Below are 112,800 nucleotides of genomic sequence, written 5' to 3'. Positions count from 1 at the left end.
CAGCGCCGAAACCGGACCATCACAGCGGGACGTGGCGGGCTTGCGCGCCTGCAACCAAAGTCGGATCATGCCGTTGGTAATCGGCATTGGCTTGTGATTCTCGCCGCTCGGCATCGGCCGGCCGGTGGGCAGCAGCGCGAGGACGGCCATGAGTGACCTGCTTCGCATCGCCATCGTGGGTTTCGGCGAGATCGCCGGCCGGCAGCACCTGCCTGCGATCGCGAAGACATCAGGCGCGGCGCTGGTTGCGGTGGTCGATCCGGTGAAGACCCCGCCGGGCCTGCCGCATTTCCGCGATCTGCAGGAATTGTTGCGCGATGGGCCGGAGATCGACGCGGTCGCGCTGTGCACACCGCCGCAGGCGCGTCGTGCGCTGGCCGCTGCTGCGCTCGCCGCGGGCAAGCATGTGCTGCTGGAGAAGCCGCCGGGCGCCACGGTGAGCGAGCTCACGCCGTTGATCGCGGCCGCGCATGAGGCAAACAGGACATTATTCGCGACGTGGCATTCGCGCTACGCACCCGCGGTGGGTCCGGCGCGAAAATTGCTCGCCGGACGCACGATCAGCAAGGTCACCATCATCTGGAAGGAAGACATCCGCGTCTGGCATCCCGGCCAGGCGTGGATCTTCGAGCCGGGTGGCTTCGGCGTGTTCGATCCCGGCATCAACGCGCTATCGATCCTGACCGAGATCCTGCCGTGTCAGGTCTTTGTCAAAAGTGCGGTGCTGGACTTTCCGGCCAATCGGGAGACGCCGATTGCAGCAGCGATCGAACTGTCCGATGCGAACGGCTTGCCGATCCACGCCGAATTCGATTTTCGCCAGAGCGGGCCGCCGAGCTGGGACATCTTGTGCGAGACCGAGAACGGGCCCGTGATGCTGTCGAAAGGCGGACGGCAGCTGCGCGATGGCAACAGGTTGATGGTCGATGCCACCGACGAGGAATATCCCGCGCTGTACCGCCGTTTTGTCGCGCTGACGTCGGACGGAAAATCCGACGTCGACCTCGCACCCTTGCGGCTCGCCGCCGATAGCTTCATGCTGGGGCGACGGCGCCTCGTCGAGGCGTTCGAGGACTGACAATGACATCAGCCAGCATTGCTCGCGCGCCATTCGGCAAGTTGCACGACGGCACCGTGGTCGAACGCGTGACGTTGCGCAGCGAACACGGCTTTGAAGCCGCCATCCTTCCATTCGGCGCCACGCTGCAAGCGCTGCTCACGCCCGATCGCGACGGGCATTGCGACGACATCGTGCTGGGCCACGACGAGCTCGACGGTTACCTCGCGCAGCGTAAATTCTTCGGCGCGACGATCGGGCGCTATGCCAACCGGATCGCCGGCGGGAGCTTCGTGCTCGATGGCGAGACGGTGAATCTCGAGGCCAACAACGGCCCCAACGCGCTGCATGGCGGGCCGCAGGGCTTTGATCGCAAGCTGTGGCGGATCGTCGAACTGTCAGATGAACCGGGGCCGACGCTGGTGCTGGAGCGAGAAAGTCCGCATGGCGAAGAGCGCTATCGGGGTACTCTCGCGACGCGGGTGACCTACAGCGTGCGCAGTCCGATGGAACTCGCGGTCACCTATGAGGCGACCACCGACCGGCCGACATACGTGAACCTCACCAATCACAGCTTCTTCAATCTCGACGGCGCGCGCGCTGGGCGACAGATCCTCGATCACCGGCTGACGATCGCCTCCGATCATTTCCTCGCCGTGGACGCCACCGCGATCCCGCTGCCGGGTCCGCCGCGGCCGGTCGACGGCACGCCGTTCGACTTCCGCAAGCCAACGGCGATCGGCGCGCGGATCAGGATGAACGACGAGCAGCTGCGGCTCGGGCGCGGCTACGACCACAATTTCTGCCTGGCTTCGGGGACGGACCTTCGCTTTGCCGCGCGCCTCGAGGCGCCGCACAGCGGCCGCGTGATGGAGCTGTTCACTGATCAGCCGGGATTGCAGTTCTATTCCGGCAACTTCCTCGACGGTTCCACCGCCGGCAAGGGCGATCGGCTGTACCGGCAATCCGACGCACTGTGTCTCGAGCCGCACGCCTGGCCGGATACGCCGAACCGGCCTGACTTTCCGTCGGCGCGACTCGATCCCGGACAGGTCTACCGGCGCAGCATCGTCTACCGTTTTTCAACCGTGTGAGTGACGCAATGACCGACCGTGCCGCCGAGCCGCTGATGGAAGAGGTGCCGACATCCGTGCTGTCGGCCGAGCGTTGTCATCTCGGCGAAGGCCCGACCTATGACGCATCGACCGATACCGCCTGGTGGTTCGACATCCGCGAGCGTCGCCTGTTCGAGCATCGCTTTGCAGATGGCCGCACAATCATTCACGCGCTGCCGAAGATGGCGAGCGCGTTGGCGCGGATCGATGGCGAGCGGCAGCTGATCCTGACCGAGAATGGGCTCTACGTCCGGCAGGTCGCCGACGGACGCCTGGAGCTGTTTGCCGCGCTGGAGGCCGACAATCCGGTGACGCGCTCCAACGATGCACGCGTGCATCCGTCGGGCACCTTCTGGCTCGGCACCATGGGGCGCCAGGCCGAGCAGGGCGCCGGCGCGATCTATGCACTGCATAAGGGGCGCGTCACGCGGCTTTATCCCGCGATCACGATCCCGAATGCGATCTGCTTTTCGCCCGCGGGCGACGTCGGCTATTTCGCCGACACCGCGACCAACGTCCTGCATCGTGTGCCGCTCGATCCAGCCACGGGATTGCCGACGGGCGAGCCGATCGACTTGATCAGACATCAAGGCGTCGGCGGCCTCGACGGCGCGATCGTCGACGCCGACGGCATGATCTGGAATGCGCGCTGGGGCGGCGGCTGCGTCGATGTCTACGATCCCGGCGGCCGGCATCTGCGCTCGCTGAAGGTGCCGGCGCGGCAATCGAGTTGCCCGGCCTTTGTCGGCCGCGATTTCTCACGCGTGCTGGTCACCTCGGCCTGGCAGGACATGGACGAGGCGCAGCGCGCGGCCGATCCCGGACACGGCCAGACCTTTCTGCTTGATGCGGTGGCACGCGGCCGGGCCGAGCCTGACGTCAAATTGGCCTGATCGTTGGCTTGCAGCCGCCTTGTTGACGTGACCTGAATATTTGGACGATAGTACAAATATGGTCCGCAAGCCCGCCAAATCCAACGTCAAGGCCGTCAGCACGCGCAAGCCGAACATGCGCGAAGCGATCCTCGCCGCGGCGGAGGAGTTGTTCTCGACCTACGGCTTCAACGCCGTCTCGGTGCGCGACATCGCGCAGGCCGCCGGCGCCAATCCCGGCAGCGTGACCTATCACTTCAAGACCAAGGACGGACTGCTGCTGGAGATCTATCGGCGTCATTGCGGCCCGATGAACCGGCGGCGCTCCGAGCTATTGGCGGCGGCGCGGCGGGTGCGCGACCTGCAGGACCGGCTGGAGGCGATCGTGCGCGCCTACGTGCTGCCGGCCTTCACCTCGGGCAGCGACCTCGCCGGCGGCGGCACGCGCTTCACGCGGTTGCGCGCGATCATGTCGGCGGAGGGCAACGAGGTGGTGCGCAAGATCATCGCGCAGACCTTCGACGACACCAGCCACGCCTTCATCGATGCGATCCACGAAAGTTTGCCGCATATTCCGCGGACCGACCTGGTCTGGCGCGGCCACTTCCTGCTCGGCGCGCTCTACTACACGCTGGTGACGCCGGAGCGCGTGTCGCGCCTGTCGCGCGGCAGTGCCGACGGCACCGATGCCGGCCATGCCATCGAGGAGCTGGTGCGAGCAACCGTCGCCGCGCTGCAAGCCGCGCCGCTCGATCCGGCGACGCCCGCGCCGCGCAAGGCGCCGGGCTTTGCTCCAGGACGAGCGCTGACCTGACCCCGCGGAGTTCGTCGCCATGGAGAAACCTCGGCTGCGCACGGTGCTTGGCAATCACCCGCACATCCAGGCGGTGAAGCGCGGTGAGCTGCGCTCGAATCTGTTCGACCTCGACTTCACCGAATTCACGCCGACTAATGCCGCGTTCAAGCCGATGGTGCGCGAGCAGGCGTTCGACGTCTGCGAGATGGCGATCGTGACCTATCTGATGGCAAGGGCCTACGGCAAGCCGCTGGCGCTGCTGCCGGCGGCGATGGTCGGCCGCTTCCAGCACGGCTACGCGCTTTGTCGCGCGGATCGCGGCACGCTTGCGCCAGCCGATCTCGAAGGCAAGCGGGTCGGTATCCGCTCGTTCGCGACCACGACCGGAGCGTGGATGCGCGGCATCCTCGCCAACGACCATGGCGTCAACCTCGACAGGATCAATTGGGTGACCTTCGAGGACCCGCATGTCATCGAATATGTCGACCGCACCGAGCGCGCCCCGAAGGGAAGCAGCATCATCCAGATGCTCAGGGATGGCGACCTCGACGCCGTGCTGGGCGAGACCTCGAATGATCCGGCGCTCAAGCCATTGTTCGCCGATCCGGCGGCAGAGGCGACGCGGTGGTACGCGCGGCATGGCGTCGTGCCGGTCAACCATCTGGTGGTGGTGACCGAACAGCTCGCGACGTCGCGGCCCGATGTGGTGCGGGGCCTCTACGATCTCCTCAAGCGCAGCAAGGCAGAGGCTGGACCGCCTGGCGTGCCGGACATGGTGCCGTTCGGCGTCGAGGCAAACCGCAAGCCGCTTGAACGGATGATCGACTATTGCGCCCAGCAGGCGTTGATCCCGCGGCGCGTCACGGTCGACGAGCTGTTCGACGACACAACACGGGACTTGAACTGATGACCACCTCCAGCGATCCGCGGCAATGGCAGATCGGCATGCTCGGCTATGGCGAGGTCGGCCGCATCCTTGCCGAAGATCTACGCCAGCAGAGCATCAACGTCGCAGCCTACGATATCAAGCTCGACCGCGGGCAGGGGGCGCCGCTGCGCGCACACGCGGCGGAGATCGGCGTCGTGCTTGCGGAATCGCATGCCGAGCTTGCGGCGCGGGCCGATTTCATCATCTCGGCGGTGACGGCGAGCCAGGCGGTGCCGGTGGCCGAGGCCTGCGCGCCCGCAATCCGGAACGGGGCCTGGTTCCTGGATTTCAACTCGGCCTCGCCTGGCGCCAAGCAGCGCGCGGCGGCGCACATCGATGGCGCCGGCGGCCGCTATGTCGAGGGCGCGGTGATGACCTCGCTGCCGCCGTACCGGATCAAGGTGCCGCTGCTGCTCGGCGGCCAGGGCGCACGCGAGCTGGCGCCGCTGCTGGTCGCGCTCGGCTTCGCGGCGAAGGTTGCGAGCGACGAACTCGGCGTGTCCTCGGCGGTCAAGATGTGCCGCAGCATCATGATCAAGGGCCTGGAAGCGATGGTGATCGAGAGTTTCACCACCGCCCGCGCCTATGGCGTCGAGGACGCGGTGCTGGCCTCGCTCAAGGAGACCTTTCCTGGCATCGACTGGGAGAAGCAGGGCGCCTATTTCTTCCAGCGGGTGATCGAGCACGGCCGCCGGCGCGCCGAGGAGGTGCGCGAGGTGGCGGAGACCGTGCGCGAGGCCGGGCTGACGCCATGGTCCGCCTCCGGGACCGCCGAGCGGCAGGGCTGGATCGCCGATCTTGCCGACGAGGGCGTGTTCGGACGCGAGGGCACCGCGGACTTCGCCCGCAGCGCCGATTGGCGGACCGAGGCCGACCGGATTCTCGCGCGCATTAAATCCTGAGCAGGGCACGCGGAGAATCCGCCGCGTTCCCTGCCGCCGCGCAATGCGCTATTGCTCCGTGAACAGTTTTGTTTTGGAGGCACTCCCATGAAGAATTCCGGCAAGGTCGTCGCCATCACCGGCGCGGCGCGCGGCATCGGCAAGGCCTGCGCCGCGCGCTTCCTGGCCGATGGCGCCAGGGTCGTCATCTCGGACGTCGATGCCGCCGGGCTGGTCCACACCGCCCAGGAACTCGGACATGTCGATCAGCTGCGGGCCGTCGAAGCCGACGTCAGCAAGCGCGCCGATGTCGATCGCATCGTCGCCACTGCGGTGAAGGAGTTCGGCCGGCTCGACGTCATGGTCAACAATGCCGGCGTCGCGCGCAACCGCGATTTCCTCGACATCACCGAGGCCGAGTTCGACGACGTGATGGGGATCAACCTGAAGGGCGCATTCTTCGGCGTGCAGGCCGCGGCGCGCCAGATGATCGCGCAAGGCGGTGGCGGCGTCGTCGTCAACATGTCCTCGGTCAATGCGCTGCTCGCGATCCCCTCGCTTGCGACCTACGCGATGTCCAAGGGCGCGATGAAGCAGCTCACCTCGGTGGCCGCCGTGGCGCTGGCGCCGCACGGCATTCGCGTCGTGGCAGTCGGGCCCGGCACGATCCTGACCGAGATGGTGGCAACCGCGATCTTCTCGTCGGAGGACGCACGGCGCAGCGTGCTGTCGCGCACCCCGGCCGGCCGCTGCGGCGAGCCGAGCGAGGTCGCCTCTGTCGTTGCATTCCTCGCCAGCGACGATGCCTCGTACATCACCGGCCAGACCATCTATCCGGACGGCGGGCGGTTGATCCTCAACTACACGGTGCCGGTCCACGACAAGAAGTAGGGCGCTGCCAAAATATCGAAAACAACCTCATGCAAAGTAGCGGCCGGCGGGCCGGCGGTCGACCAGGGGACTTGACGCGTCGGGCAACTCAGGGGTATTCTTCTAATATTCCGAAATCATGCAGCAGGCGTCCTCATCCGCATCTGTCATCGCCCGGTTTAACCGGGCGATGACCGTTTGTTGCGTGGCTGCAGCGTCGTGCGCTCCGATCCGGTACGACGCGCAGCCAGGCCGTAGCCGCCACCGTATCCTGCGCTGTCATCACCCGCGAAAGCATGCGCAGGTGATGACACCGGATAGCTAGCGGCCCTTGAACTGCGGCTTGCGCTTTTCCATGAAGGCGTTGCGGCCCTCGCGGAAATCCGCGCTGTCCATGCAGTCGATGCCGATCTGCTTGATCGCGGCCATGTCGCGATCGGCGGGGTCCTTCAGCACCTGCGCGATGGTGATCTTGGCGGCCTTGATCGCCAGCGGCGCATTGCCCGAGATGGTGCGCGCGATCTCCATGGTCGCGTCCCAGAGCTCGGCATCCGGCAGCACGCGATCGACGAGGCCGATCCGCAGCGCTTCCGCGGAGTCGATCCGCATGCCGGTATACATGATCAGCCGCGCCCAGGACGGGCCGACCAGCGACACCAGATGGCGCAGCCCGTCATAGCCATAGGCGATGCCGAGCTTGGCGGCGGGAATGCCGAATTGGCCGCTGGCGCCGGAGATGCGGATATCGGTCAGCATCGCGACCTGCATGCCGCCGCCGAGACAGAAGCCGCGGATGCAGGCAATCGTCGGCTTCGGGTAATCGGCGAGCAAAGCGCGCTGGGCGGCGCTGCGCCGTGAATATTCCTCGGAGGCCTCGGCGTTGTGTCTCGTCTTCTCGAACTGGCTGATATCGGCGCCCGACACGAAGGCCTTGTCGCCGGCGCCGACCAGGATCACGACGCGGACGGCCGGATCGTCGCGCAGCGCGATCAACGCCTCGCCGAGCCCTTCCCACATCTCCAGCGACATCGCATTGCGCTTGCCGGGATTGTTGAAGGTGATGACGCCGACGCCGCCGACCACGCTTTGCAGGATCTTGCCGTCGGCGAGCGACTTCTCTGAGATGTTGGTCATATGAGGGTCCAGTCTGATTTCGGCCAACGCTAGCACCCGCTCGCGCGCCGAGGCAGCCGGTTTAGGGCACGGCGCGATTGCAACGGCGTGCGGCAACTCTCCCGGTAGTTGTACGGCTCGCAAAATAAACTGCCGCGTAAGGGTTGCGCCATAGAGTGCGCCGCCCGCGCTCCGTCCCGGTTTAACTTTTTCCTAGTTTTTCGACGGTACGACTGTACGCACCTGCGCGCCAGGACCCTCCCGCGGCGCGCTGGGGCGCGTGCCGCAGCCTTCCCGCTGCAATCGCGTCGGTAGCGGATGTCCCCACCACCAGACCGACCCGGGATGTCGGTCAGCCCCGACCTCCGTGCACTCACATCGCCTCGGGCGAGGTCCAGTCGTGTCTGTCGAAAAGTTCCTCAAGCAACGCGCGGTCAGGATCACGGTCAACGGAAGCTACACGCTGCCGAACTGGTACGATGCGCAGGGCAAGCTGCGCACCTTCGCCTGCCGCACCACGCGCGTCTCGCCGTTCCGCATGATCGTGGACGTGCCCGTTGTCGGCAAGGTCGGCGACCGGTTGACGTCGTATTTCGAGGAGTTCGGCAAGTTCGAGGGCTGCATCACCGACACGATGAGCGGCAGCTTCCTGCTCGAGCTCGAGATGACGCATGCAAGGCGCGAGAAGTTCGCCGACAAGCTGACCTGGATCGAGAAGAAGCAGAAGGATCCCAGCGTCCGCGAGGCACGCAACAATCCGCGTTTCGTTCCGGTCGCACCGCATGCCATGCTGACGCTGGCGGACGGCACCGTGCAGAGCTGCTTCATCATCGATATGTCGCTGTCGGGCGCCGCGGTGTCCTCCGAGGTACAGCCGCCGATCGGCATGCCGCTGGCGATCGGGGCCTGTGTCGGGCGCGTGGTCCGGCATTTGCCGAACGGCTTCGCCATCAAATTCGTCGAGACCTACAAGCAAAGCGAACTGGGCCGCCTGATCGCGCGCAAGTCCAAGGACCTGCTGGTGGTGTCCGCCGACGCGGACCCTGTTGCCTGAACCGCCGGGCTCCGCCGCTTTGCTACAGCTGTTCCGGATCGTCGGCTGCGCGCATGCGCGCGATGCTGTCCTCGGCAGCAGTCGCACCGGCCGCCGCGATCGCAATCTCGCGCGCCAGGTTGGTGCATTCGGCCCACAGCAGGAAGAACACCAGCGGCGGCCGCTCGCGCGCCTCCAGCATCTGCCGGCAGCGCTCCGCGGCGCCGTCGAGCGCCCACCACTGCCGGGCGACGACCATGACCTTGCGGAAGCTTCGCAGCGTGCCGGAGAATTTCTGCGGATCGGCATTCACGATGGCGCCGCAATGGTTCAGCCAGTTCAGCGCGGCGTAGATTGCGATGCCGTAGTCCTCGATTGCGGTGCCGGTGAAATCGACCACGGTGTTGTCATGCGCGCGCTGGCGCAGGAAGGCATCGATCGTCTCGGCCTGGCGGGCCGGATCGGTCAGCAGCGCGGTATCCTTCCGCGGCACCATCGGGACATAGCGCATCGCTTCGAGGCGGGTGTGCTCCCAGATCGCCCTGGCATCGCCGAGCAGGTCGCCGGGCTTGCGCTTGCATGCCGGATAGACCAGCACGCCATTGTCGGCGAGATCGAGATAGCGCGGCACCACCTTGTCGAGCGCGGCGAGAAACGCGGATGGGTCGGTGAGGCCGCGCAAGTCGCTGGCGGCGTCCTCCGCTTGTGCAGGCTTGTTGACGCGTGTCCAGCCGAAATTGGCCATCCCCGGGCGCCCCGATCGCAACCTGCCGGTCAGGTTAGATGGAAAATGCGGCGATGCAAATGCGGCATTTGCCGCCATGCGGCCGTGCGTGCCGGCTGCTGCCGGTTGACGTGGGATAGCGCCGCGCCTAGCTCATGGTTAACCCTATGCAACGCAGGTTGCCGCCGCCTTCGGGACGTATCGCCATGACCGCGTATGATCGCCAATCGCATTGGCAGACCGTCTATCTGACCAAGGGCGAACAGCAGGTGAGCTGGTCGCAAGCCGATCCGCAGCCATCGCTGCGCCTGATAGAGTCCGTCGCGCCGGGCCGCGATGCGTCGATCATCGACATCGGCGGCGGGGCCTCGCGCCTCGTCGATGCGCTGCTGGCGCGCGGCTTTCATGATCTGACCGTGCTGGATCTCTCCGAGGCGGCGCTGGCGAGCGCGCGGGAGCGGATCGGCGCGGCAGGCGAAGCGGTGCGCTGGGTCGCCGATGATGCGACGGTCTGGCAGCCGCCGCGGGCCTTCGACATCTGGCACGATCGTGCGGCGTTTCATTTTCTGGTCGAGGAGAGGGACCGCGCGGCCTATCTCGACCGGCTGCATCGCGGCGTCAAGGCAAGCGGCCACGCCGTGATCGGCACCTTCGCGCTGGACGGTCCGGAGAAATGCAGCGGCTTGCCGGTGCAGCGCTATGATCCCGCAACGCTCAGCCGGGCCATCGGTCCGGCATTCGAATTGATCGCGCATGAGGCGCACCGGCACGTCACGCCCTGGGGCGCGACGCAGTCGTTCCAGTTCAGTGTGCTGCGGCGCAGGTGATAGGCCGCGGAGGAGAGGTGAGATGACGGACACGCCACGGACGATCGGCGAGATCGCGAGCTATCACGCCCATGTCTATTACGATCCCGCAACCAGCCGCGGCGAGGCCGAGCGCCTGCGCAGCTGGATGGGCGAGCGTTTCCTGGTCACGCTTGGGCGCTGGCACGACGTCAAAGTCGGCCCGCACGATCAGGCGATGTATCAGGTGGCGTTTGCCGCCGAGCTGTTTCCGACCCTGGTGCCGTGGCTGATGCTCAACCACGGCAGTCTGAGCATCCTGGTCCATCCTAACACGACCAATCCGCGCCGCGATCATCGCGACGATCCGCTCTGGATCGGCACGCCGCTCGCCGTCCATGCCGACAAATTGCCCGAAGAGGCCGAGATGGAGCAGGCGCCGGCGCCGAATACGTCGCCGACATTGCGTCCCTGAGCGCTGCCGGCCCGGTCGGCCGGATGCGTAAAGTTTGACGCAATTCAATTACAACCAAGTCGTTTCAAACTTATCGCGTTTTGCAACGTGAGGTTAAGTCACCGTTCCTAGGCTGACCCGACTATTTCAGGGTTGGGCGCATTGGGCATGTTCTTTTCATTCCGTAGCTGGGCGCTGTGGCGGGTCGTCGGCCCTCTGCTGGCGATCGTGCTGCTGCTGGGTGGCCTGTCGGCGGGCAGCCTGCAGGTGATGTCCGCGGTCAGGGCCTATGCGGCGGGCGAAAGCATGTGGTCGAAGGGGCAGAAGGACGCCATTCACTACCTCCAGACCTATGTCAGCACCGGTGCGCCGCTCTATTTGCAGAAGTTCGACGCCGCGATCGCGGTGCCGCTGGCCGATCGCACGGCGCGGCGCGCGCTGGAATCGCCGGGCAATAACGATGCCGTGGCCCGCGCCGGTTTCGCCAAAGCGGGCAATCATGATGACGACATCGGCGGCCTGATCTGGCTGTTCAAATATTTCCGCAAGATGCACCACGTGGCGGGCGCGGTGACGGCGTGGCGGAATTCGGACGCGCTGCTCGATCAATTGATCGAGATCAGGAACGAGGCCGCGAACGACGTCGCGCTGCATGATCCCTCTGCTGCGGCCATCAAGCACTGGGCCGAGCGGATCGGTGCGGTCGATGCCGCAATGAGCACGCTTGCCGTCGATTTCTCGGACGAATTGGGCAAGGCGTCGCGTCAGGTCTCCGCGCTGCTGCTGCTGGTCAATCTCGTGATCGCGGCCTGCCTTGCCGGCATCGTCCTGGTCCACACGCGGCGGATGCTGTGGCGGCGCTGGCTTGCCGAGACCGCGCTCGCCGTCGAGAAGGAGCGTGCCCAGCTCACGCTGGCCTCGATCGGCGACGCTGTCATCGTGACCACGCAGGACGATCGCGTCGGCTACATGAACGCCGCCGCAGAGCGGCTGATCGCGGCGGGGCAGGACGTGACCGGATGGCAGCTTTCGTCGCTGTTCAACATCGCCGAGCAGCCGGTGCGCGGATCGTTCCAGAGCGCGGATCACGATGACGAAAGTCGGCCGCAGCAGCGGCTCCTGGTGCGACCGGATCATTCCAGCGTGCCGGTCTCGGTGGTTGAGACCCCGATCGTGCATGAAGGCGAACCGTCCGGCCGTGTCATGATCATTCACGACATGACCGCCGAGCGGCGGCTGGTCGAGGAACTGGCGTGGGCCGCCTCGCATGACGCGCTCACCGGCCTTGCGAACCGGCGGCAGTTCGAGTTCGAGCTGCACAAGGCGATGTCGGGCGCACCGGCGGCGGGCGCCGATCTGATGCTGATCGACCTCGATCAGTTCAAGATCGTCAACGACACCTGCGGCCACATGGCCGGTGATCGGCTGCTGAGACAGGTGGCGCGGTTGCTGACCGCCGAGGTTGGCGACAGCGGGCTGGTCGCGCGTCTCGGCGGCGACGAATTCGGTATTCTGCTGCGCGACGACGGCTCCGCCACGCACGACGTTGCTGCCGACGTCGCGGAGCGGATCAGGGCGGTGGTCGAGCAGTCGAACTTCGTCCATGAGGGCTCGAGCTTCAGGATCAGCGCAAGCATCGGCCTGGTCGGGCTTGCCGACAGCGCCGGCGTGCAGGACGCGCTGCGGCTTGCCGACGTCGCCTGCTTCCTCGCCAAGGACAAGGGACGCAACCGCGTCCAGGAGCACCGTCCGTCCGATACCGGCATGGCGGTGCGGGTTGCCGAGATGAGCTGGGTCAATCGCATCCGCAAGGGATTGGACGAGGGCCGCTTCTGCCTTTACGAGCAGGAGATCCGCCCGGTGAACGGCGTGCTGAGGGGCAACGACCGGCGCGAGCTGCTGCTGCGCCTGCGCGACGAGAACGGCGCCCTGGTGCCGCCCGGCAGCTTCCTGCCGGCCGCCGAGCGTTACGGACTGATGCCGCTGATCGACCGCTGGGTGGTGCGCCGCGCCTTCGAGATCATCGCCGAGCGCAAGCACCATCCGCGCAAGATCGCGAGCTACGCCATCAACCTGTCCGGCGCCACCATCGGTGACAGCGACTTCGTCGACTTCGTCGCCGGGCTGTTCGCGCAGTACGACGTCCCGCCGGCGCTGGTCTGTTTCGAGATCACCGAGACCAGCGCGATCTCCAATCTCGACGAGGCACAGACGTTCATCGCGCGGTTGCGCGAGATCGGCTGCAGCTTCTCGCTCGACGATTTCGGCACCGGCATGTCCTCGATCGCCTATCTCAAGCACCTGCCGGTCGACATCATCAAGATCGACGGTTCGTTCGTGAAGGAGATCCTGAACAGCAAGGTCGATCGCGCGATGGTGGAGATGATCACCAAGACCGCGAAGATCATGCAGAAGCAGGTGGTCGCGGAGTTTGTCGAGAGCCTCGCGATCCTGGACGAGCTGCGCCAGATCGGGGTCGACTACGTCCAGGGTTACGCGATCGGGAAGCCGGTCCCGGTGCTGACCCTCCGGGAAGAAAAGATCGCCTGAGTCGCCGAAATTGTCCCGAATCGGGACTGTTTTGGCTGCTTCAGCCTGTCCAAGGCTGATTCTCCGGCACTTTCGATCCGAAAAACGTTTAAAAATCCTGTCGTTGCCCGCTCCGTCTCGATTATGCCTTACTCTAATTCCCTGATATGATGAGTGATCGGTGAATTCCACGTGGGCCGGGTAACAGGCCCCAGAGCACCGTACTTGGGGATGATGGGTCAACGTACGACGAAAGCTGCCGGGCGTAAGTCGAGCCGCGGCATGTCTCTGGTGGGCAGCACGGCGTTCGCCGTGACGGCGCTCGTCCTGTCGTCTGGCCTTGCCGCCTGGATGGTCGGCATCGATCCGACCGCATGGCTGCATGGACCGGCACTCGCCAACACCACCGCCTCGTTGAATTTCGACGACCGCTTCGGCTCTCGCTCCACCATCAACACGGCTTCGCTCTATTATCCTTTGCGCCGCGGGTTCCGTTCGAGCCGCGGCGATTTCAATTCCGAGTTCGGTCAGATCGAGGACGCGCTGTCCGGTCAGCTGCGTGACACGCAGACCGAACTGCCGAGCAACAGCGAGCCGGCGACGGCGTCGGTCGCCGCAACGACCACGATGACGACCGCACCCGCCGTGCCGATGCCGCGGTCGCGGCCGGCCGAGGCCAACCTGCTCGCGCGCAACGATCAGCCGCTGCCGCCGCAGGCGCCGGTGCAGCAGGGCGACAACCGGACCTTCCTGCAGAAGATCGCCGACATGATGCCGGGCAAATTGCAGCTGGCCTCGATCGATCCGAATGACGGCCTGTTGTCCGGCCCGAGCCCCGATCTCGGCAAGCTCGGTTATGACAGCACCACGGCGGTCTACGACATCACCGGCCGCATCGTGTACATGCCCGACGGCACCAAGTTCGAAGCGCATTCGGGGCTCGGCAATCTGCTCGACGATCCGGCACATGTGAATGCTCGCAACGCCGGTGCCACGCCGCCCGGCATCTATGAGATGAAGCCGCGCGAAAAGCTGTTCCACGGCGTGCCCGCGCTGCGCATGACCCCGGTCGACGGCAGCGATACGTTCGGGCGCGTCGGCCTGCTCGTCCACAGCTACATGCTCGGGCCGAACGGCGACTCCAACGGCTGCATCTCGGTCAAGCACTACGACAAGTTCCTGCAGGCCTACCGCAGCGGCATGATCAAGCGCATCGCCGTCGTCATCAGCATCAAGGATGTCCAGTCGGCCTCGACCCGCTCGGCGTCGAATTCCTAAGGCCGCCAGCAGTAGCGTCGCCAGCGGCGCTGGCGACTGATCTTGCCTCTTGATGCTTGGTCGGCGAGGACTGTTAGCCGAGTTCCCTCCTGACCATCGCGGCGGCGTCACACATCGCCTTCAATTTTCCGAACGCGACCTGCCGCGGCATGTATTTCATGCCGCAATCTGGCGCGACCACCAGCCGCTCCGCCGGCACATGCTTCAGGCCGTTGCGAATGCGATCGGCGACGACGGAGGCGGATTCGATCTCGGGATTGCCGAGGTCGAGCACGCCGAGCATGATCTTCTTCGACGACAAATCCCTGAGCACGCCGAGATCGAGCTTCGGCTGCGCCGCCTCGATCGAGATCTGGTCGGCGATGGTGTCGTCGAGCTCGGCGAGGAAGGAATAGCCGGCCGGCTTGGTCGAGCCCGGCACGACGGCGGCATAGCCGAAGCAGAGATGCACCACCGTCGGGACGGTGATGCCCTCGAGCGCGCGATTGATCGCCTTCACCGCATAGCGCTTCGCCAGGTCTGGATTGTTGCGGACCCAGGGCTCGTCGAGCTGGATGACGTCGGCGCCGGCCTTCTCGAGGTCGCGCGCTTCGGCATTGACGGCCTCGGCGAAGGCCATCGCGAGCTCCTCATCGTCCTTGTAGAATTCGTTCTTGGCCTGCTGGCTCATTGTGAACGGGCCGGGCAGTGTGATCTTGGCCGCGCGGTCGGTGTTCTTGCGCAGGAACTGCATGTCGTGCAGCTCGACCGGTCCCCTGCGCCTCACCGGGCCGACCACGCGCGGCACCGGCGTCTGCGTGTTGCCGGTGCGTGCGGTGATGACAGCGGGGTTGTCGGCATCGACGCCCTCAAGGGCGGTAGAAAACCGGTTGGAGTAGCTCTCGCGGCGGATTTCGCCATCGGTCACGATGTCGATGCCCGCGCGCTCCATGTCCCGGATCGCGACGATCGTCGCGTCGTCCTGTGCTTCCTCCAGATGCTCGGCCGGCAGTCGCCACATCGCGTGCATACGGGTGCGCGGCACCGATTTCGACAGCATCGCGCGATCGACCAGCCACTCGGGCTGCGGGTAGCTGCCGACGACAGTGGTCGGCAGCAGATGCGTGGGTAGGTTCATGATGTCCTCCTTCTCGTTGTTGTGTGGCCCGATCAAGCCGCGCGCGTTGCGGTTGCCGCGGTTTCGTCCTTCACCGGGTTGCGCAGCACGCCGATGCCGGAGATCTCGACCTCGACGACGTCGCCATCCTTCATCCACAGCGGCGGCGTGCGATAGGCGCCGACCCCGCCGGTGGTGCCGGTGACGATGACGTCACCCGGCACCAGCTCGGTGAAGGTCGAGCAATAGGCGATCAGGGTGGCGACGTCGAACACGAGGTCCGAGATCGGCGCGGCCTGCACCTCGATGCCGTTGAGCCGGGTCGCGATGTGCTGCTTGCTGATGTCCGTCAATTCGTCTGACGTCACCATCCAGGGTCCGAAGCCGCCGGTGCCGACGAAATTCTTGCCCGGCGCGAATTGCGAGGTGTGGCGCTGCCAGTCGCGGATGCTGCCGTCATTGTAGCAGGCATAGCCGGCGACATGGCCGAGCGCGGTCTCGCGCGGGATGCGGCGGCCGGCCCTGCCGATGATGACGGCCATTTCGCCCTCATAGTCGAAGCGCTCGGATTCCAGCGGCCGGATCATCGGCTGCCCGGCGCCGACCTGGCTGTTGGCGAAGCGGGTGAAGATCATCGGATGCGGCGGCGTCGGATGGCCGCTCTCGGCAAGGTGCGTCGCATAGTTGACGCCGATGCAGAAGATCTTGTCCGGATCGGGAACGGTCGGCAGCAGCTCGACGTCCTTCAGCGCGCAATCGGCGGGTTCGCTCTGCAGCTTCCTCAGCTCACTCAGCGAACCCGTCGTCAGCAGCGCCTTCAGCGTCGGATACGCCTTCAGCCGCTTGCCGGCGTCGATCACCCCGGCATCGGCCACGATGCCGTAGCTTGCGGTGCCTGCCGCCTTGAAACTTGCGATCTTCATGGTCTCTCACTCTCTTCGATGGAGGAAACATAATCCAGGATGGGAAGCGCGATTTCGCCGTTGCGCATCGGCACGCATTGCGGCGGAAAATCCTGGCGGAAGCGGGCGCCGTTGGCCGCGGCGCGATCGAGGAAATCGTCGAGATGCGCCATCGCGCCGGTCGGCAGGTCGTGCAACACCAATAGCGTCCATGGCTGCGTGCGGCATTGCTCGAGGGCGCGCTCGGTCCAGCCGTCGGGATCGTCCCAGTCGTGCGGGATCGCGTTCCAGAGCACACAGCTGTGCTTGTGTTGCGCGAGATAGTCGACCACGGAGGGTTTCAAGAGCCGGCCGTCGAGATTGCCGCCGGCGCCGAACGGCCGGAACCAGCGGTTGGGATGGGCTAGCTCGCCGATCACAGCCTGGGTCCGGCCGATTTCGCGCTGCGCCGTGTCCACGCCAGGTTGCAGACCGAGCGGCGTGCTGTGCGTGAAGGTGTGATTGCCGATCCAGTGGCCTTCGTCGTGCGCGCGGGCGGCGAGGCGGCGGCGTTCGGGATCGCCGAGCTTCTCGCCGATCACGAAGAACGCGGTCTTGATGCCGCGCTCGCGAAGGACATCGAGCACAAGCGGCGTCACATCGGGTTCGGGTCCGTTGTCGAACGTCAGGGTGAGGTCGAACACGCAGCGATCTCCTTACGTCGCCGGCTGCATCGCGCCGGAGCCGACCTCGTCGGCGGCGCTCTGGCCGGCGCGCGTTCCGGTCTGCCAGATCGCGGCCTTGCGCTCGACCCAGCGGATCGCGGTGTTGAAGGCGATCGCCATGAACAACACCAGCAGCACGCCGGCGAACACGTGCGGGCTGTCGAGAATGGTGCGGTAGCGCGAGATCAGATAGCCGATCCCCGCCGAGGAGATCAGCATCTCCGAGACCACCACGCCGACGATGACGAGCGCGCCGCCGATCCGCAGGCCCGACAGCACGGTCGGGATCGCGGCGGGAATGATGACGCGGACCAGCCGCTGGCTCAGCGTCGCGCCCATGCTGCGGGCGGCGAGCAGCAGCTGTGGGTCGATGGTCTGGATTCCGGCCGCGGTCGCCAGCATGGTCGGCAGGAAACCGTAGATCGAGGCGAAGGCGATCTTGGACTCCGAACCGATGCCGAGCCATACGGTGAACACGGGATAAAGGATCACGAGCGGCACCGCATAGAGGCTCGAGACCATCGGCATGATCAGGAGGCGCGGGCGCGGCAGGCTGCCGACGACGGCGCCGAGCAGGATGCCGCCGCCGCAAGCGAGCGCCATCGAGACCGCGACCTCGTAGAGCGTCACCGCCAGCGCATGGCCATATTCGGCGGCCTCGTTCCAGCCGGCGAGCAGGGTCGAGGACAGCGATGGCAGGAACAGCTCGGGGATCAGGCCGGTGCGCGGCAGCAGCTCCCACAGCATCAGCAGTCCGATCACGATCAGATGGTGAAGGGTTTTCGCGCTCATCGCCGCCTCACGCCGATTTGCGGATGTGCCGCCAGATGCGGTCGCGCAGCGCGCCGAAGGCATCTCCGCTCAGCATCTCGTAGGTCCGCGGCCGCGGTAAGTTAACCTGCAGCTGATCGACGATGCGGCCCGGCCGCGGCGACATCACGATCACCTCGTCGGCGAGATAGACCGCCTCGGTCAGGCTGTGGGTGACGAACACGACCGTCTTGCCGGTCGCGGCCCAGATCCGCAGCAGCTCGTCGCCCATCGTCATGCGGGTCTGCTCGTCGAGCGCGGCGAACGGCTCGTCCATCAACAGTACTGGCGGATCCTGCACCAGGCCGCGCGCGATCGAGACGCGCTGCTTCATGCCGCCGGACAGCTCGTGCGGGTGGCGTTTGCCGAAGCCTTCGAGCCCGACCAGCTTGAGCGCGTCCTGCGCCTTGGCCCGGCGCTCCGGCTTGGCGACGCCGCGCAGTGCCAGCGGAAACTCGACATTGTCTTCGGCAGTCAGCCATGGAAACAGGCTCGCTTCCTGAAACACGACGCCGACGCGGTCCGGGTCAGGCTGCGGGATCGGTGCACCGTTGATGGTGATGGTGCCTGCGGTTTGCGCGCGCAGTCCGGCCATCATCATCAGCAGCGTGGACTTGCCGCAGCCGCTCGGGCCGACCAGCACGACGAAGCGTCCCGGCTTGATGTCGAGCGAGACATCCTCCAGCGCGACGACGTCCTGGGACTTGGTCCGGAATACCTGGCCGACATTCCTCACCTCGATCGCGCCGGCGCGCGGCGGAGGCTTCAACGGTGTCACGTTCGCCAATGGCTGCATCGTGTTTCCACCCATCTGATCAGTTCATTGAAGGTCATGGCGATCGCGGCCACCATCACGACGCCAGCGAGCAGCTGCTTCATCTGGAAATTCTCGCCCCAGGTCGCGATCTGGTGGCCGATGCCGTCGCGCGAGGCATACATCTCGGCGAGGATCACGCCGGTCAGGTTGAAGATCATCGAGATCCGCAGCGCTTCCAGCAGCACCGGTAGCATGCTCGGCAGATAGACGCGGAATGCGGTCTGAGTGCGCGTGGCGCCGTAGGAGCGGGCGACCGTCAGGTGCTCGACCTTGACCGATTCCACCGCCGTCGTGGTCGACATGATCACGATGAAGATCGTCGAGAAGAAACCGAACCCGACCTTCTGGGCGAAGCCGACGCCGAACACCAGGATGAACATCGGCAGGAAGATCGACTTCGGGATGCTGAAGGCGAAGAACAGCAGCGGCTTTGCGACGTCGGCAAAATAGCGGTTCTCCGCGATCAGGAAGCCGATCAGCGCACCCATCGGCACTGCCAGCGCGAAGGCGGTCAACACCTCGGTCGCGGTCACCAGAAGGTCGGTCCGGACGCTCGACCGTTGCAGCAGATCGCCGAGCGTTGCGAGCGTATCCGATGCCGACGGCAGCAGGCGCGGATTGACGAGCCCGGTCCGCGACAGCATTTCCCATAGCGCGAAGATCGCGATCACGATCGCGACCCGCGCGAGCTTGATGGTGAGGGTGGCCTGCATCCTATGGCTTGGTCGGAACCGGCTTGAACTTGGTCGAGATCACATCCTCGACCGGAACGATGTCCTTCAATCCGCCGAGCTTGGCGAGATCGAGCGATAGCTGCACGGCCGCCGACACATTGGCCGCGCCCATGTCGCCGTCCGTCTCGAGCTTCATGATGGTGTTGTCGTATTCCATCGCAGCGATCTCGGGCGGCATCTCGTAGAGCTCGGCGATCAGCTTCACGGTGACGTCGCGATTGGCGCGCATGAACTGCACGGCGCCATAGAGCGCATTGACGGCCTTCTGCACCACGTCCGGCTTGGCCTCGGCGAACTTGTCGAGCACGATCCAGCCCGCGGTGAGGTTCGGCGGTGCCGCGGTCGCATAGTCGAGAATGGTCTTCGCTTCGCCCGACTTCGCGACCTGGAAGCTGAGCGGCGAATAGACCACCGCGGCATCGACGTTACCGGCGAGCAGGTTCGGCACCAGGCCGCCGCCGCCGACCGGCACGCGGGTGAAGTCGATCTTCTTGTCCTGGATGGTCCAGAGCGCGAGCAGGTCGGAGCCGGAGCCCGCTGCCGTGATCCCGACCTTCTTGCCGTTGAGATCCTTGACCTCGAGCGTCGACTTGGCAGGCACCATCAGCTGCCAGCCGAAATTGCCCATCGCAGCATTGGCGACGATCCGCGACATCACGCCTTTCTTGCGGCCGGCTGATACCAGCGACGGCGGATCGAGGATGATGTCGGCGGCGCCTGCCGCCATGCCCTCGAAGGTCTCGGCGCCGCTGCGGTAGACCGTCAGTTCCGCCTTGATGCCTTCCTTCTCGAACAGCTTCTGCCGGACCGCGGTCTCGGCGATGGTCGTCGGCCAATAGGTCTTGGTCGGCAGGCCGACGCGGATCGTGTCGGCCGCGAAGGCCGGGCCAGCCAGCAAGGTGGTGGCGATCAGGGTTGCCAGCGCGCGGCGGCGCGTGATGCTCATTGTTCTGTTTCTCCCGGATATCGATTGTTGTTGTTGTTGTTTTCGGCGCTTTGTGCGTCACAGATCAGGACGTGCCGTTGACCTCCGCAATGCGCGGAGCAGCGAGCTCGACGAATTCCTTGGTGATGCCAAAGTGCTTTGACAATGCACAAACTGCCGCATCCGCATCGCGCGCGAAAACCGCGTCCACAATCGCGGCGTGCTCGGCCTGGACGTCGCGCGCCCTGCCGACCTCGCGGCGGATCGAAAGCCGCCGGTAGCGTTCGCTCTGCTCATGCAGCACGTCGCGGAAGCCGAGCAGCCATTGCGACCCGCAGGCGTTGACCAGCGCGCGATGGAAAATGCGGTGGCGGACCACCCATTCTTCGTAGTGCACGGTGGGGTCGTCGGGATAGCGATGCGGCACGGCCTTCAGCGATTCCCAGGCCGCGGCGACCGACGACAGCCAGGTCTCGTCGCCGCGCTCGATCGAGCGCCGCAATGCCAATCCCTCGATGTCGATCCGGGTCTGCGTGACGTCGGCGAGATCGGCGAGCGAGACCGGGCAGACGCGAAAGCCGCGCTGGTCGGAGGCCTGCACCAGGCCGTCGGCCACCAGGCGCGACAGCGCCTCGCGGACGGCGGCGAGGCTGACCGAGAACTGCTTGGCGAGGCCTGAGATGTGCAGCTTCTGGCCCGGAAGCAGCCGTGTCGACAGGATGTCGGCCCGCAGCCGCTCCTGAACCGCCGATGTCAGGCTTCGCGGCCCCTCGCCCGCCAAGCCCTCGCGAAAACTCAACCCGATATTCATGGCCGGGCAGACTGGCCGACGACCGGATCGTCGTCAATCGAAAATCGATTTTATTGGACGGGCGATCTAGTTCTGCCTTTTTATGTATACTGGATTGGACTTGTGTCGGCCTTACCTACCGAAAATCTCATATGATTTGCCAAATTCCCGGCATTGATGTATACAAGAGGAATTCAGAAGAGGGAGGAATCGATGCCAAAGCCCTTTCCCATGAACGCGTGGTACGCGGCCGGCTGGGATGCCGAGATCAAGCACGCGCTGCTGCCGCGGACGATCTGCGGCAAGCATGTCGTGATGTACCGCAAGGGCGACGGCGAGGTGGTGGCGCTCGAGGATGCCTGCTGGCATCGCCTGGTGCCGCTCTCCAAGGGCCGGCTCGATGGCGATACCGTGGTCTGCGGCTATCACGGCCTGAAATACAATGCGCAGGGCCGCTGCACCTTCATGCCCTCGCAGGAGACGATCAATCCGTCGGCCTGCGTTCGCGCCTATCCCATCGTCGAACGCCATCGCTTCATCTGGCTCTGGATGGGCGATCCCGCGCTGGCCGATCCGGCGCTGGTGCCCGACATGCACTGGAATCACGATCCGGCCTGGGCCGGCGACGGCAAGACCATTCATGTCAAATGCGACTACCGGCTCGTCGTCGACAATCTGATGGACCTGACGCACGAGACCTTCGTGCACGGGTCGAGCATCGGCAATGATGCGGTCGCCGAAGCGCCGTTCGACGTCACCCATGGCGAGAAGACCGTCACCGTCACGCGCTGGATGCAGGGCATCGAGGCGCCACCATTCTGGGCCAAGCAGTTGCAGAAGCCGGGCCCGGTCGATCGCTGGCAGATCATCCGCTTCGAGGCGCCGTGCACCGTCAATATCGACGTCGGCGTCGCGCCGGCCGGATCGGGCGCGCCTGAGGGCGATCGTTCGCAGGGCGTCAACGGCTATGTGCTCAACACCATCACGCCGGAGACCGAGAAGACTTGCCATTACTTCTGGGCCTTCGTCCGCAATCACCGCATCACCGAGCAGCGTTTGACCAGCGAAATCCGCGACGGCGTCGCCGGCATCTTCCACGAGGACGAGATCATCCTGGAAGCGCAACAGCGCGCGATGGACGAGAATCCGGACCGCGTGTTCTACAATCTCAACATCGACGCCGGCGCGATGTGGGCGCGGCGCGTCATCGACCGCATGGTGGCGAAGGAGAATCCGTCGCAGCAGCTGCAGGCGGCGGAGTAGGCCGTATGGCGGAACGCGAATCCGATCGCTCCGTGTCGCAGACCGTGCGGGCGCAGCTCGCGCTGCGCGACCTCGTGCTCTCCGGCCGGCTGCGGCCGGGCGAGCGCATCTCCGAGCTGCAGGCGGTCGAGATCACCGGGGTGTCGCGCACGCCGGTGCGGATGGCGCTGGTCCGGCTGGAGGAGGAAGGCCTGCTGGAGGCGATCCCGTCCGGCGGCTTCATGGTCAAGGCATTTTCCGAGCGCGACATTCTCGATTCGATCGAGCTGCGCGGCACGCTGGAGGGGCTGGCCGCGCGCTTTGCCGCCGAGCGCGGCGTCCCGTCGCGCGATCTCGAGCCGCTGAAGGAATGCCTCAACGAGATCGACGGCCTGGTGCGGCAGGATCCGATCTCGGTGGAAGCGTTTTCGTCCTATGTCGCGCTCAACGCGCGCTTCCACGCGCTGCTCACCGAGCTGTCGCGCAGTCCGCCGCTGATCCGGCAGATCGACCGCGCCTCGGCGCTGCCGTTCGCCTCGCCGAGCGGCTTCGTGATGGCGCAATCGGCCCTGCCCGAGGCGCGCCAGATCCTGTTGATCGCGCAGGATCATCACCGCGTGGTGGTCGACGCGATCGAGAACCGCGAGGGCGCGCGCGCCGAGGCGGTCATGCGCGAGCACGCCCGGCTTGCGGCGCGCAATCTGCGGCTCGCGCTGCGCAACCGCACCCATCTCGATCTGCTGCCGGCACTGGCGCTGATCACATCAGGCTGAACGGAGCGCGCCATGCGGTTCATCGAAACCTGGACATCCGCCACGCTGCTGGCAGTGCGCGACCTCACACCCGCGATCCGCGAATTCCTGCTGCGGCCGGATCATTTCACCGGCACGCCCTATCCCGTCGGCAGCCATATCGATGTCGGCGTCACCATCGACGGCCAGCCGCAAGTCAGGTCCTATTCGCTGGTCGGCGAGGTCGATGCGCAGGGCTACCGGATCGCGGTGCGGCGCGCGCCGGATTCCCGCGGCGGCTCGCGCTACATGTGGTCGCTCGCGCCGGGGGCGCGGCTCAACATCACGCAGCCCGCCTCGCTGGTGCAACTGGACTGGACGCGGCGGCAGTTCTGCCTGATCGCGGGCGGCGTCGGCATCACGCCGATCGTCGGTGCGGCGCAGGCGCTGGCCCGCCGCGACGCCGGGGTGACGCTGCACTATGCCGTGCGCACGCGCGGCGATGCGGCCTATCTCGATATGCTCGAACGTTTGCTCGGCGAGCGCCTCATCGTCCATGCCGGCGACGAGGGCCGGCGGCTCGACCTCGAACGCGCCTTCGCAAACCTGCCGCAGAATACGATGACGTTGTTCTGCGGCCCGATGCGGATGCTCGATGCGGCGCGGCGCGCCTGGGAAGCCTCAGGCCGCTCGATGACCGATCTGCGTTACGAGACATTTGGATCGAGCGGGCTGTTGCCGACCGAGGCGTTCCGGGTGCGGCTCGCGGGCCAAGGGGGCGAGTTGGGCACCGAGTTCGTGATCCCGCACGACCGCTCGATGCTGGACGTGCTCAACGACGCCGGCCATGAGGTGATGAGCGACTGCCGGCGCGGCGAATGCGGCGTCTGTGCGCTCGACGTCGTCGACGTCGACGGCGAGATCGACCATCGCGACGTCTTTTTCAGCGCGCATCAGAAGCGGGAAAGCCGCAAGATCTGCGCGTGCGTTTCGCGTGCCCGCGGCACCATCACGGTGGATACCCTGCATCGCGCCGACGCGCTCTAATCTTTACAGCGTCACGATTCTGCCTCCGTCGTCATTGCGAGGAGCGATAGCGACGAAGCAATCCATCCAACCGCATTTGCGGGCAGATGGATTGCTTCGCTTCGCTCGCAATGACGGCTGGAGCCGTTCACAGCCGCGCAGGATCAGGGAAAAGCATCTGTGATGCGTATGGCTCACGCGACCGACAAGTGCGTGGGTGTTCGACCAGGTTACGCCGCGTGCACCGAGTGCTGCGGATCGTGATCGAGCAGTGCGGTGATCTCGCTGGCGGACATCGGCCGGCCGATCAGATAGCCCTGGACCTCGTCGCAGCTGGTCTGGCGCAGATATTCGAGCTGATCGGCGGTCTCGACGCCTTCGGCCACGACGCCGATCTGCAGGTCCTGCGCGAGGCCGATCACCGATTTGACGATCGCCGCGCAGTCCGGCTGGGTCAGCATGTCCCGGATGAAGGATTGATCGATCTTGATGCGGCTGAACGGCAGCTTGCGCAAATAGGTCAACGACGAGAAGCCGGTGCCGAAATCGTCGAGCGCGACGGTCAGGCCGAGCTCGAGCAGCCCGTTCAGGATCGCGGGCGCGGATCCATATTTCGAGATCAGCATCGATTCGGTGATCTCGATCTCGAGCCTATCAGGCGCGACGTTCGCCTCGGCAAGCGCCTCGACGATGGTCTGCAGGATGCCGACGTTCTGGAACTGGACCGCGGAGAAATTCACCGCGATCCTGATGTCGTCCGGCCAGCGCGACAGCATCGCGCAGGCGTGGCGGATCACCCACTCGCCGAGCTGGTGGATCAGGCCGCTCTCCTCCGCGATCGGAATGAAGACGCTCGGCGGGATCAGGCCGCGTGCCGGATGCTGCCAGCGCAGCAGCGCCTCGAAGCCGGTGATGCGGCCTTTGCGGATGTCGAGGAACGGCTGGTAGACGAGAAACAGCTGGTCTGCCTCGATCGCTTGTTCCAGATCGCGCTGCAACGCGCGGCGGTCGCGCGCCGATTGGTCGTCGCTCGCCTCGAAGAAGCAGATCGTGCCGGGGCCGGACTTCTTCGCCCGGTAGAGCGCGATGTCGACATGCTTGAGCAGATCGTGCGACGTGTTGCCGTCCCGCGGCGCGAGCACGATGCCGATGCTGATCGCGCTTGATATCTCGAATCCGTCGATCGGGAATGGATCGGCGAAGGCCGCGACGAACCGTTCGGCGATCGCGAGCACGTCCTCGGGCCGGGTCAGATTGGACATGATCAGCGCGAACTCGTCGCCGCCGATCCGCGCGACATGCTCGGCAGCGCGCGTGCAGCGCTGCAACCGGGCCGCGACCTGCACCAGGAATTCGTCGCCGGCCGGACGGCCGAACCTGTCGTTGACCTCCTTGAAGCGATCGAGATCGAGGAGCAGCACGGCGAATTCCTCGCCCGAGCGCGACAGGCGGTTCAGCGCGCCGCTGAGCGCCTCGTTGAAGGCGACGCGGTTCGGCAGATGCGTCAGCGGATCCTGCCGCACCGTCCGCTCGGCCTCATGCTGGGCGATGATGCGCCGGCGGAACTCGAACGCATTGACGAACACGCCGCGCAGCAGCACGGAGCCGTAGACCAGTACGAGGACCGCCATCAGGAGATAGATGAAGTCGCCGTCGCGGCCGAGGCAGATCGCGGTACCGACGAAGATCGGCGCGGTGAACGCGATCGCGGCGATCGGAATGGTGGAGAAGGCGAAGGCTCCGCCGGCCAGCATTCCCGCGCAGAGACACGTGATCACCAATTGTGCGCCGCTCGATGCGTTCGCGAAGAAAGCGACGGGGACGACGCCCCAGGCGGCGCCGAGCGCCAGCGCATTGCGCACCAGCCGGTACATGGTTCGGCGCGAGACGAATTGCGGCTTGGCGATGCGGTGCGACGCGCGTGCCTGCAGGCCGAAGAACAGCGCCGCGCCGCTCACGGCGGCCGCCCACACCAGCGCAAAGGCCCAGTCGGGCGATTGCCACAACGCAGCGGCGAGCACCAGCGCGTTGCAGGCGTTGGCCAGCATGATGCCGAAGGAATAGCCGAGCACGAGCGAAACCTGCTCGGCACGGATGTGGCCGGCAAGCGCTTCGTCCGTCGGTGGTGCGCCGAAGGCCGCGAGGTCACCGGCGAACAGGGCCGCGAAATATGATCTGAGATAGGTACGCATCTCACTACGTTGCCTGCGCGTCACGACGTCGCCTGCGCGGTTGGCCATGGCGCAGCGCCGAAGAATTCTCTGCAAACCTTTGACAAACTATGAACTATTGGAACAGACCGTGCCACGGTGGGCTCACGTTTCGGTTCCACCGGCGGGCATTGCTAACAAATCGATACAAATGCGTGACGCGACGTCACGGACCGGCAGAGTTTGCGCAGCACGCTGCTTGATCGCCCGCCGGTTTTTCGCAATGAGTTGGGTTCCCGCGAACGGCAAAACCAGAAGGTACACATGAGCTTGCCGACCACGAACCACGATCCCGGGTTTCGTATCACGCGAGCGAGCCATGTGGTGCTCACCGTCCGCGACCTCGCGGCGAGCCGGCAGTTTTACGAAAAGGTGATCGGGCTGATCCTGACCGCGGAGCAGGGTGACACGCTCTACTTCCGCGGTGTCGAGGAGGCCTGTCATCACAGCCTTGTGTTGCGCAAGGGCGAGGGCGCCGTCTGCGCGCGGCTTGGCCTGCGGGTGTTCAGGGACGACGACCTCGACCGGCTCAAGGCTTTCTTCGAAGCGCATGGCTGCGAAGCCGCCTGGGCCGAAGTGCCACATCAGGGCCGCACGCTGCTTGCGACCGATCCGGCGGGCACTCCGCTGGAGTTCTGCGCGACCATGCCGGTCGAGCCGCGCATGATCACGCAATTCAGCCGCCATGCCGGCGGCTCGGCGCTGCGGCTCGATCACTATCAGGTGCTGACGCCCGACGTGCGCAAGGCGTGCGAGTTCTACACCGCGGCCGGCTTCCGGCTCAGCGAATATATCGCGCCGGCCGGCACCTTCGATCTGCGCGGCGTATTCCTGCAGCGCAAGGGCAATCCGCACGACATCGTGTTCTTCAACGGCGCCGGACCGCGGCTGCACCATTTCGCGTTCCTCGCGCCCGAGGTCCATCATTTGCTGAACGCCTGCGATCTCGCCGGCGAACTCGGCTATGGCGCGGCCGTCGAACGCGGCCCGGGGCGGCACGGGCCGGGACACGCGATGTATGTCTATATGCGCGATCCTGACGGGCATCGTGTCGAGCTGTTCAACACGCATTACCAGATCATGGACATCGAGAACGAGCCGATCGGCTGGGATCCGTCCGACCACAAGATCTCGTTTCCATGGGGACTGCCGGCGCGGCAGGCCTGGTTCGAGGAGGCGACGCCGTTCGAAGGTGTTCTGATCCGCGAGCCGCAGCTGAAGCCGAAGCCGCTGACGCTCGAGAGCTACCTCGCGAAGTAGCATGTCGTTGTCTGTCGCAAATCCCACCTATGATGCGGCGATCGTCGGCCTCGGACCGGTCGGCGCCATCTTCGCCAATCTGCTGGCGAAGGCCGGCTTGCGCGTCGCCGTCGTCGAGCGCGTTGCGGATATCTACGACAAGCCACGCGCGATCACGCTCGATCACGAGGCGCTGCGCGTGCTGCAGGCGGTCGGGCTCGGCGATTTCATGGAGCAGGCGATCGCCCCGCATAACGGCTCGCACTATCTCGGCGTCGACGGCGAGATCATCAAGATCTTCGATCCGATGCCGCCGCCGTTTCCGCTCGGCTGGATCCCGAACGTGACCTTCGTGCAGCCCGACGTCGAGCAGGCGCTGCGCGACAGGCTCGCCGAATATCCGCATGTCGACGTTTTCCTAGCCGCAGCAGGCGTGGCACTGCAGCAGGACGAGCGCGCGGTGACGTTGACCGCGCGTCGCGAGCGCGGTGAGGAGTTCCTGATCCGCGCGCGCTATCTGGTCGGCTGCGACGGCGCCAACAGCTTTGTCCGCAAGCAGCTCGGCATTGGCCTCGACGACCTTGCCTTCGACGAATGGTGGATGGTGGTCGACACGCTGACCAGCGATCCCGCCAAGCGGCCGGCCAAGAGCTTTCAGTATTGCTGGCCGTCGCGTCCCGGCACCTTCGTGCCGGGCCCGCGCAATCTGCGGCGCTGGGAGATCAAGCTGCTGCCGGGCGAAGATCCCGAGGCGGCCGGTGCACCCGACAATGTGGTGAAGCTGCTCAAAGGCTTCACCGACATCTCCGACCTCACGATCTGGCGCTCGGCGGTCTATCGCTTCCACGCCCTGCTTGGCCAGCGTTGGCGCGACCGCCGCGTGCTGCTGATGGGCGATGCCGTGCATCAGACGCCGCCGTTCCTCGGGCAGGGGCTGTGCGCGGGCATCCGCGATGCCGTGAACCTTGCCTGGAAGCTGAGGTTGGCGCTGCGCGGTGATGCCGCCGAGGCGCTGCTCGACAGTTACGAGATCGAGCGCAAGCCGCATGTCCGCGCCGTCGTCGCCAGCGCCAAGGAGTTCGGCAAGATCATCGGCGAGCTCGATCCGGTGGCGGCGGCCGAACGCGACCTGCGGCTGCGCGCCGATCTGAAAGCCGGCAAGGCCGAAACCATCCGGCAGAAATTCATCCCCGATCTCGTCTCCGGTTTGATCGCGCGCGATGCTGTCCTTGCCGGGCGGCTGTTCGTGCAGCCGCATGTGCGCGCACCGGGCGGGCGGACATGCCGGCTCGACGATCTGCTTAGGCCGGAATTTGCGATCGTGACGGCGGCCGCGGAGCCGATGGCGTGGCTATCGGACGCGTCCCGTGCCGCCTGGCAGCATCTCGCCGGCGAGCGCGTCGTCATCACCACATCAGGTGAAAGCGGCGATGCCGACGGCATTCTGAGCGTGGTGGAGCGTGACGGGCTGTTCGCCGACTGGATGCGGCAACACGGCGCCGCGGCGGTCATCGTGCGGCCCGATCGTTACGTCTTCGGGGCCGCCGGCAATGCCGACGAGCTCAATATGCTCGTCGGTCAACTGCTCGAAGCTCTCGGCGCGGCACCTTCATCAATTCCGGCGACACGCGTCACTTCTTGATATCGGCTGCGACCAGCACGCGGTGGCCGTGCAGCAGCTCCTGCAAGGCCTGCAGCGCCGCGACGCCGCATTGGGTGTCCTGCTCGCCATTGCCGCCGCTGAGCCCGATGCCGCCGACCACCTCGTCGTCGACGACGATCGGAAAGCCGCCGACGAACACCGCAAACTTTCCGTCGAAGCTCCACTGGATGCCGAAGGCCTCGTTGCCGGGCAGGGCAGGTCCGTTCGGCAGCTGGTTGAACAGATGGGTGGAGCGCTTGTGGCCGGCCGCGGTGAACGCCTTGTTCCAGGCGATCTGCGGGCCGGTGATCCGCGCGCCATCCATCCGCTCCAGCGCCAGCGGATAGCCGCCGTCGTCGGTGACGCAGACCGTCTCCGCAACGCCGATCTCGGCGGATTTGCGGATCGCGGCGGCGATCATGTGGCGGGCTTCGGCAAGTTCGAGCTTGAATGTCTGTCTCATTGCTATCTTCCGGGATTGGGGCCGTCTATCGTGGCTCAGATGCCGCGGTAGACCGTCTTGATCTGGGTGTAGAATTCGAGGCCGGTGCGGCCGGACTCGCGGAATGTCGAGGTGCTCGACCGTTTCAATCCGCCGAACGGCGCGTTGATCAAATTGCCGGTGGTGGTGCGGTTGATCTTGACGGTTCCGGACTGGATGTCGCTCGCGAAATCATGCATCGCGCGCGGGCTGCGCGTCACGATCGCGGCCGACAGCCCGTATTCGCTGGCATTCGCCTTGGCGATCGCATCGGCGTAGCTGTCGACCTCGATGATCGCGATCACTGGGCCAAAGATCTCCTCGCGAGCGATCGTCATCTCCTGGGTCACGTCGGTGAAGATCGCGGGTGAGACGAAGTATCCGCCGTCATAGGCGGCGCCGGTGAGCCGGTCGCCGCCATAGAGATGCGTCGCTTCCCGTTTCCCGATCGCGACATAGCGCAGCACGGTTTCAAGCTGCTTCGCCGTGGCCAACGGCCCCATCTCCATCCCGCTGGTGAGGCCGCTGCCGATCTTGATCGCCTTCACCTTTGCGAGCAGCCGAGCGGTGAACTCGGCCCGCACCTGCTTCATGACCAGCACCCGGCTGGTGCCGGTGCAGGCCTGGCCGGCCAGCGACAGGCCGCCCTTGGCGGTCAGATCGACCGCCAGATCGAGGTCGGCGTCGTCCATGACGATCAGCGGATTCTTGCCGCCGAGCTCCATCTGCGTGCGGGTCACAAAGCTGACCGCACGGCAGATCTGTTCGCCGGCGGACGTCGATCCGGTGAAGGAAATCGCGCGAATGACCGGAGGCTCGGTGATATCAGGCCCGATCTCGCCGGCCTTGCCGGTGATGAAGTTGAGTACGCCCTTCGGCAAGCCCGCGACCATCAGCGCCTCCGCCAGGCGATAGCCGCTGAGCGGCGCGTCGGACGACGGCTTGAACACCACCGTATTGCCGGTGATCAGCGCCGGCGCGATCTTGCGCGCCGGAATCGAAATCGGAAAATTCCAGGGCGTGATCACCGACACGACACCGAGCGGCTCGCGCAGCGTATAGACCGTCATGTCCGCATCGTCGTTCGGAAACACCTCGCCGGTGAGCGACTGTCCCTCGACGGCATAGAAGCGCAGGGTCTGGGCCGAGCGCAGCACCTCGTCGCGGGCGAGGCCGAGCGATTTGCCCATCTCCCGCGTGATCTCCAGCGCGATCTGATCTGCGCGCGCCTCGAGATGATCGGCGGCCCGGTTCAGGATGGCGGCGCGCTTCGTGATCGGCGTCCGCCTCCAGCGTGCGAACGCGGCGGCTGCGGCATTGACGGCCGCCTGCGCATCGGCGGCGGTGGATTGCTGGAAGTGCCCGACCAGGTCGGAGTTGTCGGCGGGATTGATGTTCGCGAACAGTCTGCCGGAAGGACTTGAGATTCGTTCGCCGGCGATCAGGTTCGGAAACTCCTCGGTGTCAGCTGCGCCCTCTGTGGAGGGGGGGCGCATTTCGTACCGTCGTTTCAGCTATTGTCACAGGATTCTCCTCAGTGCCAGATCAGGACCGCGCAGACGGTCGATATCGCCAGCCCGGTCAATACGGGGACCATCGCGATCCGCACGATCTGGAACACGGGGACGCGCGCGAAGCCGGCGACCGCAATCAGCGACGACCAGGCCACCAGGGTGCCGCCGCCGGTCCACACCGCGCCCATCTGGCCGATCGCGGCGAGCGTCGCGGGCTGCATTCCGACCGACGGCGCCAGCGCACCGGAAAGTGAGCCGGTCAGCGGCAAGCCGGCAAAACCCGAGCCGTCGATGCCGGTGATCATGCCTGATATCAGGATGCCGAAGGCGACGAAGAATTCGTTGCCCGGGATCCAGGCCTGGGCGGTCTGGATCAGTTCGAACAAAAGGCTCGGCGCCTGGGCCGCCGGAACTCCGAGGATCGGCGCAGAGAGGCCCGGCTCGGCGCCGAGAAAGAAGAAGCCCGCGATCGGCAGCACGGAGCCCATCGCCTTGAAGGCGAACACGAAGCCTTCGGTGACGTGGTCGGCGCTGGTGTCGAGGAACTTGCGCAGATTTTCAGACGTGGAGGATGCGCAGATCATCAGCATCGCGGCGACGCCGCCGACCAGCGCGGCCGCGTCGCCGCCCTTGAGGTCATGGCCGATGCCGAGCTTGGCGAGCACCATCACCGCGATGACGCAGAGGAAGGCGAGCGGGGTCGCAACCGCAAAGAATTTCGACCAGCCTTCGCGGCGCGTCGGCACCCCAGCCAGTTCCTTGTCGATCTGGGCCTGAGTCGCGAACGGCCGCTGTCCCTCCGCGGTGCCGCGCGCGATCTCCGCCTTGTCGAAGCTGCCCTCCTGCTCCAACCGCGCCAGTTCGCCGTTGCTCGACTGCGCCTGCCAACGCTCCAGCAGCCGGTCGTCGGGCTTGGTGATCGATTTGCGGATCGCGAAATAGGCGAGCGTCAACGCAATGCTACCGGTGATGAGGGACAGCACCAGCGCGCGGTCCGCGACGGTGGCGGCGCTGACCGCGGCGCCGGCCGCCTTGGCGCTGATCCCGGGCGCGACGCCGATCACGTAGTCCGACGACAGCGCCATGCCTTGTCCCGCAATCGCGATCGCAATAGCGCCGCCTTGCGGCGACAGGCCGGCGGCAATCGCTGCGGGCAGCAGCACCGCGGAGACCAGCGGCACTGCCGGCGTCGGCCAGAAGAACAGCGAGATCACATAGGTGATGGCGGCAAGCACGAAGTAGGCGGTGTGTCCGGTCTTCATCACGGCGCGGAACGGTTCGACCATGCGAATGTCCGAACGCAGCACCTTGAGCGCGTTCAACAGCGCGGTCATCAACGCGATCACCAAGAAGATGTTGAAGAGCTCCTTGGCGGCGGTGAAGCTCGCGTTGAAGACGCTGGCGAGCGCCGCGACCGGACTGTGCGTCCATGCAAGCGCGACCAGCAGCGTTGCGATCACCGACGGCACCACGACGTTGGCGCGCCAGATCATGGTGAGAACGATGACGGCGACGCCGAGCAGATAGACCCAATGTGCGGCGACGATCGGAGCGTGCTGCATGATTGTTGTTTCCCCTCTAATGCGCAAATAATGTATACTGTATTCAAGAATGGCAAGCGCAAATTACGAGCTCGCGATCCGCGCGGCGTATCAGGGGCGTGAGCGTCCTAACCGCTTTTTTGTGCAATAGCAGCACAAAATAGCGGCTTGCCATGCGGATAATGCCGCTGAGGATGCGGGGTGAGGAGCCCAGTCTTCGGTGTTGACAGCCACCTAAATCGTATACAGTATACAAAAAGAGCTGGGTATGACCATGACCGGTTTGCCTGGACGGCAATTTCTTCACGGCACAGGAGCGCCACGATGCAGAAGCCGATGGATCATGTGGAATTTCGAGCGGCCCTCGAAAATGCCATCAAGGGGAAGAGCGCCAACAAGGCGCCGTTCAGCGTCGCCTGGGCCAGCGGCAAGCTCAGCCGCGCGCATCTCGCGCGCTGGGCGGAGAACCACTATCACTATGTCGGTCCGTTCGCCGACTACCTCGGCTACATCTATGCGCGGATGCCGGAGCAGTACCAGGAGGCCAAGGACTTCCTGCTCGCCAACATGTATGAGGAGGAGATCGGCGGCGACCGTCACACCGATCTCTTGATCCGCTTCGCGGAGGCCTGCGGCACGACCGCGGCGCGCATCAAGGATCCCGACAACATGACGCCGACGACGCGCGGGCTGCAGAGCTGGTGCTATGCGGTCGCGATGCGCGAGGATCCGATCGTCGCGGTGGCCGGCCTCGTGGTCGGCCTGGAGTCGCAGGTGCCCTCGATCTATCGCAAGCAGACGCCGACCCTGCGCGAGAAGTACAAATTCACCGACGAGGAAGTCGAGTTCTTCGACCTTCATATCGTGTCGGACGAGATCCACGGCGAGCGCGGCTACCAGATCGTGCTGGAGCACGCCAACACGGTCGAGCTGCAGCAGCGCTGCCTCAAGATCTGCGAGGTCGGCGCACAGATGCGGCTGCTCTACACCACTGCGCTGTACCACGACTATGTCGCAAACGACATTCCGCTGGCGGAGCTCGATCTCGCCAGCGGCGTCTCCGCCGAAGAACGCGTGCTGTTGCAGGCCTGAGTCGCGGGGAGCAGCGCGGCGATGCCCAACGTCATTTTTCACCGCAACGGCGAGACCTTCGTCGGCGAGGTCAAGGAGAACACCAATCTCGTCGTCCGCGCCGGCATCCGCCAGTTTCCCTATCCCAACTTCCTGTACGGCTGCGGGATGGGGAAGTGCGGGAAGTGCGCGTCGCTGATCATCAAGGGCGGCGAGCACCTGCCGGAGCCGAATTGGAAGGAAAAGAAGCGCCTCGGTGCCAGGATCGAGCAGGGTTATCGCCTCGCTTGCCAGCTCTGGCTCACGCATGACGTTGAACTGTCGCAGGAGGCGACCCCGCTGGCCGACATCGTCGCGCCGGCCGGCGCCGCGTTTGGGAGGACGTGACCGATGTATGTGATACTGACGAGCAAGCCGGGGCAGTTTCGCACCGAGATCGTCGAGGGCCTGCGGCCGCTCGCGGCCTATGACTATTTGTTCTACGGCATCAGGAAAGCGACGTTCGTGATTGCCGAGCTGGTCGCGGAGACCAAGGTCAGGGTGATCGACGAGGCCTGGTCGCCGCCGATCGTGAACGAGGTGCCCTCGAAATTCCTCGAGAAGTTCGAAACGCCCGAGCGGGCGCTGAACGAGCTCAAGCACCTCATCACGTTCGGCCACATGGACACCAAGCTGCGCAAGCGCTGAGCGGATGCCGGGATGATCGAAGTCACGTTTCTGACCAATGGCGGGAAAACCGTGACCGCCGCGGAGAACAGCAACCTGCTGCGCGTCTCGCTGCGCGAGCAGGGCGGCATTCCGTTCAAGTGCGGCGGCGGGCTGTGCGGAACCTGCAAATGCCTGATCGAGAAGGGCATCGAGAACACCGATGCGATCAAGCCGAAGGAGCGCAAGCACCTCACCGACGCGCAGTTCGCCGCCGGCTATCGGATGGCGTGCCAGACCTTTCTGACCGGCAGCGTCAGCGTGTCGTGGGTACCGAAGACCGCGGTGCAGGCGGCGCGGCCCGTAGCTGTTGACGGCGAATGAGCGCGGCTTGATGGCAAGCAGCCGGCGGTCTAAATACGCGATCGCGGTCATTCGGCCAGGAGTCTGGCAGCTCGTTGGACCTCCGGTGTCCATGCATTGAGCGAGGCGCGGCCGGACAGGTCAGTTCATGGCAGGCAAGCTCGGAAGCTCCAAACGTCTCGGCGACGACTACCTCTCCCTCCACGGCAGGGTCATCGAGGAACTGCGGCAGGCGATCCTGAGCCGGCGGCTGAAGCCCGGCGAGCGGCTGGTCGAGGGCCGTCTCGCCGATGAGCTCGGCGTTTCCCGCAATCCCGTGCGCGAGGCGATCCGCGTGCTGGAGTCGGAAGGGCTCGTCGAGGTGACCGCGCGGCGCGGTGCTTCCGTGATCACGATGAGCGATGAGGAAGCGCGCGAGACGGTCGAGGTCCGCGCGCTGCTCGAGGGGCAGAATGCGCGCCTGGCTGCGCGTCGCCGCGAAGAGAGCATCATCAAGCGGATCGCGGCGGTGTTGAAGCAGGGCAACGAGGCGGTGGCGGGACGGCGCTACGACCTGTTGCCGGATCTCAACCAGCAATTCCACCATGAATTGGCCGAGGCCGGCCGCAACCGCGTGCTCGCCGATCTGCTCAAGCGGCTGCGCGAGCGCACGGCGATGCTGTTCTCACCGACCGATCCGGTGCGGCAGGCCCGCACCTGGGACGAGCACGCAGCGATCCTGCGCGCCATCATCGCCGGCGATGAGCGTGCTGCGGCAACGCTTGCGGCCGAGCATGTGATGCGGGCCGGCGCGGATTTTCTCTCGAGCCTCCATGTGCCCGACGAGGAGGCGTCGCTGGAGGCCGCGTCGGCGAAATACGGCCTGCCGTCCGGCTCCCGCGCCGATCACGCGGCGACCAAGCCCGCGCGGCGGAACCCGGAACGCGCCGGGACGCGGCGGCGCAAAGCGGGGAGCTGAACGCACCCGTCGCGTTGGTGCGTTCGTGGCCGCCGATCCAGCGGTCAGAGGTCCGGTGGTACCGATCTGGATCGTCAGCTAACTTTCTTGACCGTATCTGCCTCGCTCGCTAGGTCTTTTTCCAATGCTGGGCAGGGACGCAACTCTGCCGGCCGCGCCGCATGGCCGGGGGAAACCAATGAACAACAACAATCATGGCGCGTCGACCAACGACGTCGCCGAGTATGACTACGTCATCGTCGGCGCCGGCTCGGCCGGCTGCGTGCTCGCCAATCGCCTGAGCGCCGACGGCAAGCATTCGGTGCTGCTGCTCGAGGCCGGGCCGAAGGACACCAACATCTGGATCCATGTTCCGCTCGGCTACGGCAAGCTGTTCAAGGAAAAGTCCGTCAACTGGATGTACCAGACCGAGCCCGAGCCCGGTCTGAACGGACGGCAGGTGTTCCAGCCGCGCGGAAAAGTGCTCGGCGGCTCCAGCTCGATCAACGGCCTGCTCTATGTGCGCGGCCAGCATGAGGACTACGACCGCTGGCGCCAGCGCGGCAATGCCGGATGGGGCTATGACGACGTGCTGCCCTATTTCAGGAAGGCGGAGGATCAGCAGCGCGGCGGCGACAAATATCACGGCGCCGGCGGCCCGCTGCCGGTGTCGGACTGGCGCCATCACGATCCGCTGTCGGAAGCTTTCGTTCATGCCGCGGCCGAGGTCGGCATTCCGACCAATCCGGATTTCAACGGCGCGACCCAGGAGGGCGCGGGCTTCTTCCAGACCACGACGCGGCGCGGCCGGCGCGCCTCGACGGCGCGGTCCTATCTGCGGCCGGCGCTGACGCGCGGCAATCTGCGCGTCGAGACCTCGGCGCTGGCACAGCGCATCCTGTTCGACGGCAAGCGCGCGAGCGGTGTTGCGTATAGACAGGATGGACAGCTGCGCACGGCCAAGGCACGCAGGGAGGTGCTGGTCTCCAGCGGCGCGTACAACTCGCCGCAACTGTTGCAACTCTCCGGCGTCGGCCCCGCCGATCTGTTGAAGCAGCATGGCATCGAGATCGTGCTCGATGCGCCCGGCGTCGGCAACGACTTGCAGGATCACATGCAGGTGCGCATCGTCACGCGCTGCGCGCAGATGGTGACGCTGAACGACGTCGTCAACAATCCGGTACGCCGCGTCATGGCCGGCCTGCGCTACGCGGCGCTGCGCAAGGGGCCGCTGACGATCGCGGCCGGCACGTCGGGCGCGTTCTTCAAGACCAGCCCGCGGCTGGCGTCGCCCGACATCCAGATCCACTTCCTGCCGTTCTCGACCGACAAGATGGGCGAGAAGCTGCACCCGTTCTCGGGCTTCACGGCCTCGGTCTGCCAGCTGCGCCCGGAGAGCCGCGGCTCGCTGAAGATCAGGAGCGCGGATGCGAGCGTGCCGCCGGAAATCCGCATCAATTATCTGGCGACCGAAACCGATCGCCGCGCCTTCATCGACGGCATCCGCATCCTGCGCAAGATTTTGGCGGCGCCGGCGCTGAAATCATACTCGGTCGGCGAAGTCGATCCCGGCGCCAAGGTGGTCAGCGACGACGACCTGCTCGATTTCTGCCGCCGCACCGGCAGCACGGTCTATCACCCGACCTCGACCTGCCGGATGGGCAACGATGCGCTCGCGGTAGTCGACCAGCGGCTCAAGGTGCGCGGCATCGAGGGGCTGCGGGTGGTCGATGCCTCCGTCATGCCGGACCTGATGTCGGGCAACACCAACGCGCCGACGATCATGATCGCGGAAAAGGCGTCCGACATGATTTTGGAGGATGCAAGGTAGGGAGTGATCCGTCATCCCCGCGCAAAGGCTTTGCCTTTGTCGCTGGAGGTGCGAGCGCAGCGAGCCTCGAAGGATGAATCGGCCACCAGCCGGGCCGTCGACCCTTCGAGGGCCGCTGAAGAGGCGGCCACCTCAGGGTGACGGTGATAGTAGCCCGGATGAAGCGAAGCGTAATCCGGGGCCGGTTCGTCGACCGGCGAGAGAGACCCGGATTTCGCTACGCTTCATCAGGGCTACAAGACGTCACCCCTTATACGCGCGCACACGTGCGACCATCTGCTCGACATGGGCGATCGGCGTCTCCTGCAGGATGCCGTGGCCGAGGTTGAAGATCAGCCGGCCCTGGCCGAAATTCTCCAGCACATCGTCCACCGCGCGGTCGAGCGCGGCGCCGCCGGCGATCAGGGCCAGCGGATCGAGATTGCCCTGCACGGCAACGCGGCTCTGCACCTGTTCGCGGATCATCGACGGCTCGGCTGCCCAGTCGATCGAGACGGCATCGACGCCGGTCTGCTCGACATAGGCCGGCAGCATGCCCGCCGCGCCGCGCGGAAAGCCGATGATCCTGGCGCCGGGGACCTGCTTGCGCACGCCGGCAACGATGCGCCGGGTCGGCTCGATCGACCAGCGGGCGAACTCGCGCGGCGGCAGCACGCCGGCCCAGGTGTCGAAGATCTGCAGGCAGTCGGCACCGGCCTTGAGCTGGCCAACGAGGTAGTGGATCGAGTTCTCGACCAGGACGTCGATGATCTTGGCGAACGCGTCCGGATGCCGGTAGGCGAGCATCCGCGCCGGCGCCTGGTCCGGTGTGCCCTGTCCGGCCACCATGTAGGTCGCAACCGTCCATGGCGCGCCGCAGAAGCCGATCAGCGCGATCTCGGGCGCAAGCTCGCGGCGGACGCGGCGCAGGGCTTCAAAGACCGGCTCGAGCTGGTCGAAGTTGGCCTGCGTCGCCAGCGTCGCGATCTCGCCGGGCGTCGCCAGCGGATCGAGCCGGGGTCCTTCGCCGGCCTCGAAGCGTACCGAACGGCCGAGCGCGTAGGGGATCACCAGGATGTCGGAGAAGATGATCGCGGCGTCGAAGTTGAACCTGCGGATCGGCTGCAGCGTGATCTCGGTGGCGAATTCGGGCGTGAAGCAGAGATCCAGGAAGCCGCCGGCCTTGGCGCGCAACTCGCGATATTCCGGCAAATAGCGGCCGGCCTGCCGCATCATCCAGAGCGGCGGCGTGGCCTGCCGGTGGCCCGACAGGAGGTCGATGAGCGGCTTCTTGGTGGGATCCTGGGGCACGCGAAAGTTCCTGATCTCGGTCAAAATTTGGCCCCTGATACACGCTGCGGCGCAGCGGGCCAAGGCGGTTCTGGAACCCCTGTTTGCGTGGGCGCGTTGCCCTCTGGGAGGTGTCCTGGGGATGGAGGGACGATATGACCAAGAAATTCGATCCTGCGGCGCACGACAAGCATGCAGAGAAGCCGCACGAGGCACAGGCCGCCGACCGCAAGGCCCACAACCAGCTGAAGGAGGGATTGGAGGATACCTTCCCGGCTTCCGATCCGGTCAGCGCCACGCAGCCCTCGCCATCGAAGCACGACGGCAATCGCGACAATTAGCTGGTATATCCCAGCGATTGCTAACCACGACGCGAAATCAGCTCAATCATATTGGAACGAACCGCCGCGTCGTGGCGGTTCGACGCGGGCCGCGCCCGCTCAGCTAGACGGGGCCGCATTCGGGACGCAGCATCCGGTCGAATTCGAAGGTCACGCCGAGCCGGCGCTCCAGGCGCCAGGCCAGAATGCAGTGCCGCCGGATCGGCTCGCTCTCGATCTCGAGGTCGAACGCGAACGGGAGTGCGGCGTCGCTTTCCACCGAAAGTCCCGCCCCTCCGGTCGAGATGTTGAGCACAAGGCATCCGACGCTGGTGTTGCGGAACAAGATCGTGCCGCGTTTCATCAAGGCCAATCGCTGGCTGTCGGTCTTGTATCTTCTTATTGTTGTATTCACGGCCGTCTCCTACCCCGGTGTGATGCCCGGTCGCGATCGTGCTCTAGTTCACCAGCACGGCGCCGTCGCAGCGGATGCCCAGCACCCAGACGTCGACCTGGCCGAGCCCGATGCCGAGGGCCGAGAGCAGGGACGCCAGCACCTGATCGATCGGGCTCGTCACGCCGTTCAGGATGCTCATGACGAGCGCGCCCAATCCCGGGATCGGAATGCCAGCGATGTTGAGTGTGAGGTCACCGAGCAGACTTGCCGTCAGCGAAGACAGGAAGTTGGTCGTCGTTACGGTCTTCTTCGTCCCTGCCTGGATGTCGCTGTAGCTGAAATTGACGTTGGTCGGCGTGGTGTTGCCCATGCCGGCATGGGCGAGGCCCGTGATCGGGATCCCCAGCACGGTGACCAGCGTCGCCGGCGGCGGATTGGGCTTGGTCGCGAAGTTGGTCATGTCGGCGACCGTGACGTTGCCGATCCAGGCATCCACGATTCCCGGGGTCACGCCGACGGTGACCTGCGAGGTGCCGATGTTCGGATGGCCGCAGGACACCGCATTGAGCGTCGCGGTCCCTGAGGCGACCTCGACATAGACAGGCAGATTGATCGACGCGATGCTGCCGGAGCCGAGAACATTGACCGTCGCCAGGGTCCTGGTCTGCGCGGTGTGGACGCTGACGCCCTGGGTGCCCATCGCGATCCAGCTCGAGCCGACCGGGCGCTCGCCGATCGTCGCGATCACCGACACGTTGGCGATGCCGGGCAGGCCGAGATTGACCGAGGTTGCGATCTGATGGCTGCCGTTGGCGATCTGCGCGATCGTGTTGACGAGGTCGAATACAGAGACGCTGGCGCCGACCTTCGGTTTCTGCCCCACCGTCAGATTGGCAAAGGGGCCGAGGTCGACCAGGGTGCCCGGCGAAACCTTGGTCGAGGAGCCGGTAACCGCCTGGGAGATCGTCGACAGCGCGGTGGTCGCGGCGCCCGCGCCATTGGTGATCTGCTGGGTGGTCAGCGCGGCCGCCATCAAATCGCCGACCTTGACGTTGCTGCTCAGGAGATCGCTATAGGTGACGCCGGTCAGGTTGATCCGGGTTGCCAGCGCCGACAGGAAGTCCAGCGCGTCGATCTTGGCACTGATCAGCGAATTGTAGTCCATCACCGAGAGCGACAGCGTGGTCCCGAGCATCGAGCCGAGCAGCGCGTTGAGCACGCCGCCATTGACCGAGAGCAGCCGCGAGCCGATCGCGAATGTGGCCATTTCGGTCGAGGTCGCAGTGGCGGTCGTCGTGATGTTGAAGCTGCTCGCGCCGGTGATGTAGCGCGCGAAGTAGAGCGGGGTCTGGGTCGTCAGCGTGACGCGCGCGGCGTTCGCAATTCCGGTCGCCGGGGTCACGAAACGGGCCTGCGGCGCGATGGCGCTGCTTGCAGTGTAGGTCCCGGTCTCGACCTTGACCAGCGCACTGGCCGGATAGTTGTTCTGCGTCACCGTCGCGGAGGCGGCGTTGACCGGATTGCTCAAATTGGCGGCGGCGACGATCGCGGCGAGGTCGGCGGTGCTCTGGGTCTTGCGCCGATCGGCGAAGATCGTGCCGAGATCGATGGCAAGCCCGGCGCACCCGATCACGAGCGTCATCAGGCCGGCGCTGATCATCGCGAAGTGTCCCCGCTCGTCGGCGCCGAAGCGCCGCATCAGCGTGAGGATGCCGCTCATCCTAGAACCCCCCATACTGGATCGCAGCGGAGCGGACGATGGTGCTCGCAGGCGCCGGCACGAAAGGCAGCTTGTAGATGAAGTTGCCGGCCGCGTTGTAGTTGAGCGTCACGATGTAGACGTTCGCGTTCGATGCCGACGGTGCGGCATTGACGGTGAGATTGCCGGGAACGAGCAGCGGATAGGTCGATACGTTGGCGGTGACGTAATTGGTTGCCAGGCTGTTGCGTTCAGTGTCGGTCATTCCGGCGATCGACGACCGCGCCGCTTCGGCGGCGAGTTGCTGAACGCCATGCACCATCGCGAGATACGAACCGAAGACAATGATGCCGAAAATGAAGGCGAGGAACAACGGCAACATCAGCGCAAATTCGACAGCAGAAGCGCCGCTTCGACAGCGAAATAACCTCGTCATGACAACACCTCGAAACGCAAGCTAAGGCGCCACGTTGCGAGGCTTTGATTAAGGAAAACTATGAAAACGCTTCCGCGAATCAGAGGCGGCAATTCACGTTTATCGGGTCAGTGATGCGTTATGGGGCGATCAGAATATTTGATGCGGTGCCCGCAGAAATCCGGGGCTGATGGTGTCGAGGTGCTGCGCGCGTGTGCAGGTGCAGCCGTCGGATACCGTAGCACTACGTGGCAATGCACGTAACAATACATATAGCCAGCAATATCAGTACCTTGTCGACAATTGTAGCTAAACGAAAATGCAACCAAATGTTAGTATAGCCTGATCACATACTGGAGAACTTGATTGCGTCCCGTGCTGAGACTGGAGGGCTCGCGATGCACAGACCACGTCAGCATTTGAATATTCCTACTGAGATCGTTCGGACTGTTGTCGCGATTGCAGAGACGGGAAGTCTGTCGAAGGCCGGGGAGCGTCTCGGCCTCAGTCAGCCGGCGATCAGTTCGCAGGTCAAACGACTGCAGAGCCTGGTTGGTGGCGCGCTCTTCGTCAGAACGGCAAACGGCACCACGACCACCGAGCTCGGCAAGGTTGCCGTGCAGCAGGCAAGGCGCATCCTCGAAGCGAACGATCAACTGCTTCGGCTCGGCGGCAATCATGAAGGACCGCAGCCGTTGCGGCTGGGCATGAGCACGATGCTCGCCGACGAATTCCTCAAGCTGCATCCCGCCGATGCGCTCGCCGACGTATTGGTTCACGCCGACATGTCGCCGATCGTGATCAGGGGATTAATCGATGGCTACATCGACATCGCCTTCGTCTACAGCAATCCCTCGCTTGAGAACGAAGACGACGTGACAATCGCCGCCGAGGCCGACGAGCGCTCGGTGTGGGTGCGATCACGCGATTTTGTCCTGCGGCCGGGCGCCCCGATCCCGATCCTGGCGTGGCCGGGTGACGACTGGATGATCAGGACGCTCACCAAGCACAACATCTCGTACAAGATCGTGTTCAGGAGCCCGAACCACCAGCTGCGACTGGAAGCCGCACGGGCCGGATACGGCCTGACGGCGTGCCCCGAGCGGATGATCCCGTCCTCGCTGATTTCGGCGAAGGACTATTATCTTCCGGAGCTTCCGGTGCAGAAGCGTCTGCTGTGCGTTCGCCCGGGCCTCGAGGGCAGCCGCGCGACGGCAATGGTGCAGCGGTTGTCCAGCCTGTTCTTCAGCGGCGCGAAGCCGATGCGTCAGGCGAGCAACATGTAGTCCGGTGCCGCCGCCTTGCGGCCGCACCGATCAATAGTGCGGTGGGCGCTCGTTGCCGGGGCCCGGCGCTTGGCGTTCGGCCTCCTGAAGCCGGTCGCGCAGCTCGGCGAGCTGGCGCGTCAGCGCGTCGATCTGCTTCCATTGCGCCGTGATGGTCTGGTTGAGCGTCTCGATGGCTTCGTCCTGATAGGTCAGGCGGACCTCCAGCGCATCGATCCGTTCGCTCAGTCTTGCCGTGTCATTCATGCGTGGCGTCCTCGCGTCCACGCTCGCGCAGCCCGTGGCCGAGCGCGACACGCTCGTCGAACACAAAACAGTCGCCGCGCCAGCGGCTATCCTGCTGCGGCGTTTCCTCGAGATATCTGAGGATGCCGCCCTTGAGGTGATAGACCTCGGCGAAGCCCTGCGCGAGCAGATAGGCGCTCGCCTTCTCGCAGCGGATGCCGCCGGTGCAGAACATTGCGATCCGGCGGTGCTTCGCGGGATCGAGGTGCAGCGCGGCAAATTCCTTGAATTGTCCAAAGCTCGCGATCCTGGGATCGACCGCGCCTTCGAAGCTGCCCATTGCGACCTCGAATGCGTTGCGGGTATCGAGCACCATGATGTCAGGCGAGGCGATGAGTTCGTTCCAGTCGGCGGCGTCGACATAGGTGCCGACCTGCCGAGTCGGATCGACCGTGGTGTCGCCGAGCGTCACGATCTCTTTCTTCAGCCGCACCTTGAGCCGCTGGAACGGCATCTGCGCGCCCTCGGAGAATTTCAGCTCGAGATTGTCGAGGCGGCCGCCGAACAGCGGCCCGTGCCTGAGTTCGGCGACGAAGCCATCGATCGCTTCGTCGCTGCCGGCGACGGTGCCGTTGATGCCCTCATGCGCGAGCAGCACGCTGCCCTTGAGATCGAGCTCCGCGCAGAGCGCGCGCAGCGGCTCGCGCAGCGCGCGGAAATCGGGCAGCGCGGCGAACTGGTAGAAGGCGGCGACCTTGAGGGGCATGGCCGGGGTTTATCAGGCCGGCCAGGTCGGCGTAACCCCGCAAAGCCATGCATTACCGGGATAATCCCTCTGGCATGCCAGGCATTGCTCTGCCCGGGATGAATGTGCCATGTACTCCGCACCATCCGCCGCAGCAGCATCAGCCCATCACGATCAAGCGAGCTCTCCGTTATGAGGAATTTCCACTTCGCCGGCCGTTCCACGGTCCACGCCCAGAACGCGATGGTCGCCACATCGCATCCGCAGGCGGCGCTGGTGGCCATCGAGGTGATGCGCGAGGGCGGCACGGCTGCCGACGCTGCGGTCGCGGCCTGCGCGCTGCTCGGCGTCATCGAACCGCAATCGACCGGCATCGGCGGCGACTGCTTTGCGCTGATCCAGCCGAGGGGCGAGGGCAAGATCGCGGCCTACAATGGCAGCGGCCGGGCACCGATGGCGGCAACCGCCGAGTGGTATCTCGAACGCAAGATCCATTCGGTGCCGCTGACCTCGGCGCATGCCGTCAGCATTCCCGGCGCCATCGATGCCTGGGACGTGATCCTCAGGGATCACGGCAAGTTCGGCTTCGACCGGCTGCTGCAGCCCGCGATCAAGGCCGCCGAAGAGGGCTATGTCGTCGCTCCGCGCATCGCCTTCGACTGGAAGAACGGCTTCGAGAAGCTGAAGAACGGCACCAACACCGAGCGCTATCTGTTGCCGCACGGCAAGCCTGCGGTCGCCGGCGACGTGATCCGTCAGCCCGAGCTCGGCAAGACGCTGCGCGCCATCGCGCAGAAGGGCCGCGACGCCTTCTATAGCGGCGAGATCGCCGCCGACATGGTCGACACGCTGCGCGGCATCGGCGGCCTGCACACGCTGGAGGACTTCGCGGCGCACTCGACCGAGACGACCTCGCCGATCGGCACGATGTACAAGGGCTACGACGTCTGGCAGTGCCCGCCGAACGGCCCGGGCATTACCATGCTGGTGATGCTCAACATCCTGTCGCGCTTCGACCTGACCAAGTTCAAGCCGCTCAGCATCGAGCGCTTCCACCTCGAGGCGGAGGCCGCCCGCATCGCCTACATGATGCGCGAGCAGTATATCGCCGATCCCCAGCACGCCCACGTCGATGTCGCCGGCATCCTTTCGAAGGAATTCGCCGACGAGCACATCAAGAACATCCGGATGGACGGGCTGCTCGAACTGCCGAATGTCGCGCCGCCGATGAATCCGTCGACCGTCTACATCACGGTGGTCGACAAGGATCGCAACGTCTGCTCCTTCATCAACTCGATCGCGCATTCGTTCGGCTCGGCGATCGTCTCCAACAAGACCGGCGTCCTGCTACAGAACCGCGCCGGCGGCTTCCGTATCCAGCCGGGCCATCCGAACTGCATCGCGCCGGGCAAGCGTCCGCTGCACACCATCATCCCGGCGCTGGCCACCAGGAACGGTCGTGCGGTGATGCCGTATGGCGTGATGGGCGGGCAGTATCAGCCGGTCGGCCAGACCCATGTGCTGACCAATATGCTCGACTATGGCTGTGACATTCAGGAAGCGATCGACATGCCGCGCGGCCTGCATTACGAGGGCGTCTATCAACTCGAGGACAGCGTGCCAGCGGAGATTGTCGAAGGCCTGAAGAAGATCGGCCACAAGACCACCAGCGTGGTCGCGCCGCTCGGCGGCGGCCAGGGGATCTGGATCGATTGGGAGAAGGGCACGCTGACCGGCGGCTCCGATCCGCGCAAGGACGGTTGCGCGCTCGGCTACTGATCGCGATCAATATCAATCAAGGAAGGACGTCCCGGATGCAATCTTCACGACGCACGATCATCAGGACTGCGTTCGCCGGCCTTGCGGCGGCAGTCTCCACGTCCGTTGCCGGCGGTCCGGCAACGGCCCAAACCGCAGGAAAGCCCATGACCACAGCTTCAGGCCTCCAGATCATCGACAGCAAGGTCGGCACCGGCGCCTCGCCGAAGCCCGGCCAGACCTGCGTCATGCACTACACCGGCTGGCTCTACGAAAACGGCCAGAAGGGCAAGAAGTTCGACTCCTCGGTCGATCGCAACGAGCCGTTCGAGTTTCCGATCGGCCAGGGTCACGTGATCAAGGGCTGGGACGAGGGCGTCGCCACCATGAAGGTCGGCGGCAAGCGCACGCTGATCATTCCGCCGAATCTCGGCTACGGCGCGCGCGGCGCCGGCGGCGTGATCCCGCCGAATGCCACGCTGATGTTCGACGTCGAACTGCTTGGTGTAAAGTAAGCCACTGGCCGTCAGGTAACCGGCCCACGACAACAGGGGCGCAGCGATGAAGATCTCGATCCTCGACGATTATTTCGACACGCTGCGCACCCTCGATTGTTTCCGCAAGCTCGACGGCCACGACGTGACGATCTGGAACGATCATGTCCAGGACGTCGACGCGCTTGCGGAACGGCTGCGCGACACCGACGCGCTGGTCCTGATCCGCGAACGCACCCAGATCCGCACGCCGCTGCTGGAACGGCTGCCGAAGCTCAAGCTGATCAGCCAGCGCAGCGTCTATCCGCATATCGACATCGACACCTGCACGCGGCTCGGCATCATCGTGTCGTCGAGCCAGCATGCCGATACGCCGTCCTACGCCACCGCCGAGTTCACCTGGGGCCTGATCCTCGCGGCGATGCGCGCGATCCCGCAGCAGATGGCGGCGCTGAAGGCCGGCAAATGGCAGATCGGCGTCGGCCATACGCTGCGTGGCAAGACGCTCGGCATCTACGGCTACGGCCGCATCGGCGCGGTGGTCGCGGGCTATGGCGAGGCGTTCGGCATGAACGTGCTGGTCTGGGCGCGCGAGGCCGCGCTGGCCAAGGCGCGCGCCGACGGCTACGAGACCGCGGCCAGCAAGGCCGATTTCTTCGCCCGCTGCGACGTGCTGTCGCTGCATATGCGGCTGGTCGACGCGACGCGCGGCATCGTCAAGGCCGAAGACCTGGCGCGGATGAAAGACACCGCGCTGATCGTCAATACCAGCCGCGCGCCGCTGATCGAGCCGGGTGCGCTGGTCGATGCGCTGCGGGCCGGCCGGCCAGGTATGGCCGCAGTCGATGTTTACGAGAAGGAGCCGCTGCGCGACACGTCAGACCCGCTGCTCAACATGGACAATGTGGTCTGCACGCCGCATCTCGGCTACGTCTCGCGCGACGAATACGAGATCCAGTTCACCGACATCTTCGATCAGATCGTGGCCTACGCCGCCGGTACGCCGACCAATGTGGTGAATCCGGATGTGCTCGCATATCCGGATGTGCTGGCACATCCGCGCCCGCGCGGTTGACGAGCGTCGCACATGCTCGAACGGCGGGCCCGATCGGCCGGCCGTCCCGTCTGTCGCTCAGCGAGGCCAATGGGCCGCTGAGGTCGCTCTCTTGAGCGCATTTCTGACGATCCGCTTGGCGCCGCCGAGTGCCTTCTGTCCCTTGCCCTTGGCTTCCTGGATCGCGCCTCGGCCCTGCATCGCCGGAGAACCGGTAGCCTTGCCAATGCGCCGCCTGAGCCTGCCGATCGCCTCGTTAGCCCTCCCCTTGATCTTGTCGGTCGTGCTGGTCATGAAATGCTCCTTCGGAATACGCTGAAGCAACGCGCGGGGACATCGCGATGTTCCGATTGGCAATGTTCCGATTTTGCGCTCGCCTGCGCGCGCGCTTTTCGATAGCGTTCCAGGCACGAAACTCGACCAACGAAAGCAAGAACGATGAGCGGTTCCCACGATCACACCCATTCTCATGACCACGGTCATCACCATCACGACGAGGAGCGCTGGAAGCACGACGGCGTCCGCGTGATTCCCGGCAACCAGCTCGATCCGAATGTCCCGTCGACCGCCGGCATGGACCGCAAGGCGGCGATCAATTTCGCCCGCGTCGGCGCGCAGAAATTGTGGGCGGGCACCGTCAGCATCAAGCCGGACGCCAAGACCGGCGCGCATCATCACGGTCATCTCGAAAGCATCATCTATGTCGTGAAGGGCAAGGCGCGGATGCGTTGGGGCGAGAAGCTGCAGTTCACCGCCGAAGCCGGTCCCGGCGACTTCATCTTCGTGCCGCCCTACGTGCCGCATCAGGAGATCAATGCCAGCCCCGACGAGGTGCTGGAGTGCGTGCTGGTGCGTTCCGACGGCGAGGCGGTCGCGATCAATCTCGACATCGAGCCGGTCGAGAAGCCGGAGAACGTACTGTGGGTCGATCCGGTGCACCGGCATCCCGACGAGAAGAAGTGACGACGCGGCCAGGCCGCGTTGAAAAGAACAACAACCAGGGAGGCCAGCATGACGCTCGTTCGTTACGAGAGTGCGGATCACGTCGCCACCATCACGATGGCCCGCAGCGAAAAGCACAATGCGCTGAACAATGCGCTGTGCAGCGAGTTGCGTGATGCCTGGCTGCGCTTCCGCGACAGCGACGATCGCGTCGCGGTGCTGGCTTCCTCGGAGGAGAAGTATTTCTCGGTCGGCGCCGATGTGGCCGACCTTCCGGTCAATATGTGGCACGCCGTGCCCGGTCTGGGCGTCGAACTGGACAAGCCGGTCGTCGCGGCGACGTCTGGCTGGGTGGTCGGCGGGGCCTTCGTGCTGGTCCAGATGGCCGATTTGTGCGTGGCGTCGGAGACGACCCGTTTCATTTATCCCGAGGGCAAGATCGGGACCACGGCGGGCGGCGTCTCGTCGGTGATGGCGCGGATGCCGCACAAGATCGCGATGGAGTTTTTGCTGGTCGGCGAGGAGATGTCGGCGGAGCGCGCCTGGCAGATCGGTTTCGTCAACAAGGTTGTGCCAAAGGGACAACATATCGCGATGGCACAGGAGATGGCCGCGAAGATCGCCGGCAACGCGCCGCTGGTGGTCCGCGCGCTGAAGAAGCTCGCCCGTGAAGCCATGCCGAAGGGGCCGCTGGAAACGGTCGCCGACGTGCGGCGGCTGCTCGATGAAGTCAGGGACAGCGACGATCTCAAGGAAGGCGTCAAGGCCTTCAGCGAGAAGCGCAAGCCGAGATTTACGGGAAGGTGAAACTCCGGCTGCGCGTCATTGCGAGCGAAGCGAAGCAATCCATCTTTCCGCGCGTGCGGATGAATGGATTGCTTCATCGCTGTCGCTCCTCGCAATGACGGGGCTAGAGCGTCACACAAACACCCGGTGATCGATCGTCCCGTTCGGCACCACGTAGCCGTAGCGCGTATGCGACGGCTCCGGGCCGGCCTTCTCGTACTGCGCCTTCATCATCGCGAAGCGGTCGCCCTTGATGTCGAGCATCGCGCGCTTCGGCTGGATGTTGTAGAGCCGCGCATTGTTGTCGCCGAAGATCGCCGTCTTCACCGGTCCGTCGGCGGGCCCAAGCGGCGCGTAGCCGAACTTCTTCTGCATCATTTGGGGAATCTCCAGCCGCCGCAGCCCCTCGATCTGCCATTGCGGCGCGCCGGTCCACAATGCGTCGGTGCCCCAGCAGACGTGGTCGACGCCGAGCCCCTTGATCAGGGTGCCCATCAGCGCGGCGCAGACATTGGGCTCGGCGACCAGCGTGGTCGCGAACAATTGCCCAACATCGCCATAGACATTGTTGACGCCATACTGCGCCGGGATGTCGGCGAGGTCGGAAGTCCAGGCGACGCGGCCGGTGCGTTCGAATTCGGCGAGCGCGACCTTGGGATCGCCGCCGACATGGCGATAGGCCGAGTGATAGATGATGAAGTTGAGCTGCGGCCAGTCCTTGGCCGCCTGGCCGACATCGGCGACGTCGGCGAAGCCGCGCAGGTTCGGATATTGCTTCTCGATTCCGGGCGGGAACAGTCCCTTGTGGACGCAGACATTCTTGATGCCCGCCTTCACCATCTTCTCATAGCCCTTGTAAGCGACCTTCTCGTCGTCCAGCCGCCAGGGATAGCGGCTGATCTCCTTGTGGGTGTTGTCGCCGATCGTGTAGCCCTTGCAGGATTCCGGCTTCAAGGCCAAGGCAGCATCGAGCTTGTCGAGCCAGGCGGGCTGCCCGGGCGTGAAAATGGCGTGACAGAACACGCGGCGCGAGCCGGCCTCGTCGTTCATCTTCTTGCGCGCGTCGGCCATCTGCTCGTTGGTGAGGAACCAGTCCTGCTCGATGTCCGACGGCGCCGAGGAGATCAGCGCGATCTTGGTGTCGGAATCGAGAAACATCTCCTTCTTGTAGTTGTTGAACTTCAGATCCTCGATGGTCTGCTCGTGACCGTTGAGCTCCTTGTTCCAGCCGGCCTTGCCGACCGCCTTGCGCATTTCCACAAAGCCCATGATGCGGGTGTCGTCGCGCAGGAAATGCGTGTGCATGTCCATGATGAACTGGTCTTTCAGACCGTTGGCGCGCTCTTGCGCCATCGCGGGCGTCGCGGCTTCCGCCGGCGTCACGTCGAACAGCTCCCCGTAGACCTGGTTCATTGCGACGAAGGAAGCGGCCATGCCGGCCGCGGTCTGGAAAAACCTGCGGCGATCGAGGCCCTGCTTGCCGCCGAGATCGTCGGCCATCGCCAGCAACCGAGCCTCGACCTCGCGCTGCCGTTCGTTCTGTGGGTCGGGATAGAACTCGTCGCTGGAGACGATCTGGGTCGGGATCGGCGTCTGGTGCCGGCACAGTTCCGAGGGCATCAAGGCGGCAAGTTCTTCGTCGGTGAGGTTGCTGCTCATTCTTCGCTCCCGCTTCTCGCCGGATTTTTCCGGTCGGACCGCGACGGAGACTAGGACCAAGTCCGTCCGTCGTCCGCGCAGAATGCCGCGCACGACGTTCACAAAATCGTGCATCACCGTCGTCGTCATTGCGAGGAGCGCAAGCGACAAAGCAATCCACGCTTCCGCAAGCGACGCCATGGATTGCTTCGCTTGCGCTCGCAATGACGGTTGTGGATGCTAGCATCGCGCAACTCGGGGCCGAACGAAGCCCCGTTGTTCCGAAGGGGAGGCCAGCCATGACGCATTCGGACCATTCGCGGCGCACCATCATCAAGGGCATTGGCGTTGCAACAACCGCCGGAGTGCTCGGCGCAGCGCCTGCGCAGGCTGCGATGGCCGTTCCCACTGAGGGAGAAATATGGAGCAACGAATACTGGGCGAAGAAGGGCGACGTCCCCTTGTGGATGTTCCGCAAGCGGATCGGCGCGCCGAAGCCGGGCGAGCCGGCGCGGCCCGTTGTGTTCTTCGTCCACGGCTCGTCGGTGACATCGAGGGTGTTCGACCTCACGGTGCCGGGCAAGGGCGAGTACTCGCTGCTCAATGTGTTCGCGCGCTACGGCTTCGATTGCTGGACCATGGACCACGAGAACTACGGCAAGTCGGGCCGCACGTCGGGCAATGCGGATATCGCGAGCGGCGTCGAGGACCTCAAGGCCGCGGTCGAGGTGATCGCGCGCGAGACCGGCGAGAGACGATATCACTTCATCGGCGAATCCTCCGGCGCGCTGCGGGCCGGCGCCTTCGCGATGGCGGCGCCCGAGCGGATCGACCGGCTGGTGTTCGCCGCCTTCACGTATAAGGGCGAGGGCTCGCCGACACTGGCGAAGCGCGCCGAACAGCTTGCCTATTACCGCAGCCACAACATGCGCAAGCGCGACCGCGACATGATCCGCTCGATCGCGACCCGCGACCGGCCCGGCACGTCGGACCCGGCCGTGATCGAGGCGCTGGCCGATGTCGAGATGCAGTTCGGCGACCAGATCCCGACCGGCACCTATCTCGACATGACCGCGAATTTGCCGGTGGTGCATCCGGAGAAGGTGCTGGCGCCGGTGCTGCTGGTTCGCGGTGAATATGACGGGATCGCGGCGGTCCCCGATATCGAGGAGTTCTTCAACAAGCTGCCGAATGGCGACCGGCAGTTCATCATCCTGCCCGGCACCGCCCATTCGGTGGCGCTCGCCACCAATCGTGAACTGTTCTGGCATGTGACACGGGCATTTCTGACCATGCCGACGCCGATCGTGACTTGAGGCGGCCTGCGGCGCGACGCCGCAAGAAAAATTTGCGCGGCGATGTCGGGAAGCGGCTATGCGGTTCGTCCTCGGGTCACAATCCCGCCAATTGGAGTGCTTCTCATGGCCAATCCCAAAATGATCTTCGTCAACCTGCCGGTCAGCAATCTCGCCCGTGCCACCGCGTTCTATGAGGCGATCGGCGCGACCAAGAACCCGCAATTCTCCGACGACACGGCCTCCTGCATGGTGATCTCGGAGACCATTTTCGTCATGCTGCTGACCCACGACAAATTCCGGCAGTTCACGCCGAAGACAATCGCCGACGCCAGGACCACGAGCGAAGTGCTGGTCTGCCTCTCCGCCGACAACCGCGACGCCGTCGACGGCTACGTGACCAAGGCGACGGGCGCGGGCGGCACCGCCGATCCCTCGCCGAAGCAGGATTACGGCTTCATGTACGGCCGCAGCTTCGAGGATCCCGATGGTCACATCTGGGAAGTGATGTGGATGGACGTCGAGGCCGCCACGAAGCAGTCGGCCGCAGCCACTGCCTGATCGCGGCGTGCCTATGAAGGCAAGGCGGCGTGAGCCGTTCTCCCTCGCTCCCTCGCCTCGCTGGTGCGAGGCGAGGGAGGCGTTCGCTTCAGGCAGCGTCGGTCATGGCGTGCGCAGCCTTTCTCCCCTGCGGCGGCTCTGACGGCTGACAGGGAAGGGCCGGAAAGTTCAGTTCGACCGTGGTGCCGCCTCCCGGCGTATCGCGGAGGGAAACGCTGCCGTTGTGGGTGGTCATCACCTGGGAAACGATCGAAAGCCCGAGCCCTGTTCCTTCGGTGCCGGTGTTTCCACGCCTGAAGGGTTCGAGTAGACGTTCGGGTTGGCCAAGCTGGAGACCGGGTCCGAAGTCAACAACGCTCAACCGCGCCGGCGCTTCGACCTTGATGAGGACGGAGCCGCCCGCGCTTCCATGCGTCACGGCGTTTCGGATCAGATTCGAGAGTGCAACGCCGATCGCGGTTTCCGAGCCGCGCACCCGGACCGGGTGACGCGGCTCGGTGAACTCGACATCGCTTCCGTTCTTCAACGCCATCGGCACGTGTTCGGCCGCCACCCTGCGCGCGAGCGCAGCAAGATCCATGTCGATCAGTTCGGCAGGTTCGGCCGAGATGCGTGCCAACTGCAGCAGCATGGTGACAATCGACGACAGCTTCTGGTTCTCGGCTATCAGCTTGGTACGCAACGGAGCGTCCTCGACCTGCTCGAGTATGGTGCGCGCATTGGTCAAGGGCGTCCGAAGTTCATGCGCCGCATTCGACAGAAAATTTCGCTGCGCTTTTGAAGCGGTGTCGATCCGCGACAGCGCGCGATTGAAGGCCATGACGAGAGGCAACAGCTCGGATGGCGCATTGTCTTCCGGCAGCCTGCGGCCATCTGAAACCCCGTCGATCATCTCGGCGGCCGCGGCGACGGCCCGAACGGGACGCGCGATGAGCGTCGGCACGAAAACCATGGCAGTGAACGCCGTCGCTGCCAGGACGAGGATGATCGGGAGCGCAACGATCGTTGCATCGGTGAGCGTTCCGACCGTCAGTTGCGTTGCCGTATAGGCCACGCCACCGGTTTCGATCCATACCTCGCCCACCGGCGTGTTTCGGACGCCGGCCATCTTCTTCAGCTTTGTGGTTTCGCCGTCGATCGCATAAGCGAGGAAACTTGTCCCGTCGCGTGACACCAGCGTCTTTTGCGGACGCCATTTCGGCACCGGGCCGTAGCTGACCTCGCCACTCTTGTCGGAGACGACATACCAGAATGTCGGAAAATTGCGGGTGATCTCTTCCAGCCGCGAGGTGTGCTTGAGGGCCAGCTGCCCCGCCTCGTTGCGTGTGACGGCTGCCTTCAAGGCGTCGGCGACGTCGGCCGCGGCCCAGGTGCCGTCGTCGTCGCCGCCAAACCGGATCAGCAAGGCTGCCGCGCAGAGCAGCATGATCGTCGTCACGGCGCCGATCAGCGTCGCGGAGAGCACCGCAATCGAGCGATGGATGCGCTTGAGCGTTTGCCACTTGGACATCATCATTCACCACTCAACAGATAGCCGAGGCCACGGACCGGTTTGATGACGATCCTGCAGTTGGCCGCACGGAGCCGTCGGCGCAGCCGCGAAACATGCGCCTCGATCGCGTTCGATTGAATCTCGTCGTCAAAATCATAGGCCGCAACTTCAAGCGTCTCGCGCAGGACCACGCGCCCGATCCGCCGCACCATGGCTTCCAGGATTGCCAGTTCACGCCGCGGGACGACAATCGGCTGGTGATCGACGCAGACCTCGCGATTGAGGACGTCGTAGCTCAGATTGCCGATGCGAACGACCGCCCCTCGATCCAGGAACAGACGCCGGAGCACCGCCTTTGCTCTTGCGACCAGTTCGATCGGCTCGAATGGCTTCGCCACATAATCGTCCGCCCCGTCGTCGAGGGCGCGTGCAATATCGACGGGATCATCAAGTGCCGTCAGCACAATCGTCGCGGGGCTCGGCTTCTGTTGCTTCAGGTCGCGCAGCAAGGCCAGGCCATCGCCATCCGGTAGTCCGCGGTCGATCACCACGAGTTCAAAATTCCGGACGGCAATAGCGGCCCGGCCTTCCTCGAGCGTCGTGACCATATCAGATGAGCCGAAGGCCGTTCCCAGAGTTTCCCGCAGCCATGGCCCAAGCTGAGGGTCATCCTCCACGACCAGAACTCGCACCGCATTCTCCCAAGCATGAGACACGGCTTCTACCATTACGGACGGATTACCATAAGGTTACGGCTGGTCGGAAAAGTGCGATATTTCATCTCAATACGTTGATGTGATTGGCGTTCTCTTGATGATTCCGTCGTTTTTTGATGCCGGAAGCGATGAGATCGCCGCCCGATTGGCTGCCCTTGGACAGACCCGTCGGGATGGGCGCCGAAGCTCCGTCGATCGAGCTCAATCTCTTCTTCGGCTCGGCTTCAGGGGCAGCCAGATCGCGTCGTGCTGAGCCAGTGTGCTTCGACACAGTCGATAGGCGAATCGCGGGCGTCATGCGCATCGGCCAGCGTGCGCGCAATCGCCGCCGCGGCCAACGATCGCCAAAGCGTCAATGACCCCTGCGGCCACTGCTGCCCCGTAACCGGCGCCGGCTTCGAGCACCAAGCACCCCAAAGCCAATCAGCGTCATGATCATCATGATGGCGAGTCTTTGCATGCGGATCTCCTCGACGGGATTGATCCGCCAGAGGCATCGATCAGCATTACCGGCGCATGACCGCCATCAGCGTTGGCGAGGTCACCCGGGAGACGTGAGCTGAGCCGCGTCAGGCTGTCGTAATGCTGGCTGTGAAGAGCATGTCGATGGAAGCGCCGACATGGCGTTCGCGATATGAAAACGAAGGCTTCATGCCGGTAGATTTTGCGTTGTCGGCGATGGCCAAGCGGTCGGATCGCGATCCGGCGTGTTGGCGCCGCCTGTTCGACCGGTGGCTGGAAGGGGTCGAAGCAGGGTGGTCGGTACCACTGCTGCTCGCCGGCTTCGTCGGCATCTGGACGCTGTATCTGGCCGTGGCCTATCACGGCGCTGGCCTGCATCCAGACGTGCTGGAGACCTGGACGTATGGAAGGCATTTCGCGTGGGGTTATCCCAAACACCCGCCGTTGATGGGATGGGTGACCGGCGCGTGGACCTCGGTCTTTCCGCTGACCGACTGGTCGTTGCATCTGATGGCGATGACGAATGCGGCGCTGGCATTGTGGTTCGTCGACCTGATCGCAAGGCGGTTTGTCGGCGGGCACAAGCGCCTGCTCGTGCTGCTCCTGCTCATGCTGACCCCGGCGTATCAGTTTCATGCGCAGCGCTTCAACGCCAACGCGGTATTGCTCGCGGTCTGGCCGCTTGCGACCTATTGCTTCCTCCGCGCCTTTGAAACCAGGGCGCCGCTCTGGGCGATTGCCGCAGGTCTGGCGGCCTCCCTTGCCATGTTGGGCAAGTACTACTCCATCTTTCTGGTCGCGAGCTTTGCGTTGTCGGCAATGCTTCACCCGTTGCGGCGCGCCTACTTCACCTCCAGCTCGCCCTGGATCTCCACCGCGGCCGGGCTGCTTGCGCTGTTTCCGCACCTGCAATGGCTGGCCGAGACAGGCGCGGAGCCCGTCTACTATGCAGCAACCCATGTGCGGGCCGATTTCGTGACGTCTCTGCAAGACGCCGCCAATTTCCTGCTGGGCCTTGCTGCGGCAGTGAGTCTGTCCGCCGCGACGTGGGTGATGATCGCAGGTTATCGAATAAGGCGCCTGTCTCGCGATATGGCGTCGTCGGATCCAAACCTGAAGCTGCTCTGGCACGTCGCGATCGGCACGATCGCGCTTCCTTTCATCACCTCCATATTCCTCTGCACCGACTTGCCGTCGCTATGGGCGCTACAGGGATTGTTCCTGCTTGCCGTGCCGATTGTTTGCAGCACCCGCTACCGGATCGAGCGCTTCTACACGGTCAACGCCACGCTGCTCGTTGCCGGAGTAGCGATCGTGGCCGCTGTGATCGCGGCCCCGATTCATGCGCTCTATCGCAACAGCCACGGCTATGAGGAGGGACGAAGCTATTATCACCAGGCGGCAGACAAACTCACCCGCCTGTGGCACGAGGAGATGGGGACGCCCCTGTCGATCGTCGGAGGCAACGATAGCCTCGGGCTTGCGGTGGCGTTCTACAGCTCCGATCACCCGTACTATGGCGATCCCTTCGCCTACCAGTATTCATTGGCATTGCCTCGCCAGGTGACGCCTGAGCGCGGCTGGGCTGCGCTCTGCTTCGATGATCAAGATGATTGCGTTGAATGGACTGAGCGGATGGCGGCGCAGGCCGGACACTATGTCAGGCGCGAAATTTCCATTCAATCGAGCTTGTTCGGAATGCCAGGCGTCAGGCGAAACCTCGTTGCATTCCTGGTGGCGCCGCTTCGCGAGCCGGGCAGCGCAGCTTCAAGCCTCGCAACGATGTTGGCCAGGGCAAGGACGCATGTCTCCGCGAGCCGATCCACCACAGCGCGCCGGGCTGGACTGTTCGTCGTGATCCGCTGACCGGATGCTGCAGAAAGTCGCTGCGACGATCGCGACCGTAAGCTTGCGGTAATCGGCAGCCGCTTTATCGGCCGCGGGTGAAGGGCGTCATATCACGAAGGACAACGGTCCATGTTTACTCGGTTCGTTTGCATCTGCCTCGGTGTTTGTATCATCGGTGCGACCGCGCTCGCGCAGACATCTCCATCAATCACCGGCTCGACCCGCCAGGCACCCGCGACACGAGAGCCGGTCGGCCGGACCGAAAAGATCAACCTCAACACCGCGCCTGTCAGCGAGTTGGTGAAGCTTCCGCATCTCAGCGTTCGCGCCGTGACTGCAATCACGGAGGCGAGAACGAAGTCGAAGTTCAAGGACTGGAACGACTTCGTGGGCAGACGGGTTGTGCCGCGATTTGTCCGCAGCGAGATCAAGGACCTCGTCACGTTCTAGAGGCTTTCCATTGGACGCGGGCCGGCCGTCCGGCGCGGATGAACCGACAAGAGGACCCGAGGGCACGGCGGAGCAGGATGCCGGCCGCGCGGCGACGTCATCCTGCGGTAAGCGCGATGGTTGATCGCTGCCACCGGCCCGCGCGGTTGTCGAACTCAAACAAGGATATGCGTGAATGAAACGAGCAGCTGTTCTCACGACCGCCGCGGTCATCGTGATGGGGTGTCTTGCGTCGACGGAAGCCACCGCCCGTGGCCGGCGAGGAGACGCCGTGGCCGTTGGCATCGTTGGCGGCCTGGCCGTCGGCGCCCTGTTGGGCTCCACAATGAGCTCGCGTGCGGCTCCAGCCTATGTCTACGAGAGGGACTATTATTCGCCTGTCCCGGTCGTCCACTACCACCGTCACGTGTACGATTACGGCGACGAATATCCGGGCGGATATGATCGCGGCTATTCATATGGGTACCGCGAAGGGTACTCGGATGGCTGCTGGGACAACGATTGAACGCGGCCGCACGACCGCGCGTATCATGAGAGGCTGAGGCTGCGATTCTTCAGCCGCAGCGTCGCCGGAGGTCGATCGCCTCCGGCGGCATCACAGTTGTCGTGCCATGGATGCTGGGTCGGTCCGCTGACACCGGAGGCCCGTCCTAGTAGCTGATCCGCAGCCCGACGCCGCCATGCACCGTGTTGCCGACCAGTTGCGGTCCGGCGGTGCCGTTGAGGAAGAGATCGGCGATCCAGCCCTTGGTGATGCGGAAGCCGACGCGGCCGCCATATTCGAACCAGCCCTGATTGCCGATCGTCGGCACGATGGTGCCATCGCTGGTGACGGTGGCGACGATGCCGGAATGGGTGGCGAAGGATTGCACCCAGCCGCCGTTGATGTTGGTTTCGATGCTCGATCCGAACAGATGCGTCCACTGGCCGCCGATCTTGACCAGGCTGGTGCGATCGGTGCCGTCGGCGATGGTGGCGTCGAACGGATTGAAGGCGATCGCAGGATCGCTGTAACCCTTGACCCGCTGCCAAAGCTGCCAGACCTCGACCGAGGCCGCGACCTCGTCACGCGCCGACAGCCGGCTGATCCAGCCCGCGCGCCCATACACGCCGTAATTCTCGCTCGAGGTCTGGCCGGTGACCGACACCGGGCCGAGGCTGGTCGTGTAGCTGCGGGTGTAGCGCACCTTCTCCGACGGCGAGAGGATGCTGCCGACGTCGAAGAACGGCCGCGACGAGCCCCAGTCGACGAAATCATAGCGCAGCGCGAAGGCGCCGATCGGCGCGCTGGTGACATTGTAGCCGCCCTCGCCATATTGCGTGTAGGCGATGCCGGCGAGCAGCGACAGATTCGGCGTGATGGTCTTGCGGCCATGGATGCCGGCCGAGAACGACCCGGCCGAGCCGAACGCGCTGATGCAGTCGTCGCAATTGACCTGCTCATTGACGCCGAGCAGCACCGATCCGAGCACGCGGTTGGTGATCATCTGGTTGAAGCGCCGGTCGGCGAGGCCGTTGATCGAACTGCCGCTCGACGGCGCGCCGGTGATCGGCGTCGGAGAGGGGCTCGGTGTTGGTGTCGGCGTGGGAGTGGGTGTCGGCGTAGGCGTAGGCGATGGTGTGGCCGTAGGTGTCGGCGTCGGTGTGGGGGTCGCTCCACAGTTCGACGACAGGTTGGTATCCGAGTTGCAGTTCGGCGTTGGAGATTGAGCCTGCGCCGGCGCAGCCAGCGCCTGCAGCATCGCGAGCGACAGCGCCAACGTCAGAGCCGTCGACAGGATCACGTGATGGATGCGCCGTGCCATCGTCACCGTCCGCACAGCATTCCGGCGTCGTCGACAGGCGGCGTCACCGGTGTCGCATCCGCGAACTGGGTGACGGTGCAGAGCCCGGCGGCCTGGGTGCAGGTCGCCGCAAAGGTCCAGGGCGGGTTGTTGGTCTTCTGGATCGTGGTGCGGCCGCCGCTCGAGGTGATGATCGCAGTGTCGCCGGGCTGGGTCAGGTCGATGCACTGCCGGTTCGACGTACACACCGTCGAAGCGCCTTCCTGCAACACCACAGTTGTCTTGCCGCGCTGTGACAGGATGTCGAGCACCGTGCCGCGAACACCGATGGTCGCAAGCGGTGTGGTGATCTTGTAGGCGGCCTTGTCCGAGTGGCCGGTGACGAAGCGGAACGCACCCGAGGTCAGGCGGACCGCGACATCGCGATAGTGATGCTCGTCGTCGAACACGGTGCGATCGAGCTTCAGCGAAGCATTCGGCCCGAGCGAGAGGTTGGTGCTGTCAGCCATCACCAGCCGCGCGGCGCTCTCGAGACCGGTGCGCACCGTCTCATCGCGCAGCAGTGCGTCGCCGACATTGATCGGCGTGGTTGCAGCCGCTACGCGGACGACCTCGTTCTTCACCATCGCCGCTTCGCCGACGCGGGTCTGCGCCTGAGCGGGATGCGCCGTCAGGGCGACGAAAAGACCGAGTGCAAGCAGGGAGAAAAGGCTGCGAGGCGAATTCATTGCAATACCGATCGACTGAACGCAGTCATCGTACCGGATCGGACATGCATCTGATATTGTATATATGTCACAAACTCCCCCGAGGTGACTGGATGGTTAGTCTCTGTCGTTTCGATTGCGTTCAACGCTGTGGTTGTGAAAGTGAGTTCCGATCACACAGATCACACGCCTCGCGTGCAACGGCGCGATCGTAGCTCACACTTCGCTCACACTCGTTCTCCTCCACGTGCTCGCCCTTTGAATATCGCATCCAAATCTCCTTCTGTTCTGCGGCGTCCCGCCGCCCGCACGGCGATCGTCGCGGCGATCATCTTCGTCGTCGCCCATGTCGTGCTGCTGCTCGGGATCACGGCGCCGGACAAGCTCTATTTCGACGAGGTGCATTACGTGCCGGCGGCGCGGCAGATGCTTCAGCCGGTGCTCGAGGGACCGATCCTCAACCCGATGCATCCGCCGCTTGCCAAGGAGATCATCGCGCTTTCGATCAAGGCGTTCGGCGACGTGCCGCTCGGATGGCGCTATCCCGCGGCGCTGTTCGGCGCGCTGGGGCTGGTCGCCGTCTATCTCGGCGCGCTCGCGCTGTTCGCGTCGCAGGAACGCGCGATCGCTGCCGTGTTGCTGGCCTTCTTCAACCAGATGCTGTTCGTGCAGTCGCGGATCGCGATGCTGGATATTTTCGCGCTCGCGTTCTGCCTGTTCGCGATTGCAGCTTTCATCCAAGGCTTCAGGCAGACGCGGCCGCACTCCGCCTTCGCGCTGGCGGGATTGGCCGCGGGGCTGGCGTGTGCCTGCAAATGGAGCGGGTTGTTCGTGCTTGCGACCTGCGTCGCGATCGTCGTGATGATCCGTCTGATGCAGGGCTGGCGCGCACGCTTCGCCGACGCCAATGCGGAGGATTGGTACCGGCCGGACCTGTGGCCCGATTTCCGTCTACCGCACTTCATCGTCTGTTTCGTGCTGCTTCCGGCGGTCGTCTATCTCGCGACCTTCGTGCCGCTCTACGGCCTCTCGTTCAGCGACATCATCGAGGCGCAGCGCCGGATCTTTGCCGACAACACCACGATCGCGATCGCGGGCCACACCTATATGAGCTCATGGCCGTCCTGGCCGTTCCTGGTGCGCCCGGTCTGGTATCTGTTCGAAAAGGTCGGCGATGACAGGTTCGCGGCGGTCGTGTTTCTCGGCAATCCGCTGGTGCTGTGGCCGGCGTTGATCGCGCTGATCGTCGCGCTGCGCGACTGGATCGTCGCCCGCAGCCGCGATGCATTTCTCGTGCTCGCGTTCTATCTCGGCCCGTATCTCGCCTGGGCGCTGCTGCCACGCACGCTCGGCTTCATCTATTACTATCTGCCGGCGGCGACCACCGCGAGCTTCGTGCTGGTCTACGCCTTGACGCGCAAGGGCGCGCCGCGCTGGTTGCTGTGGGCCTTCGTCGCCGGCGGATGCGCAGGCTTCATCGCGATGCTGCCGATCACGGTCGCCGCGGTCGAGACGTCGATCGCGACCTTCAATCGGCTGATGCTGTTCCAGAACTGGATTTGAATCCCTCCGGATCAAGCGATCCGCCTGCCGGGGTCTGACAGGCGGATCGGACGTTCGGGAGATTACTGCTGCGCCGTCTTGGTATCCATGTTGACCACCTGCACGCGGCGGTTGGTCGGGTCCATCGGCGCGTTCGGGTCCTTCGGCCGGGTCTTGCCATAGCCGACGGTCACGAGATCGGAGCCGTTCAGGCCGTAATGCTCGACCAGATAGGTCTTGATGGTGTCGGCGCGGCGCTCCGAGAGATCCTGGTTATAGGCCTCGCTGCCGATCGCATCGGTGTGGCCGGCGAGGACGAAGGTCGAGCCCTTCATGCTGGCATCCGACAGCGCCTTGCCGAGCTCCTGCACCGCCTGGGCCGAGCCCTTGGCGATCTCCGCCGAGTTGTAATCGAAGTGAATCTCCAGATCGATCTTCGGCTTGTTGGCGGCGATGTCGGCGATCTCCTGGCGTTCGCCCAATGACAGCGAGCGGGTCTGCCGGTTGCGAACGCTGTTGAGGAAGCTTGCCTCCTTGGCCGTCGCGGCCGGGTCGACCTGCGTGCCGGAGAGGCTGCGGGTGGCCGATTTCGGCTTCAGCGCATTGAGGATCTGGGCGGCCGGAACGGTGTCGCTGCCGGCCAGTGCGACGCCCGCCGTCATCGACAGCGCAGCGCCGATTGTCAAAAGAGACAAGGAATGAGAGCGGGTCATGGTTTTGGTCCTTAAATGTCCGGCCAGCCGATCCGGCTGCTATCGTTTTGATGCTGGGAACCTAGGACGGGTTCAAAGCCCGGAATGTGATCTAGGTCACGGACCGGCGTGTCGCGCCCTGTCTCTTGCCGAAACGGGGTAGTCTGCGGTGAGGGAGGGCATCATGGCCCACGTCAATCGCGTCCTTCGCTCGATCAATGACGAGGGTGCCTCGCGCTGCGTCGATATCTTCCTTCGGCCGGATCGGACTGTTGGCTTCGAGGAGTATCGGCGGGACGTGGAAGATGGCCGCGGCTGGTTTCCGGTCGGCGGTCATTCGTCCCGGGTCTTCCATGAGGAAGGCGCCGCGCTCGCCGCGGCGCTGGCGGACGTTCCCTGGTTGCGGCGAGCCGTTGGATCGCAGTAGGTGGCCCGAAGCGCCGCGCAACGTCCAGAGGCGATGATCAGGCACGGCTGATTTCGCTCGCGCCGCTCTCCACAGCGGCGCGAATCTCACTACATTGCCTGGGCAATGCCCCGCGCCGCCGAACCCTTATCCCTGAACAATGCCGCCGCCCGCCATATCTGGCTGCGCGCGCAGCGGCTCGATACAACGGCGCCGTTCGGGGAGGGCGCGTCAGCCGTGGCGGCCGCCGTCGACCACCTCGGCTATGTGCAGATCGACACCATCAACGTGATCGAGCGCTGCCATCACCACATCCTGTTCAGCCGGATTCCGGACTATCGCCGCGCCGACCTCAAGCAGGCGCAGAGCCAGGACAAGAGCGTGTTCGAATACTGGACGCACGCGCTGTCCTACATTCCGTCCAAGGACATCGGCATCTTCCTGCCGGTCATGAAGGCGCATAAGCGCGATGGGCACAAATGGTATTCGTCGGTGACCCCTGCGGATACGCGCAAGATCATGCGGCTGCTGCGCGAGGGTCCGCTGACCATCCGCGACATCGATGACGACGTGCTTACCGAGAAGGAGCATCTCTGGCAGAGCCGGAAGCCCTCCAAGCGTGCGCTGCAGCTCGCCTTCTATGGCGGTGTGGTCACCATCAGCGAGCGCGCCGGCATGCTGAAGACCTACGAGCTGATGGGCAGGCATTTCGGCTGGGACACGCCGCCGAAGCCCGCGCCGGCCTCGGCCCGAACGGCCTATCTGCTCGACCGCGCGCTGCGCTCGCAGGGCATCGTCAGCCTGGATTCGATCTGCCATCTCGACGCGCCGAGCAAGAAGGCGGTGCGCAGCCTGATCGAGGCGAGGGTGCGCCGCAAGGAGCTGGTGCGGATCGCGCTGGAGGGCGCCGGCAAGCAGGAGCATTGGGCGCGGCCCGAGGTGCTGGAAGCGACCGGCGAGGAGGATCCCTCCTTGGTGCACATCCTCTCGCCGTTCGATCCCCTGATCATCCAGCGCAAGCGCACCGAGCTGTTCTTCGGCTACGGCCACCGCTTCGAGGCCTATGTGCCGAAGGAGAAGCGCCTGTTCGGCTATTTCGCGCTGCCCGTGCTGGTCGGCGACGACATCGTCGCCGCCCTCGACCTCAAGACCGACCGGCAGAACAAGAAACTGCTGATGCAGAAATGGAGCTGGGTCGGCAACGGCAAGAAGCAGGCGGGGCGCAAGGAGCTGAAGCGCCGCATCGAGGAGGAGCTCGACCGCTTCGCGCGCTTCCAGCTGGCGGAGTAGGGCTGACTGTCGCGTCCGTCATTGCGAGCGAAGCGAAGCAATCCATGCCACCGCAAGCTGAGAAATGGATTGCTTCGTCGCTATCGCTCCTCGCAATGACGGGAAGGGTGGTTCGGCCGACGACTTCGCAAGTTGCCCGCTGAGCGCTGTGCATCATGCGTTTTTGCCATTGCCCAACGCCGGGCGAGCCAATAATCCTCAAGGCAAGCAACAGCCTGGGGGAAACCGATGAGCCAGATCGCAACCGTCGCGTCCGATCGCGGCGCCCGCAGCGAGATCGAGACGTCCACGATCCGCGCGATCTCCTGGCGGCTGATCCCGTTCCTGATCCTGGCCTACTTCTTCTCCTATCTCGACCGCGTCAATCTCAGCTTCGCGGCGCTCACCATGAATGCCGAGCTGAAGTTCTCGCCCCTGGTATTCTCCTTTGGCGCCGGCATCTTCTTCATCGGCTATTTCGTCTTCGAGGTGCCGAGCAACCTCGCGCTGGAGCGGTTCGGCGCCAGCAAATGGATCGCCCGCATCATGGTGAGCTGGGGCATCCTCTCGGCGTTGATGGCGGCGGTCTATGACGAGCACAGCTTCTACGCGCTGCGCTTTTTCCTCGGCGTCGCCGAGGCCGGCTTCTTCCCCGGCATCATCCTCTATCTGACCTACTGGTATCCTGCCGAGTATCGCGCGCGCTTCCTCGCCGCCTTCGCGATCGCCGTCCCGGTTTCGACCGCGATCGGCGCGCCGATCTCCGGCCTGCTGCTCGGGCTCGACGGCGTGATGGGGCTGAAGGGCTGGCAGTGGCTGTTCGTCATCGAGGGCATCCCCTCGGTGCTGCTCGGCATCGTCACCTGGTTCTATCTGACCGACCGGCCGGAGAAGGCCGACTGGCTCTCGGCCGATCAGAAGACGTGGCTGAAGGCGAAGCTCGACGCCGAGGTCGCGGCCAAGCAGGCGGCGAAGCACTTCACGCTGTTCGAGGCGCTGTCCTCGCCGAAGGTGCTGGCGCTCAGCGCGATCTATTTCGGTTTCGTCGCCTCGCTCTACGGCATGCAGTTCTGGCTGCCGCAGATCGTCAAGGCGTTCGGTCTGACCAACGCGCAGACCGGCTTCGTCACCGCGATCCCCTATGCGTTCGGCACCGTCGCGATGATCCTGTGGGCGCGCCGTTCCGACGCCACGCGGGAGCGCGTGTTTCATGTCGGCGCGCCGCTCTTGCTCACCGCGCTGGCGCTCGCCGTCTCCAGCTACATCACCGATCCGACCATGACGATGGTCGTGCTGACGGTCGCCGCGATCGGCGTGTTCTGTACCTTCGCGGTGTTCTGGACGCTGCCGACCGCCTGGCTGTCAGGCACCGCCGCCGCCGGCGCGATCGCGCTGATCAACTCGATCGGCAACCTCGCCGGCTTCGGCGGGCCGTACCTGATCGGCTGGGTGAAGGAGGCGACCGGCAGCACGTCGACCGGTCTATTGGTGCTGGCGCTGCTGCCGCTCGCGGCGGGGCTTTTGGTTTTCCTCGGCAGCCACGAGACCAAGACCGAGTTCGCCGACGCGAAGTAACGGTGCGTAACGCTCGCGTTGCTGCGCTCTATCCATCCTACGATTTCGCTGGTCGTCGCTGATCGCAGCCCGGATGGAGCGAAGCGTAATCCGGGGGCCGTTGTCGCATCGGCCGACCTCCCGGATTTCGCTTCGCTCGATCCGGGCTACGCACCCCAAAACATTGCCAGTTCCGGCGCCCGGTCACGGCCATCCTCACGAACAGGTTACTACTGACGAATATTGACATTCATCAGTGATAAATCGATACTCTTCATCAGTCGTCAGCCCGATGGAGAATTCAGATGTTCGGCCGTTCCATTTTCTCGAGCTATTACAGGCTCTTGACCGGAGCATCGTTGGCTTTTGCCGTGTTCGCGCTGACCGGCTGCAACGAGAAAGCGGCTGAAACCGCCGATCCGGGACGCCCCGTGCTGGTGGCGACCGTCCATTATGAAGCTGAAACCCCTGAGCGCAGCTTTGTCGGCACCATCAAGCCCCGTATCGAAGCCGATATGGGCTTTCGGGTTGCCGGCAAGGTGGCCAAGCGGCTGGTCGAGGTCGGACAGACAGTCGATGTCGACCAGCCCTTGGCCACCCTCGACGAGGTCGACCTGAAGCTGCAGGCCGAGCAGGCGGAGGCGGAATTCACCGCCGCCACCGGCGTGCTGGCGCAGGCCGCCGCCGCCGAGCAGCGCGCCAAGGATTTGAAGGCCAAGGGCTGGACCACCGATGCGGCGCTCGATTCCGCCAAGGCCGCCGGCGATGAAGCCCGCGCGCGGCTGAACCGCGCCGAGCGCTCGGTCGAGCTGACCAAGAACTCCCTCTCTTATGCAACGCTCGTGGCCGACACCCGGGGTGTCGTCACAGCGACCATGATCGAGCCCGGCCAGGTGGTTGCCGCGGGCCAGGCTTCGATCCGTGTCGCCCGACTTGGCGAGAAGGAAGCTGTCGTCGCGATCCCAGAGACGCTTCTCGCTCGTGCCAGGTCGGGCGTCGCCACGGTGATGCTGTGGTCGGATGCAAAGAAGACCTACGCCGCCAAGCTGCGCGAGGTGGCGCCGCAGGCCGATCCCGCCACCCGCACCTATCTCGCGAAGTTCTCGCTGCCGGACGCCGACGAGGCGGTCTCGCTCGGCATGACCGCGACCCTGACCCTGGCCGACAAGGCGAGCGAGCGGGTGGCAAAGCTGCCGCTGTCGGCGCTGTACAGCCAGGGCGGCGATCCCTCGCTCTACATCGTCGACGACAAGGGCGACATCGCGCTGAAGCCGGTCAAGGTGAAGGCCTATGAGAGCAACAACGTCGTCATCTCCGGCGGCGTCGACGATGGCGCCAAGGTAGTCGCCCTCGGTGTGCAGAAACTCGATCCGAGCCAGAAGGTGCGGGTCGTGTCGTCGCTGTCGTTCTAGTCACGCGTCATTGCGAGGAGCGAAGCGACGAAGCAATCCACGTCGCCGCACGCTGAAGAATGGATTGCTTCGCTTCGCTCGCAATGACGATTGAAGTCGAGACGATTTGGACCTGGAGAGTTCGATGAAGCGCTTCAACCTTTCGGCCTGGGCGGTCAGCCATCCGACGCTGGTGCTGTTCCTGATGATCATCCTCGGCGCCGCCGGCTTCTTCTCCTATGAGAAGCTCGGCCGTGCCGAGGATCCGTTCTTCACCGTCAAGGTGGTGAACGTCTCGGTGATGTGGCCGGGCGCGACCTCGCAGGAAATGCAGATGCAGGTCGCAGATCCGATCGAGAAGAAGCTGCAGGAGCTGCCGTTCTTCGACAAGGTGCAGACCTATTCCAAGCCGGGCTTCACGGCGATGCAGGTCTCCTTCAAGGATTCGACCTCGCCGAAGGACGTGCCCTATCTCTTCTACCTGCTGCGCAAGAAGCTGGTCGACGTGCAGGGCGAGCTGCCCGCCGGTATCCTCGGTCCGGTCGTGAACGACGAATTCTCCGACGTCGATTCGATCCTCTATATGATGACCGGCGACGGCGCCAGTTACGCGCAGCTCAAGAAGGTCGCCGAAGGCTTCCGCCAGCGCCTGCTGAAAGTGCCGGGTGTCACCAAGATCGATCTCTACGGCACCCAGGACGAGCGCATCTTCGTCGAGTTCTCGCACGCCAAGCTCGCGACCCTCGGCATCACGCCGCAGGCGCTGTTCGACTCGCTCGCCAAGCAGAACAACGTGACGCCCGCCGGCACCGTCGAGACCTCGTCGCAGCGCGTGCCGCTGCGCGTCACCGGTGCGCTTGACGGCGTCAAGGCGGTTGCCGAGACGCCGGTCGAGAGCAACGGCCGCGTGTTCCGGCTCGGCGATATCGCAACCGTCAGCCACGGCTATGTCGATCCGCCGAGCTTCAAGGTGCGCCAGGAAGGCAAGCCGGCGCTCGGCATCGGCGTCGTCACCGCCAAGGGCGCCAACATCCTCGAGCTCGGCAAGGAAGTGCAGCAGGCGACCGCCGAGTTCATGAAGGCGGTGCCGCAGGGCGTCGACGTCCAGCAGATCGCCGACCAGCCCAAGGTGGTCGAGCACGCCGTCGGCGAGTTCGTGCACTCCTTCGTCGAGGCGCTCGCGATCGTGCTATTCGTCTCTTTTGTCGCGCTCGGCTGGCGCACCGGCATCGTCGTGGCGCTGTCGGTACCGCTGGTGCTCGGCATCGTCTTCATCGTGATGAACGCGATGTCGCTCGACCTGCACCGCATCACGCTCGGCGCGCTGATCATCGCGCTCGGCCTCCTGGTCGACGACGCCATCATCGCGGTCGAGATGATGGTGGTGAAAATGGAACAGGGCTGGGACCGCATGAAGGCGGCGTCCTTTGCCTGGGAATCTACCGCGTTTCCGATGCTCACGGGGACGCTGGTCACAGCCGCTGGCTTCCTCCCCATCGGCTTTGCCAATTCGGCGGTCGGCGAATATGCCGGCGGCATCTTCTGGATCGTGGCGATCGCGCTGGTCGCCTCCTGGTTCGTCGCGGTGATCTTCACGCCCTATATCGGCGTCAAGCTGCTGCCCAACATCAAGGTGCACCAGAACCACGATCCGCACGCGATCTACGAGACGCGGATGTATCGTGGCCTGCGCAGCGTCGTGCAGTGGTGCGTCGATCACCGCATCAAGGTGGTGGCGGCAACCGTCGGCGTCTTCGTCGCCGCGATCGTCGGCTTCGGCCACGTCCAGCAGCAGTTCTTCCCGCTGTCGGAGCGGCCCGAGCTGTTCCTGCAGCTCCGCCTGCCGGAAGGCACCGCCTTCAACGTCACGGAGAAGGCCGTGAAGCAGGCCGAAGGGCTGTTGAAGGGCGACGAGGACATTGCGACCTACACCGCCTATGTCGGCCAGGGCTCGCCGCGCTTCTGGCTCGGCCTCAACCCGCAGCTGCCGAACGAGGCCTTTGCCGAGATCGTCATCCTCGCCAAGAACGTCGAGGCGCGCGAGCGCGTCAAGGCGAAGATCGAGCAGGCGGCCGCCGACGGCGCGCTGAACGAGGCGCGGGTCCGCGTCGACCGCTTCAACTTCGGTCCGCCGGTCGGCTTCCCGGTCCAGTTCCGCGTGATCGGGCCCGATGCCAACAAGGTGCGCGACATCGCCTATCAGGTGCGCGAGGTCATGCGCCAGAACAAGAACGTCAAGGACGTCCAGCTCGACTGGAACGAGCAGTCGCCCTACCTGAAGCTCGCCGTCGACCAGGATCGGGCGCGTGCGCTCGGCCTCACCCCGCAGGACGTCTCACAGGCGCTGGCGATGCTGATCTCGGGCGCGCCGGTCACCACGATCCGCGACGGCATCGAGAAGGTCGGCGTGGTCGCCCGTGCGGTGCCGTCCGAACGGCTCGATCTCGGCCGGGTCGGCGACCTCACCATCACGTCACGCAACGGTGTGGCGGTCCCGCTGCAGCAAATTGCAAAAATCGAATATGAGCATGAGGAGCCGATCCTGTGGCGGCGCAACCGCGACATGGCGATCACCGTGCGCTCGGATGTCGTCGACGGCGTGCAGGCGCCCGACGTCACCAACCAGATCGCGCCGAAGCTCAGGGATATCCAGGCCCATCTCGAGCCGGCCTACCGGATCGAGCCGGGCGGGGCGTTCGAGGAATCCGCCAAGGGCAATGCGTCGATCTTCATCCTCTTCCCCGTGATGGTGATGGTGATGCTGACGCTCTTGATGATCCAGCTGCAGAGTTTCTCGCGCCTGACCCTGGTGTTCCTGACCGCGCCGCTCGGCATCGTCGGCGCCTCGCTGGGGCTCAACGTCGCCAACCAGCCGTTCGGCTTCGTGGCGCTGCTCGGCCTGATCGCGCTCGCCGGCATGATCATGCGCAACACGGTCATCCTGGTCGATCAGATCGAGAGCGACGTGGCGTCCGGCCTGACCCGGCGCGAGGCGATCGTCGAGGCCACCGTCCGGCGCGCCCGGCCGGTGGTGCTGACCGCGCTCGCCGCGATCCTCGCGATGATCCCGCTGTCGCGCTCGGCGTTCTGGGGCCCGATGGCGATCACCATCATGGGCGGTTTGTTTGTTGCGACTTTCCTGACCTTGCTGTATCTGCCGGGCCTTTACGCCCTCTGGTTCCGCAAGACCCTCGAGGAGAGCGGCCCTGAGCAGACCGATACTGCGCCGCAGCATGCGGGAAAAGGACAACTCGCATTTCCACTTGCTGAGGCGGCCGAATAATTGAAGATTGAGCAGGCCAACATGACACTGATCTCGGAACATAGCGAAACCGACACCCGCGAACGGATTCTCGTGGTGGCGGAGCGCTTGTTCCGGCAGATCGGCTACCAGAAGACCACGGTCGCCGACATCGCCAAAGAGCTGCGGATGAGCCCCGCCAACGTGTACCGCTTCTTCGATTCGAAGAAGTCGATCCACGAAGGCGTGGCGCGCGGCCTGATGGGCGAGGTCGAGATCGAGGCACAGCGCATCGCGCGGTCGGAGGGGCCGGCGGCGACGCGGTTGCGCCAGATGATGACGACCATCAATCGGATGAACACCGAGCGCTATGTCGGCGACTCCAAGCTGCACGAGATGGTCGAGATCGCGATGCAGGAGGACTGGGAAGTCTGCGTCGCCCATATGGAGCTGATCGGCCAGATCATCGGCGAGGTGATCGCGCAGGGCGTGGCCTCGGGCGAATTCGAGGTCGAGGATCTCGAGGTTGCCGCGCTGTGCGCCTGCACGGCGATGATGCGGTTCTTCCACCCGCAGATGATCGCCCAGTGCGCCACCAAGCCGGGCCCGACCATCGACCAGATGATCGATTTCGTGATCGCCGGCCTGTCGCCACGCGCCCGCGCCCATTGAGCGCCAGGGCTGACGTTTTCGTCAGTTGACTCTCCTGTCATTGCGAGCGAAGCGACGCTGTAGCCCGGATGGAGCGCAGCGTAATCCGGGTATTTGATCCGCTTGCGAGATCGCCCCGGATTGCGCTGCGCTCCATCCGGGCTACCAAAGGGGCCGCACCGTGACCGCGAAAGACCTGCATTTCTACGAGCCGAAGAACGGACACGGCCTGAAGCACGACCCGTTCAACGCCATCGTGGCGCCGCGGCCGATCGGCTGGATCGCCTCGCGTGACAAGGGCGGCAACGTCAACCTCGCGCCCTACAGCTTCTTCAACGCCTTCTGCTATGTGCCGCCGATCATCGGCTTCTCCTCCACCAACTGGAAGGACAGCGTCGCCAACATCCAGGACACCGGCGAGTTCGTCTGGAACCTGGCGACGATGGATCTGGCCAAGCACATGAACGCGACCGCGGCGCATGTCGCCCGCGATGTCGACGAGTTCAAGCTCGCGGGGCTGACGCAGGTACCCGGCAAGCTCGTCAACGTGCCGCGCGTTGCCGAAAGCCCGGTGTCGTTCGAATGCAAGGTGAGCCAGATCATCCAGCTCCAGGGCGCCGACGGCAAAAAGGCCGAGGCCTGGCTGACGCTCGGCGAGGTCGTCGCCGTCCACATCGACAAGGCTTTCATCAAGGACGGCGTCTACCAGACCGGTCTCGCGCACCCGATCGTCCGCGCCGGGCGGCGGGGCGACTATTTCGAGATCAAGCCGGAAAACATGTTCGAGATGCTCCGGCCGGATTGATCCTGTCCATGTAACCGCCATTGCGAGCCAACGGACGTTCGCCTCACAATTCGCGCAACACACTCAGTGTCGTCCCTGCGAATGCAGGGACCCAACCACGAATGTTCATTGTTGCATGACGCTGAAACGACGAGCTCCATTCACAACACCCGCCGCGGCGTATGGGTCCCTGCGTTCGCAGGGACGACAGTTGTGAGTGTGGCGCGACGCATCAAACGAATGAAGAGGGCTTATGGCGAGTACGAGTACAGCGCTTTGCCTTTTCGCCTCGCAATGACGGAAGCAGAAACCACAACAATGTGAAATTTCTGCCTCGGGGATGAAAAACCGTCACTCGCAACCTCGGGGCGAGCAGTCTAACCTCCCGCGCGCCAGGCCGGATCAACGGCCGGCCAACAGAGTGGGAGGATGCGATGACACGTCAACCGCGGAGCAATCCAACAGAAGAGCGGCGCGATCCGAACGTTTCACGGCGAACACTTGTCCAGGGATTGGCGGTGGGGGCGGCCGCTGCCGCAACCGGCGTCAGTGGCGCGCTGGCCCAGAACGCGCCCGCGCCGGTCGGGCCGCCGACGACCATCACCAGCCCGCCGCGCGACTTCAGTCCGCGCGGTGCGCCGACCACCTATTTCTGGGACCCCGACATCATCGCGGTCGATCCGTCCTTCAACGACCTGGCCCAGCCCAACACCTCGATCAAGCGCCTCCATACCGGTCTGCTGTGGGCGGAAGGCCCGGCCTGGAGCTCGCAGGGCCGCTATCTGCTGTGGAGCGACATCCCGAACAACCGGCAGATGCGCTGGTCGGAGGATGACGGTCACGTCAGCGTGTTCCGCATGCCGTCGAACTACTCGAACGGCAATTCGTTCGACTTCCAGGGCCGCCAGCTGTCCTGCGAGCATCTCACCCGGCGCGTGACGCGCTACGAGAATGACGGCACCGCGACCGTGCTTGCCGATAACTATCAAGGCAAGCGGCTGAACTCGCCGAACGACATCGTCGCGCATCCCGACGGCAGCTACTGGTTCACCGATCCGCCTTATGGCGGCCAGCTCTATGAGGGCGAGCCTGACGCAGCCGGCGGCCCCGGCAATTCCGCCGGCAAGCTCAATCCCCGGATCGGCCAGCCGGCCGGCTTCGCGCCGGCCAAGCGCGAGCTGCCGACCAATTGCTACCGCATCGATCCCTCCGGCCGCATCGATCTCGTGGTGAGCGAGGACCAGGTGCCGGATCCGAACGGCATCTGCTTCTCGCCGGACTACAAGAAGCTCTACGTCGTCTCGACCGGCAAGGGACCGGGCGATACCGGCGCGGGCGGCAAGGGGGACGTCTTCGTGTTCGATGTCGGGCCCGACAACAAGCCGACCAATGGAAAGCGCTTCAGCGATTTCATGATCGACGGCGTGAAGTGCGGACCGGACGGCATCCGCTGCGACGTCAACGGCAACGTCTGGTGCTCGAGCAACGCCGGCCGCGCGGTCGGCTACAACGGCGTGACGTGCTGGTCGCCGGAAGGCAAGCTGCTCGGCCGCATCCGGCTGCCCGAAGTCTGCGGCAACATCACCTTCGGCGGCCCCAAGCGCAACCGCCTGTTCATGGCCGCAAGCCAGTCGCTCTACGCAGTCTATACCGCGACCCAGGGCGCCGGGCCGGCGTGATCTGACTAAACCTCTCCCCAGCGGGGAGAGGTCGATTTGCGAAGCAAATCGGGTGAGGGGGTGCTGCTCCAACGAGAGACCGTGACCCCTCACCCGGCGCTGCGCGCCGACCTCTCCCAAGGGAGAGGTGAATTCGCCATCCCGCTACCTGATTGTCGCACCTCAGCTTTCGGAACTGAACGCGCGGCCTGCCGTTAACAAACGGCGGCTTGGCCGCGTCAATTTCGCTTTATTTGAACAGCGAAGTGTTCACCGGGGAGCGGCACTTTCCGATAGGATTATGCATCCGCGCCGCCGATCCATGAGGACCCCACCATGAGCTTCCGCCGCGATTACCTTTCCAAGCCGATCTTCTCCTGGGCGCGTGGCGTGCTGCCGACCATGTCGGACACCGAGCGCGAGGCGCTGGAAGCCGGCGACGTCTGGTGGGACGCCGATCTCTTCACCGGCAATCCCGACTGGTCGAAACTGCTGGCGTTCGCGCCGGCCAGATTGACCGACGAGGAGAATGCCTTCCTGCACGGTCCGGTCGACGAGCTCTGCGCGATGCTCGACGAATGGAAGATCAACTGGGAATGGCGCGATCTGCCGCCCGAGGTCTGGGCCTTCATCAAGGCCAAGAAGTTCTTCGGCATGATCATTCCCAGGGAATTCGGCGGCCTCGGCTTCTCGCCCTATGCGCATTCCGAAGTGGTGCGGAAAATCTCGTCGCGCTCGCTGACCGCGGCCGTCACTGTGATGGTGCCGAACTCGCTCGGGCCGGGCGAACTCCTGATGCGCTTCGGCACCAAAGAGCAGCAGGACAAATGGCTGCCGCGTTTGGCCGCGGGCCAGGACATTCCCTGCTTCGGCCTGACCAGCCCGGAGGCCGGCTCCGATGCTGCCTCGATGATCGACACCGGCATCATCTGCAAGGGCAATTTCGAAGGCCGCGAGGTGCTGGGCTTGCGGCTGAATTGGCACAAGCGCTACATCACGCTCGGTCCGGTCGCGACACTGCTCGGCCTTGCCTTCAAGGCCTATGATCCCGATCACCTCGTCGGCAACGAGGACGAGCTCGGCATCACGGTCGCGCTGATCCCGACGCATCTGCCCGGCGTCTCGATCGGCCACCGCCATCTGCCGGCGATGCAGGTGTTCCAGAACGGCCCGAACTGGGGCAAGGACGTCTTCATCCCGCTCGACTACATCATCGGCGGCCAGGAGCGTTTGGGGCAAGGCTGGAAGATGCTGATGACGGCGCTCGCCGCCGGCCGCGGCATCTCGCTGCCGTCGCTGTCGGCCGCGGGCGCGGCTTATGCCGCGCGCACCACCGGCGCCTATGCCCGCATCCGCGAGCAGTTCGGCATTTCCATTTCCAAGTTCGAGGGCATCGAAGAGCCGCTGGCGCGCATCGCCGGCACCGCCTATCTGCTCGACGCCGCGCGGCGGCTGACCTGCGCTGCGCTGAACGAGGGGCATCATCCCGCCGTCATTTCCGGGATCATGAAGCTGCACGCCACCGAGCGGATGCGGATCGCGATCGACGACGCGATGGATATCCATGGCGGCAAGGCCGTGATCGACGGGCCGCAGAACTATCTCGGCGGGCTCTACCGCTCGGTGCCGGTCGGCATCACGGTCGAGGGCGCCAACATCCTGACCCGCAATCTGATCGTGTTCGGGCAGGGCGCGATCCGCGCGCATCCTTACCTTTTGCAGGAGATGAACGCGCTCAGTGAGCCCGATCGCGACAAGGGCCTCACGGCCTTCGACACTGCGTTCTGGAAGCATGTCGGCCACAGCTTCGCGACCATGTTCCGTGCCTGGGGCCGCAGCTGGAGCTTTGGCCTGTTCGCGCCGGCGCCGGATGCCGGCGATGCAACAAAGTTCTATCGCCAGCTCTCGCGCTATTCGTCGGCGTTCGCGCTGTGCGCCGACATGGCGCTGCTCACGCTCGGTGGTGCATTGAAGCGCAAGGAAATGCTCTCCGCGCGCTTCGGCGACATCCTGTCTGAACTGTATCTGCTCTCCGCCGCGCTGAAGCGCTGGCAGGACGAGGGCCGGCAGAGGGAGGATCTGCCTGCGCTCGAATGGTGCATGGCATCGGGCTTCAAGACCATCGAGAACCGTTTTGCGGAGATCCTCGCCAATTTGCCGAACCGCCCGGTGGCATGGCTGCTGAAATTCCTGATCCAGCCGTTCGGCGCCCGCGTCACCGGCCCGTCTGATCGCGTCGTGCATTTGTGCGCCCAGCTCGTGCTGTCGCCATCCGCGGCGCGCGACCGCCTGACGCCGGACCTCGCCTTTGTCGAGGACGACGGCGGCATCGCGCGGCTGGAAAAGGCCTTCCGCCTCGTCACCGCGGCCGAGGATGCGGCCAAACAGTTGCGCGCGGCGCGGCTGCATGACTGGCAGGAGGCGGTCAGGAAGGGCGTCATCACCCAGGATGACGGCGAGAAGCTTGCCGCCGCCCACGAGGCCGTCGCAAAAGTCATCGAGGTCGATGATTTTGCGCCCGAGGCGCTGTCCCCGATTTACAAGAAATCCGCCGACGTGCATCAGTTCTTCCAGGAGCTTGGTGAGCAGAGGGCGGCGAGCTGATGGCGCGACCAGTCTTTATCGTCGACGGCAGCCGGACGCCGTTCCTGAAGGCGCGCTCCGGTCCCGGCCCCTTCACCCCGGTCGATCTCGCCGTGCAATGCGGCCGGCCGCTGTTGGCGCGGCAGCCGTTCGCGCCCAGCGCCTTCGACCAGGTCATCCTCGGCTGCGTCAACGTGATCGCCGACGAGATGAACCCGGCGCGGGTCGCGGCGCTGCGCCTCGGCATGGGCGAGCAGATGGTCGCCTTCACGGTGCAGATCAATTGCGGCTCCGGCATGCAATCGATCGACACCGGCTATCGCTACATCCGCGAGGGCATCTCCGATCTGATCCTCGCCGGTGGCGCCGAGGCACTGAGCCACGCGCCGCTGGTCTGGCCCAATTCCGGCGTGCGCTGGTTTGCCGGCTTTGCCGGCGCCAAGGGGTTGGGCGCCAGGATCGCCGCCGCACTGAAGGTGAAGCCGAGCTACTTCAAGCCGATCATCGGCCTCGAGCGCGGGCTGACCGATCCGATCACCGAGCTCAACATGGGCCAGACCGCCGAGAAGGTCGGCCACCTCTTCGGCATCACCCGTGCGCAATCCGACGCCTACGCGGCCGAGAGCCACCAGCGGCTGGCGAAGGCGCAGAAGGAGGGCTTCCTCAAAGGCGAGGTCGAGACCGCGTTCTCGCGCGACGGCAAGTTCTACGATCATGATGACGGCGTCCGGCCGGACTCGACAGCCGAGACGCTGGCGAAGCTGAAACCGGTGTTCGAGCGCCCGTGGGGCCAGGTCACCGCCGGCAATTCCTCGCAGATCACCGACGGCGCCTCCTGGGTGATCCTGGCGTCCGAGACCGCGGTGGCCAAGCACGGGCTGACGCCGAAGGCCGTCATCCTCGACAGCCAGTGGTCGGCGCTCGATCCCTCGATCATGGGCCTTGGCCCGGTGCTGTCGGCGAGCGCGCTGCTCAAGCGCAACAGCATGACCTTGCAGGACGTCGAGACCTGGGAGCTGAACGAGGCTTTTGCGACCCAGGTGCTCGGCTGCCTCGCCGCCTGGAACGACGACAAGTTCTGCCGGGAGATTTTGGGACTTGACGGCGCGGCCGGCGAGATCGATCGCGCGAAGCTGAATGTCGATGGCGGCGCGATCAGCCTCGGCCATCCCGTCGGCACCAGTGGCAACCGCATCGTGCTGCATCTGATCAATGCGATGAAGCGGCTCGGCACCAGGCGCGGCGTCGCCACCGAATGCATCGGTGGCGGGCAGGGCGGCGCGATGTTGATTGAGATGGTGTGATCATGGATTCACGGATCATGGACCTTCTCGCCGATCGCGTGCTCGAGCTCGGGCCGAAGCCGGCCGCCGACAGCCCGTACAGGAATTTCAAGCTGACGCGGGACGAGGACGGCATTGCCTGGCTGCTGTTCGACCGCGCCGGCGCCAGCGCCAATACGCTGTCCGCCGATCTGCTCGAAGAGCTCGATGCCATCGTCACGGCGCTGGAGAACCAGCGGCCGACCGGCCTCGTGGTGCGCTCGGCGAAGAAAAGCGGCTTCATCGCCGGCGCCGACGTCAACGAGTTTCGCGGCGTCACCGACCCCGGCGCGGTCGAGACCGCGATCGGCCGCGCCCATGCGGTAATCGACCGGCTCGAGGCGATGCGCGTGCCGTCGGTCGCCGTGATCCATGGCTTCTGCCTCGGCGGCGGCCTCGAGGTCGCGCTCGCCTGTCAGATGCGGATCGCGATCGACGACGCGCGGTTCGGCTTTCCCGAGGTGATGCTCGGCCTGCATCCCGGCCTCGGCGGCACCGTGCGCTTCACCGAGCTGGTCAACCCGATGCAGGCAATGACCTTGATGCTGACCGGCAAGACGATCGACGCGCGCCGCGCCAAGTCGCTCGGCCTGGTCGATGCCGTGACCCAGGAGCGCCACGTCCGCAACGCGGTGAAGGACGCGGTGTTCGGCCGGCTCAAGCGCGCCAGGCCCGGTGCGCTCAATTCGCTGCTCAACTTCGGGCCGGTCAGGGGCTTCCTCGCCTCGCGGATGCGCAGCGAGGCGGAGAAGGCGGCGCCGCGCAAGCATTATCCGGCGCCCTACGCGCTAATCGAGCTCTGGGAGAAGCATGCTGGCAACCGCTCGGCGATGCTGAACGCGGAGAAGGCCTCGTTCGCCAATCTGATGGTGACGCCGACTGCGCAGAACCTGATCCGCGTGTTCTTCCTGCGCGAGCAGATGAAGAAGGTCGCAGGCTCTGGCAACAAGGTGCAGCACGTGCATGTCATCGGCGCCGGTGCCATGGGCGGCGATATCGCGGCCTGGTGCGCCAACCAGGACATGCGGGTGACCTTGGCAGATATGAAGCCGGAGCCAATCGCCGGCGCGATGAAGCGCGCGTCCGAGCTGTTCGGCAAGATCATGCGCAAGAAGATCGACCAGCGCGACGCGCTCGACCGGATGATCCCCGACATGGACGGCGAGGGCGTCCGCAACGCAGATCTCATCATCGAGGCGGTGCCGGAAAAGCTCGAGCTGAAGCAGAAGATCTATGCCGGCCTCGAGCCGAAGATGAAACCGGGCGCGATCCTCGCCACCAACACGTCGAGCATCCCGCTGCAGGATCTGCGTACCACGCTTGCAACGCCGGAGCGGCTGCTCGGCCTGCATTTCTTCAATCCGGTGTCGCGGCTGCAACTCGTCGAGGTCGTCAGCCATGACAGCGCCGATGCCAGCCTGCTCAGGCAGGCGCTGGCCTTTGTCGGCGCCATCGATCGCCTGCCGCTGCCGGTGAAGAGCTCGCCGGGTTTCCTCGTCAACCGCGCGCTGACGCCCTACATGCTGGAAGCGATGATGATGCTGGACGAGAAGACCGACCAGCGCCTGATCGACGCGGCCGCCGTCGAGTTCGGCATGCCGATGGGCCCGATCGAGCTCGCCGACCAGGTCGGCCTCGATATCTGCCTCGATGTCGGCGACATGCTGCGCTCGAAGTTCGGTGACACGCTGCCGCCGACGCCTGCCTGGCTGCGCGAAAAAGTCGCCAAGGGCGAGCTCGGCCGGAAGACCGGCAAGGGCTTCTATACCTGGAAGGACGGCAAGGCGGAGAAATCGCCGCTGCCGGAGACCGGCCCGAAGGTGAGCGATGAAATGATTGATCGGCTGGTGCTGCCGATCTCGAATGTCTGCGTCGCCGCCCTGCGCGAAGGCATCGTCGACGATCCCGACATGGTCGACGGCGCGATGATCTTCGGCACCGGCTATGCGCCGTTCCGTGGCGGCCCGCTCAACTATGCGCGCAGCCGCGGCATCGACAATATCGTGTCGACCATGCAATCGCTGATGCGCAAGTTCGGCGGGCGATTTGCGCCGGATACCGGCTGGGAGGGCTTCAAGTGACCGACACCCAAGCACCCGAGACTCATGTTCACGCGCCGCCGATCAGCGGCAACGAGCCGCAGGGCGATCTCTGCATCCGCACGTTGGCGATGCCGGCCGACACCAACGCCAATGGCGATATCTTCGGCGGCTGGCTGCTCAGCCAGATGGATCTCGGCGGCGGCGTGTTCGCGGGCAAGGTTGCGAAGTCGCGCACTGTGACGGTCGCGATCGACGCGATGAATTTTCGCAAGGCAGTCTATGTCGGCGATCTGGTCTCGGTGCACGCCAACCTCGTGCGCGTCGGCCGCACCTCGATCACGGTGCATCTCGAAGCCTGGGTGCTGCGCCGCCGCGCGCAGCAATCGATCCTCGTCACCGACGGCAATTTCACCTATGTCTCGATCGACGAGCAGGGCCATCCGCAACCGATCCAGCGCGACGGCGCGACGATTTCGACCTGACGTTTTTCGCGCGAAAACGCCGCTGATTCGGCGCGAGTAAAACGCGTCGAAACTGAGACCGGAGCTGCAAAAACAGCGCTTCACTTCGCAAATAAACCGAGGAACAAACAGGCGGCGACGCCGTTGTCGGCCCGGAATCAAACCGAGGCCGATAATGTCAGACTGCTGCGTGATCGAGGTAAATTCACAAACCGCGGGTATCGTGGTGCGCGACGCACGCGGGTACGCGTTTTTTGCAGCCTCGCACCTTTTCCAGGCCCTTGAAGGCCAAATCTTCCGCAACGCACGCGAGGCCGAGCGTGCGGCGCGACGCCTTGTCACCGGGCAAATTTTGCAGGTCGCTTCCTGATCGGCCAATGAGCTGCGGTGCGCCGTTTGCGCGCGCCGCAAGAGGCTGTATTGATGCATCCGGAATCACGGAATATTTCCCCGGATGTCGCAGACACAAGGCCAAGCGTCGCAGACACAAGGAGCGTCGCAGACACAAGGGGCGCTGCTGTTCGATATCGACGGCACGCTCGCCGACAGCGATCCACTCCATCTGGCCGCGTTCAACCGGGTGCTCGGCCCGCATGGACATTCGTTCGATCACGCGCGCTTCGGCAGGGAGCTGCAAGGCTTCTCCAACGCGTCGATCGGCGAGCGCTTCCTCGCCCACGAGCCGCCTGAGCGCCGCGCCAGCATCCTCAGCGAGAAGGAGCGGATCTTCCGCGAACTGGTCAGCGGCCAGATCGTGCCGGTGCCGGGATTAATGGCGCTGCTCGACCGCGCCGATCGCGCCGGCGTGCCGATGGTGGCGGTGACCAATGCGCCGCGCCCGAACGCCGAACTGCTGCTCTCGGGACTGGGCATCGCGCACCGTTTCAAGGCCCTCGTGATCGGCGACGAGCTGGCGCACGGCAAGCCGCACCCGTTGCCCTATCTCGAGGGGCTGCGCCTCGCGCGCGCGGCGGCATCGGCGTCACTGGCGTTCGAGGACTCGCGCTCCGGCATTCAGTCCGCCACAGCCGCCGGCATCGCGACGATCGGGATGCGAACCGGGCTCAGTCATGCCGATCTGCTCGCGGCGGGCGCCGTCGCCAGCGCCCGGGCGTTCGACGATCCGGAATTGATCCGCCTGGTTGCGTCGGCCATGACTTGGTAAATCGGCATTGCTGCAACGCAGTTCTTGACCCCGGCCATGCTTGCTCGTTGACCTCGGTGCCGAACGGTCGCACCATGGGCGACTTGCCGTTTCAAGGGGGCCGCCGTGGCCGGACTCTCCCATCGCCAGACTGAAATCCTCAACATTGCACGCGCATTCGGCCGGGTCATGGTCGAAGACCTTGCCAAGCGGTTCGAGGTGTCGGCGCAGACCATCCGCAAGGACCTCAACGATCTCTGCGACGAGCGGTCGCTGACCCGCATCCATGGCGGCGCGATCATCGCCTCGGGCGTCGAGAACCTCGCCTATGAGGCGCGGCGCTTTGTTGCCGCCGAGGAGAAGAAGGCGATCGGCGCCGCTGCGGCCGCGCGGATTCCCAACGGCTGCTCGCTGTTCATCAATATCGGCACCACCACGGAAGAGGTAGCGAGCGCGCTGACCTCGCATGAGGATCTGCTTGTCATCACCAACAACCTCAACGTCGCGATGCTGCTGTATCGCCATCCGCGCATCGAGGTGGTGGTCGCCGGCGGCACGGTGCGCCGCGCCGACGGTGCGGTGGTCGGCTCCACGGCGACGCAGTTGATTGGCCAGTTCAAGGTCGACTACGCCATCATCGGTGCGTCCGCGATCGACGAGGAGGGCGCGCTGCTCGACTTCGACTATCGCGAGGTGCAGGTGGCGCAGGCGATCATCGCCAATGCGCGCAACGTGATGCTGGTGTCGGATGCGACCAAACTCCGCCGCAGCGCGCCGGTGCGCATCGCGCATATGAGCCAGATCCAGACCTTCGTGACCGATTCGCCCTTGCCCGCGGGCCTCGCCAACATCTGCCACAGCAGGGGGATCGAGGTGGTCGTCGCGATGGACAAGCCGCAAGTCGATATCGACGACAATGGCGCCGACGCGACACCGGCGACGCTGCGCAGCGCGTGATTCCGTATCATCTCGCTGTCATCGCCCGGCTTGACCGGGCGATCCAGTATTCCAGAGACATTCGCGCTTGAGCCGAGACGCCGCGGCGTACTGGATGCCCCGCTTGAAGCGGGGCATGACAGCGGATGCGACGAAGCCGCGCGCAGCGCGGAGCTCTGAATAGTCAGTGTCTTCGCTGACTCGCTGGTGACAAATGGATGCCGCGCCATTCAGCCCCCCTGGAGGGGGAGAGGGGCGGTTCACAGCGAGCGAAGCGAGATGTGAGGCGGGGTGGGGTGATCTCTCCACTCGGGCAGCGCCCGATAGGAGAGACCCTCACCCCACCTCGGTTCGCATTGCATGCGAACCGATCCCAGAGCGAGCTCCGCTCGTCTCGACCCCTCCGGGGGAGAATAAGAGTCATCCGCGAGGCCGTTCACGGGGGCGACGGTCCGAGATTTGTGCCCCCGCCGCGATCGTCCCGCCCAAAAAATCCCCAGCTAAAGTTCCCCATTTTCGCTTTGCTTTCGTTTTTTGTTGTGATCTACTCCAATCCGAAAGTAAAACCGTCAAAGCGAAGGCGGTTGCCGGGGGAAGCGTTCTTTGGACCGAATTTACGACCTCGCCATCATTGGAGGCGGCGTTAATGGCTGCGGCATCGCGCGCGATGCGGCGGGCCGGGGTAATTCTGTTTTCCTCTGTGAAATGAATGACTTGGCCAGTGGGACGTCGTCCTGGTCGACCAAGCTCGTGCATGGCGGCCTGCGCTATCTCGAATATTACGAGTTTCGTCTGGTGCGCGAGGCGCTGATCGAGCGCGAGATCCTCTGGCAGATCGCGCCGCATATCATTCGCCCGCTGCGTTTCGTTTTGCCGCACCACGCGGGCCTGCGCCCGGCCTGGCTGCTTCGGCTCGGTCTCTTCCTCTACGACCATATCGGCGGCCGGCATCTGCTGCCGGCGACGCGCTCGGTCGATCTGACGCGCGACGTGGTCGGCAAGCCGCTGATCCCCGGCCGCTACACCAAGGGCTTTGAATATTCCGATTGCTTCGTCGACGACGCGCGGCTGGTTGCGCTCACGGCGCGCGATGCCGCTGATCGTGGCGCGGAGATCCGCACCCGCACCCGCGCGGTCGAGACCCGGCAGGTCGACGGCGTCTGGCACGTCACGGTCGAGGATACGACGAGCGGTTCACGTGAGACGATCAAGTCGCGCGTGCTGGTCAATGCCGGCGGTCCCTGGGTCGAACAGGTGCTGGCGTCAGGCGCCGGCGTCAACGCGCGGGCCAAGGTGCGGCTGGTGCAGGGCTCCCACATCGTGGTGCCCAAGCTCTACGACCACGACCGCGCCTACATCTTCCAGAATGCCGACGGCCGCATCATCTTCGTGATTCCCTATCAGAACGAATTTTCGCTGATCGGCACCACGGATCGCGACTATGACGGCGATCCGGCCAAGGTGAAGGCGACGCAGGAGGAGATCGAGTATCTCTGCGCCTCCGCAAGCGAATACCTCGCCAAGCCGGTGAAGCCGCAGGACGTGGTCTGGAATTATTCCGGCGTGCGTCCGCTCTATGACGACGGCGCGAGCGAGGCCAAGGCCGCGACCCGCGACTATGTGTTCGAGCTCGATACGCCCGGCGGTGCGCCGCTGCTGTCGATCTATGGCGGCAAGATCACGACCTATCGCCGGCTGTCCGAAGAAGCGCTGGAGCGGCTCGCGCCTTATCTCAAGGGCGCGAAAGCGCAGGAGCGCTGGACCGGCAAGGCGCCGCTGCCCGGCGGCGACATGGATGTCTCCGCGGTCGCGGCGCTAGCCGTCGAACTGGTTCGCAACTATCCGTTCCTCGCGCAGCCCCACGCCAACCGTCTCGCGCACGCCTACGGCACGCGCGCCGCAAAGGTCCTCGGCAATGCAGCATCGGCTGAAGATCTCGGCCGTTCCTTCGGCGCCACCTTGACGGAGAGTGAAGTCCGGTACCTGATGGCGAACGAATGGGCTCGGACTGCGGAAGATGTCGTCTGGCGACGATCCAAGCTGGGCTTGCGGATGACGGCGGGTGAAATCGCCGCGCTCGACGAGTGGATGGCCGCCAACCGCGTGTCCGGTGAACGTCCCCTCCGCGAAGCGGGAGGACGGGCATGAGCGTTACACTGCAGAATGTCACGCGAACCGTGGATGGCATTCCGACCATCCGCGATGTGTCGCTGACGCTGGAGCGTGGCACGCTCAGCGTGCTGCTCGGGCCGACGCTGTCGGGCAAGACCTCGATCATGCGGCTGCTCGCCGGCCTCGACAAGCCGGCCACCGGCCGCGTGCTGGTCGACGGCAAGGATGTCACCGGCGCCGACGTGCGGCAGCGCTCGGTCGCGATGGTCTATCAGCAGTTCATCAACTATCCTTCGCTGACGGTGTACGAGAACATCGCTTCCCCGCTGCGGGTGCAGGGCAAGCCGAAGGCCGAGATCGAGAAGCGCGTCGCGGAGGCGGCCAGCCTGTTGCGACTCGAGCCTTACCTCAAGCGCACGCCGCTGCAGCTCTCCGGCGGTCAGCAGCAGCGCACGGCAATTGCGCGCGCGCTGGTCAAGGGCGCCGACCTGGTGCTGCTCGACGAGCCGCTCGCCAATCTCGACTACAAGCTGCGCGAGGAGCTGCGCGCCGAGCTGCCGCGCATCTTCGAGGCGTCGGGCGCGATCTTTGTCTATGCCACCACCGAGCCGTCCGAAGCGCTGCTGCTCGGCGGCGACACGGTGTGCATGTGGGAAGGCCAGGCGCTGCAAACCGGCGCGACGCCGAAGGTCTACCGTCATCCGGACACGTTGCGCGTCGCGCAGGTGTTCTCCGATCCGCCGCTCAACATCATCGGCATCGAGAAGAAGGGCGGCCGGGTGATCTATGCCGGCGGCGAGCAGGCGCCCGCAGCCGGGCTCTACGCCAATCTGCCCGACGGTGCCTACCGGATCGGCTTCCGCGCCCATCAGCTCGAGGTCGGCAGCGCCGCGGCCGGCCGCCACAAATTCTCCGCCACCGTGACGGTGACCGAGATCACCGGCTCGGAGAGCTTCGTGCACGTCCATGTCCACGATTCGAACTGGGTCGCGGTGCTGCACGGCGTGCATGAATATGAACCCGGGCAGGTGCTCGACGCCGCGCTCGATCCCGACAACATCTTCGTGTTCGACGCGGCCGACCGCCTCGTCGCTGCACCCGCAACAAGTTTCTCGAAGTGAGGGAGGTGCTTCATGGCCCGCATTGACCTCGTCGATCTCGCGCAGTCCTACAACGGCAATGACGCGCCCCTGGAATCCTTTGCGCTGAAGCCGGTCACCATGACCTGGCGGCAGGGCGGCGCCTATGCGTTGCTCGGGCCGTCCGGCTGCGGCAAGACCACGCTACTCAATTTGATTTCCGGCATCGTGACGCCGTCGCGCGGCCAGATCCTGTTCGACGGCCGTGACATCACGCCGCTATCGACGCAGAAGCGCAACATCGCGCAGGTGTTCCAGTTCCCTGTGATCTACGACACCATGACGGTGGGCGAGAACCTGGCGTTCCCGCTGAAGAACCGCGGTATCGCCAAGGCCGAGGTCGATGCACGGGTCAAGCAGATCGCCGGTCTGCTCGACCTCACGCCGTATCTGAACCGCAAGGCGACGCGGCTCACCGCCGACGCCAAGCAGAAGATCTCGCTCGGCCGCGGCTTGGTGCGTTCCGACGTCGCCGCCGTCCTGTTCGACGAACCGCTGACGGTGATCGATCCCGAGCTGAAATGGCAGCTGCGCTCCAAATTGAAGGCGCTGCATCGCGAGCTCGACCTCACGATGATCTACGTCACCCACGACCAGACCGAGGCGCTGACCTTCGCCGATACCGTCGTCGTCATGCATGACGGCCGCGTGGTGCAGAGTGGCACGCCGGCCGAATTGTTCGACAAGCCGGCGCACACCTTCGTCGGCTATTTCATCGGCTCGCCCGGCATGAACATCGTGCCTGCCGAGGTCTCGGGCCACGAGGCGCGGATCGACGGCCACGTCATCGGCCTGCATCGCAACTATGGTGTCCTGCCGTCCGGCAAAAAGATCGAGATTGGTGTGCGGCCCGAATTCGTCGATGTCGCTCCGCCGGCGTCGGGGCTGCTGTCGGCGACCATCGAACGGATCGACGATCTCGGCCGCGTCCAGTTCGCCCGCGTTCGCGTCGGCAACACCAAGCTCGCGGCGCGCGTGCCGCCGGGCTTCTCGGTCTCCGGCGACACCGCCGGTCTCGTTTTCAATCCCGCCTATGTCCACGTCTATGCCGACAGCCATTTGGTGGAAGGGGTCGCCTGATGGACAAGACGATCAACCAAAAAGCCTGGTTCCTGGTGCTGCCGGTGTTCCTGGTGGTCGCGTTCTCGGCGGTGCTGCCGCTGATGACGGTCGTGAACTATTCGATGCAGGACACCTTCGGCAACAACCAGTTCTTCTGGAACGGCGTCGGCTGGTTCAAGGAATTGCTCGATCCCTCGACCGATCTCGGCGGCCGCTTCCTGGCCTCGCTCGGCCGTAATTTGTTCTTCTCCGCCGTGATCCTGGCGATCGAGGTGCCGCTCGGCATCGTCGTCGCGCTGTCGATGCCGCGCGAGGGTTGGAGCGTCGCGGCCTGCCTCGTCATCCTCGCGTTGCCGCTGTTGATTCCGTGGAACGTGGTCGGCACCATCTGGCAGATCTTCGGCCGCCCCGACATCGGCCTGCTCGGCTACACGCTGAATTACCTCGGCTTCAACTACAATTACGTCTCCAACGACATCGACGCCTGGGTCACGGTCATCGTGATGGACGTCTGGCACTGGACCAGCCTCGTCGCGCTGCTGTGCTACGCCGGCCTGAAGTCGATCCCCGACGCATATTACCAGGCGGCGCAGATCGACGGCGCCTCGCGCTGGGCGGTGTTCAAGGCGATCCAGCTGCCGAAGATGAACCGCGTGCTCTTGATCGCGGTGCTGCTGCGCTTCATGGACAGTTTCATGATCTACACCGAGCCGTTCGTGGTCACCGGCGGCGGTCCCGGCAACTCGACGACCTTCGTCTCGATCGAGCTCGTCAAGATCGCGCTCGGCCAGTTCGACCTCGGCAAGGCTGCGGCGCTGTCGCTGGTCTACAATCTGATCATCCTGATCGTGTGCTGGGTGTTCTACACCGTGATGACCAATGCCGGCACCGAGCGCAAGGCTGTGACGCAGGGCGAGTCGGCGGCCGAGCCCAAGCCTGCGGCAGCGCCCAAGCCCGCAGGTGTGCTCAAACCGAAGGAAGGAGTGGCCTGATGCACTCGATCCCCGGCCGCCGCCTGGTCATGGCGCTGTTCCTGATCTTCCTGCTGTTGCCGATCTACTGGCTCGTCAACATGAGCTTCAAGACCAACGCCGAGATCGTCTCGACGATGACGCTGTGGCCGCACACGCCGACGCTGCAGCACTACCGGCGTATCTTCACCGACGAGAGCTGGTATTCCGGCTACATCAATTCGCTGGAATACGTCGTCCTCAACACCATCATCTCGATCGCGGTGGCGTTGCCGGCGGCCTATGCGTTCTCGCGCTACCGCTTCCTCGGCGACAAGCATCTGTTCTTTTGGCTGCTGTCCAACCGCATGGCGCCGGCGGCGGTCTATGCGCTGCCGTTCTTCAACCTGTATTCGGCGATCGGCCTGTTCGATACGCCGTGGGCGGTCGCGCTCGCGCACTGCATCTTCAACGTGCCGCTGGCGGTGTGGATCCTCGAAGGCTTCGTCTCGGGCGTGCCGCGCGAGATCGATGAGACCGCGTTCCTCGACGGTTATTCGTTCCCGCGCTTCTTCATCAAGATCCTGGTGCCGCTGATCGCGAGCGGCATCGGCGTCGCCGCCTTCTTCTGCTTCATGTTCTCATGGGTCGAGCTGCTGCTCGCGCGCACGCTGACCTCGGTGCAGGCCAAGCCGATCGCGGCGATCATGACGCGCACGGTCTCGGCTGCCGGCATGGATTGGGGCCTGCTTGCCGCCGCCGGCGTGCTCACCATCATCCCCGGCGCGCTGGTGATCTGGTTCGTCCGCAACTACATCGCGCGCGGCTTCGCGCTCGGCCGGGTCTAGGAGGGCGCATGATCCCGAAAAGTGGAAGCCGGTTTTCGGACCAGATCATGCGCAAGGAGTAGGAGCATGGACAGCATCGCATGGATGGCATGGACCTGGCCGACCGCGGTCTTCTTCGTGCTGCTTGCCTCTACGCTCGGCATGATGACCTGGCTCGCGATCGCCTATCCCGAAGCGGAGCGGGTCGGCGTGCTGCGGATTCCGACCACGCGCGGCGATCGCCTGTTCGTCTCGCTGGTGCTGGCGGCGGTGATCCATTTGCTGTGGATCGGTCTCGTCGGTACCGATCCGATTTTCACCCTGCCGATCGGGGAGGGCATTGATATTTCGAGCCTGTGGCTCGCAACACTGATTTCGCTTGCCTCAGCTGCGGTGATCTTTCGTACCGTCTGAGAGGCGAAAAAGAGCAGATCCGGGGTCTACCCGGACCTGGGGTACTTAGTTTGTCGCTGCAACCGGAGGAATCAACATGCGACACTTGAGAAGGACCAAGGATAGTCTTCTGACCATGACCAGCGTCGTCGCGCTGGCTGTGGCATCAGTGGCTATCGCCGCGCCGGCCCGCGCCGACGAGGCGGCCGCGAAGAAGTGGATCGACAGCGAATTCCAGCCGTCGACCCTCTCCAAGGACGACCAGATGAAGGAGATGCAGTGGTTCATCAAGGCCGCTGCCCCCTTCAAGGGCATGGAGATCAACGTCGTCTCCGAAACCCTGACGGTGCACGAATACGAATCCCGCACGCTCGCCAAGGCGTTCGAGGAGATCACCGGCATCAAGGTCAAGCACGACATCATCCAGGAAGGTGACGTCGTCGAGAAGATCCAGACCCAGATGCAGTCCGGCAAGAACGTCTATGACGGCTGGATCAACGACTCCGACTTCATCGGCACCCACTTCCGTTACGGCCAGGCCGTCGACCTGACGGAATGGATGAAGGGTGAGGCGAAGGACGTCACCGACCCGATGCTCGACATCGACGACTTCATCGGCAAGTCGTTCACCACAGCACCGAACGGTCACCTCTATCAGCTGCCCGACCAGCAGTTCGCGAACCTCTATTGGTTCCGCTACGACTGGTTCACCAACCCGGAATACAAGGCCAAGTTCAAGGCCAAGTATGGCTATGATCTCGGTGTGCCGGTGAACTGGTCGGCCTATGAAGATATCGCCGAGTTCTTCACCAACGACGTCAAGGAGATCAACGGCGTCAAGGTCTACGGCCATATGGACTATGGCAAGAAGGATCCCTCGCTCGGCTGGCGTTTCACCGACGCCTGGCTGTCGATGGCCGGCAACGGCGACAAGGGTCTCCCGAACGGCCTGCCGGTCGACGAATGGGGCATCCGCATGGAAGGCTGCCGTCCGGTCGGCTCGTCGGTCGAGCGTGGCGGCGACGTCAACGGCCCGGCGTCGGTCTATTCGATCGTCAAGTACCTCGACTGGATGAAGAAGTATGCTCCGCCGCAGGCACAGGGCATGACCTTCTCCGAGTCGGGCCCGGTGCCCTCGCAGGGCAACATCGCCCAACAGATCTTCTGGTACACCGCCTTCACCGCCGACATGGTGAAGCCGGGCATCGCCGTGATGAACGCGGACGGTACGCCGAAGTGGCGTATGGCTCCGTCGCCGCACGGCTCGTACTGGAAGGACGGCATGAAGCTCGGCTACCAGGACGTGGGTTCGGCCACGCTCTTGAAGTCGACCCCGGTCGATCGCCGCAAGGCAGCCTGGCTCTATCTGCAGTTCATCGTCTCCAAGACGACGAGCCTGAAGAAGAGCCAAGTCGGTCTGACCTTCATCCGTGAATCCGACATCTGGGACAAGTCGTTCACCGAGCGTGCACCGAAGCTCGGCGGCCTGATCGAGTTCTACCGCTCGCCCGCGCGCGTGCAGTGGACCCCGACCGGCAACAACGTGCCCGACTATCCGAAGCTCGCTCAGCTGTGGTGGCAGAACATCGGCGATGCGTCGTCCGGTGCGAAGACGCCGCAAGCCGCGATGGACGCGCTCGCCGCGGCCCAGGATTCGGTGATGGAACGTCTTGAGAAGTCCGGTGTGCAGGGTGCCTGCGGACCGAAGCTGAACAAGAAGGAAACCGCCGAGTACTGGTACAAGAAGGCCGAGAAGGACGGCACCATCGCTCCGCAGCGCAAGCTCGCGAACGAGAAGCCGAAGGGCGAAACGATCGACTACGACACCCTGATCAAGTCGTGGCCGGCCAGCCCGCCCAAGCGCGCCGAAGCGAAGTAAGGCGGCAAGGCTTGACCGCCCACGCGATCTGAAAGCTGCGAAAGGCCGGGAGCAATCCCGGCCTTTTTGCTTGATCGACGCCTGTATCCGGAAGAGTGGAGCCCCCTTCGGGATTGTGCTCAAATGATGCGATAAGATCATCATGCGTCGCCTCGTCATCGCATCATGTTCCCGGGAGTTCACCATGCGCATGATCTTTCGCTGTGATCCGCGGCTTGCCGAGCATCTGCCGCGGCCGTTCCCGGCCCGCAGTGCGTTGCCCGATTGGCTGCGCGCGATGCCGGCGAAGGCGCATTCCGAGATCCACGACCGCGAGATCCGCACGGTCAAGCAATGCCCGCCCTTCGTCGATGCGATGGCCTACGGGGTCATGATCCCGCTGCCTTGCGATATCAGGGTCGAGCACTGTGCGTTCGCATGGGACTGGGACATTCCGGAGCCTGCAACGCAGGGCCATCCGCGCGCGCCGCTCAGCTTCCACCCGCCTGCGCAATTCGCCGGCGCGCCGTTCGCCAACGGGCAGGCCGCGCTGAAATTCAACAGCTTCTGGACCATTGAGCTCGAACCGGGCTGGTCGCTGTTCGTGACGCATCCGGTCAATCGCGACGACCTGCCGTTCCGCCTGATCTCGGGCCTCGTTGACGCCGACCGGTTTCACGACGGCGGGATCAATTTCCCGGCGGTCTGGACCCAGCCTGATTTCGCCGGTGTATTGCCGAAGGGCACGCCGGTCGCGCAGTGCTTCGCCGTGCCGCGCGAGGCCCCCGAACTGGTGTTTGAAGCCTTCGACGACGCACACCGCGAAGCCTATGCGAAAGTGGTCGGCGAGGTGCTGGCCGCGCCCAATGTCTACCGCAAGCACTTCCGCGCCAAGCGCGGCCGGCTAGTTACTTAGCGCCACGCGCAGCGCGCGCTCATCGAGCCACAGGCGGCCGTGCGAGGCCGAGGTCAGCGCCATCGCGATCGATCCGAACAATTTTGGACGCAGGCCGTAGGCGCGCGCAAAGGCCTGCATCGCGGCGTCGGGCTTGCCGCCCTCCTGCAGCGCGATCCCGAGATTGAGTGCCGCCTCGGCATAGTCCGGCTTGATCTCGAGCGCCTTGCGATAGGCGTGTGCCGCGCCATCATGGTCGCGCAGATCCTGCTTTGCCACGCCGAGGTCGAACCACACCGAAGCCGGCGCTGGGCTCGCGGCGGCGCGCGCAAGCAGGCTCGCAGCCTTGGCGAGCTCACCATCCTCCCAGGCCAGCCGCCCGAGCCGCGCATTGGCTTCCTGATGCTCGGGGATGGCCTTGAGGATCGCCTCCCAGGCCTCGCGCGCCTGTCCCTTGCGGCCGGCCAGATCCAGCGTGCGCGCCTTCTCGGCGAAGGCATCGCGCTGCGGTTTCAGCGCGATGGCGCGGTCGAGATGCGCCAGCGCCGCATCGAACTCTCCCTCGGCACGGGCGAGGCGGGCGGCGAGCAGCCGCGCCGCGGCATTGTCGGGGCGCCGGGCCAGGCTGGTCTCGACATGCCTGCGGGCCGGCGCGATCTCGCCTTTGGCAAACAGCACGGCGGCCAGCAGGTGGCTCAGCATCGGCTCGCCGGGCTGACGCGAAAGGCCGCGCTCGCAAAGCGTGATCGCCTCGTCGTGTCGGCCACCGTTGAAGGCCGTAGTGGCGCGTCGAACGATATCCTCGGCGTTGTCCTTGCTCATTCCCGTACGTGACCATCTTCAGGCCGGACCATGCTATGCGGCGCCGGAGAGCATGACCAGCGCCTTACCGTACCGCGGAGCGGTCGGCGGCCGCGCGCATCTGCATGTGCGCCTGGTGCTGCGCCAGCGTCAGTTGCTGGCCGATATGCGACAGCTCGGTCGCGGCGGCTTCGGCGGCCTCGCCGGCGGGCCCGGCGACGCGCGCGAACATCTCGGCCTCATAAGCGGGAACCGCCTCGCGCCAATCTGGCGATCCCACGAGGTGCCCCGCCAGCTCCGCCGCATCCAGCATCGCGGCGTTGACGCCTTCGCCGCCGAACGGCGACATCACGTGCGCGGCGTCGCCGAGCAAGGTGATGCCGGGGCGGTTGGTCCAATGATGCCCGACCGGCAGCGCGTGGATCGGGCGGAGGGCGAACTGATCATTGCTGGTGCGGAACAGGTCGAGCAGGGCGTCGGCCCAGCCGGCGAATTCGCCGAGCAGCGCCTGGCGCATGCCGGATGGCGAGCTGACGTCGAAGCGCCGTTCGGCCCATTCGAGCGGCACGCGGAAGATCGCGTAACCGCGCAGATGGGCGTTGCCGTTGCGCTGGACGATCAGGCTGCGTCCGGCGCTCTCGGCGCCCATCTTGCCACGGCCGACGAGCTGCGAGAGGGCAGGGTGCTTCGCATCGACCTCGTCGATGCCGAACTCGATGAAAGTCAGCCCGCTATATTGTGGCTGATAGAGCGACACCAGTGGCCGCACCCGCGACCACGCGCCGTCGGCGCCAATCACGAGATCGAACGGCCCTTCGCGCGCGTTGTCGAAGACGAGATCGTAACGTCCGTCGTCACGTCGCGTGACCTCGCTCAGGCCGCGATCCCAGCGGACGGTATCCGGCGGCAATGATTGCAGCAGGAGATCGCGGAGCGCGGTGCGGTCGACCTCGGGACGGTCGCCGGTCATGTCGTCGTCCGCGAGCAGCAGCCGGCCGTCGCTGTTGTAAAGCCGGCTGCCCTGGTCCTCGTAACGTGCGATGCGCAGAAAGCCTTCGGTGAGCCCGGCGCGCGCCAGCGCATGCTGGCCGCTCTCGGTGTGCAGGTCCAGCGTGCCGCCTTGCGGCCGCTCAGTGGACGATGTCTCCCGCTCGAACACCGTCGTCGTGACGCCGGCGACATGCAGCAAGCGGCTGAGCGTCAGGCCGCCGGGACCGGCGCCGACGATAGCAATGCGAATTGGTTGCGAACTCATGGACACCACGCCTACATCGGGATAAATAGGTGCCTATCTAGTATAAATAGGAACCTATGTAAATGGTGGTGTCGTGATCGATTGGGATCTGTTCGACCGCCCCGCGCCGCTGGTCAACATGGCTTCGCGCAGCTTCCTGCGGCTCGGCGAGCGGCGGGTGAAGCCGCACGGCTTCAGCATCGGCCAGCTGCCGGTGCTCTATCTGTTGCGTGACGGCAAGGCGATGTCACAGCGCGATCTCGCCCGCGCCGCGAAGGTCGAGCAGCCGTCGATGGCGCAGATCCTGGCGCGGATGGAGCGCGATGGCCTCATCCAGCGCACGCCGATGCCGGGCGATGGCCGCAGCCAGCAGGTCGCGCTGACCAAGGCGGCGAGGGCGAGATTGCCGGCCGCGCGCAAGGCGCTCCACCGCAACCAGGACCAGGCGCTGGCCGGCTTCAGCGCGGCCGAAGCGGCAACGTTGCTCGATCTGCTGCGGCGACTGAATCAAAACCTCGATCGCATGGTCGCCGAAGAAGTGGAGAGCGGAGAGGCGGTCGACGCGTAGGATCGCAGATGCCGCGTGCAAGAAAAGGCCGGGAGCGATCCCGGCCTTTCTGTTCCCGTCATTGCGAGCGAAGCGAAGCAATCCATCGCGCCGCATAATACGAAGCATGGATTGCTTCGTCGCTTCGCTCCTCGCAATGACGATCGCGAGGGAGCGAGGCTGACTTTACTCCGCCGGTTCGGTCGCCTTCAGCGTCGGGTAATCCGTGTAGCCCTTGGCGCCGCCGCCGTAGAAAGTCGCCTTGTCCCACGCATTGAGCGGGGCGCCGGCCTTGAGCCGCTCGACCAGGTCGGGGTTGGAGATGAACGGCTTGCCGAACGCGATCAAATCGGCCGCGCCTGCCTCCAGCACCTTCTCCGCCAGCGCGAAGTCGTAGCCGTTGTTGGCGATGTAAGTCTGCTTGAAGCGCTTGCGCAGCGAGGCGTAGTCGAACGCCACGTTGTCGCGCGGGCCGCCGGTCGCGCCCTCGATGACGTGGATATAGGTCAGCTTCAGCGCGTTGAGCTGGTCGACGATGTGGTCGAACAGCGGCTGCGGATTGGAATCGGAGACGTCGTTGGCCGGCGTCACCGGCGAGATACGAATGCCGGTGCGGTCGGCGCCGGCCTCCTTGGCGACCGCCTTGGAGACTTCCAGCATCAGCTGCGCGCGTTTCTCGATCGAGCCGCCATAGGCGTCGGTGCGCTTGTTGGTGCTGTCCCGGGCGAACTGGTCGAGCAGATAGCCGTTGGCGCCGTGGATCTCGACGCCGTCGAAGCCGGCCGCCAGCGCGTTGGCGGTGCCGCGCTTGAAGTCCTCGATGATCCCGGGGATCTCCGACAGTTCGAGCGCGCGCGGCTCGGACACGTCGGCGAAGGTGCCGTTCACGAAGGTCTTGGTCTTGGCGCGGATCGCGCTCGGCGCCACCGGCGCGCCGCCGTTCGGCTGCAGCGAGGTATGCGAGATGCGGCCGACATGCCAGATCTGGATGAAGATGCGGCCGCCGCGCTCATGCACGCGATCGGTGACCTTGCGCCAGGCTTCGACCTGTTCCTTCGAATAGATGCCGGGCGTGTCCTGATAACCCTGGCCCTGCTGCGAGACCTGGCTCGCCTCGGTGATCAGGAGGCCGGCGGAGGCGCGCTGGCCGTAATAGTCCACCGCGAGCGGGCTCGGCACCATGCCGGGCGGCACCGCACGGTTGCGCGTCAGCGGCGCCATCACCAGGCGGTTCGGCAAGGTCAGCGCGCCCAGCTTGAAGGGCTCGAGGAGTTTGGTCGATTGGCTCATGTGAAATGTTCCAGACAATGATCGATGAGGGAGAGTTGTGCATTGCGGCGACGAGCGCAATGGCCCGTCCGCAGATCAGCCACGCACGATTCCGCCCATGTGGCCGGCATCGAGGAACAGAGTGTGCGCGTTCACGTAGGAGGATTCATTCGAAATCAGGAACAGCGCAGAATAGGCGACCTCCCAGCCGGTGCCCTGGCGGCCGAAAGGCACGGTCACGGCGCGATCCGATCGCCTGCGGCTGGCGTCGCGGCCCATCGGGGTATCCATGAAGCCGGGCGCGATCACATTGCAGCGAATGCCCTTGTCCTCGCCGGCCCGTGCGATCGCCCGTCCGAGCGCGATCTGCGCCGCTTTGGAGGATTCATAGGCCGGGTTGCGGCCGCCGGCGCGCTGGCTCGCCATCGACGAGATCAGGATGATCGCGCCGCCCGGCGCCATCAGCTCGAGCGCCTTCTGCGCGAACAGCATGTGGCTGCGGACATTGACCGCGTAGTCGCGGTCCCAGGCTTCTGCCGTCATCTTGGGCAATGACAGGCCGGAGGAGATGCCGACATTCAGCGCCAGCCCGTCCAGCCCGCCGAGCTTTTGCGCGCAGCGTTCGACCGCAGGCGCGATCGCCGCGACGTCGGAGACGTCGACCACATCGGTGAAGGCCTTGCCGCCTTCTTTTGCGATCTGCGCGACGGTGCCGTCGGCGGCGTCCTTGTTGACGTCGAGGCAGGCGACCGAGGCGCCCTCGCGCGCGAACAGCACGCTCATGGCGCGGCCGTTGCCGATTGGCGGTTCCTCGTCCACGGTTGTGCGCTGTCCCGCGCCGACCACGATGATACGGCGGCCGGCGAGGCGGCCGTGGTTCTTCGCCAATCCCAGCGCTTCGGCGTGCAGCGATGAGGAGGGATCGATGGCTTTCGGTGCGTGGGTTGTGGTCGACATTGGCGTGCTCCCTGACGTCTTGTTGTTGTCAGGGAGCAGTAGCACGGCTGTGCGTGTGAGGCGACGTGTCCGCCGAAGCGCCGGCGAAGGCGTGGCAAATCCCGCCGCAGGGAATATGACGCGCGAAGCGCGTCAGCTCGCGCCGAGGAAATCGCGCTTGCCGACCTCGACGCCGCTGTGGCGCAGGATGCCGTGCGCGGTCACGGCGTGGAAATAGAAGTTCGGGAACGAGAACGCGCTGAGGAATTGCTGACCCTTCAAGGTCATGGTGCGGTCGGGGCCGATCGGGAAGGTGACGTCCCTGGCGTCCGCGCCGTCGAACTGCTCCGGCTTGAACGACTTCACATAGTCGATCGTCTTCGCCAGACGCTGCTTCAGTTCGCCGAAGCTCTTCTCGGTGTCGGGCGTCGACGGCACCTCGCTGTGGGTCAGGCGCGCGCAGCCGCGTGCAGCGTGGTCGCAGACCAACTGGATCTGCTTCGTCAGCGGCAGCATGTCGGGATAGAGCCGCGATGCCAGTAGCACCTCGGGCGCGATCTTCTTCGCTTCGCAATGCGCCTCGGCCTTGGTCAGCTCGCCGGTGAGGCTGCTCAGGATCTGCAAATATGCGGGGACGACGGCGTCATGGAAGGACATGTGATGCTCCCTGGTGCTGATGAAAGTCCGGATGTTACCGAACGGCGATGCTGCAAATGGGGGCGCGATTGGAAGAATACAACTGCGGGGAGCTGTAACACTTGGTCAAATATTTCGCGCAGTCCTTCTCAATCCTGTCATCCCCGCGCAATGGCGTAGCCATTGCGCGGGGATGACAGGGAAAAAGAGGGCGTAGCCCGGATGAAGCGCAGCGCAATCCGGGGAGCCACGTTCGGTCGTCTTCCCGGATTTCGCTTCGCTACATCCGGGCTACGGAAAATGAGAGCGGGATTACCGCGTCGCCGGCATCGTGGCGTCTGCGGTCGGCTGGGTGCGGCCGCCGCCGCGCATCCGTGCGAGCAGCTCCGCGGTCGGCCAGGAATCCGCCGGCAGGCCGTATTTCATCTGCATCGCCTTCACCGCGCTGCGGCTTGCTTGGCCGAGCACGCCGTCGATCTTGCCGACGTCGTAGCCGGCGCGCGCCAAGAGCCCCTGCAACTCCTTGATCTCGCCGAACGGCAACTGCGCGACCGGGGCGTGCGGCCGCTGCATCGGCGGCGCGCCCGCGATGCGGCCGGCGAGATAACCGGCGGTGGTCGAATAAATCAGCGAGTTATTCCATTCGGTGTAGGCGGCGAAATTCGGATAAGCGAGGAACGCTGGACCCATGCGGCCCATCGGCAGCAGTAGCGAGGCCGGCAGCTCGTCATTTGGCAGGGCCTTGCCGTCGCTCAAGATGACGCCGAGCGCAACCCATTTCGAGCGCGGCAGCTTGATCGTGAGGTCGGCCTGGTCCCACGGAAAATTCGCGGCCTGCGGCACGCGCACCTCCTGCAGCCACGGCTCGCCGCGCCGCCACTTCAATCCGTTGGCGATGTAGTTCGCGGTCGAGCCGATCACGTCGGGGCCGCTCGCTAGCAGATTGCGATGGCCGTCGCCATCATAGTCGACGGCATAGTTGAAATAGTGCGTCGGCAGGAATTGCGTTTGCCCGAGTTCGCCGGCCCACGAGCCGATCATCTCGTCGGGCGTCAGGTCGCCGCGCTCGATGATCTTCAGCGCCGCGATGGTCTCGCCCTGGAACATCTCCGAGCGGCGGCAATCATAGGCCAGCGACACCAGCGATTTCAGCGTCGGCAGATTGCCCATCTGGGCGCCGAAATCGCTCTCCAGCCCCCAGAACGCGGCGATGACCGCCGGCGGCACGCCATACTCCTTCTCAGCGCGCGCGAATGCGGCCGCATAGGTCCGGATGTATTGCTGGCCCTGCTGCATGCGATAGTTCGCAGCCATGCGGCCGGCGAACTGGGTGAAGATCTGCCCGAACACGCGCTGGCCGCGGTCGCGGTTGACGATGCCCTGGTCGTAGACGAGGTACGGCGCGGCCTCCGCGATCGTGCGCTGCGAGACGCCGGCGGCGACCGCCTTCTGCTTCAGCTCGGCGAGGAAGCGATCGAAGTTTTGCCCGTTGTGGCAGGACGCAGCCCGCGGTGAGGCCACGGCCGCCGGGCGCGCCCTGGCCGGCGCCGGACCTGCGGGACTGGGCAGCAGCTGCTGTGCATGACCCAGCGAGGAGAGCGCCAGCGCCCCCACGATCGCTGCGATCATGATCGGGGCGCGGAGGGGAGATGCTGGCATCGATATCACCGGCTTGAATAGGGGGATAAAACTCATCCTGCATACACCAGGGCGACACCGGGCAACAACGGGGGCGCCTGTTAGACCAATTGGGCTTCGGCAGGTCGAAGAGCCGCCGCTATGATCGGGCCAGGTGATTCGCGGGCAGGGGTGTCGGCGGATCGATCACGCCCGGAGGGACCCGTGTGGAGTTTTCTCGAGCGTCTGTTGGATTCGTCGACGTTTTCGCCACACGGCATCTGCCTGTTGTGGGAGCCGGAGCTGATCTGGCTGCACGTGATTTCAGACGCCATCATTGCCGCTTCGTATTTCTCGATCCCGTTTGCGCTGGCGATCCTCGTCTCCAAGCGGCGCGACTTCCAGTTCGGCTGGATGGCCTGGCCGTTCGCCGCCTTCATCCTCGCCTGCGGCCTCACGCATGTGTTCTCGATCTACACGCTGTGGGTGCCGATCTACGGTCTCGAAGGCCTGCTCAAGGCGCTGACCGCGATCGCTTCGATCTTCACCGCAGTGCTGCTGTGGCCGCTGATCCCGAAGATCCTGGCGATCCCGACCGAGGCGCAGCTGCGCGAGGCGCATATCGCGCTCGCCGAGGAAGGGCGGCAGCGCCAGCACTCCGAATTCCTGCTCGAGCGCTTCCGCGAGGCAGAGGTCAATGAGAGCAAGATCCGCCAGGCGCAGAAGATGGAAGCCGTCGGCCAGCTCACCGGCGGCATCGCGCACGACTTCAACAACATCCTCACCGTCATCACCGGGACCATCGACATCCTGGCCGAGGCGGTCACCCACAACCGCCAGCTCACCGAGATCACCGCCCTGATCCGCGACGCCGCCGAGCGCGGCGCATCGCTGACGCGGCATCTGCTGGCGTTCGCGCGCAAGCAGCCGCTGCAGCCGAGCGACGTCGACGTCAACGCGTTGATGGTCGACACCATCGAGCTGCTGCGGCCGACCATCGGCGACCATGTCGACATCGATTTTCGTCCGTTGCCCGATCTGCCGCGCGCGCTGGTCGATTCCAACCAGCTGGTCACCGCGATCATCAATCTCGCGCTGAACGCGCGCGACGCGATGCCGAAGGGCGGCAGGCTGCGGATCGAGACCCGCACTGCGGAGCTCAAGCCGTCTGACGTGCACGGCCATGACGGGCTCGCCGCCGGCGACTACGTCGCGACCGCGCTGATCGACAACGGCCAGGGCATCGCGGAAGCCGATCTCGCCAAGGTGTTCGAGCCGTTCTTCACCACCAAGGACGTCGGCAAGGGCACCGGGCTGGGCCTCAGCATGGTCTACGGCTTCGTCAAGCAGTCCAACGGACACATCGTGCTCGACAGCGAACTCGGCCGCGGCACCAAGGTCATGCTGTTTCTGCCGCGCGCGGCGGCGCTCTCGCCGGCCGCGGTGCCCGAGCGTCGGCAGCCGGAGGCGCGCGGCGCGCGGGAGATCGTCCTCGTCGTCGAGGACGACAAGCTGGTGCGCTCTTATGTGCTGACCCAGATCGAGAGCCTCGGCTACACTACGCTGTCGGCCAATAGCGGTGCCGAGGCGCTCGCCGTGCTCGATAGCGGTGCGCCGGTCGATCTCCTGTTCACCGATGTCATCATGCCCGGCGCGATGAACGGGCGCGAGCTTGCCACCGAGGCCGAGCGGCGCCGCCCCGGCCTGCGCGTGCTGTTCACGTCAGGCTACACCGAGAACGCCATCGACCAGGACGGCAAGCTGGAGCAGGGCATCCTGTTCCTCGGAAAACCCTACAGCCGGGCCCAGCTCGCCCGCATGCTGCGGGTTGCGCTGCGCGAGCGGCAGACACGGCTCGCGCAGGAGCCGGCGGAGTAGACGCGCTTCCCTACCGCGCGTAGCCCGGATGAAGCGAAGCGTAATCCGGGATCAGGTCGCAAGGTGAGGCACCGCTCCCGGATTTCGCTGCGCTCCATCCGGGCTACGGATCGGCGCACATGACCAATCGTTAATCCGCGCCGCGTCGCTGCGACGCACTGGTTCCTCTTGCGGCTGCCGCGGCAAAATCCCTACCTCAGCGGCGTCGATTGTGGCAGCATTCCGCCTGCCGTCAGGGAACCACGATGAACTATTTTCGTACCGCGCTCCTGCTTGCCGGCCTCACCGCGCTGTTCATGGGTGTCGGCTATCTGATTGGCGGCGGCACCGGCGCCGTGATCGCGCTGATCGTCGCGGCTGCGACAAATCTGTTCACCTACTGGAATTCCGATCGCATGGTGCTGTCGATGTACGGCGCCCATCAGGTCGACGCGCGCTCGGCGCCGGACCTTTACAATCTCGTCGCCGAGCTCGCGCAGCGCGCGGCGCTCCCGATGCCGCGCGTGTTCGTGATGGACGAGGCGCAGCCCAATGCGTTCGCGACCGGCCGCAATCCCGAGAACGCTGCGGTTGCCGTCACTACGGGGTTGATGCAGCAGCTCAGCCGCGAGGAGCTCGCCGGCGTGATCGCGCACGAGCTCGCGCATATCAAGCATCACGACACGCTGACCATGACGATCACGGCGACGATCGCCGGCGCGATCTCGATGCTGGCGCAGTTCGGGATGTTCTTCGGCGGCAACCGCAACAGCAACGGCCCCGGCATCGTAGGCTCGATTGCGATGATGATCCTGGCGCCGCTCGGTGCCATGCTGGTGCAGATGGCGATCAGCCGCACCCGCGAATACGCCGCCGACAATTATGGTGCGCGTATCGTCGGCCAGCCGATGTGGCTGGCGTCGGCGCTCGCGAAGATCGAGAATTCAGCGCATCAGGTGCCGAACATGGAGGCCGAGCGCAATCCGGCCACCGCGCACATGTTCATCATCAACCCGCTATCGGGCCACGGTGTCGACAATCTGTTCGCGACCCACCCGTCGACCGCGAACCGCATCGCCGCGCTGCAGCAGCTCGCCGCCGAGCTCGCACCCAGACCGCGCCGCGCCCGGCTGGTGCGAGCTATCCGCCGCGCAGCCCTTGGGGCGGAGCTTCAGGCCAGCGCGGGCCGTGGGGTTAGCCGCGATGAAACTGGCTTGAACTGAAGCAGCACATTTCGTTCGCCTCTCCCGCTTGCGGGGGAGGCCGACGCGCGCAGCGCGGCGGGTGGGGGCTCTCTCCACAATGTGACTCGTGGAGAGAACCCCGACCCCAGCCCTCCCCCGGCAAGCGGGAGAGGGAGCGCACCGCCCTTGCGGTCGCCATTCAACTTTATCCAATCCTGCACTAAGCTTGCGAGCTCATCCCACGCTACGCGCTCGCGGCGTCCAGCCGTGCGACCTGGTCCTTGCTCAGCTCGAGCTTCGCCGCCGCAACCAGCGTCGTGACCTGCTCGGGCCTGGTGGCGCTGGCAATCGGAGCGGTGATGCCGGGCTTGGCCATCAGCCAGGCGAGCGCGACCGCGGCCGGCTCCGCGCGGGTCTCGGCGGCGACCTCGTCGAGGCCGGCCAGAATGCGCATGCCGCGCGGGTTCATGTATTTTGGAATGCTGCGCGTCCCGCGCGGGCTCTTGGCGAAGTCGCTCTCCGAGCGATATTTGCCGGTCAGGAATCCCGCGGCCAGCGAGAAGAACGTGATCACGCCGACGTCGTTCTCCACACAGACGCGTTGCAGCGCGCCTTCGTAGCTCGACCGCTCTGTATTCGGGCTGCATGCTCTCGTAGCGGGGAAGGTTGTTCGCTTTGGAAATATCGAGCGCAGCCTGCAGCCGCTCCGGCGAGAAGTTCGAGGCGCCGATCGCCCTTACCTTGCCGGCCTTGATCAGTTTGTCGTAGGCCGCGAGGGTCTCCTCCTGCGCGGTCGTCTCGTCGTCCTTGTGGGACTGGTAGAGGTCGATGTGATCGGTCTGCAGCCGTCGCAGCGAGTCCTCGACGGCGCGCGCGATGTAGTCCGGCTTCAGCCCGACATTGCCGCCTCCCATGTCCATGCCGACCTTGGTGGCGAGGATGACGCGGTTGCGGTTGCCGCGCGCCTTCATCCATTTGCCGATGATCGTCTCGGACTCGCCGCCGTGATGGCCCGGCACCCAGCGCGAATAGACGTCGGCCGTATCCAGGAACGTCAGTCCCTGATCGAGCACGGTATCGAGCAGGCGAAACGACGAGGCTTCGTCGACCGTCCAGCCGAACACATTGCAGCCGAAGCAGAGGGGAGGGACGGTGAGGCCGGAGCGGCCGAGCGGACGATGCTTCATGAGTGTTCTTTCTCTTGTTCTTGCGGGAGACGCGGACACTGAGGCAGATCGCCCGTGTTTGCAAGGCGCTGTGCCGTCACGACAAGCCGAGGCGGAGATGGCGTGAGGTCACGCGCGCGCGTCAGGTCAGGCACGCTGCCCCTCCGAGCTGCATCGATCATCGATCGAGTTATTCGTCGCGCAGGAACGCGATTTCATTTGCCGTGCACTTGATGTAGATTGCGCGGCGAGCTGCCACCGGTTACGCCGAATTCCGGAGAATGAGCGGCAGCGCTCATGGCCATCGGCAGGCCCTTTCTTCTTCATTTCAGTACGAAATCTTCTTCTGCCCTGGGCGACGCCCGGGTGAATGCCTTTTCATTCCCAGACAAAGATGGAGGGATTGCCATGCATTTCTGCCTCTCAGGGGAATACACGCCGCGTGCGATCAACAACATCCTGGAGAACCCGACCACCAATCGATTGGAGGCGGCCAAGAAGTTGATCGAGGCGGGCGGCGGCAAATTGATTTCGATGTACAGCATGGCGGCCGACGGCCCCAGCGTGATGGTGATCTTCGACGTTCCGGATCCGACCGTCGCGCCTGCCATCACCGGCATCGTCGTCGCGGCTGGCGCCATCCAGAACGTGAAGCTGGTCCGGCTGTTTACCCAGGACGAGATCAAGGTCGTGCGTCAGCACGCGGCCAAGCTCAAGGCTGCCTATTCGCCGCCGGGCAGCTGACGGCCACGGACGACCAAACGCGGCGCAGATCGATCTGATGTCACTCTCGCGCGGCGGCGCTTCGCAGCGTTCCGCGCGGAGGCGGGGGCCGTTGCGCGCCGCTGATCCGGGGCGCGTCAACGGATGGGCATTAGCTCGGGCGGATGTCGCGCGCGCATGCTGGCTCGCATTAGCCCCGGCCGGTTGTGCTGTCGCGCGACGTCCGCTCCCTCGCTCGCAGCGCGTAGCCGCGCCGCTGCGGCACCTGACTCACGCCGGCGTCGCGGCCGCTGGCGTGTCAGCTGGAGTCCGATGATTCCTCTTCCGCCTCCGCCTTAGGCGGCCAGGCGCCGCGCCGGACCAGCGCCTCGTGCAGCAGCTTTTCGATCTGGCCCTGGCGCGAGCGGAATTCCGCGGTCGCCAGCCGGTCGAGGATGTCGAGCAGCGGGCTGCCGAGCCGCAGCAGGATCGGCTCCTTGTCCGGCCCCTTGGGGCGCCCGCGCTTAGGCATACAGCGTCCCGGTGTTGACGACCGGCGTTGCATCCTTGTCGGAGACCAGCACGACCAGCAGGTTCGACACCATGGCCGCCTTGCGTTCGGGGTCGAGATCGATGTCGGTCTGCTCCTTCAGCTTGTCGAGCGCTTCCTTGACGATGTCGACCGCGCCTGAGACCACGAGTTTGCGCGCGGCGATGACCGCGCTCGCCTGCTGGCGGCGCAGCGTCACCGGGGCGATCTCCGGCGCGTAGGCGAGATGGTTGATCCACGCTTCGTTGATGGTCACGCCGGCCACCGCAAGACGCTCCTTGAGTTCGACGATCAACTCGTTGGTGACCTGGTCGCCGCTCTCGCGCAGCGACAGCGTGCGCGCAGCCACCTGGTCGTGGCTGACGGCCTCGTCGGGACCGGCATGCGTAACCGCCTCGTCGAAATCATAGGGATGGCGGCCGGCGATGTGGCGCAGAGCCGATTCCGTCTGCGCGCCGACGAAGTCGGCATAGTCGTCGATCTGGAAGATCGCCTTGGCGCTGTTGTCGACACGCCAGACCACCACGGCGCCGATCTCGATCGGGTTGCCGATCAAATCGTTGACCTTCAGCTTGCCGCATTCATGGTAGCGGACGCGTTGCGATACTTTCGCGATCTTGAACAACGGCACGGTGGCCCGCAGCCCCGGTGCGGAATCCGTGCCGGCATAGGCGCCGAACAATGTCAGCACCGCGCTCTCGTTCGGCTGCAGCGAATAGATCGACGAGCCGAACAGGATGGCGACTATCAGGGACAGCAGCGCGCAGAGCAGCGACCAGGTCGAGGCATGGAGATCGCCGTAGGCGTTCCGCGTGAATGCGCCGTAGGCGATCCAGACGGTGAGCACGAGAAAGATCAGCGCGAGCAGAAGCGCGACATAGCCGCTGCCGACGAGAATGGCCGGGCGGTCGTCGACCCTGACCTTGATCGTGGAAAGGCCTGAAGCGGAATGGTCTTGCATGGTCATGGGAGCAAACCCCTGATGCATCCAGCATAATTGCTGATATTTTTTGATATCTTAAAATAGGATCATGCGAAAGAAGGCGATCGCCGACGTTGCCGCGATGAAGCGATTTCCTAGCCAAAACAATCATATAGACGGCCGCCAACAGGGCCTCGGGGAAGGCGAGGCTGGCCCGGCAAGCGGTCGCGAACATGCGTTAGCAAGCCTTTCCCAAGCCGGGATGCGTGCATTCCGGCGCGCTGCCGCTGACAAATTGCCTGTTCGAAAAACCGGCCACACGCGCGAAATGGGGAGGTATCTCAGTTTGAAATTTGTAGTTCGTTGCCGTGTTTCTGAACATTAGAGTGGCTTGGCAAAGGAGAGGACGAGTGAATACGGCGGAGCGGGTCATTCACTTCCTGCGTAAGCGGGCCGGTCATTATTTTTGCGACGATTGCATTGTTCAGGAGCTGCGGCTTTCTAATCCCATCACAAGGCTCACCGATCAACTCGGGAGAGGTTCGAACCTGCAAGGGGTTCGCAATCGGCGCGAGTTAGCAATCTGTAGCCGATGCTCCGAACACAAGCTTTCGACCATGTTTTGGTCCGAGAAAAATCTTCCCAAATTTTCAAGCTGAGACACGACCAGAAATGAAGTAGAGAGTGCGGTGTCTGTACAGACATCGCTGGCGTGCGGTTTGCGCGGCGGCGTCGGGCGGGGTTGGGGTCTGAGGGTGCGTCACCTGGATTCGATTGTTGGCTTCGCGGCATCGGCGACGCGCGCGAAATTGCCTGTCCGCATGATCCGGCTGGCCTGCGGTATCGTGATCGGTTGCGCGCTCACCGGCTTGTTGCCGCGCGAGGCCGCGGCGCAGGTGCCATTCTCGCCGTTCCAACCGGTGCGGCAGATCGAGGCAGCGAAACCGCTGGCGCGCGACGTCGACGGCCCGCCTGCCGTCAGCCAGCGGCTCGACGGCACCGCGTTCTTTGTCGACGATCTCGGCCACATGCTGACCGCGCGTCACGCGGTCGCGGACTGCGCCCGCATTGTCGTCAGCAAGGAGGGCCGCGCCGTTGCAGCGCGCGTGGTGGCGCTGGCTGCGAGCGACATTGCCCTGATCAAAGTTCCGCGCACGCTGGGCCTCGCAGCGGTATTTCCACGCGCCAGCGCGTCCGTCGCCAACGACATGGTGTTTGCCGAGGCCTATGACCGGCTGAAGCCGATGCTCGCGCATGGCGGATCCCTCGGCAATGCGTTCGTCGACACCACGCTCCGCGATCCCGAGCATCTCGTGCTGCGCTCGAATGTCACCTTTGGCACCAGCGGTGCGCCGGTGCTGGATTCCCGCGGCCTCGTCGAAGGGGTGGTGAGCCGCAGGACCACGATCGATCGCGTGCTGGCGGTCGATGCCGCGCACGCCAAGTCCTTTCTTGCCACGCATGGCGTGCGCTTCCAGGAGGACGACCGGCCGCAGATGAGCGGCACCGCGTCACGCGCGCATCGCGCCGCCAGCATCTCGGCGCGCGTCACATGCCTGCAACAATGAGCGACTAGTTGCTCCCGCGGACGCTCTCGCGTCGTCCTGTCAGCCTGCTGTCTGCGGTCAACCCTTGTCCAGAACCATGCTCATTCTGCGGGGCACGCTCGTGCTCTCGTTCGGCCTGCTGGTCTTCTCCCCGGCGCCAGGCCATGCTGAAGACTTTCGCAATCCCGAACAGGCGCCGCCGTCATGGGCGCAGTTCGCCAAGCTGGTCAAATACCGGTTCGAGGAATGGATCGCGGCCGACGAGACGGTCGCCAATCGCTTCCGCAACTGGGTGATCGAGCATTCCGGCAAGGAGAACGGGCCGCCGCCGACGCTCGTGGTGCGTGCCTGGCTCAACCCGGACGGCACCGTCGAGCGCGTCAATTTTCCCGCCTTCAACGACGCCGGCGCGACCGAGGATCTGCGCACCATCCTAAAGCGCGGCAATGTCGGCGAGGCACCGCCGCCCGAGATGTTACAGCCGCTCAACCTGCGCTTCTCGCTCAATCTGCGTAAACCTTGAGCTGCTTCAATCGGGCGGTGTCGCCGCGAGCTGCATCAGCGCAGTTCGCTGCAACGCGCTACCTAGCGAGTGCGCGACGGCACAAGTTGGCCAAACCAGCGCAAGTAGCAAGTGAAGGCGCGGAGACCGGCGATATCGATTCGCACCGGGGGTCTGGAGAATTGCCCACTACTTCCAGCGAAGTAGTCTCTGCTGTGGCCTTGCAACTTGCGGAAACTATTGGTCAAATGCTGCTCTGTTGGCGACCCTTCTTCTAAGGCTAGGTCCGATGACGTCGTCTCTGGATGCATCCTTCGCTCGCGCTGCCGCGCTGATTGCAGATATCGAACCGCGGTTGTCGAATATACAAACCGAGGAAGACGCCAAGCTTCAGCTGATTGTTCGATTTCTCACCGAGATCCTAGGTTGGGATCATGCTGATCTCCCAGCCGAGCGGAAGAACGATAACGGTTATTCAGACTATTTGGTTTGTGATGCGAGCCGGCCAGTCTTCCTAGTAGAAGCAAAGCGCCAAGGAAAGCTCGAACTCGCCACCAGTGCGACAAGCAAGCAAATATACAAGATTTCCGGGCCGGCTCTGAAACCTTGCTTGGGCGCGATCGAGCAGGCGGCTTCTTATTGTGCTCCGGAAGGTATACAGCTGGCGGTCGTGACCGACGGCAACACTTGGATATTCTTCAAGCCGTTTATTCCTGGCGAGAATTACAAGTCGAAGGAAGCTATCGTCTTTCCTGGCCTTCAATCAATCATCTCAGATTTTGCAACATTCTTTGAATTGGTTTCGAAAGCGGGCATTCGGGAAGCTCATTACAAGCACATATTCGACAAGATACATGATCCGCGCCTGCTCCTAACGACGGGATTGCACGCTCTCTACGGAGAATCTGACGTCCACCCTGAGTACAAGTCGAAGATCGCTTTCGACTTGGACAATATCTTTAGTTCGTTTTTTACTGGCTTGGTCGGAGATGCTGATCCCGACATGTTGGTTGAATGCTTCGTTGAGACAAAGGAGAGCAGGATCGCTGATTTTGCTCTTGAGAAGCTAGCCACGTACGTACTTGGTAACATCAATCCGCCAGACCGCGAGGTGGACGAGAGTCTCGAGCAATTGATCGCGAGCACCATTTCTGACAAGCACGGCGATACAGTTTTTATCGTTGGCCCATCCGGAGCAGGGAAGACGACCTTTTTAGAAAGATTCTTTCGATCAACACTTCCGAAAGCTATTAGAGAGCGATGTATCGTCATTAACGTAAACGCTCTAGACGCCACCGGCGACGCGGGTGCGTCGCTGGGTTGGTTTACTAACAATGCGATCGCCAAGATCGAGGCTCAGTTATATCCAAAAGGATATCCGGACTGGGACCAGCTTCTCGGATTATACTTCTTCGACTATCGCCGCCGGAGCGAAGGAGTTGATGCAGAGCTTTACAGGCAAGACAAGGAAGCCTTTAAGCGCAAGTTCGGCGAGTATATGGATGAGCAAGTCGAGAAAGACCGAGAAGGCTATCTCAGAAGGCTGCTGATCGATATCGTTGAGAGTAGAAAATGTCTGCCCATCTTCGTTGTCGACAATACGGATGAATTCTCACTGTCGTACAAGGAAGCGTTGTTTCAGTACTTTCAGGCCCTGCGACGCCATGTAACCCATTGCTTGCTTCTGTTTCCCTTGACGGATCGGTCAGCATGGTCTTTCTCGAAGACTGAGATATTCAATATTTATTCCTCGAGATCGTACTTCCTTCCTACGCCCCCGCCACGAGAGATATTCCGAAAACGCCTTGCCTATCTCCGGGCTAAATTGAAACCGGCCGGTAAGACGACTGGGTATTATGAAGCGGGCAGTTTGCGAATAAGGCTTGAAAGTCTGGAGGCATTCGCCTCGGCAATCGAGGATAATTTTGTTCTTCAAGACTATATCTCCGGTCGGCTAGGAAGCCTTGCGAACTACAACATACGCAAAACGCTTGGGTTAGCACGACGGGTAATTACTTCCGCGGCCCTAAACATTGAGGATCTTCTTAGGTCGTATGTTGCAGGCAAACAGGAGCCGTTGTCGGCTGACAAATTCATACGTGCATTGATTTTGGGCGATTATAATTTCTACAAGCGCGGCGATTCACATTCTATCTTCCCGATTTTTGATGTCAGCGCTGACATCGCTCAATCTCCGCTTACCCAGGTTAGGATGCTTGCTTTGTTGAAGGCTACTCACGATGCGAGGTCGTCGGACGATAGCAGGTATTTGTCCGTGGCCTCTATATCGCAATATTTCGATGGAATAGGGTATGCGGAGACAGCCGTCGATGGCGCACTTTCGGCGCTAATGGAGGCTTCCCTCATTGAGCCTCACGATCCGTCAATAGGTGGTTTAGCGTTGGCGCAACGTGTTGCGATTACTCATAGTGGACTGACGCATCTAGAATTGGCTCTTTATAATCCGGTCTTCTTCGGCGAGTTGGCTCTGACCGCGCTGATGGCTAATGCGGATGCTGCGAAGCAAGTGCGTTCCATTTATGAAGCACCAGAAGCGCGAACATTTAAATTGCGGAGAGTGCGTGAAGCCTTTGCTTCGTTTCTTCTTGAGGAAGATGAGAGGTTCGGACGCGTTCCCGACTCTGTTCAGTACCGTGTGCAGAAGGCAATTTCAGCTGATATTAGAAAGTTTTCGGGTGGGACTTCGGAAGCTGAGCTTTCAAGTCGTGACGCGGTCGCGGCTAGTGCACGAGCCGGAATCGTCGCAACGCGAGCGAATGGCGTTGTCGACTGGTTTGATCACGTAAAGGGATACGGCTTTGTAAATGTGGAGGATCTGGGGCAGTCGGCATTTCTGCACGTATCTGTTCTTGAAAAATCTGGTCTTGAAACTGTTCATGACGGCGATGCACTGATTGTCGATGTGTCGAGAAATCAGAAAGGAATTGCAGTTTCCCAGGTTCACAAGGCTGATACTCCCTCTACTAAGCTAATGGATGCGGTGGTCGTGAAAATGTTCGAGGAGAGAGGGTACGGATTTGTTTATGTGCCCAGCTTGAGTCGCGATGCCTTCTTCCACGTCTCAATCCTACCTGAGGAGGATCGGGCGGCAATCGCTGTCGGTGAAACACTGCAGGTCGAGATAAATGTGGATGCCAAGGGGCGAGGATTGCAAGTGAGGCGGGTCGCTAGAACATCGGAAGTTGGGGCTGGGGATACCGGCAACGAGCCTCCGGAATCAGTCTAGCTGCGACGGCTCAGCGGACAACCGGCAAACCCGGAGCGGCTTCAATCGCGCGCCACCAGTGCGAGCTCCAGCAGCGCAAGCCGTTGCAACGCGGCGACCTCGCGCTCGCCATCGTTTGCGGTGCGCAGGATCGACTCGGTGATCAGGTTGATGTGGGACGTGTTGACCGGATCGGACAACGTCGCAACCGACAATTCCAGCGCCCGCGTCATCAATTCGATGACCTGGGCGAAAACACCGCATCGGCAGATTCTTCATTGATCGGAACCTCGCGCAGATATTCATGAAATCGCCCCGCAGAACGACAACGCGGGGGTGGATTCGACAGTTCCGGCTCGGCGGTGCAGGCACGCGGGCCGCGCCCCCGAAGTACCTGCGATGTGAGCACGTCGAAGAAGCCGACGAGGGCAGAGGGGGCGCACGTCACCCCACCGCCCCGGGCTATTCTGTACTTGGATCGACATGACTTGGATCGAGTTGGCGATCCAAGGGCTCGCCAACCTTACAGGCGGCCGTCATGGCGACACTGAGCTGCTGAGGCTGACGAAGATCATCCGCATTGCCGCCAAAGCTTTCCGACAAGAGTGAACAAGAAGCCAAGACGTTGGACTCAGCCAACTCGCTGGACCGGACGGCGTGGCCGTCGTCGGCCGCAGCCAGTATTCCTCATACCAGTCAGGCTGGACCTGGAATGCGCCCACTGTCTGTTCGTTCATCCCGCCAGGGCTCTTTGGTGCCGGCATGATGCGGCCTCTTTGCAATGCTGATCGCTGACGTTGCCCGAAGCCGGGCATCGCTGCTCATGGGGGATAGACGGCACCCCGCGGGTCGGTCGCGCGATGCGAGGCGACGTAGTCGATCTCACCGCGCGCAATCCCGATATCCCTGAGCTCACGGTCGCTGAGATTGGTCAGGCGGTCCCGTAACTGCACGCGGAGCTCCCAATCCAGGAGGGCGGCCCAGTACCTGCCGATGACTGCAAAGCGCGAACGTGCCGGCGCAATCGCTTGCGGCGATCCGGCGACATTGTAGGGCGTATCCATTGGACATCTCCCGGCGGCTTGTCTCTGCATCACGGTGGCAGGACGCCGGCAGGTCCGCTTGACATCTCGCTTACATTTTCCTCACCGGCGGCTTACTCTTTCAGCGCCGGCCCGCACGAGAGCGCCCCAAGGGCGAGCGGACGGCCATTTGGGGAATGGTGCCTTGCGCTATTTCTTCGAAGATTATTCGCTGGATACCGAGCGGCGCGAGCTGCGACGCGGGTTCGAGGTTGTCCCGACGACGCGGCAAGTTTTCGCGCTGCTTGATTATTTGATCCGCAACAGCGATCGCGTCGTCAGCAAGGACGATCTTGTCGACGCGATCTGGGATGGACGCGCCGTTTCCGATGCGGCGGTGACGACGCGGCTGAACGTTGCCCGGCACGCAATCGGCGATTCCGGGCAAGCGCAACGCCTGATCAGGACGCTGCCGCGGCAAGGCTTCCGCTTTGTGGGCGTCGTGCAACGGGCGCAGGATGCTCCGGCCGGTTCGCCAGCCACGGCTCTGGACGGCAAGAACGCAAGTCCACTCGTTGGTCCGGAATGGCTGCCCCACCGCGAGATCCGGAGCGAGGTGGACGCGCCGTCCGGCGCTCCAGGCAGCCTGCCGTCCGTCGCGGTGCTGCCGTTTGCCAATCTGTCAGGGGACAAGGAGCAGGACTATTTCAGCGACGGCATCACCGAAGATATCATCACCGAGCTGTCACGCTTCTCTGAGCTGTTCGTCATCGCCCGCAACTCGTCCTTCACGTACAAGGGCAAGGCCGTCGACATCCGTCAGATCGGCCGGGAGCTTGGTGTGCGCTACCTGCTTGAAGGCAGTATTCGGCGTGACGGAGCGCAGGTACGGATCACGGCACAGCTGATCGATGCCCTGACCGGGGCGCATCGTTGGGCAGAGCGCTACGATCGCGAGTTGGAGGACATCTTTGCGGTCCAGGAGGAGGTGGCGCGTACCATCGTCGCCGTGCTCGCCGACCATGTGTATGTGGCGGAGCTCGAGCATGCCAAGCGCAAGCCGACGGAGAATCTGGGCGCTTACGATCTCTATCTTCGCGGAATGGCGGAAACCTACAAATGGACCAAGGAGGGGAATGAAGCGGCGCTCCGCCTGTTCTACAGGGCGATTGAACTTGATCCCGAATTCCCGACGCCTTATGGCGCTGCGGCGATGCGCTTAGCCGTGCGCAAGGGGTTCGGCTGGATCGTCGATCGTGATCAGGAGATCGCTGAAGTCAGAAGGCTGGCCCGCTGCGTGATGCAACTGGGCAAGAACGACGCGATTGCATTCGTGCACATCGGGCATGCGTTGGGCTACGTCGCCAAAGACCTCGATGACGGCGTCGCCATGATTGATCGCGCACTGGCGCTGAACCCGAACCTCGGCGCCGCGTGGGCACATAGCGGCTGGCCGCGGCTGTGGCTCGGAGATGCAGACCTCGCCATTGAGCACTTTGCACGCGCCATGCGGCTGAGCCCCGTCGATCCGGGTAAGTTCTGGCCGCAGGAAGGCACAGCCCATGCTCATTTCTTTGCCGGCCGCTACGACGAAGCGTTCGCCTGGGCGGCGACGGCGTTGCGAAGCCGGCCGGATAGCCACGCCGCGCTGCGTATCGGTGCCGCAAGCGGCGTGCTTGCCGGACGCTGCGACGAGGCAAGGAGACTGGCAGCGCGATTGCACGAGATCGACCCGGCGCTACGCCCTTCGACCCTGACCACCGTGCTGGGTCCGTACCGGAACCCCGACGACGTGGCGAAGTATGCGGATGCGTTACGGCGGGCGGGTTTGCCTGGCTGATGACGTGCTTCATCGCTGTACCGCTCGGTCTAAGCACGGCTGTCTCTGGAATGCTGGATCACCCGCACACGCGGTGATGACACCGCGTTGTGCGTCATCTTGGAGCGGGAGCCATCCCCGGTGTCGTCCTGGCGAAGCAGGCCGTGCAAAAACCACGCTCTGATGGTGGATTTTGGCGGCTGAGATTGATTCGGGGGGACGATGGGACACGTCATTGGGCGATCGCGGTATCAGGCGACGCTGTATCCCGAGACGCTGGACGAGGTGATCGCAGCGGACAGTGCGGTGCGGGTGATCGACG

The 112,800-nt window shown here is 64.5% G+C and carries 105 protein-coding genes and 2 pseudogenes; 68 read left to right on the top strand and 39 right to left on the bottom strand.

Annotated elements, in window-relative coordinates; translation table 11 throughout:
• Positions 1-148 precede the first annotated feature (148 nt).
• The 7 genes from AC628_RS16885 (at position 149) to AC628_RS16855 (ending at position 6,540) form a co-directional block, all read left to right on the top strand.
• Positions 149-1,078, top strand: a complete 930-nt coding sequence (locus AC628_RS16885; RefSeq protein WP_074127917.1) for a Gfo/Idh/MocA family protein — start codon at positions 149-151, stop codon at positions 1,076-1,078.
• Between the two features lie 2 nt (positions 1,079-1,080).
• Positions 1,081-2,151 (top strand): aldose epimerase family protein, encoded by a 1,071-nt coding sequence (locus AC628_RS16880; RefSeq protein ID WP_074127916.1) that lies wholly within the window; start codon positions 1,081-1,083, stop codon positions 2,149-2,151.
• A gap of 35 nt (positions 2,152-2,186) precedes the next feature.
• On the top strand, positions 2,187-3,065 hold the full coding sequence (locus AC628_RS16875; protein WP_074127939.1) for an SMP-30/gluconolactonase/LRE family protein: 879 nt from the start codon (positions 2,187-2,189) through the stop codon (positions 3,063-3,065).
• 58 nt (positions 3,066-3,123) lie between these two features.
• A complete protein-coding gene (locus tag AC628_RS16870) occupies positions 3,124-3,858 on the top strand; it encodes a TetR/AcrR family transcriptional regulator (RefSeq protein WP_074127915.1) in 735 nt (244 codons plus the stop codon).
• Between the two features lie 19 nt (positions 3,859-3,877).
• A complete protein-coding gene (locus tag AC628_RS16865) occupies positions 3,878-4,747 on the top strand; it encodes a substrate-binding domain-containing protein (protein ID WP_074127914.1) in 870 nt (289 codons plus the stop codon).
• Positions 4,747-5,670, top strand: a complete 924-nt coding sequence (locus AC628_RS16860; protein WP_074127913.1) for a DUF1932 domain-containing protein — start codon at positions 4,747-4,749, stop codon at positions 5,668-5,670. The genes AC628_RS16865 and AC628_RS16860 overlap by 1 nt, the downstream gene beginning before the upstream one ends.
• A gap of 87 nt (positions 5,671-5,757) precedes the next feature.
• A complete protein-coding gene (locus tag AC628_RS16855; RefSeq protein WP_074127912.1) occupies positions 5,758-6,540 on the top strand; it encodes an SDR family NAD(P)-dependent oxidoreductase in 783 nt (260 codons plus the stop codon).
• Between the two features lie 300 nt (positions 6,541-6,840).
• Here the strand turns inward: AC628_RS16855 and AC628_RS16850 are convergent, their stop codons facing one another.
• The gene (locus tag AC628_RS16850) at positions 6,841-7,653 is read right to left on the bottom strand and encodes an enoyl-CoA hydratase (RefSeq protein WP_074127911.1); all 813 of its coding nucleotides are present in this window, start codon (positions 7,651-7,653) and stop codon (positions 6,841-6,843) included.
• 379 nt (positions 7,654-8,032) lie between these two features.
• Here AC628_RS16850 and AC628_RS16845 point away from each other — a divergent pair, with 379 nt between their 5' ends.
• Positions 8,033-8,686 carry a PilZ domain-containing protein gene (locus tag AC628_RS16845; protein WP_074127910.1) on the top strand — a complete coding sequence of 218 codons (654 nt, stop codon included), beginning with the start codon at positions 8,033-8,035 and terminating at the stop codon, positions 8,684-8,686.
• A gap of 22 nt (positions 8,687-8,708) precedes the next feature.
• Here the strand turns inward: AC628_RS16845 and AC628_RS16840 are convergent, their stop codons facing one another.
• Positions 8,709-9,410: a hypothetical protein gene (locus AC628_RS16840; protein WP_074127909.1), complete on the bottom strand. Its 702-nt coding sequence runs from the start codon at positions 9,408-9,410 to the stop codon at positions 8,709-8,711.
• Positions 9,411-9,595: 185 nt separating this feature from the next.
• Here AC628_RS16840 and AC628_RS16835 point away from each other — a divergent pair, with 185 nt between their 5' ends.
• From AC628_RS16835 to AC628_RS16820, 4 genes are all read left to right on the top strand, one after another.
• Entirely contained in the window at positions 9,596-10,216 is a 621-nt protein-coding gene (locus AC628_RS16835; protein ID WP_074127908.1) for a class I SAM-dependent methyltransferase, read from the top strand.
• 22 nt (positions 10,217-10,238) lie between these two features.
• Positions 10,239-10,649, top strand: coding sequence for a DOPA 4,5-dioxygenase family protein (locus AC628_RS16830; protein WP_074127907.1), 411 nt, complete (start codon positions 10,239-10,241; stop codon positions 10,647-10,649).
• A 147-nt stretch (positions 10,650-10,796) separates the two neighbouring features.
• On the top strand, positions 10,797-13,178 hold the full coding sequence (locus AC628_RS16825) for a putative bifunctional diguanylate cyclase/phosphodiesterase (protein ID WP_074127906.1): 2,382 nt from the start codon (positions 10,797-10,799) through the stop codon (positions 13,176-13,178).
• Between the two features lie 261 nt (positions 13,179-13,439).
• Complete coding sequence (locus tag AC628_RS16820) at positions 13,440-14,435, top strand: DUF2778 domain-containing protein (protein ID WP_074127905.1); 996 nt, start codon at positions 13,440-13,442, stop codon at positions 14,433-14,435.
• Between the two features lie 73 nt (positions 14,436-14,508).
• Here the strand turns inward: AC628_RS16820 and AC628_RS16815 are convergent, their stop codons facing one another.
• The 8 genes from AC628_RS16815 to AC628_RS16780 all read right to left on the bottom strand — a co-directional run bounded on the left by AC628_RS16815 (position 14,509) and on the right by AC628_RS16780 (position 21,222).
• Positions 14,509-15,552: a uroporphyrinogen decarboxylase family protein gene (locus AC628_RS16815; protein WP_074127938.1), complete on the bottom strand. Its 1,044-nt coding sequence runs from the start codon at positions 15,550-15,552 to the stop codon at positions 14,509-14,511.
• A 32-nt stretch (positions 15,553-15,584) separates the two neighbouring features.
• On the bottom strand, positions 15,585-16,454 hold the full coding sequence (locus tag AC628_RS16810) for a fumarylacetoacetate hydrolase family protein (RefSeq protein WP_074127904.1): 870 nt from the start codon (positions 16,452-16,454) through the stop codon (positions 15,585-15,587).
• Positions 16,451-17,116 (bottom strand): polysaccharide deacetylase family protein, encoded by a 666-nt coding sequence (locus AC628_RS16805; RefSeq protein ID WP_074127903.1) that lies wholly within the window; start codon positions 17,114-17,116, stop codon positions 16,451-16,453. Before AC628_RS16805 ends, AC628_RS16810 begins: the two co-directional genes overlap by 4 nt.
• Before the next feature lie 12 nt (positions 17,117-17,128).
• A complete protein-coding gene (locus AC628_RS16800) occupies positions 17,129-17,929 on the bottom strand; it encodes an ABC transporter permease (protein WP_074127902.1) in 801 nt (266 codons plus the stop codon).
• A 7-nt stretch (positions 17,930-17,936) separates the two neighbouring features.
• A complete protein-coding gene (locus tag AC628_RS16795; RefSeq protein WP_074127901.1) occupies positions 17,937-18,743 on the bottom strand; it encodes an ABC transporter ATP-binding protein in 807 nt (268 codons plus the stop codon).
• Positions 18,722-19,477 (bottom strand): ABC transporter permease, encoded by a 756-nt coding sequence (locus AC628_RS16790; RefSeq protein ID WP_074127900.1) that lies wholly within the window; start codon positions 19,475-19,477, stop codon positions 18,722-18,724. The genes AC628_RS16795 and AC628_RS16790 overlap by 22 nt, the downstream gene beginning before the upstream one ends.
• A 1-nt stretch (position 19,478) precedes the next feature.
• A complete protein-coding gene (locus tag AC628_RS16785) occupies positions 19,479-20,444 on the bottom strand; it encodes an ABC transporter substrate-binding protein (RefSeq protein WP_074127899.1) in 966 nt (321 codons plus the stop codon).
• A gap of 64 nt (positions 20,445-20,508) precedes the next feature.
• Positions 20,509-21,222, bottom strand: a complete 714-nt coding sequence (locus AC628_RS16780; RefSeq protein WP_245321203.1) for a GntR family transcriptional regulator — start codon at positions 21,220-21,222, stop codon at positions 20,509-20,511.
• Positions 21,223-21,426: 204 nt separating this feature from the next.
• Here AC628_RS16780 and AC628_RS16775 point away from each other — a divergent pair, with 204 nt between their 5' ends.
• From AC628_RS16775 to AC628_RS16765, 3 genes are read left to right on the top strand one after another with little or no spacing between them, the layout of a single operon-like run.
• A complete protein-coding gene (locus AC628_RS16775) occupies positions 21,427-22,476 on the top strand; it encodes an aromatic ring-hydroxylating dioxygenase subunit alpha (protein ID WP_074127897.1) in 1,050 nt (349 codons plus the stop codon).
• Between the two features lie 5 nt (positions 22,477-22,481).
• Positions 22,482-23,228, top strand: a complete 747-nt coding sequence (locus tag AC628_RS16770) for a GntR family transcriptional regulator (protein WP_074127896.1) — start codon at positions 22,482-22,484, stop codon at positions 23,226-23,228.
• 12 nt (positions 23,229-23,240) lie between these two features.
• Positions 23,241-24,233, top strand: a complete 993-nt coding sequence (locus AC628_RS16765) for a PDR/VanB family oxidoreductase (protein WP_074127895.1) — start codon at positions 23,241-23,243, stop codon at positions 24,231-24,233.
• A 209-nt stretch (positions 24,234-24,442) separates the two neighbouring features.
• On the opposite strand, the gene AC628_RS16760 is transcribed toward AC628_RS16765, so the two are convergent.
• Positions 24,443-26,404 (bottom strand): putative bifunctional diguanylate cyclase/phosphodiesterase, encoded by a 1,962-nt coding sequence (locus AC628_RS16760; RefSeq protein WP_074127937.1) that lies wholly within the window; start codon positions 26,402-26,404, stop codon positions 24,443-24,445.
• A 282-nt stretch (positions 26,405-26,686) separates the two neighbouring features.
• On the opposite strand from AC628_RS16760, the gene AC628_RS16755 reads away from it, so the two are divergent.
• Both AC628_RS16755 and mhpA read left to right on the top strand, forming a co-directional pair.
• Entirely contained in the window at positions 26,687-27,682 is a 996-nt protein-coding gene (locus AC628_RS16755) for a VOC family protein (protein WP_074127894.1), read from the top strand.
• 1 nt (position 27,683) lies between these two features.
• Positions 27,684-29,303 (top strand): bifunctional 3-(3-hydroxy-phenyl)propionate/3-hydroxycinnamic acid hydroxylase MhpA, encoded by a 1,620-nt coding sequence (mhpA, locus tag AC628_RS16750; RefSeq protein WP_074127893.1) that lies wholly within the window; start codon positions 27,684-27,686, stop codon positions 29,301-29,303.
• Here the strand turns inward: mhpA and AC628_RS16745 are convergent.
• Genes AC628_RS16745 through AC628_RS16735 form a run of 3 tightly spaced genes read right to left on the bottom strand, consistent with a single transcriptional unit; the run spans position 29,293 to position 32,860 of the window.
• Positions 29,293-29,766 carry a GlcG/HbpS family heme-binding protein gene (locus AC628_RS16745; RefSeq protein ID WP_074127892.1) on the bottom strand — a complete coding sequence of 158 codons (474 nt, stop codon included), beginning with the start codon at positions 29,764-29,766 and terminating at the stop codon, positions 29,293-29,295. The two genes, mhpA and AC628_RS16745, sit on opposite strands and share 11 nt — an antisense overlap.
• Positions 29,767-29,801: 35 nt before the next feature.
• Entirely contained in the window at positions 29,802-31,280 is a 1,479-nt protein-coding gene (locus AC628_RS16740) for an aldehyde dehydrogenase family protein (protein ID WP_074127891.1), read from the bottom strand.
• Positions 31,281-31,318: 38 nt separating this feature from the next.
• Positions 31,319-32,860, bottom strand: coding sequence for a hypothetical protein (locus AC628_RS16735; RefSeq protein ID WP_074127890.1), 1,542 nt, complete (start codon positions 32,858-32,860; stop codon positions 31,319-31,321).
• A 303-nt stretch (positions 32,861-33,163) separates the two neighbouring features.
• Here AC628_RS16735 and AC628_RS16730 point away from each other — a divergent pair, with 303 nt between their 5' ends.
• From AC628_RS16730 to AC628_RS16705, 6 genes are all read left to right on the top strand, one after another.
• Positions 33,164-33,931 (top strand): iron-containing redox enzyme family protein, encoded by a 768-nt coding sequence (locus tag AC628_RS16730; RefSeq protein WP_074127889.1) that lies wholly within the window; start codon positions 33,164-33,166, stop codon positions 33,929-33,931.
• 21 nt (positions 33,932-33,952) lie between these two features.
• A complete protein-coding gene (locus AC628_RS16725) occupies positions 33,953-34,297 on the top strand; it encodes a 2Fe-2S iron-sulfur cluster-binding protein (protein WP_074127888.1) in 345 nt (114 codons plus the stop codon).
• Positions 34,298-34,300: 3 nt separating this feature from the next.
• Complete coding sequence (locus tag AC628_RS16720; RefSeq protein WP_074127887.1) at positions 34,301-34,597, top strand: ferredoxin; 297 nt, start codon at positions 34,301-34,303, stop codon at positions 34,595-34,597.
• A 12-nt stretch (positions 34,598-34,609) separates the two neighbouring features.
• Positions 34,610-34,939, top strand: coding sequence for a 2Fe-2S iron-sulfur cluster-binding protein (locus AC628_RS16715; RefSeq protein ID WP_074127886.1), 330 nt, complete (start codon positions 34,610-34,612; stop codon positions 34,937-34,939).
• 127 nt (positions 34,940-35,066) lie between these two features.
• Complete coding sequence (locus AC628_RS16710; RefSeq protein ID WP_074127885.1) at positions 35,067-35,876, top strand: GntR family transcriptional regulator; 810 nt, start codon at positions 35,067-35,069, stop codon at positions 35,874-35,876.
• A 178-nt stretch (positions 35,877-36,054) separates the two neighbouring features.
• Positions 36,055-37,686, top strand: coding sequence for a GMC family oxidoreductase (locus tag AC628_RS16705; protein WP_074127884.1), 1,632 nt, complete (start codon positions 36,055-36,057; stop codon positions 37,684-37,686).
• Positions 37,687-37,929: 243 nt separating this feature from the next.
• Here AC628_RS16705 and hemE read toward each other — a convergent pair whose 3' ends face one another.
• Positions 37,930-38,976, bottom strand: a complete 1,047-nt coding sequence (gene hemE / locus AC628_RS16700) for a uroporphyrinogen decarboxylase (RefSeq protein ID WP_074127936.1) — start codon at positions 38,974-38,976, stop codon at positions 37,930-37,932.
• 134 nt (positions 38,977-39,110) lie between these two features.
• On the opposite strand from hemE, the gene AC628_RS16695 reads away from it, so the two are divergent.
• Positions 39,111-39,296 (top strand): hypothetical protein, encoded by a 186-nt coding sequence (locus AC628_RS16695; protein WP_074127883.1) that lies wholly within the window; start codon positions 39,111-39,113, stop codon positions 39,294-39,296.
• 103 nt (positions 39,297-39,399) lie between these two features.
• Here the strand turns inward: AC628_RS16695 and AC628_RS16690 are convergent, their stop codons facing one another.
• The 3 genes from AC628_RS16690 to AC628_RS16680 are packed head-to-tail and all read right to left on the bottom strand — an operon-like array spanning position 39,400 to position 41,807.
• Positions 39,400-39,690 carry a PilZ domain-containing protein gene (locus AC628_RS16690; RefSeq protein WP_245321202.1) on the bottom strand — a complete coding sequence of 97 codons (291 nt, stop codon included), beginning with the start codon at positions 39,688-39,690 and terminating at the stop codon, positions 39,400-39,402.
• Positions 39,691-39,733: 43 nt separating this feature from the next.
• Positions 39,734-41,392, bottom strand: a complete 1,659-nt coding sequence (locus tag AC628_RS16685; RefSeq protein ID WP_074127881.1) for a pilus assembly protein TadG-related protein — start codon at positions 41,390-41,392, stop codon at positions 39,734-39,736.
• A 1-nt stretch (position 41,393) separates the two neighbouring features.
• The gene (locus AC628_RS16680) at positions 41,394-41,807 is read right to left on the bottom strand and encodes a TadE/TadG family type IV pilus assembly protein (protein WP_074127880.1); all 414 of its coding nucleotides are present in this window, start codon (positions 41,805-41,807) and stop codon (positions 41,394-41,396) included.
• Between the two features lie 377 nt (positions 41,808-42,184).
• On the opposite strand from AC628_RS16680, the gene AC628_RS16675 reads away from it, so the two are divergent.
• Positions 42,185-43,072, top strand: coding sequence for a LysR family transcriptional regulator (locus tag AC628_RS16675; protein WP_245321201.1), 888 nt, complete (start codon positions 42,185-42,187; stop codon positions 43,070-43,072).
• Positions 43,073-43,102: 30 nt separating this feature from the next.
• Here the strand turns inward: AC628_RS16675 and AC628_RS16670 are convergent, their stop codons facing one another.
• Positions 43,103-43,318 (bottom strand): SlyX family protein, encoded by a 216-nt coding sequence (locus AC628_RS16670; protein ID WP_074127878.1) that lies wholly within the window; start codon positions 43,316-43,318, stop codon positions 43,103-43,105.
• Complete coding sequence (trhO, locus tag AC628_RS16665; RefSeq protein ID WP_074127877.1) at positions 43,311-44,063, bottom strand: oxygen-dependent tRNA uridine(34) hydroxylase TrhO; 753 nt, start codon at positions 44,061-44,063, stop codon at positions 43,311-43,313. Before trhO ends, AC628_RS16670 begins: the two co-directional genes overlap by 8 nt.
• A 171-nt stretch (positions 44,064-44,234) precedes the next feature.
• On the opposite strand from trhO, the gene ggt reads away from it, so the two are divergent.
• Genes ggt through AC628_RS16650 form a run of 3 tightly spaced genes read left to right on the top strand, consistent with a single transcriptional unit; the run spans position 44,235 to position 47,369 of the window.
• Positions 44,235-45,821: a gamma-glutamyltransferase gene (gene ggt / locus AC628_RS16660; protein WP_074127876.1), complete on the top strand. Its 1,587-nt coding sequence runs from the start codon at positions 44,235-44,237 to the stop codon at positions 45,819-45,821.
• Positions 45,822-45,856: 35 nt separating this feature from the next.
• On the top strand, positions 45,857-46,315 hold the full coding sequence (locus AC628_RS16655) for an FKBP-type peptidyl-prolyl cis-trans isomerase (protein WP_074127875.1): 459 nt from the start codon (positions 45,857-45,859) through the stop codon (positions 46,313-46,315).
• Positions 46,316-46,361: 46 nt separating this feature from the next.
• On the top strand, positions 46,362-47,369 hold the full coding sequence (locus AC628_RS16650) for a D-2-hydroxyacid dehydrogenase family protein (protein ID WP_074127874.1): 1,008 nt from the start codon (positions 46,362-46,364) through the stop codon (positions 47,367-47,369).
• 57 nt (positions 47,370-47,426) lie between these two features.
• Here AC628_RS16650 and AC628_RS16645 read toward each other — a convergent pair whose 3' ends face one another.
• Positions 47,427-47,642, bottom strand: a complete 216-nt coding sequence (locus tag AC628_RS16645) for a CsbD family protein (protein WP_074127935.1) — start codon at positions 47,640-47,642, stop codon at positions 47,427-47,429.
• A gap of 144 nt (positions 47,643-47,786) precedes the next feature.
• Between AC628_RS16645 and AC628_RS16640 the strand changes: the two genes are divergently transcribed.
• Both AC628_RS16640 and AC628_RS16635 read left to right on the top strand, forming a co-directional pair.
• Entirely contained in the window at positions 47,787-48,311 is a 525-nt protein-coding gene (locus AC628_RS16640) for a cupin domain-containing protein (protein ID WP_074127873.1), read from the top strand.
• 48 nt (positions 48,312-48,359) lie between these two features.
• Positions 48,360-49,097, top strand: a complete 738-nt coding sequence (locus AC628_RS16635) for an enoyl-CoA hydratase/isomerase family protein (RefSeq protein ID WP_074127872.1) — start codon at positions 48,360-48,362, stop codon at positions 49,095-49,097.
• 111 nt (positions 49,098-49,208) lie between these two features.
• Here AC628_RS16635 and AC628_RS16630 read toward each other — a convergent pair whose 3' ends face one another.
• Positions 49,209-50,735 (bottom strand): amidohydrolase family protein, encoded by a 1,527-nt coding sequence (locus AC628_RS16630; RefSeq protein ID WP_074127934.1) that lies wholly within the window; start codon positions 50,733-50,735, stop codon positions 49,209-49,211.
• A gap of 278 nt (positions 50,736-51,013) precedes the next feature.
• Between AC628_RS16630 and AC628_RS16625 the strand changes: the two genes are divergently transcribed.
• Entirely contained in the window at positions 51,014-52,030 is a 1,017-nt protein-coding gene (locus AC628_RS16625; protein WP_074127871.1) for an alpha/beta hydrolase, read from the top strand.
• Between the two features lie 105 nt (positions 52,031-52,135).
• Entirely contained in the window at positions 52,136-52,570 is a 435-nt protein-coding gene (locus AC628_RS16620) for a VOC family protein (protein WP_074127870.1), read from the top strand.
• An 88-nt stretch (positions 52,571-52,658) separates the two neighbouring features.
• On the opposite strand, the gene AC628_RS16615 is transcribed toward AC628_RS16620, so the two are convergent.
• The 3 genes from AC628_RS16615 to AC628_RS42950 form a co-directional block, all read right to left on the bottom strand.
• Positions 52,659-54,083 carry a sensor histidine kinase gene (locus tag AC628_RS16615; RefSeq protein WP_083632957.1) on the bottom strand — a complete coding sequence of 475 codons (1,425 nt, stop codon included), beginning with the start codon at positions 54,081-54,083 and terminating at the stop codon, positions 52,659-52,661.
• The gene (locus AC628_RS16610; RefSeq protein WP_074127868.1) at positions 54,083-54,754 is read right to left on the bottom strand and encodes a response regulator; all 672 of its coding nucleotides are present in this window, start codon (positions 54,752-54,754) and stop codon (positions 54,083-54,085) included. Before AC628_RS16610 ends, AC628_RS16615 begins: the two co-directional genes overlap by 1 nt.
• An 85-nt stretch (positions 54,755-54,839) precedes the next feature.
• Positions 54,840-55,076 (bottom strand): hypothetical protein, encoded by a 237-nt coding sequence (locus AC628_RS42950; protein ID WP_143201642.1) that lies wholly within the window; start codon positions 55,074-55,076, stop codon positions 54,840-54,842.
• A gap of 353 nt (positions 55,077-55,429) precedes the next feature.
• Here AC628_RS42950 and AC628_RS16605 point away from each other — a divergent pair, with 353 nt between their 5' ends.
• The 3 genes from AC628_RS16605 (at position 55,430) to AC628_RS16595 (ending at position 58,043) form a co-directional block, all read left to right on the top strand.
• Complete coding sequence (locus tag AC628_RS16605) at positions 55,430-57,106, top strand: glycosyltransferase family 39 protein (protein WP_083632955.1); 1,677 nt, start codon at positions 55,430-55,432, stop codon at positions 57,104-57,106.
• A 111-nt stretch (positions 57,107-57,217) separates the two neighbouring features.
• Positions 57,218-57,538 carry a ComEA family DNA-binding protein gene (locus AC628_RS16600; protein WP_074127866.1) on the top strand — a complete coding sequence of 107 codons (321 nt, stop codon included), beginning with the start codon at positions 57,218-57,220 and terminating at the stop codon, positions 57,536-57,538.
• Positions 57,539-57,713: 175 nt separating this feature from the next.
• On the top strand, positions 57,714-58,043 hold the full coding sequence (locus AC628_RS16595) for a hypothetical protein (RefSeq protein WP_074127865.1): 330 nt from the start codon (positions 57,714-57,716) through the stop codon (positions 58,041-58,043).
• 145 nt (positions 58,044-58,188) lie between these two features.
• Here the strand turns inward: AC628_RS16595 and AC628_RS16590 are convergent, their stop codons facing one another.
• Both AC628_RS16590 and AC628_RS16585 read right to left on the bottom strand, forming a co-directional pair.
• On the bottom strand, positions 58,189-59,343 hold the full coding sequence (locus tag AC628_RS16590) for a hypothetical protein (protein ID WP_074127864.1): 1,155 nt from the start codon (positions 59,341-59,343) through the stop codon (positions 58,189-58,191).
• A gap of 2 nt (positions 59,344-59,345) precedes the next feature.
• The gene (locus tag AC628_RS16585; protein ID WP_074127863.1) at positions 59,346-60,050 is read right to left on the bottom strand and encodes a FecR family protein; all 705 of its coding nucleotides are present in this window, start codon (positions 60,048-60,050) and stop codon (positions 59,346-59,348) included.
• A 237-nt stretch (positions 60,051-60,287) separates the two neighbouring features.
• Here AC628_RS16585 and AC628_RS16580 point away from each other — a divergent pair, with 237 nt between their 5' ends.
• Positions 60,288-61,592: a phospholipid carrier-dependent glycosyltransferase gene (locus tag AC628_RS16580; RefSeq protein ID WP_074127862.1), complete on the top strand. Its 1,305-nt coding sequence runs from the start codon at positions 60,288-60,290 to the stop codon at positions 61,590-61,592.
• Positions 61,593-61,654: 62 nt separating this feature from the next.
• Here the strand turns inward: AC628_RS16580 and AC628_RS16575 are convergent, their stop codons facing one another.
• Positions 61,655-62,284, bottom strand: a complete 630-nt coding sequence (locus AC628_RS16575) for an OmpA family protein (RefSeq protein WP_074127861.1) — start codon at positions 62,282-62,284, stop codon at positions 61,655-61,657.
• Positions 62,285-62,447: 163 nt separating this feature from the next.
• Here AC628_RS16575 and AC628_RS16570 point away from each other — a divergent pair, with 163 nt between their 5' ends.
• The 23 genes from AC628_RS16570 (at position 62,448) to AC628_RS16460 (ending at position 90,962) form a co-directional block, all read left to right on the top strand.
• Positions 62,448-62,690, top strand: coding sequence for a hypothetical protein (locus AC628_RS16570; protein WP_074127860.1), 243 nt, complete (start codon positions 62,448-62,450; stop codon positions 62,688-62,690).
• A gap of 105 nt (positions 62,691-62,795) precedes the next feature.
• Positions 62,796-63,959, top strand: a complete 1,164-nt coding sequence (locus AC628_RS16565; protein ID WP_074127859.1) for a winged helix-turn-helix domain-containing protein — start codon at positions 62,796-62,798, stop codon at positions 63,957-63,959.
• Positions 63,960-64,187: 228 nt separating this feature from the next.
• Positions 64,188-65,513 carry an MFS transporter gene (locus tag AC628_RS16560; RefSeq protein WP_074127858.1) on the top strand — a complete coding sequence of 442 codons (1,326 nt, stop codon included), beginning with the start codon at positions 64,188-64,190 and terminating at the stop codon, positions 65,511-65,513.
• 284 nt (positions 65,514-65,797) lie between these two features.
• On the top strand, positions 65,798-66,904 hold the full coding sequence (locus AC628_RS16555) for an efflux RND transporter periplasmic adaptor subunit (RefSeq protein WP_074127857.1): 1,107 nt from the start codon (positions 65,798-65,800) through the stop codon (positions 66,902-66,904).
• 124 nt (positions 66,905-67,028) lie between these two features.
• Positions 67,029-70,166: an efflux RND transporter permease subunit gene (locus tag AC628_RS16550; RefSeq protein WP_074127856.1), complete on the top strand. Its 3,138-nt coding sequence runs from the start codon at positions 67,029-67,031 to the stop codon at positions 70,164-70,166.
• Between the two features lie 21 nt (positions 70,167-70,187).
• On the top strand, positions 70,188-70,796 hold the full coding sequence (locus AC628_RS16545) for a TetR/AcrR family transcriptional regulator (RefSeq protein WP_050424051.1): 609 nt from the start codon (positions 70,188-70,190) through the stop codon (positions 70,794-70,796).
• 160 nt (positions 70,797-70,956) lie between these two features.
• Positions 70,957-71,580 (top strand): flavin reductase family protein, encoded by a 624-nt coding sequence (locus tag AC628_RS16540; RefSeq protein ID WP_074127855.1) that lies wholly within the window; start codon positions 70,957-70,959, stop codon positions 71,578-71,580.
• 413 nt (positions 71,581-71,993) lie between these two features.
• Positions 71,994-73,238: an SMP-30/gluconolactonase/LRE family protein gene (locus AC628_RS16535; RefSeq protein WP_074127852.1), complete on the top strand. Its 1,245-nt coding sequence runs from the start codon at positions 71,994-71,996 to the stop codon at positions 73,236-73,238.
• Between the two features lie 315 nt (positions 73,239-73,553).
• A complete protein-coding gene (locus AC628_RS16530; protein WP_074127851.1) occupies positions 73,554-75,821 on the top strand; it encodes an acyl-CoA dehydrogenase in 2,268 nt (755 codons plus the stop codon).
• Entirely contained in the window at positions 75,821-77,104 is a 1,284-nt protein-coding gene (locus AC628_RS16525; protein WP_074127848.1) for an acetyl-CoA C-acetyltransferase, read from the top strand. Before AC628_RS16530 ends, AC628_RS16525 begins: the two co-directional genes overlap by 1 nt.
• Positions 77,105-77,106: 2 nt before the next feature.
• Positions 77,107-79,203: a 3-hydroxyacyl-CoA dehydrogenase NAD-binding domain-containing protein gene (locus AC628_RS16520; protein WP_074127846.1), complete on the top strand. Its 2,097-nt coding sequence runs from the start codon at positions 77,107-77,109 to the stop codon at positions 79,201-79,203.
• 89 nt (positions 79,204-79,292) lie between these two features.
• Entirely contained in the window at positions 79,293-79,646 is a 354-nt protein-coding gene (locus AC628_RS16515) for an acyl-CoA thioesterase (RefSeq protein ID WP_143201647.1), read from the top strand.
• A 154-nt stretch (positions 79,647-79,800) separates the two neighbouring features.
• Complete coding sequence (locus tag AC628_RS16510; RefSeq protein WP_074127842.1) at positions 79,801-79,995, top strand: hypothetical protein; 195 nt, start codon at positions 79,801-79,803, stop codon at positions 79,993-79,995.
• A gap of 84 nt (positions 79,996-80,079) precedes the next feature.
• The gene (locus tag AC628_RS16505) at positions 80,080-80,790 is read left to right on the top strand and encodes an HAD family hydrolase (RefSeq protein ID WP_074127840.1); all 711 of its coding nucleotides are present in this window, start codon (positions 80,080-80,082) and stop codon (positions 80,788-80,790) included.
• Positions 80,791-80,895: 105 nt separating this feature from the next.
• Positions 80,896-81,726 (top strand): DeoR/GlpR family DNA-binding transcription regulator, encoded by an 831-nt coding sequence (locus AC628_RS16500; RefSeq protein WP_074127839.1) that lies wholly within the window; start codon positions 80,896-80,898, stop codon positions 81,724-81,726.
• A 582-nt stretch (positions 81,727-82,308) separates the two neighbouring features.
• Entirely contained in the window at positions 82,309-83,853 is a 1,545-nt protein-coding gene (gene glpD / locus AC628_RS16495) for a glycerol-3-phosphate dehydrogenase (RefSeq protein ID WP_074127837.1), read from the top strand.
• Complete coding sequence (locus AC628_RS16490) at positions 83,850-84,938, top strand: ABC transporter ATP-binding protein (protein WP_074127835.1); 1,089 nt, start codon at positions 83,850-83,852, stop codon at positions 84,936-84,938. The genes glpD and AC628_RS16490 overlap by 4 nt, the downstream gene beginning before the upstream one ends.
• Before the next feature lie 12 nt (positions 84,939-84,950).
• Positions 84,951-86,036: an ABC transporter ATP-binding protein gene (locus AC628_RS16485; RefSeq protein WP_074127834.1), complete on the top strand. Its 1,086-nt coding sequence runs from the start codon at positions 84,951-84,953 to the stop codon at positions 86,034-86,036.
• Positions 86,036-87,010 carry a carbohydrate ABC transporter permease gene (locus tag AC628_RS16480; protein ID WP_074127833.1) on the top strand — a complete coding sequence of 325 codons (975 nt, stop codon included), beginning with the start codon at positions 86,036-86,038 and terminating at the stop codon, positions 87,008-87,010. Before AC628_RS16485 ends, AC628_RS16480 begins: the two co-directional genes overlap by 1 nt.
• Positions 87,010-87,816, top strand: a complete 807-nt coding sequence (locus AC628_RS16475) for a carbohydrate ABC transporter permease (protein WP_074127830.1) — start codon at positions 87,010-87,012, stop codon at positions 87,814-87,816. Before AC628_RS16480 ends, AC628_RS16475 begins: the two co-directional genes overlap by 1 nt.
• A gap of 66 nt (positions 87,817-87,882) precedes the next feature.
• On the top strand, positions 87,883-88,209 hold the full coding sequence (locus AC628_RS16470; protein WP_074127829.1) for a DUF2160 domain-containing protein: 327 nt from the start codon (positions 87,883-87,885) through the stop codon (positions 88,207-88,209).
• A 115-nt stretch (positions 88,210-88,324) separates the two neighbouring features.
• Positions 88,325-90,067 carry an ABC transporter substrate-binding protein gene (locus AC628_RS16465; protein ID WP_162240889.1) on the top strand — a complete coding sequence of 581 codons (1,743 nt, stop codon included), beginning with the start codon at positions 88,325-88,327 and terminating at the stop codon, positions 90,065-90,067.
• Positions 90,068-90,251: 184 nt separating this feature from the next.
• Positions 90,252-90,962, top strand: coding sequence for a hypothetical protein (locus tag AC628_RS16460; protein WP_074127826.1), 711 nt, complete (start codon positions 90,252-90,254; stop codon positions 90,960-90,962).
• Here AC628_RS16460 and AC628_RS16455 read toward each other — a convergent pair.
• Entirely contained in the window at positions 90,951-91,763 is an 813-nt protein-coding gene (locus AC628_RS16455) for a tetratricopeptide repeat protein (protein WP_074127825.1), read from the bottom strand. The two genes, AC628_RS16460 and AC628_RS16455, sit on opposite strands and share 12 nt — an antisense overlap.
• A 64-nt stretch (positions 91,764-91,827) precedes the next feature.
• Positions 91,828-92,997: an FAD-dependent oxidoreductase gene (locus AC628_RS16450; RefSeq protein ID WP_074127824.1), complete on the bottom strand. Its 1,170-nt coding sequence runs from the start codon at positions 92,995-92,997 to the stop codon at positions 91,828-91,830.
• 76 nt (positions 92,998-93,073) lie between these two features.
• Here AC628_RS16450 and AC628_RS16445 point away from each other — a divergent pair, with 76 nt between their 5' ends.
• Complete coding sequence (locus tag AC628_RS16445) at positions 93,074-93,544, top strand: MarR family winged helix-turn-helix transcriptional regulator (protein ID WP_502689744.1); 471 nt, start codon at positions 93,074-93,076, stop codon at positions 93,542-93,544.
• A gap of 165 nt (positions 93,545-93,709) precedes the next feature.
• Here the strand turns inward: AC628_RS16445 and AC628_RS16440 are convergent, their stop codons facing one another.
• From AC628_RS16440 to AC628_RS16425, 4 genes are all read right to left on the bottom strand, one after another.
• The gene (locus tag AC628_RS16440) at positions 93,710-94,813 is read right to left on the bottom strand and encodes an alkene reductase (RefSeq protein WP_074127820.1); all 1,104 of its coding nucleotides are present in this window, start codon (positions 94,811-94,813) and stop codon (positions 93,710-93,712) included.
• Positions 94,814-94,888: 75 nt separating this feature from the next.
• Positions 94,889-95,749, bottom strand: coding sequence for an SDR family NAD(P)-dependent oxidoreductase (locus tag AC628_RS16435; protein ID WP_074127819.1), 861 nt, complete (start codon positions 95,747-95,749; stop codon positions 94,889-94,891).
• A 132-nt stretch (positions 95,750-95,881) separates the two neighbouring features.
• A complete protein-coding gene (locus tag AC628_RS16430; RefSeq protein ID WP_074127818.1) occupies positions 95,882-96,385 on the bottom strand; it encodes a DUF1993 domain-containing protein in 504 nt (167 codons plus the stop codon).
• 291 nt (positions 96,386-96,676) lie between these two features.
• Complete coding sequence (locus AC628_RS16425; protein ID WP_074127816.1) at positions 96,677-97,993, bottom strand: lytic murein transglycosylase; 1,317 nt, start codon at positions 97,991-97,993, stop codon at positions 96,677-96,679.
• A gap of 213 nt (positions 97,994-98,206) precedes the next feature.
• Between AC628_RS16425 and AC628_RS16420 the strand changes: the two genes are divergently transcribed.
• Both AC628_RS16420 and htpX read left to right on the top strand, forming a co-directional pair.
• Positions 98,207-99,859 (top strand): ATP-binding protein, encoded by a 1,653-nt coding sequence (locus tag AC628_RS16420; RefSeq protein WP_245321198.1) that lies wholly within the window; start codon positions 98,207-98,209, stop codon positions 99,857-99,859.
• A gap of 245 nt (positions 99,860-100,104) precedes the next feature.
• A pseudogene (gene htpX / locus AC628_RS16415) lies at positions 100,105-101,036 on the top strand (zinc metalloprotease HtpX).
• 230 nt (positions 101,037-101,266) lie between these two features.
• Here htpX and AC628_RS16410 read toward each other — a convergent pair.
• Positions 101,267-102,209 (bottom strand): annotated as a pseudogene (locus tag AC628_RS16410) (aldo/keto reductase).
• 276 nt (positions 102,210-102,485) lie between these two features.
• Here AC628_RS16410 and AC628_RS16405 point away from each other — a divergent pair.
• Positions 102,486-102,932 carry a GYD domain-containing protein gene (locus AC628_RS16405; protein WP_245321197.1) on the top strand — a complete coding sequence of 149 codons (447 nt, stop codon included), beginning with the start codon at positions 102,486-102,488 and terminating at the stop codon, positions 102,930-102,932.
• A gap of 277 nt (positions 102,933-103,209) precedes the next feature.
• Here AC628_RS16405 and AC628_RS16400 read toward each other — a convergent pair whose 3' ends face one another.
• On the bottom strand, positions 103,210-103,422 hold the full coding sequence (locus tag AC628_RS16400; RefSeq protein WP_074127812.1) for a hypothetical protein: 213 nt from the start codon (positions 103,420-103,422) through the stop codon (positions 103,210-103,212).
• Positions 103,415-104,407, bottom strand: a complete 993-nt coding sequence (locus tag AC628_RS16395; RefSeq protein WP_074127811.1) for an SPFH domain-containing protein — start codon at positions 104,405-104,407, stop codon at positions 103,415-103,417. Before AC628_RS16395 ends, AC628_RS16400 begins: the two co-directional genes overlap by 8 nt.
• 64 nt (positions 104,408-104,471) lie before the next feature.
• Between AC628_RS16395 and AC628_RS42945 the strand changes: the two genes are divergently transcribed.
• The 4 genes from AC628_RS42945 (at position 104,472) to AC628_RS16380 (ending at position 109,658) form a co-directional block, all read left to right on the top strand.
• On the top strand, positions 104,472-104,747 hold the full coding sequence (locus AC628_RS42945; protein WP_143201639.1) for a hypothetical protein: 276 nt from the start codon (positions 104,472-104,474) through the stop codon (positions 104,745-104,747).
• 370 nt (positions 104,748-105,117) lie between these two features.
• Positions 105,118-105,930, top strand: coding sequence for a S1 family peptidase (locus AC628_RS16390; RefSeq protein WP_245321196.1), 813 nt, complete (start codon positions 105,118-105,120; stop codon positions 105,928-105,930).
• A 76-nt stretch (positions 105,931-106,006) separates the two neighbouring features.
• A complete protein-coding gene (locus tag AC628_RS16385) occupies positions 106,007-106,432 on the top strand; it encodes a hypothetical protein (RefSeq protein ID WP_074127810.1) in 426 nt (141 codons plus the stop codon).
• Positions 106,433-106,700: 268 nt separating this feature from the next.
• Positions 106,701-109,658: a cold shock domain-containing protein gene (locus AC628_RS16380; RefSeq protein WP_074127809.1), complete on the top strand. Its 2,958-nt coding sequence runs from the start codon at positions 106,701-106,703 to the stop codon at positions 109,656-109,658.
• Positions 109,659-109,699: 41 nt separating this feature from the next.
• Here the strand turns inward: AC628_RS16380 and AC628_RS44025 are convergent, their stop codons facing one another.
• Both AC628_RS44025 and AC628_RS16375 read right to left on the bottom strand, forming a co-directional pair.
• Positions 109,700-109,870, bottom strand: a complete 171-nt coding sequence (locus AC628_RS44025; protein ID WP_168193388.1) for a hypothetical protein — start codon at positions 109,868-109,870, stop codon at positions 109,700-109,702.
• Positions 109,871-110,458: 588 nt separating this feature from the next.
• Positions 110,459-110,701, bottom strand: a complete 243-nt coding sequence (locus AC628_RS16375; protein WP_074127808.1) for a DUF1127 domain-containing protein — start codon at positions 110,699-110,701, stop codon at positions 110,459-110,461.
• 163 nt (positions 110,702-110,864) lie between these two features.
• On the opposite strand from AC628_RS16375, the gene AC628_RS16370 reads away from it, so the two are divergent.
• Positions 110,865-112,499 carry a winged helix-turn-helix domain-containing tetratricopeptide repeat protein gene (locus tag AC628_RS16370; protein WP_074127807.1) on the top strand — a complete coding sequence of 545 codons (1,635 nt, stop codon included), beginning with the start codon at positions 110,865-110,867 and terminating at the stop codon, positions 112,497-112,499.
• The last annotated feature ends 301 nt before the right edge of the window (positions 112,500-112,800 follow it).

This window comes from Bradyrhizobium sp. NAS96.2, assembly GCF_001908235.1.
GTDB lineage: Bacteria > Pseudomonadota > Alphaproteobacteria > Rhizobiales > Xanthobacteraceae > Bradyrhizobium.
The sequence above is the reverse complement of the archived record's forward strand: the minus strand, read 5'-3'. Positions and strand labels throughout refer to the sequence as shown.

What these genes read in the sequence shown, in the direction of transcription:
- AC628_RS16730 (WP_074127889.1), top strand. Translation starts at nt 33,164, where the DNA reads ATGCAGAAGCCGATGGATCATGTGGAATTTCGAGCGGCCCTCGAAAAT.
- AC628_RS16425 (WP_074127816.1), bottom strand. Translation starts at nt 97,993, where the DNA reads ATGATCGCAGCGATCGTGGGGGCGCTGGCGCTCTCCTCGCTGGGTCAT.
- AC628_RS16830 (WP_074127907.1), top strand. Translation starts at nt 10,239, where the DNA reads ATGACGGACACGCCACGGACGATCGGCGAGATCGCGAGCTATCACGCC.
- AC628_RS16850 (WP_074127911.1), bottom strand. Translation starts at nt 7,653, where the DNA reads ATGACCAACATCTCAGAGAAGTCGCTCGCCGACGGCAAGATCCTGCAA.
- AC628_RS16855 (WP_074127912.1), top strand. Translation starts at nt 5,758, where the DNA reads ATGAAGAATTCCGGCAAGGTCGTCGCCATCACCGGCGCGGCGCGCGGC.
- AC628_RS16745 (WP_074127892.1), bottom strand. Translation starts at nt 29,766, where the DNA reads ATGAGACAGACATTCAAGCTCGAACTTGCCGAAGCCCGCCACATGATC.
- AC628_RS16785 (WP_074127899.1), bottom strand. Translation starts at nt 20,444, where the DNA reads ATGAGCATCACGCGCCGCCGCGCGCTGGCAACCCTGATCGCCACCACC.
- mhpA (WP_074127893.1), top strand. Translation starts at nt 27,684, where the DNA reads ATGTCGTTGTCTGTCGCAAATCCCACCTATGATGCGGCGATCGTCGGC.
- AC628_RS16505 (WP_074127840.1), top strand. Translation starts at nt 80,080, where the DNA reads ATGTCGCAGACACAAGGCCAAGCGTCGCAGACACAAGGAGCGTCGCAG.
- AC628_RS16775 (WP_074127897.1), top strand. Translation starts at nt 21,427, where the DNA reads ATGCCAAAGCCCTTTCCCATGAACGCGTGGTACGCGGCCGGCTGGGAT.
- AC628_RS16725 (WP_074127888.1), top strand. Translation starts at nt 33,953, where the DNA reads ATGCCCAACGTCATTTTTCACCGCAACGGCGAGACCTTCGTCGGCGAG.
- AC628_RS16520 (WP_074127846.1), top strand. Translation starts at nt 77,107, where the DNA reads ATGGATTCACGGATCATGGACCTTCTCGCCGATCGCGTGCTCGAGCTC.
- AC628_RS16570 (WP_074127860.1), top strand. Translation starts at nt 62,448, where the DNA reads ATGGCCCACGTCAATCGCGTCCTTCGCTCGATCAATGACGAGGGTGCC.
- AC628_RS42945 (WP_143201639.1), top strand. Translation starts at nt 104,472, where the DNA reads ATGCGAAAGAAGGCGATCGCCGACGTTGCCGCGATGAAGCGATTTCCT.
- AC628_RS16685 (WP_074127881.1), bottom strand. Translation starts at nt 41,392, where the DNA reads ATGAGCGGCATCCTCACGCTGATGCGGCGCTTCGGCGCCGACGAGCGG.
- AC628_RS16485 (WP_074127834.1), top strand. Translation starts at nt 84,951, where the DNA reads ATGGCCCGCATTGACCTCGTCGATCTCGCGCAGTCCTACAACGGCAAT.
- AC628_RS16675 (WP_245321201.1), top strand. Translation starts at nt 42,185, where the DNA reads ATGCACAGACCACGTCAGCATTTGAATATTCCTACTGAGATCGTTCGG.
- AC628_RS16510 (WP_074127842.1), top strand. Translation starts at nt 79,801, where the DNA reads ATGTCAGACTGCTGCGTGATCGAGGTAAATTCACAAACCGCGGGTATC.
- AC628_RS16880 (WP_074127916.1), top strand. Translation starts at nt 1,081, where the DNA reads ATGACATCAGCCAGCATTGCTCGCGCGCCATTCGGCAAGTTGCACGAC.
- AC628_RS16705 (WP_074127884.1), top strand. Translation starts at nt 36,055, where the DNA reads ATGAACAACAACAATCATGGCGCGTCGACCAACGACGTCGCCGAGTAT.
- AC628_RS16375 (WP_074127808.1), bottom strand. Translation starts at nt 110,701, where the DNA reads ATGGATACGCCCTACAATGTCGCCGGATCGCCGCAAGCGATTGCGCCG.
- AC628_RS16530 (WP_074127851.1), top strand. Translation starts at nt 73,554, where the DNA reads ATGAGCTTCCGCCGCGATTACCTTTCCAAGCCGATCTTCTCCTGGGCG.
- ggt (WP_074127876.1), top strand. Translation starts at nt 44,235, where the DNA reads ATGAGGAATTTCCACTTCGCCGGCCGTTCCACGGTCCACGCCCAGAAC.
- AC628_RS16480 (WP_074127833.1), top strand. Translation starts at nt 86,036, where the DNA reads ATGGACAAGACGATCAACCAAAAAGCCTGGTTCCTGGTGCTGCCGGTG.
- AC628_RS16860 (WP_074127913.1), top strand. Translation starts at nt 4,747, where the DNA reads ATGACCACCTCCAGCGATCCGCGGCAATGGCAGATCGGCATGCTCGGC.
- AC628_RS16635 (WP_074127872.1), top strand. Translation starts at nt 48,360, where the DNA reads ATGACGCTCGTTCGTTACGAGAGTGCGGATCACGTCGCCACCATCACG.
- AC628_RS16620 (WP_074127870.1), top strand. Translation starts at nt 52,136, where the DNA reads ATGGCCAATCCCAAAATGATCTTCGTCAACCTGCCGGTCAGCAATCTC.
- AC628_RS16460 (WP_074127826.1), top strand. Translation starts at nt 90,252, where the DNA reads ATGCGCATGATCTTTCGCTGTGATCCGCGGCTTGCCGAGCATCTGCCG.
- AC628_RS16825 (WP_074127906.1), top strand. Translation starts at nt 10,797, where the DNA reads ATGTTCTTTTCATTCCGTAGCTGGGCGCTGTGGCGGGTCGTCGGCCCT.
- AC628_RS16820 (WP_074127905.1), top strand. Translation starts at nt 13,440, where the DNA reads ATGTCTCTGGTGGGCAGCACGGCGTTCGCCGTGACGGCGCTCGTCCTG.
- AC628_RS16765 (WP_074127895.1), top strand. Translation starts at nt 23,241, where the DNA reads ATGCGGTTCATCGAAACCTGGACATCCGCCACGCTGCTGGCAGTGCGC.
- AC628_RS16380 (WP_074127809.1), top strand. Translation starts at nt 106,701, where the DNA reads ATGACGTCGTCTCTGGATGCATCCTTCGCTCGCGCTGCCGCGCTGATT.
- AC628_RS16680 (WP_074127880.1), bottom strand. Translation starts at nt 41,807, where the DNA reads ATGACGAGGTTATTTCGCTGTCGAAGCGGCGCTTCTGCTGTCGAATTT.
- AC628_RS16550 (WP_074127856.1), top strand. Translation starts at nt 67,029, where the DNA reads ATGAAGCGCTTCAACCTTTCGGCCTGGGCGGTCAGCCATCCGACGCTG.
- AC628_RS16760 (WP_074127937.1), bottom strand. Translation starts at nt 26,404, where the DNA reads ATGCGTACCTATCTCAGATCATATTTCGCGGCCCTGTTCGCCGGTGAC.
- AC628_RS16715 (WP_074127886.1), top strand. Translation starts at nt 34,610, where the DNA reads ATGATCGAAGTCACGTTTCTGACCAATGGCGGGAAAACCGTGACCGCC.
- AC628_RS16605 (WP_083632955.1), top strand. Translation starts at nt 55,430, where the DNA reads ATGCCGGTAGATTTTGCGTTGTCGGCGATGGCCAAGCGGTCGGATCGC.
- AC628_RS16615 (WP_083632957.1), bottom strand. Translation starts at nt 54,083, where the DNA reads ATGATGTCCAAGTGGCAAACGCTCAAGCGCATCCATCGCTCGATTGCG.
- AC628_RS16395 (WP_074127811.1), bottom strand. Translation starts at nt 104,407, where the DNA reads ATGACCATGCAAGACCATTCCGCTTCAGGCCTTTCCACGATCAAGGTC.
- AC628_RS16565 (WP_074127859.1), top strand. Translation starts at nt 62,796, where the DNA reads ATGCCCCGCGCCGCCGAACCCTTATCCCTGAACAATGCCGCCGCCCGC.
- AC628_RS16640 (WP_074127873.1), top strand. Translation starts at nt 47,787, where the DNA reads ATGAGCGGTTCCCACGATCACACCCATTCTCATGACCACGGTCATCAC.
- AC628_RS16535 (WP_074127852.1), top strand. Translation starts at nt 71,994, where the DNA reads ATGACACGTCAACCGCGGAGCAATCCAACAGAAGAGCGGCGCGATCCG.
- AC628_RS16490 (WP_074127835.1), top strand. Translation starts at nt 83,850, where the DNA reads ATGAGCGTTACACTGCAGAATGTCACGCGAACCGTGGATGGCATTCCG.
- AC628_RS16575 (WP_074127861.1), bottom strand. Translation starts at nt 62,284, where the DNA reads ATGACCCGCTCTCATTCCTTGTCTCTTTTGACAATCGGCGCTGCGCTG.
- AC628_RS16650 (WP_074127874.1), top strand. Translation starts at nt 46,362, where the DNA reads ATGAAGATCTCGATCCTCGACGATTATTTCGACACGCTGCGCACCCTC.
- AC628_RS16755 (WP_074127894.1), top strand. Translation starts at nt 26,687, where the DNA reads ATGAGCTTGCCGACCACGAACCACGATCCCGGGTTTCGTATCACGCGA.
- AC628_RS16770 (WP_074127896.1), top strand. Translation starts at nt 22,482, where the DNA reads ATGGCGGAACGCGAATCCGATCGCTCCGTGTCGCAGACCGTGCGGGCG.
- AC628_RS16545 (WP_050424051.1), top strand. Translation starts at nt 70,188, where the DNA reads ATGACACTGATCTCGGAACATAGCGAAACCGACACCCGCGAACGGATT.
- trhO (WP_074127877.1), bottom strand. Translation starts at nt 44,063, where the DNA reads ATGCCCCTCAAGGTCGCCGCCTTCTACCAGTTCGCCGCGCTGCCCGAT.
- AC628_RS16465 (WP_162240889.1), top strand. Translation starts at nt 88,325, where the DNA reads ATGACCAGCGTCGTCGCGCTGGCTGTGGCATCAGTGGCTATCGCCGCG.
- AC628_RS16740 (WP_074127891.1), bottom strand. Translation starts at nt 31,280, where the DNA reads ATGCGCCCCCCCTCCACAGAGGGCGCAGCTGACACCGAGGAGTTTCCG.
- AC628_RS16645 (WP_074127935.1), bottom strand. Translation starts at nt 47,642, where the DNA reads ATGACCAGCACGACCGACAAGATCAAGGGGAGGGCTAACGAGGCGATC.
- AC628_RS16835 (WP_074127908.1), top strand. Translation starts at nt 9,596, where the DNA reads ATGACCGCGTATGATCGCCAATCGCATTGGCAGACCGTCTATCTGACC.
- AC628_RS16735 (WP_074127890.1), bottom strand. Translation starts at nt 32,860, where the DNA reads ATGCAGCACGCTCCGATCGTCGCCGCACATTGGGTCTATCTGCTCGGC.
- AC628_RS16795 (WP_074127901.1), bottom strand. Translation starts at nt 18,743, where the DNA reads ATGCAGCCATTGGCGAACGTGACACCGTTGAAGCCTCCGCCGCGCGCC.
- AC628_RS16800 (WP_074127902.1), bottom strand. Translation starts at nt 17,929, where the DNA reads ATGAGCGCGAAAACCCTTCACCATCTGATCGTGATCGGACTGCTGATG.
- AC628_RS16475 (WP_074127830.1), top strand. Translation starts at nt 87,010, where the DNA reads ATGCACTCGATCCCCGGCCGCCGCCTGGTCATGGCGCTGTTCCTGATC.
- AC628_RS16695 (WP_074127883.1), top strand. Translation starts at nt 39,111, where the DNA reads ATGACCAAGAAATTCGATCCTGCGGCGCACGACAAGCATGCAGAGAAG.
- AC628_RS44025 (WP_168193388.1), bottom strand. Translation starts at nt 109,870, where the DNA reads ATGACGCGGGCGCTGGAATTGTCGGTTGCGACGTTGTCCGATCCGGTC.
- AC628_RS16400 (WP_074127812.1), bottom strand. Translation starts at nt 103,422, where the DNA reads ATGCCTAAGCGCGGGCGCCCCAAGGGGCCGGACAAGGAGCCGATCCTG.
- AC628_RS16435 (WP_074127819.1), bottom strand. Translation starts at nt 95,749, where the DNA reads ATGTCGACCACAACCCACGCACCGAAAGCCATCGATCCCTCCTCATCG.
- AC628_RS16670 (WP_074127878.1), bottom strand. Translation starts at nt 43,318, where the DNA reads ATGAATGACACGGCAAGACTGAGCGAACGGATCGATGCGCTGGAGGTC.
- AC628_RS16405 (WP_245321197.1), top strand. Translation starts at nt 102,486, where the DNA reads ATGGCCATCGGCAGGCCCTTTCTTCTTCATTTCAGTACGAAATCTTCT.
- AC628_RS16450 (WP_074127824.1), bottom strand. Translation starts at nt 92,997, where the DNA reads ATGAGTTCGCAACCAATTCGCATTGCTATCGTCGGCGCCGGTCCCGGC.
- AC628_RS16720 (WP_074127887.1), top strand. Translation starts at nt 34,301, where the DNA reads ATGTATGTGATACTGACGAGCAAGCCGGGGCAGTTTCGCACCGAGATC.
- AC628_RS42950 (WP_143201642.1), bottom strand. Translation starts at nt 55,076, where the DNA reads ATGACGCCCGCGATTCGCCTATCGACTGTGTCGAAGCACACTGGCTCA.
- AC628_RS16600 (WP_074127866.1), top strand. Translation starts at nt 57,218, where the DNA reads ATGTTTACTCGGTTCGTTTGCATCTGCCTCGGTGTTTGTATCATCGGT.
- AC628_RS16525 (WP_074127848.1), top strand. Translation starts at nt 75,821, where the DNA reads ATGGCGCGACCAGTCTTTATCGTCGACGGCAGCCGGACGCCGTTCCTG.
- AC628_RS16865 (WP_074127914.1), top strand. Translation starts at nt 3,878, where the DNA reads ATGGAGAAACCTCGGCTGCGCACGGTGCTTGGCAATCACCCGCACATC.
- AC628_RS16810 (WP_074127904.1), bottom strand. Translation starts at nt 16,454, where the DNA reads ATGAAGATCGCAAGTTTCAAGGCGGCAGGCACCGCAAGCTACGGCATC.
- AC628_RS16875 (WP_074127939.1), top strand. Translation starts at nt 2,187, where the DNA reads ATGGAAGAGGTGCCGACATCCGTGCTGTCGGCCGAGCGTTGTCATCTC.
- AC628_RS16625 (WP_074127871.1), top strand. Translation starts at nt 51,014, where the DNA reads ATGACGCATTCGGACCATTCGCGGCGCACCATCATCAAGGGCATTGGC.
- AC628_RS16430 (WP_074127818.1), bottom strand. Translation starts at nt 96,385, where the DNA reads ATGTCCTTCCATGACGCCGTCGTCCCCGCATATTTGCAGATCCTGAGC.
- AC628_RS16440 (WP_074127820.1), bottom strand. Translation starts at nt 94,813, where the DNA reads ATGAGCCAATCGACCAAACTCCTCGAGCCCTTCAAGCTGGGCGCGCTG.
- AC628_RS16585 (WP_074127863.1), bottom strand. Translation starts at nt 60,050, where the DNA reads ATGAATTCGCCTCGCAGCCTTTTCTCCCTGCTTGCACTCGGTCTTTTC.
- AC628_RS16840 (WP_074127909.1), bottom strand. Translation starts at nt 9,410, where the DNA reads ATGGCCAATTTCGGCTGGACACGCGTCAACAAGCCTGCACAAGCGGAG.
- AC628_RS16655 (WP_074127875.1), top strand. Translation starts at nt 45,857, where the DNA reads ATGCAATCTTCACGACGCACGATCATCAGGACTGCGTTCGCCGGCCTT.
- AC628_RS16455 (WP_074127825.1), bottom strand. Translation starts at nt 91,763, where the DNA reads ATGAGCAAGGACAACGCCGAGGATATCGTTCGACGCGCCACTACGGCC.
- AC628_RS16470 (WP_074127829.1), top strand. Translation starts at nt 87,883, where the DNA reads ATGGACAGCATCGCATGGATGGCATGGACCTGGCCGACCGCGGTCTTC.
- AC628_RS16515 (WP_143201647.1), top strand. Translation starts at nt 79,293, where the DNA reads ATGCCGGCCGACACCAACGCCAATGGCGATATCTTCGGCGGCTGGCTG.
- AC628_RS16630 (WP_074127934.1), bottom strand. Translation starts at nt 50,735, where the DNA reads ATGAGCAGCAACCTCACCGACGAAGAACTTGCCGCCTTGATGCCCTCG.
- AC628_RS16815 (WP_074127938.1), bottom strand. Translation starts at nt 15,552, where the DNA reads ATGAACCTACCCACGCATCTGCTGCCGACCACTGTCGTCGGCAGCTAC.
- AC628_RS16590 (WP_074127864.1), bottom strand. Translation starts at nt 59,343, where the DNA reads ATGGCACGGCGCATCCATCACGTGATCCTGTCGACGGCTCTGACGTTG.
- AC628_RS16790 (WP_074127900.1), bottom strand. Translation starts at nt 19,477, where the DNA reads ATGCAGGCCACCCTCACCATCAAGCTCGCGCGGGTCGCGATCGTGATC.
- AC628_RS16560 (WP_074127858.1), top strand. Translation starts at nt 64,188, where the DNA reads ATGAGCCAGATCGCAACCGTCGCGTCCGATCGCGGCGCCCGCAGCGAG.
- AC628_RS16555 (WP_074127857.1), top strand. Translation starts at nt 65,798, where the DNA reads ATGTTCGGCCGTTCCATTTTCTCGAGCTATTACAGGCTCTTGACCGGA.
- AC628_RS16595 (WP_074127865.1), top strand. Translation starts at nt 57,714, where the DNA reads ATGAAACGAGCAGCTGTTCTCACGACCGCCGCGGTCATCGTGATGGGG.
- AC628_RS16385 (WP_074127810.1), top strand. Translation starts at nt 106,007, where the DNA reads ATGCTCATTCTGCGGGGCACGCTCGTGCTCTCGTTCGGCCTGCTGGTC.
- AC628_RS16710 (WP_074127885.1), top strand. Translation starts at nt 35,067, where the DNA reads ATGGCAGGCAAGCTCGGAAGCTCCAAACGTCTCGGCGACGACTACCTC.
- AC628_RS16885 (WP_074127917.1), top strand. Translation starts at nt 149, where the DNA reads ATGAGTGACCTGCTTCGCATCGCCATCGTGGGTTTCGGCGAGATCGCC.
- AC628_RS16870 (WP_074127915.1), top strand. Translation starts at nt 3,124, where the DNA reads ATGGTCCGCAAGCCCGCCAAATCCAACGTCAAGGCCGTCAGCACGCGC.